Annotated in this window: 84 protein-coding genes, 5 tRNA genes and 3 pseudogenes; 44 read left to right on the top strand and 48 right to left on the bottom strand. The window is 67.5% G+C overall.

Going from position 1 to position 107,375, the window contains the following annotated elements; translation table 11 throughout:
* Positions 1-291, bottom strand: a 291-nt coding sequence (locus A5789_RS03080; RefSeq protein ID WP_197516543.1) for a helix-turn-helix domain-containing protein, incomplete at its 3' end; no start/stop codon positions are given.
* 618 nt (positions 292-909) lie between these two features.
* On the opposite strand from A5789_RS03080, the pseudogene A5789_RS03075 reads away from it, so the two are divergent.
* From A5789_RS03075 to A5789_RS03035, 10 genes and pseudogenes are all read left to right on the top strand, one after another.
* Positions 910-1,295: pseudogene (locus A5789_RS03075) on the top strand (general stress protein).
* 3 nt (positions 1,296-1,298) lie between these two features.
* The gene (gene dnaK, locus A5789_RS03070) at positions 1,299-3,179 is read left to right on the top strand and encodes a molecular chaperone DnaK (protein WP_064906399.1); all 1,881 of its coding nucleotides are present in this window, start codon (positions 1,299-1,301) and stop codon (positions 3,177-3,179) included.
* An 8-nt stretch (positions 3,180-3,187) separates the two neighbouring features.
* On the top strand, positions 3,188-3,715 hold the full coding sequence (locus A5789_RS03065; RefSeq protein WP_064923400.1) for a nucleotide exchange factor GrpE: 528 nt from the start codon (positions 3,188-3,190) through the stop codon (positions 3,713-3,715).
* A gap of 6 nt (positions 3,716-3,721) precedes the next feature.
* Positions 3,722-4,627 carry a DnaJ C-terminal domain-containing protein gene (locus A5789_RS03060; RefSeq protein ID WP_064906403.1) on the top strand — a complete coding sequence of 302 codons (906 nt, stop codon included), beginning with the start codon at positions 3,722-3,724 and terminating at the stop codon, positions 4,625-4,627.
* Positions 4,624-4,952: pseudogene (locus A5789_RS03055) on the top strand (chaperone modulator CbpM). The gene A5789_RS03060 and the pseudogene A5789_RS03055 overlap by 4 nt, the downstream one beginning before the upstream one ends.
* The gene (gene clpB / locus A5789_RS03050; RefSeq protein WP_064906406.1) at positions 4,934-7,564 is read left to right on the top strand and encodes an ATP-dependent chaperone ClpB; all 2,631 of its coding nucleotides are present in this window, start codon (positions 4,934-4,936) and stop codon (positions 7,562-7,564) included. The pseudogene A5789_RS03055 and the gene clpB overlap by 19 nt, the downstream one beginning before the upstream one ends.
* A 14-nt stretch (positions 7,565-7,578) precedes the next feature.
* Complete coding sequence (gene trxA / locus A5789_RS03045; protein ID WP_064906408.1) at positions 7,579-8,031, top strand: thioredoxin; 453 nt, start codon at positions 7,579-7,581, stop codon at positions 8,029-8,031.
* Entirely contained in the window at positions 8,028-8,294 is a 267-nt protein-coding gene (locus tag A5789_RS35265) for a UBP-type zinc finger domain-containing protein (RefSeq protein ID WP_082857380.1), read from the top strand. Before trxA ends, A5789_RS35265 begins: the two co-directional genes overlap by 4 nt.
* On the top strand, positions 8,272-9,987 hold the full coding sequence (locus A5789_RS03040) for a cyclic nucleotide-binding domain-containing thioredoxin-disulfide reductase (protein WP_064906410.1): 1,716 nt from the start codon (positions 8,272-8,274) through the stop codon (positions 9,985-9,987). The genes A5789_RS35265 and A5789_RS03040 overlap by 23 nt, the downstream gene beginning before the upstream one ends.
* Positions 9,988-10,000: 13 nt before the next feature.
* Positions 10,001-10,441, top strand: coding sequence for a DUF1931 family protein (locus tag A5789_RS03035; RefSeq protein WP_193615585.1), 441 nt, complete (start codon positions 10,001-10,003; stop codon positions 10,439-10,441).
* Positions 10,442-10,679: 238 nt separating this feature from the next.
* Here the strand turns inward: A5789_RS03035 and A5789_RS03030 are convergent, their stop codons facing one another.
* Positions 10,680-11,711 carry a hypothetical protein gene (locus tag A5789_RS03030; protein WP_064906412.1) on the bottom strand — a complete coding sequence of 344 codons (1,032 nt, stop codon included), beginning with the start codon at positions 11,709-11,711 and terminating at the stop codon, positions 10,680-10,682.
* Positions 11,712-12,375: 664 nt separating this feature from the next.
* Between A5789_RS03030 and A5789_RS03025 the strand changes: the two are divergent.
* A pseudogene (locus A5789_RS03025) lies at positions 12,376-13,918 on the top strand (aldehyde dehydrogenase family protein).
* A 1,378-nt stretch (positions 13,919-15,296) separates the two neighbouring features.
* Here A5789_RS03025 and A5789_RS03020 read toward each other — a convergent pair.
* Positions 15,297-15,680: a DoxX family protein gene (locus A5789_RS03020; RefSeq protein ID WP_064906477.1), complete on the bottom strand. Its 384-nt coding sequence runs from the start codon at positions 15,678-15,680 to the stop codon at positions 15,297-15,299.
* A gap of 283 nt (positions 15,681-15,963) precedes the next feature.
* A tRNA-Leu gene (locus A5789_RS03015) sits at positions 15,964-16,045 on the bottom strand.
* 383 nt (positions 16,046-16,428) lie between these two features.
* Here A5789_RS03015 and A5789_RS03010 point away from each other — a divergent pair.
* Complete coding sequence (locus A5789_RS03010; RefSeq protein ID WP_064906413.1) at positions 16,429-25,776, top strand: type I polyketide synthase; 9,348 nt, start codon at positions 16,429-16,431, stop codon at positions 25,774-25,776.
* A gap of 86 nt (positions 25,777-25,862) precedes the next feature.
* Positions 25,863-26,288: a holo-ACP synthase gene (locus A5789_RS03005; RefSeq protein ID WP_030517926.1), complete on the top strand. Its 426-nt coding sequence runs from the start codon at positions 25,863-25,865 to the stop codon at positions 26,286-26,288.
* 143 nt (positions 26,289-26,431) lie between these two features.
* Here A5789_RS03005 and A5789_RS03000 read toward each other — a convergent pair whose 3' ends face one another.
* The gene (locus A5789_RS03000) at positions 26,432-27,061 is read right to left on the bottom strand and encodes a TetR/AcrR family transcriptional regulator (RefSeq protein ID WP_228793832.1); all 630 of its coding nucleotides are present in this window, start codon (positions 27,059-27,061) and stop codon (positions 26,432-26,434) included.
* A gap of 328 nt (positions 27,062-27,389) precedes the next feature.
* Here A5789_RS03000 and A5789_RS02995 point away from each other — a divergent pair, with 328 nt between their 5' ends.
* A complete protein-coding gene (locus A5789_RS02995) occupies positions 27,390-28,667 on the top strand; it encodes a hypothetical protein (protein ID WP_156747649.1) in 1,278 nt (425 codons plus the stop codon).
* A 77-nt stretch (positions 28,668-28,744) separates the two neighbouring features.
* Here A5789_RS02995 and bcp read toward each other — a convergent pair whose 3' ends face one another.
* The gene (bcp, locus tag A5789_RS02990; protein ID WP_064906415.1) at positions 28,745-29,218 is read right to left on the bottom strand and encodes a thioredoxin-dependent thiol peroxidase; all 474 of its coding nucleotides are present in this window, start codon (positions 29,216-29,218) and stop codon (positions 28,745-28,747) included.
* 100 nt (positions 29,219-29,318) lie between these two features.
* Here bcp and A5789_RS02985 point away from each other — a divergent pair, with 100 nt between their 5' ends.
* Positions 29,319-29,543: a DUF3618 domain-containing protein gene (locus A5789_RS02985; protein WP_030517930.1), complete on the top strand. Its 225-nt coding sequence runs from the start codon at positions 29,319-29,321 to the stop codon at positions 29,541-29,543.
* A gap of 77 nt (positions 29,544-29,620) precedes the next feature.
* On the opposite strand, the gene A5789_RS02980 is transcribed toward A5789_RS02985, so the two are convergent.
* Both A5789_RS02980 and A5789_RS02975 read right to left on the bottom strand, forming a co-directional pair.
* The gene (locus tag A5789_RS02980) at positions 29,621-29,935 is read right to left on the bottom strand and encodes an excalibur calcium-binding domain-containing protein (protein WP_063015339.1); all 315 of its coding nucleotides are present in this window, start codon (positions 29,933-29,935) and stop codon (positions 29,621-29,623) included.
* A 128-nt stretch (positions 29,936-30,063) separates the two neighbouring features.
* Positions 30,064-31,041, bottom strand: a complete 978-nt coding sequence (locus A5789_RS02975; RefSeq protein WP_064906417.1) for a pirin family protein — start codon at positions 31,039-31,041, stop codon at positions 30,064-30,066.
* A 59-nt stretch (positions 31,042-31,100) separates the two neighbouring features.
* Between A5789_RS02975 and A5789_RS02970 the strand changes: the two genes are divergently transcribed.
* Positions 31,101-31,592, top strand: a complete 492-nt coding sequence (locus A5789_RS02970) for a MarR family winged helix-turn-helix transcriptional regulator (RefSeq protein ID WP_064906419.1) — start codon at positions 31,101-31,103, stop codon at positions 31,590-31,592.
* Between the two features lie 96 nt (positions 31,593-31,688).
* Here A5789_RS02970 and A5789_RS02965 read toward each other — a convergent pair whose 3' ends face one another.
* From A5789_RS02965 to A5789_RS02950, 4 genes are all read right to left on the bottom strand, one after another.
* A complete protein-coding gene (locus tag A5789_RS02965; RefSeq protein ID WP_063015342.1) occupies positions 31,689-32,729 on the bottom strand; it encodes a crotonase/enoyl-CoA hydratase family protein in 1,041 nt (346 codons plus the stop codon).
* Between the two features lie 105 nt (positions 32,730-32,834).
* The gene (locus A5789_RS02960; protein WP_030517823.1) at positions 32,835-33,173 is read right to left on the bottom strand and encodes a hypothetical protein; all 339 of its coding nucleotides are present in this window, start codon (positions 33,171-33,173) and stop codon (positions 32,835-32,837) included.
* Between the two features lie 148 nt (positions 33,174-33,321).
* Entirely contained in the window at positions 33,322-33,765 is a 444-nt protein-coding gene (locus tag A5789_RS02955; RefSeq protein ID WP_064927116.1) for a YbaB/EbfC family nucleoid-associated protein, read from the bottom strand.
* Positions 33,766-33,867: 102 nt separating this feature from the next.
* On the bottom strand, positions 33,868-34,455 hold the full coding sequence (locus A5789_RS02950) for an XRE family transcriptional regulator (protein WP_197516542.1): 588 nt from the start codon (positions 34,453-34,455) through the stop codon (positions 33,868-33,870).
* A gap of 132 nt (positions 34,456-34,587) precedes the next feature.
* Between A5789_RS02950 and A5789_RS02945 the strand changes: the two genes are divergently transcribed.
* A complete protein-coding gene (locus A5789_RS02945) occupies positions 34,588-35,406 on the top strand; it encodes an MBL fold metallo-hydrolase (protein WP_064906424.1) in 819 nt (272 codons plus the stop codon).
* Positions 35,407-35,546: 140 nt separating this feature from the next.
* Here the strand turns inward: A5789_RS02945 and A5789_RS02940 are convergent.
* Positions 35,547-35,619, bottom strand: a tRNA-Lys gene (locus A5789_RS02940).
* A gap of 348 nt (positions 35,620-35,967) precedes the next feature.
* Here A5789_RS02940 and A5789_RS02935 point away from each other — a divergent pair.
* Both A5789_RS02935 and A5789_RS02930 read left to right on the top strand, forming a co-directional pair.
* The gene (locus A5789_RS02935) at positions 35,968-37,152 is read left to right on the top strand and encodes an Ig-like domain-containing protein (RefSeq protein WP_063015346.1); all 1,185 of its coding nucleotides are present in this window, start codon (positions 35,968-35,970) and stop codon (positions 37,150-37,152) included.
* A gap of 741 nt (positions 37,153-37,893) precedes the next feature.
* On the top strand, positions 37,894-38,973 hold the full coding sequence (locus A5789_RS02930; RefSeq protein ID WP_082940428.1) for an alpha/beta fold hydrolase: 1,080 nt from the start codon (positions 37,894-37,896) through the stop codon (positions 38,971-38,973).
* Between the two features lie 181 nt (positions 38,974-39,154).
* Here A5789_RS02930 and A5789_RS02925 read toward each other — a convergent pair.
* A tRNA-His gene (locus A5789_RS02925) sits at positions 39,155-39,227 on the bottom strand.
* A gap of 54 nt (positions 39,228-39,281) precedes the next feature.
* A complete protein-coding gene (gene orn, locus A5789_RS02920; RefSeq protein WP_063015347.1) occupies positions 39,282-39,920 on the bottom strand; it encodes an oligoribonuclease in 639 nt (212 codons plus the stop codon).
* A 169-nt stretch (positions 39,921-40,089) separates the two neighbouring features.
* Between orn and A5789_RS02915 the strand changes: the two genes are divergently transcribed.
* Complete coding sequence (locus tag A5789_RS02915; RefSeq protein WP_082940431.1) at positions 40,090-41,772, top strand: helicase HerA-like domain-containing protein; 1,683 nt, start codon at positions 40,090-40,092, stop codon at positions 41,770-41,772.
* A 51-nt stretch (positions 41,773-41,823) separates the two neighbouring features.
* On the opposite strand, the gene lysA is transcribed toward A5789_RS02915, so the two are convergent.
* The 6 genes from lysA to A5789_RS02885 all read right to left on the bottom strand — a co-directional run bounded on the left by lysA (position 41,824) and on the right by A5789_RS02885 (position 48,215).
* Positions 41,824-43,167 (bottom strand): diaminopimelate decarboxylase, encoded by a 1,344-nt coding sequence (gene lysA, locus A5789_RS02910; RefSeq protein WP_064906429.1) that lies wholly within the window; start codon positions 43,165-43,167, stop codon positions 41,824-41,826.
* A 146-nt stretch (positions 43,168-43,313) separates the two neighbouring features.
* Entirely contained in the window at positions 43,314-44,105 is a 792-nt protein-coding gene (cmrA, locus tag A5789_RS02905; protein WP_063015350.1) for a mycolate reductase, read from the bottom strand.
* An 11-nt stretch (positions 44,106-44,116) separates the two neighbouring features.
* On the bottom strand, positions 44,117-44,740 hold the full coding sequence (locus A5789_RS02900; protein ID WP_063015351.1) for a VOC family protein: 624 nt from the start codon (positions 44,738-44,740) through the stop codon (positions 44,117-44,119).
* Positions 44,740-46,791: an NADPH-dependent 2,4-dienoyl-CoA reductase gene (locus tag A5789_RS02895; protein ID WP_064906431.1), complete on the bottom strand. Its 2,052-nt coding sequence runs from the start codon at positions 46,789-46,791 to the stop codon at positions 44,740-44,742. The genes A5789_RS02900 and A5789_RS02895 overlap by 1 nt, the downstream gene beginning before the upstream one ends.
* Before the next feature lie 4 nt (positions 46,792-46,795).
* Positions 46,796-47,398: a PadR family transcriptional regulator gene (locus A5789_RS02890; protein ID WP_030517834.1), complete on the bottom strand. Its 603-nt coding sequence runs from the start codon at positions 47,396-47,398 to the stop codon at positions 46,796-46,798.
* A 199-nt stretch (positions 47,399-47,597) separates the two neighbouring features.
* Entirely contained in the window at positions 47,598-48,215 is a 618-nt protein-coding gene (locus A5789_RS02885) for a TetR family transcriptional regulator (RefSeq protein WP_036525890.1), read from the bottom strand.
* Positions 48,216-48,384: 169 nt separating this feature from the next.
* Here A5789_RS02885 and A5789_RS02880 point away from each other — a divergent pair, with 169 nt between their 5' ends.
* The 3 genes from A5789_RS02880 to A5789_RS02870 are packed head-to-tail and all read left to right on the top strand — an operon-like array spanning position 48,385 to position 50,985.
* Entirely contained in the window at positions 48,385-49,494 is a 1,110-nt protein-coding gene (locus A5789_RS02880; RefSeq protein ID WP_082857104.1) for a ferredoxin reductase, read from the top strand.
* A gap of 15 nt (positions 49,495-49,509) precedes the next feature.
* Positions 49,510-50,664 (top strand): acyl-CoA desaturase, encoded by a 1,155-nt coding sequence (locus A5789_RS02875; protein WP_063015355.1) that lies wholly within the window; start codon positions 49,510-49,512, stop codon positions 50,662-50,664.
* Entirely contained in the window at positions 50,665-50,985 is a 321-nt protein-coding gene (locus tag A5789_RS02870; RefSeq protein ID WP_063030418.1) for a hypothetical protein, read from the top strand. It abuts the gene before it with no gap.
* Positions 50,986-50,991: 6 nt separating this feature from the next.
* On the opposite strand, the gene A5789_RS02865 is transcribed toward A5789_RS02870, so the two are convergent.
* Positions 50,992-51,534 (bottom strand): DUF4254 domain-containing protein, encoded by a 543-nt coding sequence (locus A5789_RS02865; protein WP_063015357.1) that lies wholly within the window; start codon positions 51,532-51,534, stop codon positions 50,992-50,994.
* Between the two features lie 357 nt (positions 51,535-51,891).
* Between A5789_RS02865 and A5789_RS02860 the strand changes: the two genes are divergently transcribed.
* Positions 51,892-52,221 carry a hypothetical protein gene (locus A5789_RS02860; RefSeq protein ID WP_063015358.1) on the top strand — a complete coding sequence of 110 codons (330 nt, stop codon included), beginning with the start codon at positions 51,892-51,894 and terminating at the stop codon, positions 52,219-52,221.
* 160 nt (positions 52,222-52,381) lie between these two features.
* Here A5789_RS02860 and A5789_RS02855 read toward each other — a convergent pair whose 3' ends face one another.
* From A5789_RS02855 to A5789_RS02845, 3 genes are read right to left on the bottom strand one after another with little or no spacing between them, the layout of a single operon-like run.
* Positions 52,382-53,551, bottom strand: a complete 1,170-nt coding sequence (locus tag A5789_RS02855; protein WP_227462805.1) for an ATP-binding cassette domain-containing protein — start codon at positions 53,549-53,551, stop codon at positions 52,382-52,384.
* Positions 53,548-54,369 (bottom strand): ABC transporter permease, encoded by an 822-nt coding sequence (locus A5789_RS02850; protein WP_063015359.1) that lies wholly within the window; start codon positions 54,367-54,369, stop codon positions 53,548-53,550. The genes A5789_RS02855 and A5789_RS02850 overlap by 4 nt, the downstream gene beginning before the upstream one ends.
* Complete coding sequence (locus A5789_RS02845) at positions 54,362-55,168, bottom strand: ABC-2 family transporter protein (RefSeq protein ID WP_063015360.1); 807 nt, start codon at positions 55,166-55,168, stop codon at positions 54,362-54,364. Before A5789_RS02845 ends, A5789_RS02850 begins: the two co-directional genes overlap by 8 nt.
* A gap of 288 nt (positions 55,169-55,456) precedes the next feature.
* Between A5789_RS02845 and ectB the strand changes: the two genes are divergently transcribed.
* On the top strand, positions 55,457-56,710 hold the full coding sequence (gene ectB, locus A5789_RS02840; RefSeq protein WP_064906435.1) for a diaminobutyrate--2-oxoglutarate transaminase: 1,254 nt from the start codon (positions 55,457-55,459) through the stop codon (positions 56,708-56,710).
* 101 nt (positions 56,711-56,811) lie between these two features.
* On the opposite strand, the gene A5789_RS02835 is transcribed toward ectB, so the two are convergent.
* The 6 genes from A5789_RS02835 to A5789_RS02810 all read right to left on the bottom strand — a co-directional run bounded on the left by A5789_RS02835 (position 56,812) and on the right by A5789_RS02810 (position 61,752).
* Positions 56,812-57,717, bottom strand: a complete 906-nt coding sequence (locus A5789_RS02835) for an aromatic prenyltransferase (protein WP_063015362.1) — start codon at positions 57,715-57,717, stop codon at positions 56,812-56,814.
* Positions 57,718-57,981: 264 nt separating this feature from the next.
* Positions 57,982-58,057: transfer RNA gene (locus A5789_RS02830), tRNA-Gly, on the bottom strand.
* A gap of 88 nt (positions 58,058-58,145) precedes the next feature.
* Positions 58,146-59,360, bottom strand: a complete 1,215-nt coding sequence (locus A5789_RS02825; RefSeq protein WP_064906436.1) for a DUF445 domain-containing protein — start codon at positions 59,358-59,360, stop codon at positions 58,146-58,148.
* A 111-nt stretch (positions 59,361-59,471) separates the two neighbouring features.
* Entirely contained in the window at positions 59,472-59,915 is a 444-nt protein-coding gene (locus tag A5789_RS02820) for a nuclear transport factor 2 family protein (protein WP_063015363.1), read from the bottom strand.
* A 51-nt stretch (positions 59,916-59,966) separates the two neighbouring features.
* A complete protein-coding gene (locus tag A5789_RS02815) occupies positions 59,967-60,308 on the bottom strand; it encodes an MmcQ/YjbR family DNA-binding protein (protein ID WP_064906439.1) in 342 nt (113 codons plus the stop codon).
* A 58-nt stretch (positions 60,309-60,366) separates the two neighbouring features.
* Entirely contained in the window at positions 60,367-61,752 is a 1,386-nt protein-coding gene (locus A5789_RS02810) for an NAD(P)/FAD-dependent oxidoreductase (RefSeq protein ID WP_063015365.1), read from the bottom strand.
* Between the two features lie 220 nt (positions 61,753-61,972).
* On the opposite strand from A5789_RS02810, the gene A5789_RS02805 reads away from it, so the two are divergent.
* The 3 genes from A5789_RS02805 to A5789_RS02795 are packed head-to-tail and all read left to right on the top strand — an operon-like array spanning position 61,973 to position 67,388.
* The gene (locus tag A5789_RS02805) at positions 61,973-63,229 is read left to right on the top strand and encodes an amidohydrolase family protein (protein ID WP_064906441.1); all 1,257 of its coding nucleotides are present in this window, start codon (positions 61,973-61,975) and stop codon (positions 63,227-63,229) included.
* Positions 63,226-66,699 carry an indolepyruvate ferredoxin oxidoreductase family protein gene (locus A5789_RS02800; RefSeq protein WP_064906443.1) on the top strand — a complete coding sequence of 1,158 codons (3,474 nt, stop codon included), beginning with the start codon at positions 63,226-63,228 and terminating at the stop codon, positions 66,697-66,699. The genes A5789_RS02805 and A5789_RS02800 overlap by 4 nt, the downstream gene beginning before the upstream one ends.
* Positions 66,696-67,388 (top strand): hypothetical protein, encoded by a 693-nt coding sequence (locus A5789_RS02795; protein WP_063015368.1) that lies wholly within the window; start codon positions 66,696-66,698, stop codon positions 67,386-67,388. Before A5789_RS02800 ends, A5789_RS02795 begins: the two co-directional genes overlap by 4 nt.
* Positions 67,389-67,411: 23 nt before the next feature.
* Here A5789_RS02795 and A5789_RS02790 read toward each other — a convergent pair whose 3' ends face one another.
* From A5789_RS02790 to A5789_RS37605, 6 genes are all read right to left on the bottom strand, one after another.
* Positions 67,412-67,759, bottom strand: a complete 348-nt coding sequence (locus A5789_RS02790) for a hypothetical protein (protein WP_146098773.1) — start codon at positions 67,757-67,759, stop codon at positions 67,412-67,414.
* A 49-nt stretch (positions 67,760-67,808) separates the two neighbouring features.
* Positions 67,809-69,269: an aldehyde dehydrogenase gene (locus A5789_RS02785; RefSeq protein WP_197516545.1), complete on the bottom strand. Its 1,461-nt coding sequence runs from the start codon at positions 69,267-69,269 to the stop codon at positions 67,809-67,811.
* 103 nt (positions 69,270-69,372) lie between these two features.
* Positions 69,373-70,581: an amidohydrolase family protein gene (locus tag A5789_RS02780; RefSeq protein ID WP_064906447.1), complete on the bottom strand. Its 1,209-nt coding sequence runs from the start codon at positions 70,579-70,581 to the stop codon at positions 69,373-69,375.
* 132 nt (positions 70,582-70,713) lie between these two features.
* Positions 70,714-71,601: an SDR family NAD(P)-dependent oxidoreductase gene (locus A5789_RS02775; RefSeq protein WP_064906479.1), complete on the bottom strand. Its 888-nt coding sequence runs from the start codon at positions 71,599-71,601 to the stop codon at positions 70,714-70,716.
* 36 nt (positions 71,602-71,637) lie between these two features.
* Complete coding sequence (locus tag A5789_RS02770) at positions 71,638-72,819, bottom strand: hypothetical protein (protein ID WP_063018663.1); 1,182 nt, start codon at positions 72,817-72,819, stop codon at positions 71,638-71,640.
* Positions 72,816-73,247, bottom strand: coding sequence for a Zn-ribbon domain-containing OB-fold protein (locus A5789_RS37605; RefSeq protein WP_063018665.1), 432 nt, complete (start codon positions 73,245-73,247; stop codon positions 72,816-72,818). The genes A5789_RS02770 and A5789_RS37605 overlap by 4 nt, the downstream gene beginning before the upstream one ends.
* Positions 73,248-73,366: 119 nt before the next feature.
* Between A5789_RS37605 and A5789_RS02760 the strand changes: the two genes are divergently transcribed.
* The gene (locus A5789_RS02760) at positions 73,367-74,320 is read left to right on the top strand and encodes an LLM class flavin-dependent oxidoreductase (RefSeq protein ID WP_064906449.1); all 954 of its coding nucleotides are present in this window, start codon (positions 73,367-73,369) and stop codon (positions 74,318-74,320) included.
* A gap of 132 nt (positions 74,321-74,452) precedes the next feature.
* A complete protein-coding gene (locus tag A5789_RS02755; RefSeq protein WP_064906451.1) occupies positions 74,453-76,738 on the top strand; it encodes a CoA transferase in 2,286 nt (761 codons plus the stop codon).
* 168 nt (positions 76,739-76,906) lie between these two features.
* On the opposite strand, the gene A5789_RS02750 is transcribed toward A5789_RS02755, so the two are convergent.
* Complete coding sequence (locus tag A5789_RS02750; RefSeq protein WP_064906452.1) at positions 76,907-78,082, bottom strand: amidohydrolase family protein; 1,176 nt, start codon at positions 78,080-78,082, stop codon at positions 76,907-76,909.
* Between the two features lie 261 nt (positions 78,083-78,343).
* Here A5789_RS02750 and A5789_RS02745 point away from each other — a divergent pair, with 261 nt between their 5' ends.
* Positions 78,344-79,420, top strand: a complete 1,077-nt coding sequence (locus tag A5789_RS02745) for a Zn-dependent alcohol dehydrogenase (RefSeq protein WP_063018683.1) — start codon at positions 78,344-78,346, stop codon at positions 79,418-79,420.
* A gap of 104 nt (positions 79,421-79,524) precedes the next feature.
* The gene (locus A5789_RS02740) at positions 79,525-80,733 is read left to right on the top strand and encodes an amidohydrolase family protein (protein ID WP_064906453.1); all 1,209 of its coding nucleotides are present in this window, start codon (positions 79,525-79,527) and stop codon (positions 80,731-80,733) included.
* 116 nt (positions 80,734-80,849) lie between these two features.
* Here A5789_RS02740 and A5789_RS02735 read toward each other — a convergent pair whose 3' ends face one another.
* Positions 80,850-81,038 (bottom strand): ferredoxin, encoded by a 189-nt coding sequence (locus A5789_RS02735; RefSeq protein ID WP_030517864.1) that lies wholly within the window; start codon positions 81,036-81,038, stop codon positions 80,850-80,852.
* A gap of 24 nt (positions 81,039-81,062) precedes the next feature.
* On the bottom strand, positions 81,063-81,863 hold the full coding sequence (locus A5789_RS02730; RefSeq protein WP_197516544.1) for an SDR family NAD(P)-dependent oxidoreductase: 801 nt from the start codon (positions 81,861-81,863) through the stop codon (positions 81,063-81,065).
* Between the two features lie 177 nt (positions 81,864-82,040).
* On the opposite strand from A5789_RS02730, the gene A5789_RS02725 reads away from it, so the two are divergent.
* Together A5789_RS02725 and A5789_RS02720 are read left to right on the top strand one after the other, a co-directional pair.
* Positions 82,041-83,747 (top strand): amidohydrolase family protein, encoded by a 1,707-nt coding sequence (locus A5789_RS02725; protein ID WP_064906456.1) that lies wholly within the window; start codon positions 82,041-82,043, stop codon positions 83,745-83,747.
* A gap of 118 nt (positions 83,748-83,865) precedes the next feature.
* Positions 83,866-85,044: a thiolase family protein gene (locus tag A5789_RS02720; protein WP_064906458.1), complete on the top strand. Its 1,179-nt coding sequence runs from the start codon at positions 83,866-83,868 to the stop codon at positions 85,042-85,044.
* A 44-nt stretch (positions 85,045-85,088) separates the two neighbouring features.
* Here A5789_RS02720 and A5789_RS02715 read toward each other — a convergent pair whose 3' ends face one another.
* Both A5789_RS02715 and A5789_RS02710 read right to left on the bottom strand, forming a co-directional pair.
* Positions 85,089-85,517: a nuclear transport factor 2 family protein gene (locus A5789_RS02715; protein ID WP_063018693.1), complete on the bottom strand. Its 429-nt coding sequence runs from the start codon at positions 85,515-85,517 to the stop codon at positions 85,089-85,091.
* Entirely contained in the window at positions 85,501-86,211 is a 711-nt protein-coding gene (locus A5789_RS02710) for a TetR/AcrR family transcriptional regulator (RefSeq protein WP_227462955.1), read from the bottom strand. The genes A5789_RS02715 and A5789_RS02710 overlap by 17 nt, the downstream gene beginning before the upstream one ends.
* A 220-nt stretch (positions 86,212-86,431) precedes the next feature.
* On the opposite strand from A5789_RS02710, the gene A5789_RS02705 reads away from it, so the two are divergent.
* Together A5789_RS02705 and A5789_RS02700 are read left to right on the top strand one after the other, a co-directional pair.
* Entirely contained in the window at positions 86,432-87,589 is a 1,158-nt protein-coding gene (locus tag A5789_RS02705; RefSeq protein WP_064906460.1) for an aromatic ring-hydroxylating dioxygenase subunit alpha, read from the top strand.
* A gap of 44 nt (positions 87,590-87,633) precedes the next feature.
* Entirely contained in the window at positions 87,634-89,274 is a 1,641-nt protein-coding gene (locus tag A5789_RS02700; protein ID WP_064906461.1) for an amidohydrolase family protein, read from the top strand.
* Between the two features lie 83 nt (positions 89,275-89,357).
* Here the strand turns inward: A5789_RS02700 and A5789_RS02695 are convergent, their stop codons facing one another.
* Positions 89,358-90,857 (bottom strand): aldehyde dehydrogenase, encoded by a 1,500-nt coding sequence (locus tag A5789_RS02695; protein ID WP_064906463.1) that lies wholly within the window; start codon positions 90,855-90,857, stop codon positions 89,358-89,360.
* Positions 90,858-91,028: 171 nt separating this feature from the next.
* On the opposite strand from A5789_RS02695, the gene A5789_RS02690 reads away from it, so the two are divergent.
* The 3 genes from A5789_RS02690 to A5789_RS02680 all read left to right on the top strand — a co-directional run bounded on the left by A5789_RS02690 (position 91,029) and on the right by A5789_RS02680 (position 93,385).
* Complete coding sequence (locus tag A5789_RS02690; RefSeq protein WP_064906465.1) at positions 91,029-92,252, top strand: cytochrome P450; 1,224 nt, start codon at positions 91,029-91,031, stop codon at positions 92,250-92,252.
* Positions 92,253-92,355: 103 nt separating this feature from the next.
* Positions 92,356-92,916 carry a DUF2165 domain-containing protein gene (locus A5789_RS02685; RefSeq protein WP_063030408.1) on the top strand — a complete coding sequence of 187 codons (561 nt, stop codon included), beginning with the start codon at positions 92,356-92,358 and terminating at the stop codon, positions 92,914-92,916.
* Positions 92,917-92,965: 49 nt separating this feature from the next.
* Complete coding sequence (locus tag A5789_RS02680; RefSeq protein WP_064906467.1) at positions 92,966-93,385, top strand: PPOX class F420-dependent oxidoreductase; 420 nt, start codon at positions 92,966-92,968, stop codon at positions 93,383-93,385.
* Here A5789_RS02680 and A5789_RS02675 read toward each other — a convergent pair.
* From A5789_RS02675 to A5789_RS02655, 5 genes are all read right to left on the bottom strand, one after another.
* A complete protein-coding gene (locus A5789_RS02675) occupies positions 93,367-94,182 on the bottom strand; it encodes an enoyl-CoA hydratase/isomerase family protein (RefSeq protein ID WP_064906469.1) in 816 nt (271 codons plus the stop codon). The two genes, A5789_RS02680 and A5789_RS02675, sit on opposite strands and share 19 nt — an antisense overlap.
* Before the next feature lie 301 nt (positions 94,183-94,483).
* Positions 94,484-95,011, bottom strand: a complete 528-nt coding sequence (locus A5789_RS02670) for a gluconokinase (protein WP_064906473.1) — start codon at positions 95,009-95,011, stop codon at positions 94,484-94,486.
* A gap of 6 nt (positions 95,012-95,017) precedes the next feature.
* Positions 95,018-96,391 carry a glucose-6-phosphate dehydrogenase gene (locus A5789_RS02665; protein ID WP_063017497.1) on the bottom strand — a complete coding sequence of 458 codons (1,374 nt, stop codon included), beginning with the start codon at positions 96,389-96,391 and terminating at the stop codon, positions 95,018-95,020.
* The gene (locus A5789_RS02660) at positions 96,388-98,214 is read right to left on the bottom strand and encodes a glycoside hydrolase family 15 protein (RefSeq protein ID WP_064906475.1); all 1,827 of its coding nucleotides are present in this window, start codon (positions 98,212-98,214) and stop codon (positions 96,388-96,390) included. The genes A5789_RS02665 and A5789_RS02660 overlap by 4 nt, the downstream gene beginning before the upstream one ends.
* 328 nt (positions 98,215-98,542) lie before the next feature.
* A tRNA-Arg gene (locus A5789_RS02655) sits at positions 98,543-98,616 on the bottom strand.
* Positions 98,617-98,798: 182 nt separating this feature from the next.
* On the opposite strand from A5789_RS02655, the gene A5789_RS02650 reads away from it, so the two are divergent.
* The 5 genes from A5789_RS02650 to A5789_RS02630 form a co-directional block, all read left to right on the top strand.
* On the top strand, positions 98,799-100,835 hold the full coding sequence (locus A5789_RS02650) for a cytochrome c oxidase assembly protein (RefSeq protein ID WP_063017507.1): 2,037 nt from the start codon (positions 98,799-98,801) through the stop codon (positions 100,833-100,835).
* The gene (locus A5789_RS02645; protein ID WP_082857341.1) at positions 100,832-101,782 is read left to right on the top strand and encodes a threonine/serine dehydratase; all 951 of its coding nucleotides are present in this window, start codon (positions 100,832-100,834) and stop codon (positions 101,780-101,782) included. The genes A5789_RS02650 and A5789_RS02645 overlap by 4 nt, the downstream gene beginning before the upstream one ends.
* A 162-nt stretch (positions 101,783-101,944) precedes the next feature.
* Complete coding sequence (locus A5789_RS02640) at positions 101,945-102,454, top strand: single-stranded DNA-binding protein (protein ID WP_082857342.1); 510 nt, start codon at positions 101,945-101,947, stop codon at positions 102,452-102,454.
* Between the two features lie 75 nt (positions 102,455-102,529).
* Positions 102,530-104,206, top strand: coding sequence for an energy-dependent translational throttle protein EttA (ettA, locus tag A5789_RS02635; RefSeq protein ID WP_030517883.1), 1,677 nt, complete (start codon positions 102,530-102,532; stop codon positions 104,204-104,206).
* Between the two features lie 247 nt (positions 104,207-104,453).
* The coding region (locus A5789_RS02630; RefSeq protein ID WP_193615541.1) for an NAD-glutamate dehydrogenase domain-containing protein at positions 104,454-107,375 on the top strand (2,922 nt) is incomplete at its 3' end.

Genomic DNA, 107,375 nt, shown 5'->3' with positions numbered 1-107,375 from the left:
CGGGGCCTGCTCCAAGGTCATCTCCACCACCTGCTGCACCTGATCCAGCAGAATCGACGGCGGCCGGCCCGGCCGCGGCTCATCAGCCAAACCGGCCAGCCCGTACTCGATGAAACGGCCCCGCCACTTACGCACCGTCATCGCCGACACACCTACCTGCGCCGCAACATGGGTGTTGAACGCACCCGGCTCGGCACAGGCCAGCACGATCCGGCACCGCAACGCATACGCCTGCGTCGACGTCGCCGCCCGCGCACCCCGCACCAACTCCCGACGCTGCGCCTCGGTCACCACCAAATCCGGCCCCGACCTCGGCCGCCCCGTCCTTGCCACCGACGAATCCTACAATTACACAACGGATTTCAGGCGCAGAACACTAGGACGCACCACTATGTTTCGCGTCTTGGACAACAAGCAGTGGGTGCATTCCAGGCGTCACGTTCTCTCCTCCTTGGAGTCTCCTCTTTCGGCTCCGCGATCGCTAGGGGTTGAGATCGGTCTCATCGATTTGTGGGCTCCGGCGAGCAGTCCCGATCTTTCGTATCGGAGTTACGAGTGGCCACACAGCAGGGTGATGGCTGGATTGGTGACCCCGCTGCGAGCTTGCTGCGGCACATCGCGAGGCTGCAAAGATTTCTGGTTTCGGGCGTTCGACCGGTGGTAGCCACCGAAAGTGGTGGCTGATGCCCGGTTGTGCGCACCGGCCGCCTCGAGCGGGTTCCGGCAGACATCTGTGTCCCGGCTGGGTTCTGGACGCCACCGTCTCCCGTTCTTTCGACGCCCAACGGGCGAATGAGGAACTGTCAGGCGTTTGAGCCGTGAGTTCGAGCGGTTGACCGACCCAGCCGGACGCCGAACCGGTATGTGCCGGCTCGGCGAGCACCGAATCATCGACGCCCAGGAGGCGTGATGTCAGAGTCCGGTCGTGGAACCTTCGCGATAGGTCCGCACCAGCCTGCCCGCCAGGTAATAGCAACGTTCGACGACTACGCCGACGCTGAAAGCGCCGGCGACTCCCGCTCCGACCAGCATTTCGCGGTAGACGAACCGGCCATCGACAGACACGACATCGAACAGGTAGTGGGCCGATCGAACTACCGCCGCGCCGCTCTGCGAGGTGCCGCCGCGGGCGGGCTGATCGGCGCATTCTTCGGCTGGATCTTCGCATTGGGCGGTCGGCGTGACTTCACCTCGACCCAGCCGTCACAACCACGTCACTACGAGGTCCTCGCCGACGTCGAGGTCGCGGACGAGCCGTGCGCCTGCTCATCGGCCGGACCGATCGAAAGGAATGAGCCATGGCGACCGCTGTAGGTATAGACCTGGGCACCACGAACTCGGTCATCGCGAGCTGGCAAGGCGGTGAGCCGGTCGTGATCTCCAATACCGAGGGAGCGCGAACGACGCCGTCGGTGGTGGCGTTCACCGAGAGCGGGGAGCGCCTGGTGGGTCAGCTCGCCCGACGACAGGCGATCTTGAATCCCAAGGGCACGATATATTCGGCGAAACGCTTCATCGGACGTCATTACGACGAGGTCTCCGAAGAGGCCAAGGCGGTGAGTTTCGACGTCGTACCGGGGGACAACGGTGAAGCTCGATTCGACGTGCGGGGCAGGAAGTACGCGCCGGAGGAGATCAGTGCCCTCGTGCTGCGCAAGCTCGTCGACGACGCGAGCAAGTTCCTCGGTGAGAAGGTCAAGGAAGCGGTCATCACCGTTCCGGCCTACTTCAACGACGCGCAGCGCAACGCCACCAAGGACGCCGGCCGGATCGCGGGCCTCGACGTTTTGCGGATCATCAATGAGCCGACCGCTGCGGCTCTGGCGTACGGCATGGACAAGCAGACCCACGAGACCGTATTGGTCTTCGACCTCGGCGGCGGCACTTTCGATGTGAGCCTGCTCGACGTCGGCGACGGGGTTGTCGAGGTTCGTGCGACGGCGGGCGACTCCCATCTCGGTGGCGACGACTTCGACCGACGTCTGGTGGACTATCTCGCCGACGAATTCCAACGGGCGGAGAACATCGATCTGCGCAAGGATCCGCAGGCTTTACAGCGCCTCTTCGAGGCGGCGGAAAAGGCCAAGGTCGAGTTGTCCTCGGTGACACAGGCTCAGGTCAACCTGCCCTTTGTCACCGCTGACGCGAACGGTCCCAAGCATCTGACCACGACGGTCATGCGATCGAAGTTCGAGGATCTGACGGCGGATCTGGTGGAGCGCTGCCTCGGTCCGGTGAAGCAGGCGATGAGTGATGCCAAGGTCACCGCCAACGACATCGACGAGGTGATTCTGGTCGGCGGGTCGACACGTATTCCGGCGGTGCAGGCGCTGGTTCGCCGGCTCACCGGCGGCAAGGACCCCAATATGAGCGTCAATCCGGACGAGGTCGTGGCGCTCGGCGCCGCGGTCCAGGCCGGTGTGCTCAAGGGCGAGGTCTCCGATGTGCTGTTGCTCGATGTCACCCCGCTGTCCCTGGGTGTCGAGACCCAGGGCGGGGTGATGACCAAGATCATCGAGCGCAACACGACGATCCCGGTCCGGCGCAGTGAAGTGTTCGCCACCGCGGAAGACAATCAGTCGGCAGTGGATGTCGTGGTCCTGCAGGGCGAACGCGAACGGGCCGCCGACAACCGGGTGCTCGGTCGGTTCCGGCTGGAAGACATCCGCCCCGCGCCTCGTGGCGAGGCCCAGGTCGAAGTCACGTTCGACATCGACGCCAACGGCATCCTCAACGTCACCGCTCGCGACAAGGACACCGGTAAGGAGCAGGGCATCACGATCAGCGAGCAGGGCAACCTGGACCAGAGTGAGGTCGAGCGGATGCTCGCGGAGGCCGAACGGAACCGGGCGGAGGACGAGGCGCTGCGCAAGGCGGTCGATGCTCGTAACGCGCTCGATTCGGTTGCCTATCAAGTGGAACGGCGACTGGCCGAACTCGGCGACAGTGCCCCTCCGCACGAGAAGGCGCGTGCCGAGATGCTGATCGCCGACGCCCGAAAAGCCGTGCAAGACAATGCTTCCCCCGCGGAGGTGGAGCCACTCACCTCGGAGCTGCAGCAGCTGCTCTACGGGCTCGCGTCGGCCCAGACCGGCGGCGACGGACAGCAGGCAGGCGGCGGAGGTGCGTCGTCGTCGGATGACGACGACGTGATCGACGCCGAATTCGATCGAAGCTGAGGCACACGATGGAAAGGTCTGCAGATCATTCGACGAATGAGTCGGCGACCGAGTCGGCGACCGACGAGGATCGGACCCAGACGGCTCCTGACCGCACCGACACGGGGGCCGAGCTGGCTCAACTCGAGGACCGCTGGCGCAGGGCCCTGGCGGATCTGGACAACCTGCGCAAGCGGGTTGCCAAGGATCTGGAGCGTGCACGGGCCGCGGAGGTGGCGAGGGTTTCCGCTGCGTGGCTCCCGGTGCTGGACAATTTGGAGCTCGCGCTGGCCCATGCGGGCAGCGATCCCCAGGCCGTCGTCGAGGGCGTGAAGGCGATCCGCGACCAGGCGGTACAAGTGCTGGCGCAGTTCGGCTTCGAGCGCCACGACGAGGTCGGTGTGCCGTTCTCTCCGGAGCTCCACGAGGTGGTCAGCGTGGTGGCCCAACCCGACCTTCCCTCCGGGACCGTGATCGAGGTCGTGCGCCCCGGCTATGGGGAGGACGGCCGGCAGTTACGTCCCGCCTCCGTGGTCGTCAGCCGGCCCGAGGGGTGAGCAGCGATGGCGCGTGACTACTACGAAGTGCTCGGTGTCCCGCGGGGTGCCGGCACCGACGAAATCCAGCAGGCCTACCGCAAGCTGGCGCGCAAGTATCACCCCGACGTGAACAAGGACCCCACCGCGGAGGACAAGTTCAAGGAGGCCAACGAGGCCTATTCGGTGTTGTCCGATCCGGACACCCGGAAACGCTACGACCGATTCGGTGAGGACTTCCGGCGTGTCCCCGAGGATTACGACGAACGGGTCCGGGCGAGCGCCGGCGGGTACGGCGGCACAGGCAGAAGGGTGCGCTTCGGTCAGGGTTTCGGCGGCGAGGGCGCCGTCGGTTTCGAGGACCTCTTCGGTCAGATGTTCGGCGGCGCCGGCGGGTACGGACCGATTCCCGGCGCCGATCAGGAAGCGGAACTGGAACTGACCCTGGAAGAGGCGTATCGGGGCGGTAAACGCAGTCTCAGATTGGATGGACGGCAGTTCGACGTCGACATCCCCGCCGGTGTCCTGGACGGCCAGAGAATCCGGCTGGCCGGGCAGGGCGGCCGGAGCAACGGTGACGCACCGCCCGGGGATCTGTACCTCGTGGTGCGGATCAAACCGCATCCCCGGTTCCGGGTGCAGGGCCGCGACATCTACGTCGACCTGCCCGTATCGCCATGGGAGGCGGTGCTCGGGTCGACCGTTGTCGTTCCCACACCGGGTGGTGAGGCGAAGGTCAAAGTGGCAGCGGGCTCCTCGACGGGCCGGAAGTTGCGCCTGCGCGGAGAAGGAATGCCCAATCCGCGTGGCGCCAAGGGCAATCTCTACGCCGAAATCAAGGTGATGGTGCCGTCGAAACCGACAGCGCGCGAACGCGAACTGTTCGAACAGTTGGCCGCCGAATCGAACTTCGATCCGAGGAAGAAGACATGAGCACACCGACCCCGGTCACCCGGTACGTATTGGTTCGCCGTCCCGGATTGTCGCCGGAAGCCTTCGCCGAACGTACCGGGCTGCACCCGGATCTGGCACGAAGGCTGGTGGCACTCGGCTTGCTCGATGCCCACCGCGACGCCGCCGGCGAGATGTCGTTCGAACCATCCGAAGTGGCCAACGCCGCCCGCATCCAACGGCTGCGGACCGGCCTGGGCCTGAACTACTCGGCGATCGGGCTGGTGCTCGATCTGCTGGATCGAATCGAGAAACTCGAAGCAGCTTCCCGCGCAAGGAGGACACCCCATGGATACCGGCAGCCTGACTGAAAGGTCACGAGAAGCCCTGCAGGAAGCCCAGAACATCGCGACCAGAATGGGGCACACCGAGGTCGACGGAGAGCACCTGCTGCTCGCGTTGGTCGATCAGCCGGAAGGACTGGTACCCCGACTGCTCGAGCAGGCTGGTGCGAACGTCGATGCTCTGCGAGCCGATCTGCAAGGTGAACTGTCGCGTAGGCCGAAGGTCAGCGGCCCCGGCGCGACGCCCGGTCAGGTGATGATCACCCAGCGCTTGGCCAAGCTGCTCGACGCTGCGGAACGGGAGGCGAAGCGCCTCAAGGATTCCTATGTGTCGGTGGAGCATCTCGTGATGGCCCTCTCCGAGGAGGGGTCGGCCAGTGCGGCGGGACGGGTCCTCGCGCGTCATGGGGTCACACGGGAGGCATTCCTCACCGCCTTGACCACAGTGCGCGGGAATCAGCGCGTCACCTCGGCCACCCCGGAGGGGGCGTATGAGGCTCTGGAGAAGTACGGACGCGATCTCGTCTCCGAGGGCCGGGCGGGCAAACTCGATCCGGTCATCGGCCGAGATGCCGAGATCCGCAGGGTGACGCAGATTTTGAGCCGGAAGACGAAGAACAATCCGGTGCTGATCGGCGACCCCGGCGTCGGTAAGACCGCGATCGTGGAGGGCCTCGCCCAGCGGATCGTCCGCGGCGACGTGCCCGAGGGCCTGCGCGACAAGACGATCTTCTCGCTCGACATGGGTTCCCTGGTGGCCGGCGCGAAATACCGCGGCGAGTTCGAGGAGCGACTGCAGGCGGTGCTGTCGGAGGTGAAGGCGGCCGAGGGGCGCATCCTGTTGTTCGTCGACGAGTTACATACCGTGGTGGGGGCGGGATCGGGCGGCGAAGGGTCTCTCGACGCCGGCAACATGCTCAAGCCGATGCTCGCCCGCGGCGAGCTGCACATGATCGGCGCCACCACTCTCGAGGAATATCGCAAACACATCGAATCCGATGCGGCACTGGAACGTCGATTCCAGACCGTTCTCGTCGACGAGCCCAGCATCGAGGACGCGATCTCGATTCTGCGCGGACTTCGGGAACGCCTCGAAGTGTTTCACGGCGTGAAGATTCAGGACGGCGCCCTGGTTGCCGCCGTAACCCTCTCGCACCGGTACATCACCGACCGCTTCCTTCCGGACAAGGCGATCGATCTGGTCGATGAGGCATGCGCTCGGCTACGCACCGAAATCGACTCGATGCCCGCCGAACTCGATGAGCTCACCCGGAAAGTCACCCGGCTGGAGATCGAAGAGGCCGCGCTGTCCAAGGAAACGGACGCGGCCAGCAAGGCGCGCCTCGAAGAGCTCCGTAAGGAGCTGGCCGACCTGCGGGCCGAGGCCGACGCCCGGCACGCTCAATGGGAGGCGGAGCGGCAGGCGATCCGGCGGGTGCAGGAGCTGCGGGGAGAGCTGGAACGGTTGCGCCATGAGGCCGAAGAGGCGGAGCGCAACTACGACCTCAATCGTGCTGCCGAGTTGCGATACGGCGAGATCACCGAGCTGGAACGCAGGCTCACGGCGGCGGAGGAGCAACTGACCGCCAGGCAGGGCCGCAATCCGTTGCTCCGGGAGGTGGTCACCGAAGACGAGATCGCGGAGATCGTGGCCGCGTGGACGGGTATCCCGGTTGCCCGGCTGCAGGAAGGCGAGCGCGAGAAGCTGTTGAAGCTCGACGAGATTCTGCACGAGAGGGTCGTCGGTCAGGAGGAGGCGGTGCAACTGGTCGCAGACGCGGTGATCCGGGCGAGGTCCGGTATCCGTGATCCGCGCCGGCCGATCGGTTCGTTCATCTTCCTGGGCCCGACCGGCGTGGGCAAGACGGAGCTCGCGAAGACGCTGGCCAGTGCCCTCTTCGACAGCGAAGACAACATGGTGCGCCTGGACATGAGCGAGTATCAGGAGCGGCACACGGTGAGCAGGCTCATCGGTGCGCCTCCTGGATATGTCGGGTACGACGAGGGCGGCCAGCTCACCGAGGCGGTGCGTCGCAAGCCGTACTCCGTCGTGCTCTTCGACGAGATCGAGAAGGCCCACGCCGACGTCTTCAATACCCTGCTGCAGGTGCTCGATGACGGCCGGATCACCGATTCTCAAGGGCGGCAGGTCGATTTCCGGAACACGGTGATCATCATGACCTCCAACATCGGATCCCAGTATCTCCTCGGGGGAGTCACCGCCGACGGCGAGATCACACCGGATGCGCGGGAGCGGGTGCTGGCGGAGCTGCGCGGCCACTTCCGCCCCGAGTTCCTCAACCGTGTCGACGACATCGTGTTGTTCACCCCGCTCACGCTGCCCCAGATCGAGCACATCGTGGAGCTACAACTCACCGATCTCCGGAACAGGTTGTCGGAGCGGCAGATACACCTGGATATCACGCCGGAAGCGCGCCGGCTCATCGCCGAACACGGTTTCGACCCGGTTTACGGTGCGCGGCCGCTGCGGCGGTACATCGCCCACGAGGTCGAAACCAGGATCGGCCGTGCGCTGTTGCGCGGCGAGATCGAGCCGGGGGGCACCATCCGTGTCACGGTGGCCGGTGGCGAGCTCGCCGTCGCGTATGCCGAACCTGCCGTCGCGGCGGCCTGAGAGGAGGTGTTGTCATGGGAACCGAAAAGGTGAAGTGCCCGAACTGCGGCAAGGTCAACAAGGTAGCGGTAGCCGGGGAAGGAAAACCGCGATGCGGCAACTGCCATGAGCCGCTGCCCTGGATCGCCTCGGCAGGAGACGACGACTTCGCGGAGGTCGCCGAGAGATCCTCGGTCCCTGTGCTCGTCGACCTCTGGGCGACGTGGTGTGGCCCGTGCCGCATGGTCAGTCCGGCGCTCGAGCAGCTCGCCAGGGAACGCGCGGGTCGGATCAAGCTGGTGAAGGTCGACGTGGATGCTGCGCCCAGGACGGCCGAACGATTCACCGTCCGCGCGGTACCGACTCTGCTGGTGATGGACCGGGGCGAGGTGCTGGCCCGTCAGGCGGGCGCCGCTCCGGTACCACAACTGCGCACATGGCTCGATCAAGCGCTCTCGGCACATGCGGGCAAGGAGGCGACGCCATGACTTCTGTCCCTGTCGACCCACACGTGACCGCGATCCGGCCCGTCGCACCCCGGACTCCACAGGGCTGCGAGGAATGTCTGCGCCTCGGCACCCCCTGGGTACATCTGAGGCTCTGCCTGACGTGCGGACATGTCGGTTGCTGCGACTCCTCGCCGGGCAAGCATGCGAGCGCGCACGCTCACACTGTCGGCCATCCGATCGTCCAGTCGATGGAGCCGGGTGAAGATTGGCGCTGGTGTTATGTCGACCAGAACTTCGTCTGAGGACCCCGCTCCCGTGCGCGAGATTCCGCCTGTCGACGCCGAGACACCGGATGAGCTGGGAGCCTACCCGCGCCTGACCGACGACCAGGTCGCGACGCTCGAGGTCGGTGGCACGCGCCGATCGGTTGGCGCCGGTGAGGTGCTGGTCCGAGAGGGCGAGCCCAGCAACGACTTCTTCGTCATCCTCTCGGGCAAGGTGGCGATCATCGACGAGGGCGACGGAGACGGCGAACGCCGGATATTGCGCGTGCACGGTCCCGGCCGATTTCTGGGCGAGCTCGGGTTGCTGGAAGGCCAGGTGGCGTTCTTCACCGCCGAGACGATCGAGGACGGCGAGATACTCGTCGTCCCGGCCGAGCGGGTGCGCGAGCTGGTTTCCCACGATCCCGTCCTCAGCGACCTGATCCTGCGCGCCTACCTGGTGCGGCGGCATCTGCTGATCGGGCTCGGCTCGGGATTCCGGATCATCGGCTCCTGTTATTCACCGGACACGTTGCGGCTTCGAGAGTTCGCCATGCGAAACCGATTGCCCCACAGGTGGATCGATCTGGAGCGCGACGATCGGGCGGAGCAGCTGCTGCGCAGCCTGGACGTCTCCCCCGAGGACACTCCCGTGGTGATCTGGCACGGCGAGAAGGTGCTGCGTAATCCGACGAATGCGGAACTCGCCCGCATCGTCGGGCTTCCGGTCCCGGATGCGGCCCAGGACGTAAGCGACCTCATCGTGGTGGGTGCGGGACCGGCCGGTCTGGCCGCGTCGGTGTACGGCGCTTCGGACGGGTTGAACACGGTGACACTGGAGTCGTTCGCCGCGGGTGGCCAGGCGAGCACCTCCTCCCGGATCGAGAACTACCTGGGCTTCCCGGCGGGGATCTCCGGGTCCGAATTGGCGGAGCGGGCCGTGATCCAGGCCGGCAAGTTCGGCGCCCGCATCCTGGTGTCGGCGGAGGTCGCCGGTTTGGGGTCCGAGGACGGGCTCCACGTGCTCCGGCTGGCGGATGGCGGCGCGGTTCGCGGCCGGGCCGTCGTGCTCGCCACCGGGGCGCGATATCGCAAGTTGTCAGTTCCGGGAATCGAGGTCCTGGAGGGGACGAGCGTGTACTACGCCGCGACCCATCAGGAAGCGCGGATGTGTGGCACCGACCCGGTGGCCATCGTCGGCGGCGGAAACTCCGCCGGGCAGGCCACCGTCTTTCTCGCGGACCGTGTTTCCCACGTGGACCTGCTGATCCGCGGCGGTGACCTCGGAAAGAGCATGTCCCGCTACCTCGTTGACCAGATCGAGCGCCATCCGCGCGTGACCGTTCACCGCAATACCGAGATTCGCGAGGTCCACGGTGAGAAGTACCTCGACGAGATCGTGGTCGAGAACAATCACACGGGCGCACGCGACACCCTTCGGGTGCGCGCCCTGTTCGTCTTCATCGGGGCGGTGCCGCACACCGGGTGGCTGGCCGACACGATCGCACTCGACGACCACGGCTTCGTCCTCACGGGCATGGACGCGGTCCGCGCCCGTGCGGACGGCAACCAGTGGATCGGCGACCGGCCGTCGAGGACGCTCGAAACGAGCCTGCCTGGCCTCTTCGCTGCCGGTGACGTCCGCAGCGACTCCGTGAAACGGGTCGCCTCCGCCGTCGGTGAGGGACCGATGGCGGTTCGCCAAATCCATGAATACTTCGACAGGAGCTGACGACATGCCAGTGATGGGTACCGTGAAATTCCAGCAACTCTTCCGAGCAGCGGCCGGCCTGCAAGTCGACCGGAACGACCTCAAACGCTATACGGATTTCATCGACGACAAGATCTACGATCTCATCCTCATCGGCAAGGCTTCGGCCAAGGCAAACCTGCGGGACGTGATCGAACCGTGGGACCTGCCGATCACCAAGGGACTGCAGGAGAGCATCCACCGGTTCGAAAAACTCGACCAGCAAATCGAACTACAGGCTCTGCTCGACCAACTGACGGCCCGGCCGCCGTTGGACATGGCCCTCTCCGAGGCGACCGAGCAGCGACTGCCGCTGATCGCCGGAGGCTTGAGCGTGGCGCTGGCGCACACGTTCGTCACGATCGAGCCGAACCGTAAGAACCCCGGTACCGCCGAATGGAACGTCGCCTTCGACATCTTCCACCTCCTGCTCTGACCACCGCCCCGCCCGGCGAACCAGAGAGTGCACCGTCGCTGGCCTGCGACGGCACGTGCGTTGTGGAACCGCTTGCGCGGCAATGTATTCAACTTGCAACGTCCGCCGGCAAGATCGGCTGATTCTCGCCACCTCGGTGAAGATAGGTGGCGATGCGCTGGTTGGCAGGCCATGCGCGACGCGGTCAGAGCTGGTTCGTCGCGTTCGGGCTCAACCGATTCGCCAGTGGAAGTGGTCGTCAGTCCGTGTGGCCGAATCGCCGGCGTTGCCGAGCCCCGTAGGCCGCCGCCTTCACGGCCTCGTGGTCCTCCATACCCGACCCCAGCGCACCGCCCAGGGTGGCCACGGCGGCGACCAGCCAGGCCATCAGCAGCAGCGTCGCCAAACCCGCGGGGCGGCCGGCGTTTTCGGTGACCATCTGCGGCGGGATCGTCCACCAGGCGGTCAGCATCAGCAGGATGAACAGCGCGGCGTGGAAGACGACGACGCCGATCGTCAGGGTGATCACGGTCGATGCGTTGTACAGCGCCGCGCGCTCTCGTTCGCTCCTCGAGTGCGGGCGTTCCCAGAGATTGTGTTCGATGATGAGCCAGGCGATCAGCGCCGCGCTCGCCAGGGCCGTTGCCGCGCTCAATCGCCACGGGCCCATCGTGGCCGACAGTCGCCACATCGTCCCATAGGCGAGGCTCACAGCCCCGGTGGCGAAGGCCGCCATCATCACCTTCGACATGCCGGTCACCAATCGCCATGGCCGATTGGCGTAGACCATGCCAGCGAGCAGCCGCAGACGAGACAGGACCGACGGTGCGAGATAGTGGACGACATCGCCGTCCTGCACCCGATTCAACCGCTCGATCTCAGCGTCCTGTGGGCTCGACCGGCTCGTCATCTCGGCCACGACCGCTCGCGCCAAGTCCCGCACCCGGCGCTGAATGAACGCACCACCCAGACCGGGGATGGAGATCACTGCGCACCGGTCCGGCACACTGACGTCGGCCAGTACCGGCGTCGTTCCCTGCCGCCGGGGCAGATCGGTGAGGTAGATGACGACGTCCTCGGTCTCGCCACCCGGGTCGATGGCGTCGACGACCTCCGAGAACTCGGTGTGCTCGTCGATGGGGTAAGCGTGACATCGCACCGACACACCCCGAGGGTCGGGGGCGGCCCCGTCGGTCCGCTCATTCGAGAGCGAATCGGACAGATGCTCGGCGATCGCCGCCGGCGCTCCGGGATCGGCGATCAGCAGAATTGACGACTGTTCCCCTGCCATAGGCCCGGCCTACCCTCGCCGCGGGCGGCCAAACGCGTCCGGTTTCCACGCGCACGCGAAACCTTCACGGCAACGGCTCGCCATCGAGGCGTAGGCCGCGCAGAGGGCTTCAGACAACGACGATCACGTGGCTGTCCATTCCTGCTGCAGCGCAACACAACTCGCAGGACCTGACCGGCGAATCACGACGTTCTCGCGACGGAAACCGACGACCGCGAGGCATGAGAAAGTCAACTGGATCTCCCATCGCGCGAACGCAACGACTGGCTCCTTGCCGCCGGCTGCGCACCCCTACCCGGGCCTTGCTCAACGGGCCCGCGTTCTCGCACATCCCGCAATCCTTGCAGGCGCTGGACTCCCATGATCCGCTTCCCGTGATCGACCGCGGCTGGAACCTGCCACTCACCAATCATGCTGTGCGCAGCCTGGTTCGGGCATTCCCGAACACGAACACGTGCGCGGTGCGCCGACCAACATCTTCCGAGCCGGCTCACGAGCGGTCGCTCCGGCGACAGCCTGATCTACGTCCTGGTCGATAACCCAGGTGCCCCGACTCGATCGCGAACGGGCATAAAAGACGCAACTGGATAGCAACGTCGCGCTCTGTAGCTTCGTGACCGTCGCCACATCCGGGCGGATCCGACAGAACTATGGAGTATCACTGATGACCGTCTACGCAGCACCCGGACAGCCCAACTCGTTGGTCACCGTTGACAGCCGGTACGGCCATTACATCGGTGGCCAGTGGGTCGCTCCGATCAAGGGCAACTATTTCGAGAACATCTCGCCGGTAAATGGCAAGCCCTTCACCGAGGTCGCGCGCGGCACCGAGGAGGACATCAACGCCGCCCTCGACGCCGCCCATGCCGCCGCACCCGCATGGGGTAAGACGTCGACGACTGAGCGTGCCAACATCCTTCTGAAGATCGCCGACCGGATGGAGGCCAATCTCACTGCGATCGCTGTTGCGGAGACCTGGGATAACGGCAAGCCGATCCGCGAAACCCTCGCCGCCGACATCCCGCTCGCGATCGACCACTGGCGCTACTTCGCCGGCGTGCTGCGTGCCCAGGAGGGCGGTATTTCGGAGATCGACAAGCACACGGTCGCCTACCACTTCCACGAGCCGCTGGGCGTGGTCGGCCAGATCATCCCGTGGAACTTCCCGCTGCTGATGGCCGTGTGGAAGCTCGCCCCGGCATTGGCCGCGGGCAACTGCGTGGTCCTGAAGCCAGCTGAGCAGACCCCGTGGTCGGTCTTGAAGCTGGTCGAGTTGATCGGCGACCTGCTGCCGGCCGGTGTGGTGAACGTGGTCAACGGCTTCGGTGTCGAGGCCGGCAAGCCGCTCGCGTCGTCGCCGCGCGTCGCGAAGGTCGCATTTACGGGAGAGACTACGACTGGCCGGCTGATCATGCAGTACGCCAGCGAGAACATCATCCCTGTCACCCTCGAGCTTGGGGGGCAAGAGCCCGAACATTTTCTTCGAATCCGTTGCGTCCCAGCGTGACAACTACTACGACAAGACCCTCGAGGGCTTCACCATGCTCGAGGGCTTCACCATGTTCGCCCTTAACCAGGGCGAGGTTTGCACCTGCCCCTCGCGGGCCCTCGTGCAGCGCAGCATCTACTCCGACTTCCTCGCGGACGCCCTCGCCCGCGTCCACCAGATCAAGCAGGGCAACCCCCTCGACGACACCACTATGATCGGCGCCCAGGCCTCCAACGATCAGCTCGAAAAGATCCTGTCCTACATCGATATCGGCCGCAAAGAGGGCGCCAAGCTGCTCACCGGCGGAGAGCGCAACATCCTCGAGGGGGACCTCGCCGAGGGTTACTACGTGCAACCGACCGTATTCGAAGGCGACAACTCGATGCGGATTTTCCAGGAGGAGATTTTCGGCCCCGTGGTGTCGGTGACGTCGTTCGACGATGAGGCCGACGCCCTCAAGATCGCCAACGACACCCGCTACGGCCTCGGTGCCGGCGTGTGGAGCCGCGACGGAGCGCAGGCATTCCGAGCCGGCCGGGAGATCCAGGCCGGCCGCGTCTGGACGAACACGTACCACCAGTACCCGGCGCACGCCGCGTTCGGTGGCTACAAGCAGTCCGGCATCGGTCGCGAGACACACAAGATGATGCTCGACCACTATCAGCAGACTAAGAACCTGCTTGTGTCCTACGACGACAACGCGCTCGGATTCTTCTGAGCCGATGACAACGAGCTCGACGCTGCGCTCATCGCTGCGTGCCTTTGCTAATACCGCGTGCTCAGCTCACTCCCATCGCCGCCGCATCGGCGGTATGGAACTATGTTCGGCAAGTCTGGGAAGACGCCATCCATGAGGGGATCTGACACATCCCAAAACGCGATACAGCATGCTGTGACGAGCGGCGGATTCGTTTATCGCAGGGCCGGTTTGCTCAGAGCGCGGCATGGCACAGTCGCGGCCCAAATTCGTCACCGCGGTTTCATCGCTGATCCAGACCTCAACCATCGCTTCGGCGTCGCACTGCCGAGGTAGTGGGCTCCGCGCCGATGACTGACAGCAGGATCAGGATCCGGAGCGAGGGTCAGCGGAACCTAAGAATGAAGACTCCGCAGAACGTGGATCGTCGTGATGGCGAGTGCGCCGGGGCTCCGGCGCCAGTGGACAGCGGTGTGCCGCTCACTAACCCGGCGTCCACCCCCCGTGGACGAGGGCACTGAATGAGCAGATGTTCCGCGATGAGATCGAAGTGACCCCACATCTTGGTCCTGCTCTTCGGGTCGCCCTGTGCCCGTGGCGGTCAGTGGCCACGGTCGTCTCGGTGTCTCCTCGGTCGTCGACGCCGTCGCGGCGGTGGTGGCGATCCGGGCTGTCGCGGAGCCGGGCATCTGGAGTTGATGGACAACGCGCCATCGTGGCTGTCAACGCGATGACTCGCATAGGAATCGACGACACCGCCGGTGCGCTATTGCTGATCCGGTGTGACGGCCCGGCCGCCGAGGTCGGGGCCGAACGCTGCGAACAGGGATGCTGCGAACAGGGATGCTGCGGCGTGGGTGCCCGGGTGGTGGTTCGCCTGACCACCGACCTCGAAATTCGAACGGTTCGGAAGCTGTGCTCGAGGTCGCTTCCGGTGTTCGAGCGGCGCTCGAACACCAAGGCGCACACGCCAGGCAAGTTTGCCGGGAATCTGTGTGCGAGGAGTGTTCCAGACACACTCTTCCGGCAAATTTGCCTTGAATGAGTGGTTGAGCGGTGCGCGAGGGGGGACTCGTTTCCCTCGATACGGCAGATTTACCTAAACCATGTGTTCAACACGATCTAACATAGGCTAACTCGCAACAGTTTTCAACGACGCCACGATGCGCATTGACGGTAACTCTTTGCATCCCAGCGTCTTTGATTGGTTCGCAAACGATGACGCTCGGGTTGGTTGCTCCGCTTGGCCGTCAACTGGAATCTGGTAACGGTGGCTTCTGTGTGCGCGGGAAGCGCACCTCTCGGACTGAATGTGATGGCTTGTGTGTCTGAACCGTCACGGGTAAGGGACCGGCTTCGGGTTTAGACCAGCGCCGGTCGACGTGTCGGGACAGTCCGGTCAGCTGGCGAAAGGCTCGATGACGAATCGGCCGTACGCGACGAAGGCGGCGATGGCGAAGTAGACGGCGTCCCCGGCCACGAGCTTGAACTGGCCGAGACGGCCGCGGGTGATCATCGCGCCGGTCAGGAGCAGGACCCAGCCCACGGCGGTGACCGGGACCATGACCAGTGCGGTGTCGAGCACGGCAGGCAGGATCAGGCCGAGGACGGACAGCAGTTCCACGCAACCGAGAGCCTTGAGGAAGCTGGCGCTGACGTCGTTGGTCCATTCCCCGCCCGGCTGTGCGGCCAGCTTCTCCTTGGGCAAGAAGGTCTTGCTGATGCCGCTGCCGAGGGCGACCAGGGCAAGTAGTCCGGCGGCAATCCAGAGTGCGATGTTCACGGGGCGCTCCATGCGATGTCCAACTGGCCCGGGCGATTCCCGGAGGCCATGCGGCCTCAAGACACCACGCAGCCGACGGTTGTGACATCGCGTGAGCCAGATCACTAGCGCCCGGCGGGGCGCGGCCACCATCGCCGAAGCGAGGTCGAGGTGAACCACGTTGTCTGCCAACATCAGACGCGCCGAACCAAGAGCGAACCCCGGATTTGCCGGGAATCGGTGTTCGAGTGGTCGCCCAAACACGCGTTTCCAGCAAACGTGCCAGGTTTGTGTGTTCGAGCGGTGCGCGAGGGGGGACTTGAACCCCCACGTCCGAGGACACTGGAACCTAAATCCAGCGCGTCTGCCAATTCCGCCACTCGCGCGTGATGGTACGACCGTCCAAACTCTACCGGCCCGGGCGCGGATCGCGAAGCCACGCGGGGGTGTCGTGTACCCGCGGGTAACACGAACTGGGATTATAACGATTTGGCAACTCCCAATATGAGGAACCCTCAACTTTCTGACTTCCGAGTAACGCTGCCACCTGGGACTTCAAACATGAGGGAGGGTCATGTTTGGCGTTGTTCTTGTACGGCCGTACCGAAATACTCGACGGTAGGGGCGCGGGGGCCGGGGAAACGTGAGGCTTTCCTCATGATTTTGTGCGAACCTGAGGCTTCGTCAGGTCCTCAGGGGTGAGGGACGCCTGTGCACGCAAGAGCGGGCCCCGCGGGGTGAGCCGCCACGAGAAGGAAGTCGATACGTCTTGACGATCAACGAACGCACCGGGACCGGAACGAACGCGAAGGTCGCTGGGGGAGTTTCGGATACGGGTATCAAGTCGTCGCTGCTGGATCGCCTGCTCGGTGGTGAGAAGTACGCGCTGGCCTTCGGTGGCCAGGGTGCGCAGTGGCTGCGGGAGCTGGAGGAGATCGGACGCGACAGTGCGCTCGAGCCCGAGTTGACCGCGCTCGTGCACGAAGCGGATGCGCGGCTGGAACCGGTGGCGGCGCAGCTGCTGGTGGTCCGGCCCGTCGGCTTCGATCCGATCGCGTGGATGCTCGAGGACGAGCTCGCCGACGGCGAGGAAGGCGAGGAGTCGGCGGCGCCGTCCGCGCAGGCGCTGCGTTCCGCGGCGGTCTCGATGCCGGGCGTCTTCCTCGCGCAGGTCGCCGCACTGCGGGCGCTGCGGATGCAGGGACTGGATCCGGCCGAGCAGGCGCCGACCGGCATCATCGGTCACTCCCAGGGCCTGCTCGCCGCCGAGGCCGCGACCGCGCAGGGTGCGCGTGACGCGGAACTGCTCGCACTGGCCCAATTGATCGGCGCGGCGGCCACACTGGTCGCGCGCCGGCGCGGTCTCATTCCGGTCGGCGACAAATCGCCGATGGTCGCGGTGTCCAATGTCGACCCCGACGAGCTGCGCGCGGTCGTGGCCGAGGTCTCGGAAGGTGTGGACCCGAACATCGCCGCGGTGGTGTCGATTCGCAACGGCCGCCGACGCGCGGTGCTGTCGGGCACCGTGGCCCAGTTGGAGCGGGTGCGGCAGCGCTGCACCGAGATCAACGCCGAGCAGAGCCGCGATCGCGATGCCAAGAAGCGCGGCGGCTCGGTGTTCGCCCCGGTCTTCGAGGACGTCCAGGTCGAGGTCGCTTTCCATCACCCCGCGCTGGCCGAGACCGTCGAGCTGGTGTCGGCCTGGGCCGCGCAGTGCGAGATCGACACCGAACTTGCCGCGCAGCTGGCCCGCAGCATTCTGGTCGACCCGGTGGACTGGGTGCAGATCGTCGACGACACCGTTTCCGGTGGCGCGCAATGGATTCTGGATATCGGCCCGGGTGATCTGCTGAGCCGCTTGACCCAGGGGTCGCTCAAGGGCACCGGCGTGGGCATCGTCGCGGCCGCGACCCGGCCCGGTCAGCGCAGTCTCTTCACCCCGGGCGCGGCTCCGCAGGTCGCCCCGTCCTGGGATGCGTTCGCGCCCAAGCCGATTCGTCTCCCCAACGGCCGGATCGTGGTCGAAACCGCCTTCACTCGCCTGACCGGCCGGTCGCCGATTCTGCTGGCCGGTATGACCCCGACCACCGTCGACGCGAAAATCGTTGCCGCCGCGGCGAATGCGGGTCACTGGGCCGAGCTGGCCGGTGGCGGCCAGGTGACCGAGCAGATCTTCGCCGATCGGGTCGCCGAGCTGAAGACCCTGCTGCAGCCCGGCCGGGCCGTGCAGTTCAACTCGCTGTTCCTCGACCCCTACCTGTGGAAGTTGCAGCTGGGCGGCAAGCGGCTGGTGCAGCGCTCCCGCACGGCCGGCGCCCCGTTCGACGGCGTGGTCGTGACAGCGGGCATCCCCGAACTCGACGAGGCCGTGGCGCTGATCGCCGAACTGACCGAGGTCGGCATCACCCACGTCGCGTTCAAGCCCGGTACCGTCGCGCAGATCCGCGCGGTGCTGCGCATCGCCGACGAGGTGCCGGACTACCCGGTGATCATGCACATCGAGGGCGGTCGCGCGGGCGGCCACCACTCCTGGGAGGACCTCGACGACCTGCTGCTCGAGACCTACGCCGAACTGCGCAACCGCGCGAACGTCGTGGTCTGCGTCGGTGGCGGCATCGGCACCCCGGAGCGGGCCACCGAATACCTCACCGGCGAATGGTCGGTTTCCCACGGCTACCCGACGATGCCGCTGGACGGCGTGCTGGTCGGCACCGCGGCCATGGCCACCCTGGAGGCCACCACCGCACCCGAGGTCAAGCAGCTGCTGGTCGACACCCCCGGTACCCCCGACTGGGTCGCCGCCGGGACCGCCACCGGCGGAATGGCTTCCGGCCGTAGCCAATTGGGCGCCGACATCCACGAGATCGACAACTCCGCCTCGCGGACCGGGCGCCTGCTCGACGAGGTCGCCGGTGACGCCGAGGCCGTGGCCGCGCGCCGCGACGAGATCATCGAGGCGCTCGACCGCACCGCCAAGCCGTACTTCGGCGATGTCGCCGGTATGACCTACCTGCGCTGGCTGGAGCGCTACGTCGAGCTGGCCGCACTGCTGCCCGAGCACCAGCGCGCCGGTCGCGACGGCTTCGACTGTGGCACCGACCTCGGCGACGCGATCGCCGACGCCACCCGCTCGGTCTGGGCCGACGTCACCTGGCGGGATCGGTTCGCCGAGATGGTGCGGCGCGCCGAGGGCCGCCTCAACCCCGCCGACCGCGGCCGCATCCCGACCCTGTTCGACGACGACAGCGTCTTCGAACGGCCGGTGCACGTGATCTGCACGCTGAAGGAGCACTACCCGGCCGCCGCCGAGACCGTCCTGCACCCGGCCGATGTGCCGTTCTTCGTCTCGCTGTGCAAGACCCCGGGCAAGCCGGTCAACTTCGTGCCGGTCGTCGACGCCGACGTGCGCCGGTGGTGGCGCTCGGACTCGCTGTGGCAGGCCCACGACCCGCGCTACGCCGCCGACCAGGTATGCGTGATCCCCGGCACCGTCGCGGTCGCCGGCATCACCCGCGTCGACGAGCCGGTCGGTGAACTGCTCGACCGCTTCGAACAGGACACCGCCTACACGCTGATCCGCGGCGGCGTCACCCCCGCCGCCGTCGACGGGCGCCGCCGCGCCGACATCGGTTCCGGCGCCATCGACGTCGTGCTTGCCGCGCCCGACGTGCAGTGGGCCGGGCGCACCACCGCCAACCCGGTGCACCGGCTCGGCGATCTGCACGAGTGGATCGTCGACCCTCAGGGCGCGGTGCACCGGCCGACCGGCGCCACCCTGGTTCCGGCTACCGGCCCCGACGCCGACAACGCCTACGTGGAACTGGCCGTCCCGCTGTCGCCGGCGAACGAGGTCCGGATCCGGATCACGGTTCCCGCTTCGGTCTACAACGGTGGCGCGCCGGTGGTGACCGAAGACGATGCCGAGACCGCGATGTCGGCCCTGCTGGCCGTGGCTGCCGGGCAGGCGCTGCCGGAAGTCAAGTCCGCCAACGGCTCTTACGTCGCACACGTCAACCTCGCCTGGACGCCCGATATGGTCGCCGACCACGCCGGTGTGACCGGCTCGGGTCTGCCGGAGGGCCTCAGCACCATCGGCCGCCGGGTTCCCGACGTGCTGGTCGGCGCGTGCTGGCCGGCCGTATTCGCCGTGCTGGGCGCGAGCCGCGCAGAGGGCGAGAACGGAAGCGTCAGCAGTGTTATCGAGGGCATGCTGGATCTGGTGCACCTGGACCACCAGGTCGACCTGGTGCGTGAGCTGCCCGGTGATCCGGCGGTGCTCAGCGTTCGCGCGGAATCCGCGTCGGTGGTCGACACCGATCTGGGGCGCGTCGTCGAGGTGCGGGTCACCGTCGGGGTCATGCGCGATCACGGTCTGGAGACGCCGACCGTCGCAACGCTGGTGGAACGCTTCGCGATTCGCGGCCGCAACGGCGGCAACGAGCTCACCGATCCGCCGCGCGCGGCCGGGACCGTGTCCGAGGAGGCCACCGAAACCCCGCGCCGCCGTCGTCGCGACGTCACGCTCACCGCGCCGCGGGCCATGGCCGCCTTCGCCGAGGTCTCCGGCGACCACAACCCCATCCACACCAGCAACGCCGCCGCGAAACTCGCGGGCCTGGGCAGCCCGATCGTGCACGGCATGTGGCTGTCGGCCGCTGCCCAGCACGCGGTGTCGGCCGTGGATCCCGAATCTCCGCTGCCCGCACGCACTGTCACCGCCTGGACCACCCGGTTCCTCGGAATGGTCCGGCCGGGCGCGCAGATCGATGTGCGCGTCGAGCGGATCGCCGTCGACCGCGGCTGCGAGATCGTCGAGGTGTCCTGCCGGACCGGCGGTGATCTGGTGATGACCGCAACCGCCCGGCTCGCGGCTCCCAAGACCGTCTACGCCTTCCCCGGTCAGGGCATCCAGACCAAGGGGATGGGCCTGGACGCCCGGTCGCGGTCGAAGGCCGCCAAGCAGGTGTGGGATCGCGCCGACAAGCACACCCGGGAAGCTCTGGGCTTCTCGATCCTCGCCGTGGTGCGCGACAACCCGACCTACCTCAAGGCGCGGGGCGTGGAATACCGTCACCCGCAGGGTGTTCTGCATCTGACCCAGTTCACTCAGGTCGCGATGGCCACCCTGGGCGTGGCTCAGGTCGCCGAACTGCGCGAGGCCGGTGCGTTCGTCGAGGGCGCGATGCTGGCCGGCCACTCCGTCGGTGAGTACAACGCGCTGGCCGCGGTGGCCGGTGTGCTGCCGCTGGAAGCCGTGCTCGAGGTCGTGTTCCAGCGTGGCTCGGCCATGCACGAGCTGGTGCCCCGGGATGCGCAGGGCCGCAGCGACTATCGGATGGCCGCCATTCGCCCGTCGCAGATCGGGCTGCCCGACGCCGAGGTGATCGACTTCGTCGCCGGCGTCGGCGAGCGCGTCGGCGAGTTCCTCGAGGTGGTGAACCTGAACCTGCGCGGTTCGCAGTACGCGATCGCCGGTACGGTCGCCGGGCTCGAGGAGCTGGAAGCCGAAATCGAGCGTCGCCGTGCGGAATTCGGCGGTAAGCGTGCCTTCGTGCTGGTGCCGGGCATCGACGTACCGTTCCACTCGACGGTGCTGCGCAAGGGCGTGCCCGAGTTCCGGAACAAGCTCGAGGAGCTGCTGCCGGAGAACCTGCATCCGGAAATCCTTGCCGGGCGCTACATTCCGAACCTGGTGCCGCGGCCGTTCTCGCTGGAGCGCGACTTCATCGCCGAGATCGCCGACTACGTGCCGTCGGAGCCGCTGCGCTCGGTACTCGACGACTTCGAGTCGTGGTCCGCGCGTCCGGAAGAATTGTGCCGGGTGGTGCTGATCGAGCTGCTGGCCTGGCAGTTCGCCAGCCCGGTGCGCTGGATCGAGACCCAGGATCTGCTGTTCGGCGACACCGGACGCGGTGGCCTCGGCGTGGAGCGGTTCGTCGAGATCGGCCTGGCGGCGACGCCGACCGTGGCGAACCTGGCGAGCAACACCCTGAAGTTGCCGCAGTACTCCGCCACCAAGGTCGAGGTGCTCAACATCGAGCGCGAGGCCGGCGTGGTGTACTCCACCGACACCGATCCGGCGCCGGTCGACGAGCCGGAAGAGGCTGTGGCCGAAGCGGTTCCGGCCGAGACGGCCGCTGCGGCCGCCCCGGCACCGGCTCCGGTCGCCGCTGCCGGTGGTCCTCGCCCCGACGACCTCACCTTCACCGCCGCCGACGCCACCCGCGTGCTGATCGCGCTGTGGACCAAGCTGCGGCTGGACCAGATCGGTCCCGTGGACACCATCGAGGCGCTGTGCGACGGTGTCTCCTCGCGGCGCAACCAGCTGCTGGTCGACCTCGGCTCCGAACTGTCGCTGGGTGCGATCGACGGCGCCGCGGATGCCGATATGGGCGCCCTCTCGGTCACCGTCGACCGCCTGGCCCGCACCTACAAGCCGTTCGGCTCGGTGCTGTCCGACGCCATCGGTGATCACCTGCGCAAGGTGTTCGGTCCCTCGGGCAAGCGCCCCGCGGCGATCACCGATCGCGTGAAGAAGGTGTGGCAGCTCGGCGACGGCTGGGCCCACCACGTCACCGCCGAGGTGTCGCTCGGCACCCGTGAGGGCACCAGCGTGCGCGGCGGGGATCTCGGTGGCCTGGTCTCCGGCGCGCTGAGCGACGGCGCCGCGGTGGATGCCGCGATCGACGCCGCGGTGCAGGCCGTGGCCGCCCGCCGCGGAATCAGCGTCGCGCTGCCGGCCGCCGGTGGTGGCGGTGGCGCCACGGTCGACGCGGCCGCTCTCGGTGAATTCACCGAGCAGATCACCGGTCGCGACGGTGTGCTGGCGACCGCCGCCCGGGTGGTGCTCGAGCAGCTGGGGCTCACCGACCAGGTGTCGGCGCCGGAGGCGAGCGACGAATCGCTGGTCGACCTGGTCTCGGCCGAATTGGGTTCGGACTGGCCGCGTTTGGTGGCTCCGGCCTTCGACGCCCGGAAGGCCGTGCTGATCGACGACCGCTGGGCCACCGCCCGCGAGGATCTGGCCACGCTGTGGGTGGGTGGCTCGGGCGAGGACACGGTCGACAGTTTCGTCGGAGCCGGTAAGGCCGTTGCGGCACAGGCGCAGTGGTGGCGCAAACTCGCCATGGGCGAAGCGCGTTCGGTGCTGGCCCGGACCTATGAACGGATCGCCGAGGCGGCCGTGAGCACCGACGAGGGTGTCTGGTCCGCCGATACCGCGGTGATCACGGGCGCGAGCAAGGGGTCCATCGCGGCCTCGATCGCGGGCCGGCTGCTCGCCGGCGGCGCGACCGTCATCCTCACCACATCAAAGCTCGACGACGACCGCCTCGCCTTCTACAAGCAGCTCTACCGCGAGCACGCTCGTGCGGGGGCCGCGCTGTGGGTGGTGCCGGCGAATATGGCCTCCTACTCCGATATCGACGCGCTGATCGACTGGGTCGGCAACGAGCAGACCGACAACGCCGGCGGCGCGAAGGTTCTCGTGAAGCCCGCGATGACCCCGACGCTGCTGCTGCCGTTCGCCGCCCCGCGGGTGGCCGGCGATCTGGCCGATGCCGGGGCGCGCGCCGAAATGGAGATGCGGGTCCTGCTGTGGTCGGTGGAACGTCTGATCGGCGGTCTGTCCGCCCTCGGCGCCGACCACGACGTGGACGCGAAACTGCATGTGGTGCTTCCGGGTTCGCCCAACCGCGGCATGTTCGGCGGCGACGGCGCCTACGGCGAGTCGAAGGCCGCGCTGGACGCGGTGATCGCCAAGTGGCGGGTCGAGAAGTCGTGGGCGCAGCGGGTCACCCTGGTCCACGCGATGATCGGCTGGGTGCGCGGCACCGGCCTGATGGGTCATAACGATCCGCTGGTCGCGGCCGTCGAGAAGGCCGGCGTGCACACCTGGTCCACCCAGGAGATGGCCGACGAGCTGCTCAAGTGGTGCACGTCGCGGGCCCGCGCCGTCACCGCCACCGGACCGCAACAGATCGACCTCACCGGCGGCCTGGCCGGTGCGAAGCTGGACCTGTCGGCCCTGGCCGAGGACGTCGAGCGCGAGCCGGAGGCGATCGCCGACGAGCGGGCGACGGTCCCGGCGCTGCCGGTGCCGCCAACGCTCACCTCGGCGCTGCCGACTCCCGAATGGGGCGCTGTCACCGCCGATCTCGCCGATATGGTCGTGATCGTCGGCGCCGGTGAGCTCGGTCCCTACGGTTCCGCGCGCACGCGCTTCGAGATGGAGGTCGCCGACGAACTGTCCGCAGCCGGCGTCCTGGAGCTGGCGTGGACCACCGGTCTGGTCACCTGGGAGAACGACCCGAAGCCGGGCTGGTACGACGCCGAGAGCGGCGAATACGTCGAGGAATCGGAGCTGGCCGAGCGCTACCACGACGCGGTGGTGCAGCGCTGTGGCATCCGCCGCTACGGCGACGACGGTTCCATGATCGACAACGCGGCGCCGCTGCTCACCTCGGTCTTCCTCGACCGGGATCTGAGCTTTGTGGTCAACAGCGAGGCCGAGGCGCGCGCGTTCTACGCCGCCGATCCGGAGCACACCGTGATCAGCCCCGTCGCCGAGTCGAGCGACTGGCAGGTGATTCGCCAGGCGGGCACCGAGATTCGGGTGCCGCGCAAGGCGAAGCTGTCGCGCACCGTCGGCGGTCAGATCCCCGAGGGCTGGGATCCGACCCGCTGGGGCATCTCGCCGGATATGGCGAGTTCGGTGGACCGGGTGGCGCTGTGGAACATCGTCTGCACCGTGGACGCGTTCCTGTCCAGCGGCTTCAGCCCCGCCGAGCTGATGAGCTGGGTGCACCCGGCGATGGTGACCAACACCCAGGGCACCGGTATGGGCGGCATGTCCTCGATGCGCTCGCTCTACATCGACAACCTGCTCGGTGAGCCGCGGGCCAACGACATCCTGCAGGAGGCGTTGCCGAACGTCGCACTGGCGCACGTGGTTCAGTCCTACGTCGGCAGCTACGGCGGCATGATCCATCCGGTCGCGGCGTGTGCGACCGCGGCGGTGTCGGTCGAGGAGGGTGTCGACAAGATCCGTCTCGGCAAGGCCGAGGTCGTGGTCGCCGGCGGTTACGACGATCTCGGTATCGAGGGCATCGTCGGCTTCGGTGACATGTCGGCGACCGCGGATTCTGCGGCCATGAGCGCCAAGGGCATCAGCGACCGCTACTTCTCCCGGGCCAACGACCGGCGTCGCGGCGGATTCATCGAATCCCAGGGTGGCGGAACGGTTCTGCTGGCCCGCGGTGACATCGCCGCGGAGTTCGGCCTGCCGGTTCTCGGTGTGGTCGCGTTCGCGCAGTCCTTCGCCGACGGCGTGCACACCTCGATCCCGGCTCCCGGACTGGGCGCGCTCGGCGCGGGTCGCGGTGGTGCGGAATCACGGCTGGCCGCCGAACTGCGCAAGCTGGGCGTGACCCCGGACGAGATCGCGGTGATCTCCAAGCACGACACCTCCACCGCCGCCAACGATCCCAACGAATCGGAGCTGCACGAGCGGCTGGCCGGCGCGCTGGGACGGTCCGAAGGCGCTCCGATGTTCGTGATTTCGCAGAAGTCGCTGACCGGTCACGCCAAGGGCGGTGCGGCCGCCTTCCAGCTGATCGGGCTGTGCCAGGTGCTGGAGCAGGGTGTGATTCCGCCGAACCGCAGCCTCGACTGCGTCGACGAGAAGATGGCCGAGTACCCGCACCTGGTGTGGCCGCGGCAGCCGCTGCGGTTCGGGGATCGGTTCGCGCTCAAGGCCGGTCTGGTGACCTCGCTCGGATTCGGGCACGTCTCCGGTCTGCTGGCGGTCGTGCATCCGCAGGCCTTCGTCGAGGCGCTCGATCCGCAGCGTCGCGACGACTACCTGCGCCGCGCCGAGGAACGCCGGCTCGCCGGGCGTCAGCGGCTGGTCGAGGCGATGTGCGGTGGGGAACCGCTGTACGAGCGGCCCGCCGACCGCCGTCTCGGCGGCGACGGCACTCCGGCCAAGCAGATCCGTCAGCTCGAGGCCGACGTGCTGCTCTCGGCGGAGGCCCGCCTGGGCGCCGAGGGGCTGTATCTGGCCCACGGCTCCTGCGGCACAGGCGAACTGGCCGGTAACCGGGAGGCCGAGAAGTAGGGAGATCGGCCCCGGGAAGTAACAACTCCCGGGTAACGATCCGCCGATACCGATGATGGCCCGCCGAATCCGTAGGCTGCGGATTCATGACCATCCTCGGTATCGGCTTGGATCTGGTGACCATCTCCGATTTCGCCGAACAGCTCGAACGGGCCGGAACCACTATGCTCCGGGAGAGTTTCACCGCGGGTGAGCGGCGTTACTGTCAGAGCAAGGGCACCGATCCGGCCCGCAGTTTCGCGGCGCGGTGGGCGGCCAAGGAGGCCGTGCTCAAAGCATGGGCCACCTCGCGGTTCGCGCGCCGCCCGCAGATCGGTGACAACCCGTATCCGCTCATCGAAGTGGTGAACGACGCCTGGGGCCGGCCCAGCATCAAATTGCACGGGCTGGCAGCGGAATTCCTGCCGCGGGTGCGGGTTCACCTGTCGATCACGCACGACGGCGATACGGCCGCCGCGATGGTCGTCCTCGAGGATCCGGGCGAATTGGCCGATCTGATCGAAAACCCCTGAGGCGGTAGGGCTCCGGCACCCCCAGTCGGCCCGTCGCTCCTGCGAAGGCCGGAACCGGCGACGTCTCGCTCACACGTCGCCGGTTCCGCCCTTCGTCGGAGCGACGGAAAGCCCTGTCGGCGACAGGTGCGGATCGCGCGCGATCAGGTCGTCGTATCGCGTTGTCCGGTGCGCGATTCCTTCTCCGCGATCAACAGGTACGCGACCATGAGCCGCTTGAGTTCGGCCACGGCCGCCTCGTGGCTGAGCCCGTCCTGTACCGAGAAATTCAGCATCGAATACACCACGTGCACCAGCACCTGCGCCATCATCGAGCGGCGCCCGCGCGGGGTGCGCGGCATCAGCGGCCGCAGCATCTGCTGCACCGCCTCGGCGAATTCCTTCTCGTGGATGGCACCGGTGGCGCGGGTCGACGGGGTCGACTGCATGGCCAGCCACACCTCGCGCCGCGACGGATCGGTCATCCACAGTTCCGCGAGGTGGTCGACGAGTTTGTTCATATGCCGCAACCAGTCCATCGACGGAATTTCGCCGTGGAAGTCGGCCAGCTCCTGGGAAACGGCCACCAGATCCTGCCGATTCAATTCGCAGACGATGACGTATTTGTTGGCGAAGAACTGATACAGCGTGCCGATCGGCACCTCGGCGCGGGCGGCGACTTCCTCGCACGTGAACGATTCGAATCCGACCTCGACCAATAGTTCGCGCGACGATTGCAGCAGCGCATCGAATTTGCGCTTGCTACGTTCCTGGGTGGGCCGCCGGCGCGGCATCAACTCCTGCGGGTCGTCCTGCAGCTCCAACGCCGGATCAGGACGCCGGTTCGACCTCGGTGCCGTGCGCGCTTCCACCACATCCACCAGGCTAGCGGTAGCGACACGCGGATGACACACGGTGCCGACTTCTGTACCCGCGATTCGGTCCGATTCATAACCCATCCAAGCCGAATGTGGTGACGAACACATACCGAGTAGATCTACATCGGCGGGGGTGGGTCGATTTTCGATCATTCCCGCTGCGGCGTTGAACCGCTGCTCGGCGCAGCTTCTCCGGCGCGGTTCCTGCACACGGAAGGCCTGATCTGTGGTGGTTCGACCTGTGGTGACTCTCGGTGCTTCGATCGCTCGCGACTGCGTGGACGCGGTGGCCCTGCGCGAGGGAAGTGCGAAACTGACCGACCGGGTGCTCGCGCACCACGTGGCCGAACTGGGCGCCGCGTCGCCGGCCGGATTGCCCGGACTGATCGAAGCGCTGCTCGACGGGCTCGCCGCGCGGGTCGGCGCGGAGTACGAGATCGCCGGGGCGGCCGTGACCTATCGCGATGCCGCGGGCCGGCGGGCGGTCGTCACCGGCCTGGCTTCCGGGCCGTGGTACGAGGCCTCGCTGGTCTCGGCCAAGTCGGCGCATCTGGCACTGGCCCGCGCGATGACCTGGGCGAGCGAATTCGACCACCTGCTGATCTGCGAGCTGACCCCGGGATACCAAGGCTTCTCGCTGATTTCGCCGCATCGCGACCGCGTGGTCGCGGCCACCGCGACCGCCGCCGGCTTCGTCTCCGAGGATTCGCTGCGGCCGGGCATCGCCGCCGCCTGGGATCAGCTGGATGCGGCCGGTGTGCGGCCCAGCGCGGTCGTCGCGATCGGTTCGGAGGCAGAGCAGCCGGGGCTCGCCGCGGTGTTGTCGGCGGGGTTCAACGCGCCGGTGATTCCGTGCGCGGTGGCGGAGGCCGGGTCGGCGATCGGTGCGGCACTCGTGGTGCAGCCGGAGGCGTTCGTCGCGGGAACGGGGGAACGCGCACGGGTATCACGCAATTCGGTCGCGGTCGTCGCCGCGGCGAGCGTGCTGGCCGGCGGTCTGACCATCGGCGGCGTGCACGAGCTCACCGATCATCCGCGCTCGGATGCCACCACCCGCCTCGCCGACGCCCGCAACGCGCAGCCGAGCCGGGGGCCGCGCCACGCACGACCGGAACCGGGTCTGCCGGCGGTGGATTCGATTCCGGAATTGCCGGTCGACGGTCCCGCCGATCGGCCGTCATCGGGTCCGCGGCATGCCGCACCGGATCCGTCCGACGCCGATCCGGCCGCGGCGGGCTGGGGTCCGGACGGTTCGTCCTGGCTGGGCGTGCGCGGTTCGGATCCGGCGAGTGAGCCGAAGCGCCTGACCAAGGAGGCGCCGCAGCCGGATTCGGCGCAACCGCAGACGAAGTCGGTGATCCCCGCTCCGACCGAACCGGTCGGAGCGCCCAACGGCTCGCTGCTGTTTCCGGGCGAGCCGGCGCCGCCACAGCTCGGTACCGCCGAATTCACCGAGTGGTGGGACAACCACTGGCGGCTGACGCTGCGCTGGATGGTCGCGATGATGCCCCAGCGCGACTGAACAGCCGCGAAAACACCCGCGAGGGGGCCCGGGACGATCGTCGCGGGCCCCCTCGCCTCGTCTACGGCCGGTCCGCGCTACACCGACAGGTCGCGGCGCAGCTTCGCCACATGTCCCGTCGCGCGCACGTTGTACTGCGCCACCTGGATGACGCCCTGCTCGTCCACCAGGAAGGTGGAGCGGATGACGCCGGTGATGCGCTTTCCGTACATCGTCTTCTCACCGTAGGCGCCCCATGCCTGGAGCACTTCGCGGTCCGGATCGGAGAGCAGCGGGAAGGTCAGTTTCTCGTTGTCCCGGAATTTCGCCAGCTTGGCCGGTTTGTCGGGCGAAATACCGATGACGTCGAGGCCGGCCTCGTTCAGCTCGGTCAGGTTGTCGCGGAAGTCGCACGCCTGCTTGGTGCAGCCGGGCGTGCTGGCGGCCGGGTAGAAGTAGACGATCACCTTGCGGCCTCGGTAGTCCGCCAGCGACACCGGCTTACCGTCGGCGTCGGGAAGCGTGAAATCCGGCGCGGGATCGCCGGGGCCGAGTTTTTTGGTATCGGTCATGCCAGCACGGTAGCCCACCGATGTGACAACGGACGCGACATCGGGGGCGGCGGATAGACTCGACGCCCAGCGACCTACCGGAACGACAACAGGAGACAATGTGGCGAGGGATACCGAGCACATCGAGCGGGAGATCGAAGCCGCGCGCAATCGGCTCGCGGGCACACTCGACGAGCTCGCGGTGCGGGCGGACCCGCAGCGGATCGCCGACAACACGAAGAGGGCCGTGGTGGCGAAGGTGAACGAGCCGAAGGTGAAGTACAGCCTGATCGGCGCGGGCGCCCTGGTCGGCGTGCTGGTGCTGATCAAGATCTTCCGCCGCTGACGCCGCAGAAACGACGGAACCCGGTGTGACACAGTGTCACACCGGGTTCTTTTCGTCTACGGCCAGTGCCGCGGAGATCAGACGGTCGGGCAGGCCATACCGGTGCCGTCGGGATCCAGGTGCGGCGAATAGCCGGGCTCACCACGGAACAGCGGGGCACGACCCGCCGCCCGGGCCTCGTCACAATTCTTGAACGTGCCTCCCGCCGAACCCGTCTGGGTCAGCCCCGCCGAGCCGGTGGCACCGATGGCATCGTCGATACCCGACGATCCGGTACCGGCGGAACCGGTGGGAACGAAACCGTCGGCCATGGCGGACGGGGCGGTGAGGACGATCGGGGCGGCGAGGGTGATCAAGCCCGCGCCGGTCACGATTAGCCTGCGAACGTTCATGTATTCCTCGATGTCAGCTGCGGTTGATACGGCGGACCGGCCGCACTCCCCGCGGTGGCAGGGCCGGAACCGCCGAGTCTACTGTTCTGATGGCGACCGCCGTTGTCAACCGCACGGCCGAGAGCCGCTTATTCACCCAGGCGGCGGCCCGTCATATGTTCCGCCGGAATATGTCCCATTCGCCCGGCCTCGAAATCCGTTATGGCGTCGATGATTTCCTGTTTGGAATTCATCACGAACGGCCCGTATTGCACGACCGGTTCACGAATGGGCGCGCCGCCCAGCAGTAGTACCTCGAATTGACCGGTGGGTCCGTCCTGGTGGTCGTCGGCGGTCAGCGCGACAGCCTCGCCGTGGCCGAGTACCGCCAGTTGCCCCTCGGTGAGGGTGCGGCCTTCGTCGCCGACGGTGCCGCTGCCGGCCAGCACGTACGCCATCGCGGTGAACTCCTGCGGCCACGGCGTTTCCAGCCGCGCGCCGGGGCTGATCGAGGCGTGCGCGTAGGCGATGGGCGTATAGGTCGAGCCGGGACCCTCGTATCCGCCGACATTTCCGGCGATGATGCGCACGAGTGCGCCGCCGTCGTGGGAGGTGACCAGTGTCAATTCGCTCGCGCGCAGATCCTGGTAGCGCGGGTCCGCCATTTTCAGCGACCGCGGCAGGTTGACCCACAGCTGCACGCCGTGGAAGACGCCGCCGGAGATCACCAGGTCCTCGGCGGGAAGTTCGTCGTGCAGGATGCCCGAGCCGGCGGTCATCCATTGGGTGTCGCCCTCGGCGATCGTTCCGCCGCCGCCGTTGGAATCGTGGTGGACCATGGTGCCGTCGATCATGTACGTGACGGTTTCGAAACCGCGGTGCGGATGCCAGGGGGCGCCCTTGGCCTGGTAGGGCTCGTAGGCGACCGGGCCCATGTGGTCGAGCAGGATGAACGGATCCGCGGTGCGCACATCGAGGCTCGGGAAGGGCCGGCGCACCTCGAATCCGGCGCCCTCGAGTTGTTTGTGGGCGGTGGTCACGGTCCGGACCGGCCGCTGCCGCATGGTCTGCTCCGGTCGGGGCAGTCGCGGCAGCACCAGGATGTCGTCGACGGTGATCGCGGGCATGGTGTCCTCCTAGGCCGGTTGGTGTCCATGTCAACCAATTACTCGGTAGGATCATTCCCATGGTGCGGTGGCTGGACGAACAGGAGCAACGGACCTGGTCCGCGTACATCCGGCTGCGTCAGCGCCTCGACGCCGCGATGGCCGCCGGACTCGCGAGCGACGGCCTGTCGGTCTCCGACTACGAAATTCTGGTGGCACTGTCCGACGCGCGCGAGGGGAGTGTGCGTGCCCGCGACCTCGCCGCGCAGATCTGCTGGGACAAGAGCCGGCTGTCGAAGCATCTGGCGCGGATGGGCAAGCGCGGGCTGGTGGTGCGAAGTCCGGCCGCCGACGATGCGCGCGGCCGGCTGATCTGTCTCACCGACTCCGGTCGCCGGGCGCTCGAAAAGGCCGCGCCCCGGCATGTCGAATTGGTGCGGCGGCTGTTCGTCGACCAGCTGACCGACGCGGAGGCGCGGGCGTTGCGATCGCTGGCGGACAAGGTGAGCGCGCGTGCCGAGAGCGAATCGGATGTGCCGTCGGCGATCGGTGGCGCTGCGCACGCGGATTGAGGCGCACGCCGGACGGTCGTCCGAGTTTCCGATACCGAGGCTCCGAAGTCGTCGCGGCCGGTTCGATGCTCGGGTTGTTTCGTCTAGGGCGCGGATTCACCTGTCTTCGACGCCATCCGACCGGTCGAATTGCGCCCGCTTCCAGTCGCCGAACGGTTCGTCGCGTTCACGCACCGCTTCCCGGAAGCCGACTGTGGCCGAGCGCAATTGGAACGCATAGCCTTCGCGCGTGTGCCGGGAGACGCCGTCGAAGACGGTGCTCACCATTCCCGAATTCGCGACGCCCTGGGCCAGCAGTGAGCTGTTGAGTGCCAATTTCGCCATAATCAGCTGATTGATCGGCATGCGCGAAATCCGTTCCAGCAGTTGCTCGGTGCGTTCGTCGAGCTCGTCCGCCGGACAGGACTCCACGGCCAGGCCCCACTCCTCGGCCTGCTTGCCGCTGAGGCAGTCGCCGGTGAACAGCAACCGCTTGGCGCGCTGGTCGCCGAGCCGGTGCGCCCACATACCGGCCGCCGGAATGCCCCACACGCGTGTGGGTGGGTAGCCGATCTTGGTGTCGTCGGCGCAGATGATCTGATCGCAGAACAGGGCGATATCCGTCCCGCCGGCGACGGCGAATCCGTGCAGTTTGGCGACCGTCGGCTTGTTCGCGTGCAGCAGGCTGGAGAAGCCGCGGTTGAACCGGCTCATCATCTGATAGTCGACCATGGGATCCCAAGTGCCCCAAGGGTTGTGGTTGCGCGCCTGCACCACCGGGTCGAGAACGGTCCCGGTCGTGGGCTGGGCCGACACGGTGGGGGACAGGCCGTTCTCCGCGAAGATCGAGAGGTCGTAGCCGCCGCAGAATCCCTTGCCGCGCCCGGAAACCACCATCACGTGCACGCGCGGATCCAGATCCGCGCGCTCGACCGCGTGCGCGAGTTCGATCGGAGTATCGGCGGTGATGGCATTGCCGTGCTCGGGCCGGTCGAAGGTGATGCGTGCGATCCGGCCGGTCACCTCGTAGGTGAGGGTGCGGTAGGCCGGGCCCTGCTCCGGTTCGGGTCGGTCGGCGAACAGCGAGTCCTCGCCGCTGGTCAGGTCCTCGCGCCAGGCCGCGGGCCGGGTGCCGGAGTGGTGCGCGTCGTCGGTCACCCAAGAAGTGAACTCCAGTTCACTTCTTGCTGTCAAGGGTGCCGCCGGTTGCCGATCGAGGGAGGAAGTAGGGGTTGCGGCGTGCGAGCGCGTCGGACCGGTGGTTCAGGGGGCCGGTTTTCCGTCGTCGGCGAGCCAGGGCGTCACCGGCGGCTTGATCCACAGGATCTTCTCGTCCGTGTGATCACGTTGTGCGGCAGGATGATTCGGGTTGCGGGCGGCCCACCCGTCCTTCTCGTCGAGCAGCCGCGCGACCAGCGCCCACGTTTCGTCGGTGCTGGGCGGATTGGTATCGGCGGCCCGCGCGAGTTTGCGGCGCGTGGCTGCCGGGATCGTCGCGAGTTCGGCGCCGGAGATTCCGCGCTGCCACAGATAGGCCGCGAGCCGTCGCGCCTTCTCGGCGCGGCCCTTACTGGCGTGGTCGGTATGTGCGTAGTCGGCCAAATCGGTTCCCGATCGCGAGCGAATTGCCCACGAGCCTAGCCACGTCCCCGCCGAGCCGATTCAGAGGATCCACTCCGGTCGACAGTCGGCATGATCGGTCCAGCGCACTTGTGAGCCGGTCACCGGTTCCGTGGTCTGCCGGACTCGGCTACGGCGAAGTCCCGCCCGCCGACGTGTCGGTTCCCCGGAAGAATTCGCGGATGTCCCGGAGCATCGGCGATTCATCCAGGATGTCGGGGAGGTCGGGTTGGTCGTCCAGGTCGGCCGCGACCGACGCCGCGGCGGCCTCGCTCTGCCTGCGAGCCCGGCGGGCGGCCTCCTGTGTCGCCTCCACGATGGTGCGGACGAGTTCCGCCGCCGGCTTGCGCAGCGCGGCGGCCGACAGCGACAGATCGGTGAGAACGCCGCCGGCGTCGACGGTCGCTGTGACCGAGCTGTCGGCGGAATCGGCTTGCACCCGAACGTTTTCCAGCCGCTGATTGATCTCCGCGAGCCGGGAGTGCTGTTGCTCGTAGGAATCGAGCAACCGCTCGACCTGGTTACGCAGTCCGCTGTTGGCCGACCGCAGGGCCTCCCGCCGCCACCGGTCCATATCGGTGTCCTCTCGTCGGCCGAACCGGGAGAGACGATTGTCCTCCACCCTGCGCGACAGGCCGGACGCTGCCTTCTCGGTGGTGGGAGGATCGGCGGCCGATCAGGTTCTGCGCGAGATGACCATGATGTATTCGCAGGGAGCGTTCGTCCGGTTGGCGAAGCCGTGGTCCGCGTCGGCCTGGAAGAACAGGGAGTCGCCCGTGTTCAGGGTTTCGCTGATCCCGCCGATCAACACGGTGAGGGCGCCGTCGAGCACCACGAGTTGCTTCTCGGTACCCGGCGGATACGCGGGCAGCAGCCCGGTGGAGACCTGTGCGGGGAGGTAGTGGACGATCATCTCGCCTGTTCCCGCGCCCGGAGCCGCGGACACCATGTGTCGTTCGAAGCCGGTTTCCGGGTCGCGGAAAACCGGGCGATCGCTCTTGCGCAGGACGACGGCCCCGCCGGATGCGGCAGCGGCCGACCCGCCGACCAGGTCCGAGAGCGACGCGTCGAGCGCGTGGGCGATTCTGGAGGCGACGCCGATCGTCGGGCTCTTCTCACCGCGTTCGACCTTGGACAGCATCGCCCGGCTGACCGACGACTGTGTCGACAACTGCTCCAGCGTCAGCCCCGCCTCCTCGCGGCGTCGCCGCACATTGCCGCCGAACACGCCGGCAGGGTCGTCATCGCGGTGTGGTCCGGTCACGTTTGCCTCTTGCTCGACCACCGTGCTCCTCGATCGATGGGTATCTCGCCGTGCACAGTGTATGTTTCTTCGATAGAAGAGTACATCTTCTATCGAAGATTTGCACGATCGGCGTGACACGACGGAGGTCTTATGCGTGTGGTTTCGAGTGGCAGGCTCCATGCCACGTTCGAATTCGGTGATCTGCAAGTGATTTCGCTGCGAGACGGATACATCGACATGCCGACGAGCCGGCTCCGCGACGAGAACGGGTGCCCGCTCGAGGAGCTGCCGGCCGCCGTGCCGCTGGTCGGCGACAATGTGAGGCTGGCGGTCAACGCCTTCTTCGTCACCGACGGCACGCGGTCGGTTCTCATCGACACCGGCGCGTCCGATGCGTGGCACGACCCCACCATGGGGTTGATCTACGACGCGCTCGACGAGGCGGGAATCGACCGGGCGCAGGTCACCGATGTGGCCATCACCCACAACCACGAAGACCACGTGAGCGGTCTGATTGCGCCGGACGGCACGGAGGCGTTCGCCGAACTCGAACGTGTGTGGATCGGCGCGGGCGACACGTCGGTGTTCACGGGTCGGCTGGCGCCGATCCGGGGCCGGGTCGTCCCCGTGTCGGAGAAAATCGCGATCAACGATTGGGTCACCGCGATCCCGACACCGGGTCACACCCCCGGTCACACCGTCTACGACGTCAGCAGTGGCATCGCCCACCTTCTCGTCTGGGGTGACACGGTCCACGTCCCGGCCCTCCAGTTCGATCGGCCGAAGGTCTCCTGGGAGCTCGACGGCAACCAGTCCCAGGCCCGCGCTGCGCGGGCGGCCCTCCTCGAACAACTGACCCGGCCACGTCATTTCGTCGCCGGCGCCCACCTCGACTCACCCGGCATCGCCCGCGTAACCCCCGCCGGCTTCGGTTACGCGCTGGAATATCTGGCACCACCGATCGGCTGATCGAGCCCGGCGTCTCGGGGCCGCAGCGCGGGTGCAACAGCGTGTGGAATCCCGTTGTGACCGACTGGAATTCGCGGATCGTCCGGACCGGAACGCAGAAGACCCCTGACCGGCAATCCTGGTCAGGGGTCTTCGTGGAGTGCGCCATCAGGGACTCGAACCCCGAACCCGCTGATTAAGAGTCAGCTGCTCTGCCAATTGAGCTAATGGCGCTTGGACCTCCGGATCGGGCTGTGGGCTCCGTTCCGGTGCGGGAGAAACCATAACAGTTGGGTGCGCGGAAAGTGAAATCGCCTGTTCAAAGGCTATTCGAGAAGGCATCGTGATCTTGGGTGAATGCGGTAACGGTTGGCGGGCCGGAAGGGATGAATCGGACGAGAGTGTGCGGGGCCGGCGCGTCGTGTTCAACCGGTTGCGACCCTTCCACCTGGCAGAATAGGTGGGCGTGGTCTCGACCGATCCCCGCATGCGTGGTGGGTTGAGCAGCGTGGCCGGTTTTCCCGGTTGCGTACGAGGCATGAAACGGGGTTGCACATGGGCGGACGTCGAGGCTCGCGGCGAATGAGAGCGCCGGCGGCGTGGTTGGGCGTGATGTCGATGCTCGCGCTCGCGGTGACCGGATGCAGTGATTCCGGGGCTGCGAACAACGGACCGGCGATCGAGGCGGCTTCGGCCATCGACCTGGTCAAACCGAAGGTGCTGACGCCGGTCGCCGACGGGGCGGTCGGGGTGCCGCCGGGCGATCCGATTCCGGTGAAGGTGGACAACGGGAAATTGACCGCTGTCACGTTGCTCACACCCGAGGGCAATCCGGTGGCGGGGCAGATCGCCCCCGACGGGACCTCGTGGCAACTGACCGAACAGCTCGGCTTCGACCGCACGTATCGCCTGCAGGCCGATGCGGTCGGAATCGGCGGCACCACCTCGACGACAATCAGTTTCACCACTCTCGCACCGCGCAACAAGACGCATCCGTGGTTGCTGCCCGGTGAGAACGCGGTGGTCGGAATCGGTCAGCCGGTCGCGATCCAGTTCGACGAGAACATCCCGGATCGACGCGCCGCGCAGGATGCGATCAAGATCACCACGACACCGGCGGTGGAAGGCGCGTTCTATTGGGTGAACAATCGCGAAGTGCGTTGGCGCCCCGAGCATTTCTGGGCCCCGGGAACCAGTGTCGCGGTTGACGTGAACACCTACGGCCGCGATCTGGGTGGCGGGCTGGTCGGTGACTCCGATATCCATTCCAGCTTCACCATCGGCGATCCGATGGTCTTCACCGCCGACGACAACACCAAGATGGTCACCGTCGAACGCAACGGCCAGGTGATACGAACCATGCCGACCTCGATGGGCAAGGATTCCACGCCCACCCAGAACGGCATCTACATCATCGGCGACCAGTTCGACCACATGATCATGGATTCGTCCACCTACGGTGTCGCCGCCACCGGCCCCAACGGATATCGGACCCCGGTCGACTGGGCGACGCGCATGTCCTACAGCGGCATCTTCATGCATTCGGCGCCGTGGTCGGTCGGTCAGCAGGGCTATTCGAACACCAGCCACGGCTGCCTCAACCTGAGCCCGGCCGATGCCCGCTGGGTGTACGAGAACGCCAAACGCGGCGATATCGCGATCGTCAAGAACACCGTCGGTGACACCCTGTCCGGCGTCGACGGACTCGGCGACTGGAATATCCCGTGGGCGGAATGGAAGGCGGGCAACGCCGACACCAACCGCTGACGACGGCGAGACGAGCGGGCCTTCCGGATATCCGGAAGGCCCGCTCGTCGTTCGGGCTCCACGCGGTGATCGGACGCTACACTGGCTTCCGCCAATCCACTCCCGCGAAATCCGGGGCCGAGGCGCACAAACTCCGGCTCCCCGAAATCGCCTGTGTTCGTGGCTCTTCCGGGGCGATCGCCGCTCCGCTGCGTGGTTGGCGGTGGCTCCCGTGTGATTCGGTCTCGGCTTGCTGAAGGGTCAGGTCCTCATGGGTGGTGGAGAGCGGTACGCGGTCACGACCCCTGGGGGTCGTCGTTCTCGTGGTCGGCTGCGAGAGGTCGGCGGGGCTGTCGCGTCGGTGATCGTTGCCGTACTCGCGGTGACGATGGCCTCCGCTTCCGGTATCGCGGTCGCCGAACCCGCAGACCCGCTGGCGCGCTTTCATCGGCAACGTCTCGACTGGGGTGTATGCGACGATGCGGCCCTGGTAGCACAGGGTGCGGTCTGCGCGGATGTCGCGGTGCCACTCGATTACGGCAGTCCGGACGGGCCGATCATCAGTATCGCGGTCTCGCGGATCCCGGCGAGCGATACAGCACACCGTCGCGGTGTGCTGCTGACCAATTCGGGCGGACCCGGTACGCCGGGGCTCGATGCGTTCGAACTCGTCGGTGATGTTCTCGAACCGGATGTGCTGAGTCGCTACGACCTGATCGGATTCGATCCGCGTGGCGTCGCCCACTCCGGGCGGCACCAGCGATGCGGCTGGCCGGTCGCCACCCGATCCGCTCGGCAGGTATCGGATTACCGGGCTTCGTCACCGAAACGGCCCTGCAGGCACGGCTCGCCGCCGACTGTCTGGTGGGCGGTGACCTGGCCTGGATGCGGCAGCTCAGCACGCGCAACACCGCGCGCGACATGGACGTGATCCGTGCGGCACTGGGCGAGGACCGCATCAGCTATTACGGCGTCTCTTATGGCACGTATCTGGGCGCGGTCTACTCGCAGTTGTTCCCCGGCCGATCCGACCGCATGGTGCTCGACAGTGCCATCGATCCGCAGCGCTACTGGCTCGGCTTACAACAGGATTGGGGGCCGGCGGTGGAAGCGGCCTTCGACGACTGGGCCGGCTGGGTGGCGGCTCGCGATCGGCAGTACCACCTCGGCGCTTCCGCTCCCGAGATACGCCGGCGAGTCGAGGCTCTCATCGCTCGTGCGGCGCGGTCGCCGATCGTGGTCGAGGGCTTCGGCTTCGACGATCATGTCCTGCCGAATCTGCTGTGGACGATGTTGCGGGATGCGCGATTGAACGAGGCGCTGGCGGCATCGGTGCGAGCCGTTGCCGACGCGGCGGAGGGCCGCGCGCCCGCGGTGCCCGCGCAGCTGCACCAGCAGATCGAGTACTACGAGCACGACGAAGATTCGGTGATGGTGCAGATCTGGTGTGCGGACGCACCGATGCCCGCCGATCCCGCGTGGTACTGGAATGCGATCGAGGCGGCTCGCCCGACCCAGCCGATCTTCGCCGCACTGGCTGACAACATCCAGCCCTGTGCCTTCTGGCCACCGCCGGTGGAACCGCCCACCGTGGTCGACAACGATGTGCCCGCCCTGATCCTGTCCGCCACGGGCGACAACCGGACGCCCCATGCGCACTCACTGGCACTGCATCGGCAGATGGCGGGATCTCGCTTGATCACGTTGGCCGACACCAGGATCCACATGGTGCTGCGTCCGGGTTTGAGCACCTGCATTCTAGACACGACCAACGGCTACTTCCGGGACGGGGACTTCCCGGAAGACGATCGCACCTGCCGGCCCACCACACTGATCGAATGAGCCGTCCGACCGGTGCGCGCTCGACCAGGGTCGGTCGGCAACCGGATGGACTGAACGGTAACCGTGACGCGCACCACGTCCGCGCATCGCGATCGGGTCGGGCGGACCGGACGGAAAGTCGACGACTCGACTCATGACGAAGGGGCAGGTCCGGAATCTCTTCCGGACCTGCCCCTTGCAGGGTGACCGACGGGACTCGAACCCGCGACAGCCAGGATCACAACCTGGTGCTCTACCAACTGAACTACGGTCACCATCGCCGGTAACAACCGGCGCGGTAGATGGTAGCGCGAAGACCGTCGGGAAACCTAATCGGCGGGTTCGGTGGGGGGCTCGGAACCGGTGGAACCGGCGCTGACCTGCGCGGCGATCTCGGCGATCTCGGCGGTCGAGGGGCCGGGGGCGGCAACGAACGCGGTCCGGCGGTAATACCGGAGCTCCCGGATGGACTCCTCGATATCGGCGAGGGCGCGGTGGGCCAGGCCCTTCTCCGGCTGACCGAAGTAGATGCGCGGATACCAGCGCCGGCACAGCTCCTTGATCGAGCTCACGTCGATCATCCGGTAGTGCAGGTGGGCGTCGAGTTCGGGCATGTCCCGGGCGATGAAGCCGCGGTCGGTGGCGATGGAATTGCCGGCGAGCGGCACGGTGCCGGGGGTGGGAACCCACTCGCGCACGTAGTCGAGAACCCGCTGTTGCGCCTCCTCCATGGTGACCGTGGAGCGTCGCACCTCGTCGGTCAGGCCGGATTTGGCGTGCATCTCCTGCACCACCGGCGGCATCGCCGCCAACGCGTCGTCGTCGGCGTGGATGACGATATCGACGCCGTCGCCGAGGATATTGAGATCGCTATCGGTTACGAGCGCGGCCACCTCGATCAGCTTGTCGCTGTCCAGGCGCAGGCCGGTCATCTCGCAATCCATCCACACCATCAGTTTGTCGGACACTCCGGCAACCTTAGTGCGCGGACGGTGCGAATCGGACCGACCGCACCGGATGCGTGCCGTCCGGCCCGTTGCGGCCGCCTTCCGGCAAACATCCCGCTACAGTTTGCCCAGGTATATGCGTGATTCCAGTGGTGTCGGCAGCGGTGGGCAGGGCGACGGAGGATCGGCGATGACCAGTTCCGAGGACAAGGCGGCGAAGGCGGCGGCGGCGCGCAAGGCGGCCCAGGAAGCGGCCCGGGTCGCGGCCGAGGCGGCGGCCGCGGCGGAGGCGGCCGAGGCCGAAGCCGCCGCGGAGCAGGTGCCGGAGCCGAAAATGGCTGCCGCCGAGACGGATTCGGCCGCCCAGCAGATCGCGGCGGGTTACGACTTCGAGGGTGCCGCGCTGGAACTGGGTGCGGTAGTCGTCGGCGGGGAGGTCGATCCGGCCGCGCGGGTCCGGGTTCCGATGCGAACGCTGAACCGTCACGGTCTCGTCGCCGGCGCCACCGGAACCGGGAAGACCAAGACCCTGCAGGGCATCGCCGAACAGCTGTCCGCGGCGGGTGTGCCGGTGGTGCTCGCCGATGTGAAGGGCGATCTGTCGGGGCTGGCGCAGCAGGGCGAATCGAACGACAAACTCGCCGCCCGTGCCGCCCAGACCGGCGATACCGACTGGGCGCCGCACGGATTCCCGATCGAATTCGTCTCCCTCGGCACCGAGGGAATCGGCGTCCCGATCCGCGCGACCATCACCTCGTTCGGCCCGGTGCTGCTCAGTAAAGTGCTGGGGCTCAACGACACTCAGGAATCCACCCTCGGCCTGATCTTCCACTGGGCCGACACCCGGGGGCTGGCGCTGCTGGATCTGAAGGATCTGCGTTCGGTGATCCAGCACCTGACCAGTCCGGAGGGGAAGGAGGATCTGAAGGGGATCGGCGGGGTGTCGGCCGCGACGGCCGGGGTGATCCTGCGTGCGCTGGTGAATTTGGAGGCCGACGGCGGCGACACCTTCTTCGGTGAGCCCGAACTCGACCCCGCCGATCTGTTGCGGACCGCCGGCGGCCAGGGCGTGATCACGCTGTTCGAACTCGGATCGCAGGCGGCGCGGCCGGTGCTGTTCTCCACCTTCCTGATGTGGGTGCTGGCCGATCTGTTCCAGACCCTGCCCGAGGTCGGCGATGTCGACAAACCCGAGCTGGTCTTCATCTTCGACGAAGCGCATCTGCTGTTCGCCGACGCGTCCAAGGCGTTCCTGGAACAGGTCGAGCAGACAGTGAAACTGATCCGCTCCAAGGGGGTCGGCGTGTTCTTCTGCACGCAGTTGCCCACCGACGTGCCCAATGCGGTGCTGTCGCAACTGGGTGCGCGGATCCAGCACGCGCTGCGCGCGTTCACCCCCGACGACCAGAAGGCGTTGTCGAAGACGGTGCGCACCTATCCGAAGACCGCGGCCTACGACCTCGAGAACGCCCTCACCACGCTGGGGATCGGTGAGGCGATCGTGACGGTGCTGTCCGAACAGGGCGCGCCGACGCCCGTGGCCTGGACCCGGCTGCGCCCGCCGCGGTCGCTGATGAACACCATCGGCGAGGACGGGATCCGCTCGCGCGCACAGTCGAGCCCGCTGTTCGAGAAGTACGGCCGGACCGTGGACCGGGAATCGGCCTACGAAATGCTGGCCGCGAAAGTGGTTGCGGCCGAACCGGAACCGCAGGCGATGCCGCAGGGCTCCGGCGGGCGTGCACCGGAGCCGGACGTCTCGGCGGCGGAACGGATCATGAGCAATCCGGCGGTGAAGAGTTTCCTGCGTTCGGCGGCCTCGGCCGCGGGCCGCGAGATCAGCCGCAGCCTTTTCGGCACCCGCAAACGTTGAGCGCTCCCTGACGCCGGGCAGGCGTCACCGGCCCGCGCGCGGAGGTGCCACTCAACCGAGATCGCGCAGCAGCAGATCCGCCACGGTCTCGCGGCGCACCAGCTCTCGCATCCGGCCGTGACGGAGCGCGACGATCGGCGGCCGCCCGACGCCGTTGTAGGCCGAGGCCAGGCTGTGGTGGTAGGCGCCGGTGCACGGAATCGCCAGCAACTCACCGACGTGCAGATCCGCGGGTAACCGGATATCGGCGGCGAGGACGTCACCGGCTTCGCAGTAGCGTCCGGCCACGGTGGCGGTGATGGTCGGTCCGGTGGGATGCCGGTCCGCCACCACCGCGTCGTAGCGCGCCCCGTAGAGGGCGACCCGCGGATTGTCGTTCATTCCGCCGTCCACGATCACGAACGTTCGTCCGCCCGGCACATGCTTGATCGCGGTGACGCGATAGATCGTCACGCCGGCGCGAGCGACGATGCCGCGGCCCGGTTCCATCGCGATCACCGGGCGGGGGAAGCGGTTTCGCGCGCACGCCGCGTCCAGGGCGTCATCGATGATGTCGGCCAGCTCCGAGAGATTCAGTTCCGCGTCGCCCGTGCGATAGGCCACCGCATGCCCGCCGCCCAGATCGAGCTGGGTCAGCACGACGCCGTAGTCGTGCCGGACCTCGGCCATCCGCGCGACGAGCCGTCGCACCGCTTCCCCGTAATGGTCGGGGTTGTGGATCTGCGAGCCGAGGTGGCAGTGGAAACCGCGCAGATCGAGCAGGGGATGGTCGATGATCGTCCGGATCGCCTCCTCGGTGGTCTCGTCGTGCGGGCCGAAGCCGAATTTCTGATCGCTGACCCCCGTGCGGACGGCCGGATGTCCGTGCACGTCGATATCGGGTGTCAGGCGCAGCAGAACCTGCTGCGGCCGTGTGACCACCGTGCCCAGCAGACTCACCTCGGTGAGCGAGTCGATCACGATCCGCCCCACGCCGGCGCCGACCGCGTATTCCAGTTCGGCGAACGGTTTCCCGCTGCCGTGCAGGATGATCCGCCGCGGGTCCACCCCGGCCGACAGGGCGATCGCCAGCTCGCCGGCCGAGCACACATCGATGCCCAGACCCTCCTCGGCCACCAGCGCCGCGATCGTCCGAGTCAGCAGAGCCTTTGCGGCGTAGACGATTTCGGCATCGGGGAAGTGTTTGCGGTACGACCGGCAGCGGGTGCGGATCTCGCTGTCACCGATCACATAGGTCGGTGTGCCGTAGCGGTCGGCGACATCGTCGAGGGCGACCCCGTCGACGGTGATGCGGCCCAGTTCGTCGTAGTGCGTCCGGTACGGCCACACGGTGGTGTCCAATCGCGGGGATGCCATCCCCGAACGTAAGGACGGGAACATCTCGAGCAACGTCACGGCGTGTCTCCTGTGGTTCCCCGCTTTCCTCCTCGACTGCGGGGGTCACTCTCAGGACTACGCCGCGCAATGGTGCCGGAACCGTCTCGATACGCCGTCTTGACCAGCGGCGCCGCGATCTTGACGCCGCCCTGACACCCTGCGGATCAGCCGGCCAGCTTCTTGTAGAACGAGCCGACGATGGGCGCGGTGAGCGCCCGCGGCGCGTACTGGCCGGCGACGCTCATACCCTTGCTGATCAGGCCGGGAACGACGCGCATCTTGTTGCGCGCCAGGGCGTCGATGGAGATTTTCGCGGTGTAGGCGGCCGATACCCAGATGAAGTCCGGGATCTTGCTGCCGACCTCTTCCTGGTCGGGATTGTCGGTGCGCACCGGGCCCGGCGCCAGCAGCGTGACATGCACGCCACTGCCGGTCAGCTCGCCGCGCAGCGATTCGGAGAAGGTGTTGGTGAAGGCCTTGGTCGCGGCATAGGTGGCGTTGTTGGGGATGGCCATGTTCCCGGCCGCCGAACCGGTGATGAGGATGCCGCCGCCGCGGGCGAGCATGCCGGGCAGCACCGCCAGGGTCAGATCGTGGACCGCGACCGCGTTCAGTTCCATCACCGAGCGCTCGACGTCGGCGTCCAGGTCGGCGACGGCGCCGAAGGTGGCGACACCGGCGTTGTTGCACAGGATGGCGATCTCCCGGCCGGCCAGCTCGGCCACCAGCGGTGCGCGCTGTTCGCGATCGGACAGGTCCACCGCGCGAACCTCGGCGGTCACCCCGTAGGTGTCGGTCAGCCGCTGTGCCAGCTCGGCGAGCAGGTCGCCGCGCCGGGCGACCAGGATGACCGAATAGCCGCGTTTGGCGAGCTCCTCGGCCAGAGCGGTTCCGATCCCGGAGGACGCTCCGGTGACGACGGCACGATTGTCGGCGGTGGGTGCAGGCAAGCTCACGGTCGCCGAGCCTACCGGGTGCCCTCATCCGCGGCGCCGGACTTCCCCTCGCCGCGGGGCTTGGGCTCGAGGAAGGCGATCCCCCAGTCGATATGCCCGTGCCAGACCCCGGCGATCCGTCCACCCTGCACCGCCGGCTTCGGATCCCCGACCGGGCCACCGGCCGCACGCACCGCCGCCACCGTGGCATCGAGATCCGGAGTGCCGAAGGCGACGCCGACCAGCGCGGGCCGCTTCGTCGGGGCGGCGACGACCTCCAGGAACGCCTCGCCGACCCGATAGAACGCCATTTCGGGGCCGTCCGGACCACGCGGGTGGAAGCGCCGTCGCGGGCCGATCCCCAGCACGGCGTTCAGCGCGGTCACGGATTCGTCCAGATCCGGTACCCAGTAGACGACGTGGTCGACGAAGGTCACCCCGTTGGGATGGGCCGTCTCGGTCTCGACGTCGTGCAGCAGCTCCGGCACACCCAGTGTCGCCGCGTCGGACTCGATCCCTTCGAATCCCCAGCCGGTGCCGACGCCGAGCGTGCAGGAGATCCGCCCGATCCGCATCATCCCGCCCTCGACCGCGAAACCCAATGCGGCCCAAGACTTCTCATCGCCGGGCAGTCCCAGCCGGGTGAGAATCGCCATTACAGCGCCGCCGCCAGGCGGGTGCCCTGATCGATGGCCCGCTTGGCATCGAGTTCGGCTGCCACATCGGCGCCGCCGATCAGATGGATGCGCACCCCCGCCTGCCGCAGCGGATCGACCAGATCGCGCACCGATTCCTGTCCGGCACACAGGATCACGTTGTCACATTCGATGACGGTGGGCCGATTCCGCTTGTCACCGAAACTGATGTGCAACCCGCGGTCGTCGATGCGTTCGTAGTTGACGCCGCCGATCTGCTCGACACCCTTCGCCTTCACCGCCGCACGATGCACCCAGCCGGTGGTCTTGCCCAGGCTCTTGCCGAACGGAGTCGACTTCCGTTGCAGCAGTACGACATCGCGGGGCGCGGGCGAGGGACGCGCGACGGTCAGCTGCCCCGGAGCCTCCGGATCGTCGGCGGTGACACCCCACTCCTGCTTCCATTCGTCGAGCTTCAGCGCCGGATGCCCCTCGACGGTGAGGAATTCGCTGACGTCGTAACCGATTCCGCCCGCCCCGATCACCGCGACCTTCTTACCGACCGGCTTCTCCTCGCGCACGAGTTCGGCGTAGGTGAGCACCTTCGGATGGTCGATACCCGGAATATTCGGGATACGCGGGCGCACGCCGGTGGCGAGCACCACGTGGTCGTAGCGGCCTTCGATCAACTCACCGGCGCTCACCCGGCGGTTCAGGAATACCCGCACCCCGGCGAGTTCCAGCTTGCGGGTGAAGTACCGGATCGTCTCGTTGAATTCCTCCTTGCCCGGAATCCGCCGCGCGATATCGAACTGTCCGCCGATCTTGTCGTCGGCTTCGAACAGATCCACCTTGTGGCCGCGTTCGGCGAGGTTCACCGCCGCCGACAATCCCGCCGGTCCCGCGCCCACGACCGCGATGCGCTGCATCCGCCGGGTGGGCAGCAGGCGCAGTTCGGTTTCGTGGCCGGCCCGCGGATTCAGCAGGCAGGACACGGTCTTGTGGACGAAGGCGTGGTCCAGGCACGCCTGGTTGCAGGCGATACAGGTGTTGATCTCGTCGTCGCGGGCGGCGCGGGCCTTGGCGGCCCACTCCGGGTCGGCCAGCAGCGGCCGGGCCAGCGACACCAGATCGGCGTCGCCACGGGTGAGGATCTCCTCCGCGGTCTCGGGCATGTTGATCCGGTTCGAGGCGCAGACCGGAATGTTCACGCGCGCGGTGATTTTCGCGGTGAATTCGACGAAGGCCGCGCGCGGCACCGAGGTGACGATCGTGGGCACCCGTGCCTCGTGCCAGCCGATGTCGGTGTTGATGATGCTGACGCCCGCGGTCTCCAATTCGGTTGCCAGCGCCAGGATCTCGGGTTCGGTCTGGCCGTGTTCGACGAATTCCGCCATCGACAGCCGGAACACGATGACGAAGTCCGCGCCGACGGCGGCCCGGATCCGGCGCACGATCTCCAACGGAAACCGCCGCCGGTTCTCCGCCGACCCGCCCCAGCGATCGGTGCGCTTGTTGGTGCGCGGCGCGAGGAACTGGTTGATCAGATATCCCTCGCCACCCATGATCTCGACACCGTCGTATCCGGCGAACTTCGCCAGCCGCGCACACCGCACGTAGTCCTCGATGGTGCGCTCGACACCCTTGTCGGAGAGTTTGCGAGGGCGGAACGGGTTGATCGGCGCCTTGATCGAGGAAGCCGAAACACTGAACGGCACATAGGCATAGCGCCCGGCGTGCAGAATCTGCAGGGCGATCTTGCCGCCCTCGGCGTGCACGGCCCTGGTGATCGCGCGATGCCGGTAGGCCTCGGTCTTGATGGTGAGTTTGGCGCCCAATGGCAGCAGCCAGCCCTCGCGGTTGGGGGCGTAGCCGCCGGTGATGATCAGGCCCACGCCGCCGCGGGCGCGCTCGGCGAAATAGGCGGCCAGCCGGTTGGTATCCCAGGCGCGATCTTCCAGGCCGGTGTGCATCGAACCCATGACCACCCGGTTGCGCAGGGTGGTGTGGCCCAGGTCGAGCGGCTCGAACAGATGCGGATACGAATGCGGCGAATCGGAATTCGCGGTCATGGGATTACCTTTCGGAAACGGAATCCGGTTGCGGGGCTGAGGCTTCCGGATCAGGCGACGACGAGCGCGACACACCCCGCAGACCGGCCAGTACCTCGTCGCACCATTCGACGAAGCCGACCTCGACCCGGATACCGCCGCGCAGCACCAGGTACTGGTACAGGGCGGTGCCGGTGAGCCGGTCCGGGGCGGGGAAATCCTTCTTCTCGATGAGGCGGTACAGCTCCAGCCGCTGGGCGTGGTGATCGCGATGACGTTCGACCTCGGCGCGCAACGCGTCCGGATCGCCGTGGGCGGCGGCGCGGATCTTCACGCCCAATTCGCTGCGCAGCGGGCCGATATCGTCGGTCGGCTCCGCAATCCAGCGCGCCAGTTCGGCATCTCCGGCGGCGCTGACGGTGTAGACCTTCTTGTCGGGCCGCCCGTCCTGAGCGATCGCCTCGCCGGTGACCCAGCCGCGTTCCTCCATGCGCTTGAGTACCCGGTAGATCTGCTGATGCGTTGCGCTCCAGAAGAATCCGATCGATTTGTCGAATCGGCGCGCCAGTTCGTACCCCGAACCGGCCCGCTCGCTCAGCGATACCAGCAGTGCGTGTTCGAGGGCCATGCGGTGAGGTTAACCGATACCCGCTGTACTATGCAACGTGGTGCATATTCCCGGCCAGGGGAGCCGGAACTGCGAGAATCCTGTGAGGACGTGCAGTTTTCTGTATCATCACCCGCGGTGCTCTGCACTATCTCGGATACGGGAAGGGCGCCTCGCGCGACCGCGAGGTCCGCGGGGCGTCCTTCTGTCCGAGGGGCGCTCAGGCGGTATGCGGTTTCCAGGCGGCCATGCCCAGGGCAATCATCCGCACTTGGCCGACGGTGCGATCGACGAGTTGCGGGCGGTCGCGCAAGGGGACGGCGACGAAGTCGGCGATGTGGTCGGCGACGGTGGAGACGATCAGGTCGGCAGCCAGTTCCAGATCATCGGTCGGCCATGCGTCCAGCGCCGGAATCCGCGACATGTCGACCACCAATTCCCTTGTGATCAACTGCATTTCGGAGGCTATCGCGGAGCGTAGCGCTGGTGCGCCTCCGTGGCGTTCGCGGATGAGGAAGCCGTAGAGGTCCTCGCGGCCGGCGATCTGAGCGAAGACGAATCGCACCGTTTCGGCCAGGCGTGCGTCCGGGGTGCGGCGCAAGTGCCGCAGCGCCAGGCGCAGCTGTCGCACGCCCTCGTCGACCAGGGCGGTTCCCAATTCGTCGAGGGAATCGAAGTGGCGATAGAAGGCGGTGGGCACGATCCCGGCCGAGCGGGCGATCTCACGCAGGCTCAGCGCCGCGAATCCGCGCTCGGCAGCCAGGGCCAGCGTGCCGTCCAGCAGTGCTCGCCGCGTGCGCTCCTTGCGCTCGACTCGGGTTTCGGCCTGCTCGCTCATCTCGCTGAGCATACATCCGTTCACGATTGGTCCATTCATGGAGATGTTGCATCGGTCACATCAGATGCAGGTTGAACTATTGCGGTACCGCCAGGCACACTAGTTCAGTGTACAGATGTGCACCGAAAAAGGTGCACATGATCAACAGACGAAGGCTGGGGAGAACCGCATGGTGGGACTGCTCGATCTGGTCCAGACACTGACCTCGCCGCACCCGCTCGACCGGTATCTGGAGTTGGTGCGACCGACACTGACGCTGCGCGATATGCGGGCCGAGATCATCGGCGTGGATCGGTCGGTGCCCGGTTCGGTGACCCTCACACTCCGTCCGACGCGGCAGTGGGCCGGGCACGAGGCCGGTCAGTTCGTGCAGGTGGGCGTGCTGATCGACGGAGTGAAACACACCCGCTGCTATTCGCCGATCGATGCCGAGGCCGGCCCGCGCCGCACCCTCACGCTGACCGTGAAGGCGCATCCGGAGGGGCTGGTGTCGCAGTATCTGCACCGGCACGCGAAGCGGGGCATGGTCGTGGACCTGGCGCCCGCGTCCGGTGTGTTCCGGCTGCCGGAGCGGCGACCGGACAAGGTGGTGCTGATCAGCGGAGGCAGCGGCATCACGCCGGTGCTGTCGATGCTGTCCACCCTGGTGGCCGAGGGGTACCGCGGTGACGTGGTGTTCCTGCACTACGCCCGCTCCCCCCAGGAGGTGCCGCACCGGGACCTGCTCGCCGATATCGCCCGCCGCCACGACAACGTCGACATCGTGCTGGGTTATCCGGAACTGGCCCGGTCCGAGCGGCTGGACGGCGCACCGTGGAGCTGCGCGACCGTGCCCGGCGCGAAGTTCCTCGACTACGACGAACTGTCGCGCATCGCGCCGTTCTTCGCGACCGCTCAGACCTACGTCTGCGGCCCGCCGCCGCTGATGGAGTCCGTGCGCCGCATCTATCAGGCCGAGGGCCTCGACGACCGGCTGCACAGTGAGGAATTCGTCCTCACCGCCGCGCCGGCCGACACCACCGACGTCGAGGGCGTCACCACCTTCTCGGTGAGCGGCAAGCAGTCGGAGAACACCGGTGCGAGCCTGCTCGAACAGGCCGAATCGGCCGGATTGACGCCGGAGTTCGGGTGCCGGATGGGTATCTGCTTCTCCTGCACGGCGGTCAAGCGGTCCGGATGCACCCGCAATCTGCGCAGTGGCGAAGTGGACAGCGATCCCGACCAGCCGATCCAGCTGTGCATCAGCGCCGCGGTCGGCGACGTCGACATCGAAATCTGAAAGGGGAGAACCGTCATGACCATACTCACCGAAACCGAGAACGGACCGCTGGTCCTGTCGCCGGAACAGGTCGCCGAGATCGGCCGCGAGCTGGACGCGCTGCGCGACCGCATCACCGCTGATCTGGGGGAGCGCGATCGCGAATACATCTACTCGATCATCAAGGCGCAGCGCGGGTTCGAGATCGCCGGGCGCGGCCTGATGTACCTGGGCTTCCTGCCGCCGTTCTGGCTGGCCGGAGTGGCGGCGCTGAGCCTGTCCAAGATTCTGGACAATATGGAGATCGGCCACAACGTCATGCACGGCCAGTGGGACTGGATGCGCGAACCCGGCCTCAATTCCCGTGTGTTCGAATGGGATACGGTGTGCCCGGCCGATCAGTGGAAGCATTCGCACAACTACATGCACCACACCTACACCAACATCCACGGTCGTGACCGTGACATCGGCTACGGCGTGCTGCGCATCGACGAGGGCCAGCAGTGGAACCCGTACTACCTGGGCAACCCGGTGTACGCGCTGGCGCTGATGCTGTTGTTCGAGTGGGGCGTGATGCTGCACGACCTCGAGGCCGACAACATCGTCAAGGGCAAGCGGAAGTGGTCGGATATCAAGCGCCTGGCCAAGGGGCAGATCCGCAAGGCGGGCCGGCAGGTGCTCAAGGACTACATCGTCTTCCCGCTGCTGAGCGGCCCGCTGTTCGTCTCCACTTTGGCCGGCAACGTGACCGCCAACCTGGTGCGCAACGTCTGGGCGTACTCGATCATCTTCTGCGGACACTTCCCGTCGGGCGTACAGACGTTCACCGAAGAGGAGACCGAGAACGAGACGCGCGGCGAGTGGTACGTGCGGCAGATGCTCGGCTCGGCCAACATCAGCGGCAGCAAACTGTTCCACATCCTGTCGGGCAACCTGTCCCACCAGATCGAACACCACCTGTTCCCGGACCTGCCGGCCAACCGCTATCCGGAGATCGCACCCGAGGTGCGCGCACTGTGCGAGAAGTACGGCCTGCCCTACAACACCGGCCGGCTCAGCAAACAGGTCGGCTCGGTCTGGCTCAAGATCTGCACGCTCGCCCTTCCCCCGGCCATCGTCGGGAAAGGCTCGCAGCCTGGTGTTATCGTGATGCGAGAGCGGCAGGTCGAGCCGAGCGAGGTGGGCGGGTAGATGATCGGAAAATTCGAGAGCAACAAGGATCTGATCCAGGAGCTGACATCCTCCGGGGCACGACACGTCGGCAATATCGCAACGATCATTACCGGCACGGTCTCGGAAGTGACGCGCGAAATCGGTGACTGGATCACCGACGCCATCGAAATGCGGGAGGCCGCGGCCGCGGCGCACCGTGATCGGGAGGCGGCGGCCGGGGTGAACACCGGTCGCGACGAACCGGATGTGTTGATCGACGAGCCCGACTCGGCGGCGAATGTGAATGCGGCCCAACCCATCATCGATGCCGATGTGGAAATCGTCGATCCGAAGCACTGAGCGGAGTCAGAACACCGGCAGCCGACGCCGGTGTTCGGCGATATCGGTGATCAGATCCTTGTAGCCGTCGGCCAGTTCGGCGAGGCGCACCCAGTGCAGGTGTGCCTCGCCGTCCGGTGTGGAGGCGGGGAGTTCGTCCGTCGGATGGTTCGAGGCGGGCAGTCCGAGCGCATGATGGGCGGCGACCCATTTTCCGGCCATCCGGTCGATGACCGCACCGAGGGTTTCGGTATGCAGCGAGGCGCCCTCGCGGTGCGCGATGTTGTCGGCCACCCAGACGTCGATGCATTCGACTAGCCGGGTGCGTTCGCGATCGATGTGGTCGACCAGGCGGCTGGCGCCGGCCACGCGCGCGCTCGACGCCTTCGGCGCCTGCGCCTCCCGGTAGGCGTGCCGGCGTAGTTCGTGGCAGTGGACCAGCTGCCGGGCCGCCTCCAGCACCGGATGGTCGCCGGGCGGTGGCGTCGTGGACCGGAATGCGCGCAGTAGTGCGGATACCGACGGAAGTGCGCCGGTCGCGTCGTTGTCACCGGCGTATGCGGTCGCCATCGTCTCCCACCCTCGTCTCAGCGGTCGGAATCTGGTTACGCCAGGGCCGAGGAGGTTTCGGGGAGGGGCTCCCCTCGGCTCCGGCGTAGTCCCGCGGAATCGGACTCCGGCTGTTCGGTCGCACTGCTCACGGGTGTACGAACCGGGATATCCGCGACGATGCGAAAGACGTGTCCGAATGCGGGGACATATTCAGGAAAGCGTGTCCTGACTTGGCATGCAACGGTTGACGCGCGGAACACCCAAGGTGCCGGACAATCGTTATACGCATCACGCCGGGATCACATGATCGCGAAGATCCACCATCGGCGGCGCGGCGCCTGCGCGACCGGTCACGGGTGGCTAGCCTGAAGATTTGTGCCCGCCTATGTCTCTTCGCCGGAGCTGACCTTCGGCTTCCTGTTCGCTCTCGAAGATCCCGAGCGAATCGCCGAGGTGGTGCGAGATCTGATGGAACGTCGGACAGTCTCGGTCTTTCGCCTCGCGCACGTCTCCGGCGCGGAAGGTCCGCCCGAGCGCTATGTCGTGAACTGGGCTGCCATTCCGCAGATTTCGATCACCACCGCCGCACCGGACGCCGACGCCATGCAGGCCGAGCGGATCATGCTGGTCAACGCATTTCTCGGCGAGGGCGGTGAGGTCAGCTTGTACTCGTCGGACAGCAATCGCCCAGACGACAAGCGCTAGAGTCGATTTGCCATCGGCACCGCAATCGTTTTCGTTACGGAGACACTCCACACAGCGGCTCTTACGTCCCTCTCAGCTACCGGCCAGCGGCGATTAAGTTCCGGCCAGCAGGGTGGGTCTGGTCGATCGCCCGGCAAGGGCATCGACGGCCTATGCCCCCCTAGAGAGAGGTAGAAGCATGATTCCGGTCATCATCGACACCGGTAGCGCCGCGCTGAACGGCATTCTCGACACCGGCAGCGCCGCCCTCAGCGGCGTTCTGAACACCCTGTTCACCGGGTCGTTCGGCGGCTGATTCCGCCTCGTCCCCGGGGATCGCGCCCCGGGCAACCGCCCCGGCGTCCGACGGCGCCGGGGCGGTGCCGTCTCCGGCGGAGTAGATGCGGCGCACCACATCCTCGATATCGGGTTCCTCGATGGACAGGTCGCGCACCTCGACCCGGTTCGAGATGGCGGCGAGAAGCTGGGCGGCGGTGGAGATTTCGGGATCGAATGCCAGCCGCTGCCGCATGCCGTCGGCCTCGGCCGCCAGCAGTGTCGCCCCCGCGAGGTCGGTGAGATCGGCGCTGGGCCGGGCCAGATCGACGACCAGGACGCGCCGCGCGCCGACGGTGCGCGCCAGTCCCGGCAGCGTGCCGTCGTAGGCGAGACGGCCGTGGTCGACCACCAGCACCCGTTCACAGAGGCGCTCGATATCGCCCATATCGTGGGTGGTGAGCAGCAGGGTGGTGCCGCTGTCCGCCCGTTCCCGGCGCAGGAACTCCCGCAGCCGCTGTTTGGACAGTACGTCCAGTCCGATGGTCGGCTCGTCGAGAATCAGCAGCTCCGGGCGATGCAGCAGCGCCGCGGCGATTTCGGCGCGCATGCGCTGACCGAGGGAGAGCTGACGGACCGGGGTGTCGAGGGTGTGCGCCATCTCGAGCTGTTCGACGAGTTCGTCCGTGCGGCGGCGGGCCGCGGCCGGTTCCAGGCGATGGATCGCGGCCAGGATGGTGAACGATTCGCGCAGCGGCAGATCCCACCACAGCTGTGACCGCTGTCCGAACACCACGCCGATCCGGCCGGCCAGTTCGCGCCGCCGGCGCACCGGATCCAGTCCGCAGGTGCGTACCGTGCCCGAGGTCGGCACCAGGATGCCGGTGAGCATCTTGATCGTGGTGGATTTGCCGGCTCCGTTGGCGCCGATATAGCCGACCGCCGAACCGGATTCGATGCGAAAGCTCATCGAATCCACGGCGGTCAGCACCTCGCGCACGCGTCTGCGGCGGCCCCGCGCACTGCGCCGGAGCACGAATTGTCTGGTCAGTTCCGATACTTCGACGGTGTTCATCCGCCCCCTCCCTGATAGTGGCGTACCCCGATGCGCCACAGCGTCGAAGCCATTATCCAAACCCACAGTGCCGCAAAAGGTCCGAACCAGGCGAGCTCGGCGGGCAGCCACCGCGGTCCGGGCAGGCCGAGCAGGGCGATCGTGGGCAGATAGGCGACGAACGACACCGGGATCGCGAATCCGAACAGCGCCCGCAGCGGTCCGGAGAACACCGAACTCGGCTGCTGGGCGGCGAAGGATCCGCCGTAGGTGAAGCTGTTGGTGAGCTCCGAGCCGTCCACCAGGTGGAATTGCAGGCCCGCGGCGCAGACGAACAGTCCGGCGAAGATGGCGATCCCGCTCACTACGCTGCTCACCGCGAGCGCGATATGCGCTGGGCTCCACTCGATATCGTTGCCGATCAGGCCGGCGGTCAGGACCACCGCCGCGACGGTGGCCCGCGACAGCCGCCGCAGCGACACATCGCTGGTGATCAGCTGGAGCAGCAGGGGCTGGGGTCGCAGATGGAAGGCGTCGAGGGTGCCCAGCCGAATGTAGGTCGCCAGGGTGTCGGTGTGGCCGACGGCGATCTGCGCGAGCGCGAAGCTCAAATTGGACAGGCCGAACAGCAGCAGCATCTGAGTCGAGTTCAGCCCGCCCAGGGCGGTGACGTTGTGGTAGATCAACCACATTTCGGCGAATTCGACCACGCCGATCAGCAGGGAGGAGAACAGGTCGGTGGCGAACGACAGCGGATAGGCGCGCTGTGAGCGCATCCGCGAGCGCAGCACGGCCACATAGGGTGTGAGCCGGCTGCCGTACGGTGCGAGCTCAGCCACCCTGCACCTCCAGTTTGCGGCGGCCCGCCGCGATCAGAGCCCGGCCGATGCCGATCGCGATCACGATCCACAGCACCTGCATGCCGATCACCGCCCAGGCCGCCGAACCCGTTGCGCGACCGGACATCACGTCGACCGGCCCCTGGAGCAGCCAGGGAAACGGGGTCAATTGTGCGGCAGCGGCCAACGGCGCCGGAAACAGGTGGATGGGTACGTAGAGACCGGCGAGGAACGTGGACAGGATCTGGTAGAGCATTCTGACCCCGCGCGTCTCGATCAGCCAGAATCCCAGCAGGCTCACCGAGAACAACAGCAGCAGTGAAAGCGTCACGGCCGCAACGACACTGACGGCGCCGAGCAGATACGGCGCGAAGGTGCCGGGCAACACCAGTTGCGCCGTGATCAGACCCGTGGCGATGGAGGGCAGGCCGCGCAGTGCCAGTGTGCACGCCGAACCGCCGAGATCGGTTGCCAGATAGAAGAATTGGATATCGATGGGGCGTTGCAGATCGACCGCGACATCGCCGGTGCGTACCCGCTCCGCGATATCGTGCGGCGGCCCCATCACCCGCAGGGCGCCCAGCATGGCCTGCGACAACCACACGTAGGCGCCGATCGACGCACCGGTGTAGCCGCCGAAGCCCGGTGTGGAGCGCGCCGCCGCGATCATCACCGCGGCGCGGATCAGGCCGAATACGACATTGGCGGCCAGGCCCGCGAAGACGGCCGACCGGTAATTCCATTGGCGCCTGAAGCCGGCGCCGAACAGACGTGAATAAACCCCCGAGAGTGCGCGCACAAGTCGTCCAGAATACGACGTGGTCGCTCACCCGGCGAGCGAATTTCGAAGAACCGGAGTGGGGAAGTCCGGGCGGTCGGTATGGTCGTCGCACCCGACGGCCGGGCGTGCTCGGATGCTCGACGGTTGCCGGCCCCGTCTGTCGCGGCACGCCGGGCGATGTCCCGGCCGTTGCCGGGGTCGATGTGGATTCGCGCAAAACCTTGCCGCGACCTCCATCGCAGTGTTAGAAACAGTCATGTTTCACACTGGGGTCGCCGCGGTGGCTCCCGCCCCTGAGGACCGCCTATGACCACCGTTTTCGAAACGCTGGAATCGGATGTGCGTGGATACTGCCGGGTCTGGCCGACGGTCTTCGACACCGCCCGCGGCGCCTGGCTCCGTGACGAGCAGGGTCGTGAATACCTCGACTTCTTCGCCGGAGCCGGCGCGCTCAACTACGGGCACAACAATCCGATCCTGAAGGCGGCCCTGCTGGACTATCTGTCCCGCGACGGGCTCATTCACGGCTTGGATATGTCGACGGTCGCCAAGCGTGATCTGCTCGAGGCGGTGCGCGATCTGATCCTCGTCCCGCGCGGGCTCGACTACAAGGTGCAATTCCCCGGCCCGACCGGGGCGAACGCGGTGGAGGCGGCGCTGAAGCTGGCCCGCAAGATCACCGGGCGCAGCAACGTGGTGAATTTCACCAACGCCTTTCACGGTATGACGCTGGGTGCGCTGGCCGTGACCGGTAACGCCGCCAAGCGGGCGGGGGCCGGCGTGCCGCTGCCGCATGTCCATCCGATGCCCTACGACGGCTACCTGGGTGGTGCGGACGAATTGGCGTGGATCGAGCGGATGCTCGACGACACGTCCTCGGGGGTGGACAAACCGGCGGCCGTGATCGTGGAGACGGTGCAGGGCGAGGGCGGGGTGAACATCGCCGGCGCGGAGTGGTTGCGCCGGCTCGCGGAGCTGGTCGCGACGCGCGGAATTCTGCTGATCGTCGACGATGTGCAGATGGGCTACGGGCGGACCGGACCGTTCTTCTCCTTCGAGACCGCGGGCATCACCCCGGATATCGTCACGCTCTCGAAGTCGATCGGCGGCTACGGCCTGCCGATGGCGCTGGTGCTGATGAAACGCGAGCTCGACCAGTGGGCGCCCGGTGAGCACAACGGCACCTTCCGCGGTAACAATCCCGCGTTCGTCACGGCGCGGGTGGCGCTGGAGGAGTACTGGCGTGACGACCGGCTCGAGCTCTCCACGCTGGCCCGCGGTGAGCGGGTGCGCACCGCCTTGGCGCGGGTGGCGGATGCGGTGGGCGGATTGTCCACGCGGGGCCGCGGTCTGGTGCACGGCCTGGTCTTCGACGACGCCTCCGAGGCGGGCAAGGTGAGCCGGGTCGCCTTCGAGGAGGGATTGCTCGTGGAAACCTCGGGCGCCAACGACGAGGTGGTGAAACTGCTTCCACCGCTGACCATTACGGATTCCGAGTTGGATCACGGCCTAGACATCCTCGCGCGCGCTGTCGACATCGTCTGCGGCGGGCGCACATAGGGGGATCGGACCGTCAGCTGCCGACCCACACCCGGTAGCCGACCGCGGGGCCGGGTTTCCGCTGCGGGGCCCGGTCCCGCACATTCGTGTGCCGCGAGCGGTTACGAATCGGATGTCTTCATCTTGTCCAAAATCCTGGGCTGCCACTGGTAGAACCAGCTGAATTTGTAGGACTCGCCCTCGGGCGACGAGGTGGCGGCATAGGTGTATCGCCGGTCGTTCGTGGCGTAGGGGACCTGGTCGGCGAGTTCCAGGAAGTGCGGGTCGATCGGGACGGGGAGGGCGGCCGGGTCGGGTGTGATGACCGGGAAGCACAGGCGCTCGATCCGCGACGATTCCCAGCTGAACGTGGCGTATATGTCGAATGCCTTCGCGGTGAGCGAGAGGAATTGCGCGCTGGGTTCCGGGAATCCGGCATCCCGATGCAGAGACGCGATGGCGTCGGGTGCGAAGTGGTCGGCGGTGAGCCCGGGGAAGTACACGTTCATCGTCTTGTCGTGGTAGTCGATGCCGAGGAGGCCGACCTTGTCCGCCAGGCCGTGCCGGGCGAACATATCGGCGTGGTCGGCGAGACCGGCCGGCATGGAGGGGAGTGCGGCGAGTTCCGGCACGTTCTGCACGCCGTCCGCGGGAAAGAACGGCCAGATCTTCTTGAAGCCGCCGGCCACACCGATGTCGATGCCGTAGCTGTCCACGGGGAAGCGCGTGCGGACCTGGTCCAGCAGTGAGCCGATCGGATGATCGGTCTCCGGGATCAGCCCGTTCGAACGCGCGATGTCGTACGGGTCGATGTCTTTCGGCAGCGTGAGAAAGCGATAGTCGAGGTCGCCCGAGCGACGGGCTTGGGTGACCACCCGGAAAGAGATCACCGATTGCGTGAGCATCGGGCCGTATGCGTTCAGGAGCGGCCACACAGCGTCCGGAGTGCAGGCGACGTTCGCCAGCCGCGCGGATTTCTCGATGGCCGCATACAGATCGTCCAGCGCGGATTCGGTAGTGGTGGACATGCGTCCTTCCTGAGGTGGATGCTACGAGCAACATCGCGGTCTCGCCGAGACGACGGCCGGGCAGTGAGTGGTGCCCCGGCGGAGTCGAATGCGGAACGCGCACAGGATTTTACGAATCGATGTCGCCGACAGGCTGTGGTCGACTGCCCGCTGCTGGGAGCTTGTCGGGATCGGGACTTTCGATAACCCCGTGACGGAACGAGAGAAGGAAGTGGACTTCGGCTGCGAGCAGGATGGCTCGACGCTACCGGTCCGGTACTTTCGTGGAGCGGATGACGGGATTCGAACCCGCGACCCTCACCTTGGCAAGGTGATGCGCTACCAACTGCGCTACATCCGCATCCCGCCTCGCGGCGGTGCGAGAAAAACAATAGCCGATGGCGGCGCGCAACCGCGAATCCGCAGGTCAGCGCGCTGCGTAGATGGCCTCAGCTGAGCAGCAGGTGCACCTGCAGTTCACCCACCAGAAAGCCGAGCACACCGCCGATGGCGACCAGTTTCCACTCGTCCTGTTTGAACGCCGGGCGCAGCAACCCTTCGTATTCGTCGTCGGTGAGCTGGCGGGTCTTCTCGATCACCAGACTGCGCAGATCCAGCGTGCGCATCGCGTGATCTTCGAATCCGGCTGCGGCACTGCGGATGTAGGCCAGCATCTCGGGCACGATCTCGCGTTTGACCCGGGTGATGGAATCGCCGGCGACCAGCATCACCAGCGGTCGCGCGGGTGCGGACTGCGTATCGATGAATTCGTCCATCCGTCGCGCCAGAATCGAGGCCAGCCGGTCCGAGCGCTCGCCGTTGAGGACCGCCTCGAGCATCTTGGCCGGGGTGAGGATTTCGGTGGCGATCAGGTCGCCGTAGTCGACGCAGACCTGTTCGCGGCGCTTGTGGAACAGCCCCTGCCAGCCGATGCGGCCGAAGATCCGCCACGGCCGCACAGGTCGGAAGATCATCTGCAACGCCAGCCAGTCGGTGACCAGGCCGGTGAATCCGCCGAACAGCGGCATCAGCCACGAGGAGTGGGTGAAGGCCCAGGTGATCATCTGGACGAAGCCCAGCAGGGTGCCGAACAACAGGCCGGAGCGCACGATGAAGCGCAGTTCGTGATGGCCCACCCGGCGCACCATCTCCACCAGCAGCGCCTTGTCGTTGACCAGGGTGTCGATGGCGATGGACCGCAGATCCATGATCTGGTCGAGATTGGTCCGCAGGTCGGTGACGATCTCGTCGATGAGGTCGGGGACATCGCGCTGGACCCGGCGGATCATCGCCTCGCGGGCGAACTGCGGCATGGTCACCCACAGCCGCGGTTCGTAGCGCATCATCAACTCGTCGACGGTGTGCGCGACGGCGTCGTCGAGCGGTTCGCGCAGGGTGGTGGTGAGCTCGGCGACGTCGATGCGGCCGAGGATCTCCTGCGGATCGATCAGCCGCGAGAACATCAGGTCCACCGCGATCGTCGCCATCCTCGGCGCCGCCTTCGGAATCACGCCCTGCCACCCGAACCAGGGTGGGATGCCGCGGAATTCCAACGGACGGCACAGCATTTCGACGGCGACGAGTTTGGTGGTCCAGCCGATGAAGGCGGCGATCACCGGAATCGAGCAGTAGAGCAGCCAGTGCTCGGTGAAATCGGCGATCACGCGTCCGCCCTGTGGGGAGCCCGCGCCCAGCGGTGGTTCGGCGAACAGCGCTGCAACGGTGGGGAAATGTCGAGCCGCACGCGCGAACAGTAACAGGTTATATAGAGGCGTTTACTGGGAGCCGGGGCTGGCGGCCAGGAACATGTAGCTCTTCTCCTCGACCCGCCGCGCGATCCGCCAGGCGCCGTCCACGCGGGTGAAGGTATCCAGGTACCACAGGCCGCACAGCATGAGGTTCTGCTTGCCCTCCGCTTCGCCGACGAGCATCGGGTTGTGGCACATGGTGCGGCCGGTGGCGGTATCGCCGTCGACGGTGATGGAGGAATTGCTGATCAGATGCTGGAAGGCGGGAAAGTTCGGCATCACCGTGGCGAGGAACTTCTTGATCTCGGGCAGGCCCCCGCTGGCGCCGCCCATGGCCGAGTAGTCGATCTGCGCGTCGGCGGTGAAGACGTCGTCGAGCAGATCCCACTGCTGGGTGTCCACGGCATGGGAGTATCGGACCATCAGATCCTCGATCTCGATCCGATCCGAAATCTCTTGCAGCGACAGCATTTTTCCTCCAGTGGTAGCGGCTCGGCGACGATGCGGACCAGACGATGCGGGCTATCCGGAAGCCGCGTCGAAGGCGCGCACCAGGGTGCGCGGCGCCTTGTGTCGCCAGGCGTCGGTGAGCAATTCGCTCAGTAGGCCGGTGTCGGCGGCGCCGAGGTCGACGCGGACCGCCGACAGGCGCTTGCCCCACCACTTCTCCGTGCAGCAGTCCGGATATTCCGCCACGGCCTCCCGGATATCGGCTTCACTCGCCATCACGTGGGCGTGCGTGGGGTCGGGCAGGGTCGCGAAGATCGCCTTGTGGACGCGGAACGACGGCATGTCGAAATGCGGCGCTTCGGTGGACTCGGGTAGTCCCAGCGCAATTCGCCGGACGTCGTCGGCATCGGCCATGGGCCGATTATGCGGCCGAATCCGCGTCGTCGCGTCCGGTTCCGCGAGATGGGCCGTACTAGCCGAGGTCGGCGAGGGCGGCCTCGATCGCGCGGTGGAAGGTGGGGTAGGCGTAGATCATTTCCCGCAGCGTGGTGACCGGCACCCGGGCGTGCACCGCGACGGCCAGGGCGCTCAGCACCTCGCCACCGACCGGGCCGACCGAGGTGGCGCCGACCAGAATGCCGCGATCGGCGTCGGCGACCAGCTTCACGAATCCGGCGTTGCCGGGCCCGTGAATCCAGCCGCGGGTCGAATCCGGGACCTCGGCCCGTCCGGTCCAGACGCTCAGTCCGGCGTCGCGGGCCTGCGACTCCGTCATCCCGACCGCGCCCACCTCCGGTTCGGTGAAGGTGACATTGGGAACCGCGTGATACTGCGCGGGTTCGGTAAGGGAGCCGAGGATGTCCGCGGCGGCGATGCGCGCCTGGTACATGGACATGTGGGTAAAGGCGCCGTGTCCGGTGACGTCCCCGATCGCCCAGACCCCCTCGGCGGCGCGCAGCCGGTCGTCGACCCGGATGCCGTGCGCCTGTTCGTCCAGGCCGATGGCGCCGACGCCAAGTGCGGACAGATCGGTGTAGCGGCCGGCGGCGACCAGCAGGCGCTGGGCGCGGATCGGATCACCGTTGCTCAGCCGCACGGTGAAATAGCTGCCGTCGTGGTCGATGCGGGTGGCCTCGACGCCGGTTCGGACCGAAATACTCTCTTCGGCAAAGACTTTCGCGAGCAGGTCGGCAGCCTCGGGCTCGGCGCGCGGGAGCAGCCGGCTGCGCACGACCATCGTCACCTCGGCGCCGAACCGCGAGAAGATCTGGGCGAATTCCGCGCCGACCGGTCCGCCGCCGAGCACGATCAGCGATTCCGGCGCCTCGGTGGTGGTCACCGCCTCGCGATTGGTCCAGTACGGGGTGTCGGCCAGACCCTCGATCGGCGGTACGGACGGGGCGGTGCCGGGATTCAGCACGATTGCCCGCAGGGCGCGGAAGTCGCGCGGTCCGTCGGCGGTATCGACGCGGACCTGGCCTGGACCGGTGATGCGCCCCCAGCCCCGCACGAAGGTGCCGCCGGCGGATTCGAATCGTTCGACCGCGACCTTGTCGTCCCAGTTGTCGGTCGCCTCGTCGCGGATCCGCTTCGCCACCGGCGCCCAATCCGTATGCACCTGGGCACTTCCCGCGAGGGTGCCGACCCGGCGCGCCTCGGCCAGGGTCTCGGCGGCGCGCACCATCATCTTGGTCGGCACACAGGCGTAGTAGGGGCATTCGCCGCCCAGCAACCGGCCTTCGACGCCCACCACCGCGAGTCCGGCGCGCGCCAATTCGGTCGCCACGGCCTCGCCGCCGGGCCCCATGCCGATGACGACGGCATCCACGGATTCGGTCGCCGGGGTTTCGGCGGGCATGCGATCACGCTCCTCTGATTCGACTCGGTGGGGACGGCGGGGGTCCCGCAGACCATGGTGACAGCTGCGACGCCGCCGGTGGGGGATCGACAAGTACCCATCGCGGGATTCCGTTGCGCGCGCTGACGGGTGGATGGATGATTCTCGAAAGTAAGAATTCGACTCTCGTGACGGTCCTACGGTGATAAAGTAAGTACTCGCTCAGTACTGGAGGTCGCTGATGACGGAGCGAATGCTGCTGACCAATGGGCGGATCCTGACCTGCGGTGGTGATCTCGCCGAACGCCCGCGCCCGGGATCGGTGCTGATCGAGGGGGATCGGATCGCCGAGGTCTCGATCGGTGCGGACATCGCGGTCGATCCGGGAGCCGTGCGGGTGGTGGATCTGCGCGACGCCACGGTGTTGCCAGGTCTGGGTGACGCGCACACACATATCAGCTGGCCGCTGGATTTCGTCTTCGACCACGCGGCCGTCGCGGCGGCACCGCCGGCGCGGCACATCCTCGACGTCGCCGCCGTGGCGAAAACCTATCTGCACAGCGGTTACACGCTGCTGATCGGTGCCGGAGCCACCCAGCCGCAGGACGATCTGCTCATCCACGATGCGGTGGAGCGGGGTCTGATCGCGGGGCCGCGCCTGATTCCCTGCGGGGCGATGATCGCCGAGCGCGGGGGCCTCGGCGGCGAAGAGGGCGGCCTGATGGAGGTCGTGGACGGGGTCCGCGATATCCGCGAGGTCGTCGCCCGGCAGTGCGACAGTGGCGTGCGGTCGCTCAAACTGTTCATCTCCGGCGACGGCGTGGTGCCCGAGCATCCGTCCGAGGACGTCTATATGAACGACGAGATGCTCTCGGCCGCAGTGGAAGTCGCGGACCGCTACGGCGCCTTCGTCACGGTGCACGCCCGCGGTGCGGCCAGTGTGGCGATGGCCGCGCGCACCGGCGTCCGCATCATCCATCACGCCTGTTTCCTCGACGACGAGGCGCTGACCGCGCTGGAGGCGCGCCGCGACGACGTCTGGGTATGTCCGGGCCTGCACTATCTGTACGCCGTGGTCGCGGGCCGGGCAGAGCGATGGGGCATCACTCGGGACCGGGTCGACGCGTCCGGCTATCGCGACGAATTACGCGCTCAGATAGACGGATTGCACAAGCTGAAGGCCGCCGGTATTCCGATTCTCTCGGGGGGCGACTTCGGGCATCAGTGGACCCGGCACGGCACCTACGCGGCGGAACTGCAGCGCTATGTCGAGTTGATCGACATGTCCCCGATCGAGGCGATCCACACCGCCACCCGCAACATGGGTCCGGCGGCGCGTCTGGACACCGGTGAGATCCGGTCCGGACTGCTGGCCGATCTGATCGTCGTCGACGGCGACCCGACCGTGGATATCACTGTGTTGCAGGATCATTCGAAGCTGCGAACGGTGATCAAAGGCGGCGCTGTCGCCTACATCGACCCCCGGATCTATCCGTGACGGCGCAGACGCCGGTGCTCTCGGGAGTACAGACGCTGGTGCGGCTGCTCGCCCTGCGCCACGAGCTGGACCTTCGCGACGGGACGACCACCGCCACCATGGTTTCCGGATACCCGGGGTCGCCGCTGGGCGGTTTCGATCTGGAACTGGAACAGCACGAACCGCGGCGATATCGCATCGTGCACCGGCCCGGGCTGAATGAGGAGCTGGCGGCGGCCACGGTCTGGGGCAGCCAGATGGGCGCCGCCCTCGCCTACGACGGTGTCGACGGCGTGGTGGGCGCCTGGTACGGCAAGGGGCCGGGCCTGGATCGCTCGGGTGACGTACTCAAACACGCCAATGCGATGGGGGCCGGTCCGGGCGGCGGGGCGGTGGTGTTCTGTGGTGACGATCCGGCCGCGAAATCGTCCACCCTGGCCTGCGACAGCCAGTACACCTTCGCCGACGCCGGCATGCCGGTGCTGTTTCCGGGTGATCAGCAGGACATCCTCGACCTTGGTATCCACGCCTTCCGGATGTCGCGCTATGCCGGATGCTGGGTCGGACTGAAGATCGTCACCGCCGTCGCCGACGGAATCGGCACGGTCGACACGGATCTCGCGCGCCATCATCCGGCCGAACCGCACCTCACCATCGCGGGACGGACCTGGTCGCATCGACCGCAGGCGACCATCGGCCCGCATGCGGTGCCCGGCCAGGAAGAGCTGATCAACGAGCATCGGCTGCGCGCGGCCCGCGCCTATGCCCGGCACAACGGCCTCGACCGGACGGTCGGCCCGGACACTGCCGAACTCGGGATCGTGTGCGCGGGCGCCACGTATTTCGATGTGGTGCAGGCGTTGTCGGAGCGCGGAGTGCGCATTGCCGATCTCGCCGCGGCGGGTGTGCGCATCCTGCGGCTGGGCATGACCTACCCCCTGGTCGAGGAGACCGTCGTCGAGTTCGCGGATTCGGTGCGGCGGTTGCTGGTGGTGGAGGAGAAGCGGCCGTTCGTCGAGACGCAACTGCGCGCGGTGCTGCACGAGGCCCGGCATCGAATTCCGGTGCTGGGCAAGCGGGATCGCGACGGTGCGCCCCTGGTGCCCGGATCCGGTGTGCTCGATCCGAAGGCCGTGGGCGACATTCTCGACCGTGTTCTTCCGGCGCTGCGCCCGGCGACGCCGCCTCGGCTCGATCTGCCGCTGCTGGTGACGCCGGCCCGCGCGCCCGCGTACTGCAGCGGCTGCCCGCACAATCGGTCCACCGTCGTACCGGAGGACGCGCTGGTCGGGGGCGGGGTCGGCTGTCACGGCATCATGTATTTCGAGGCCCGTAACCGCGACCTGACGACGCTGCCGCCGACGCCGATGGGCGCCGAGGGGGTGCCGTGGATCGGATTGTCACCGTTCGTCGCGGCGCCCCATCTGATCCAGAATCTCGGTGACGGCACCCTGACCCATTCCGGCATCCTCGCGGTTCGCGCGAGTGTGGCCGCTGGAACCGACATCACCTTCAAGATCCTCTACAACGCGGCGGTCGCGATGACCGGCGGTCAGGAGGTGACCGGACTGCGGGACGTGCCCGCCCTCACCCGGGCACTGCAGGCCGAGGGGGTGCGCGAGATCGTGGTGTGCGCCGAGGATCCCGGCCGCTACGGTCGTCGCGCGCGATGGGCGCCGGGCGTGAAGGTGCTGGGCCGCGATCGGCTGGCCGAGGTGCAGCAGCGGCTGCGAACGGTGCCCGGCGTGACGGTGATCATCTACGACCAGCGGTGTGCGGCCGAGGCGCGGCGGCTGCGGAAACGCGGTCTGCTGCCGGAGCCGCCCCGCCGGGTCGTCATCAACGAGGCGGTCTGTGAGGGCTGTGGCGACTGCGGCACGAAGAGCAACTGCCTGTCGGTGCTGCCGGTGGACACCGAATTCGGCACCAAGCGGCGTATCCACGATTCCTCGTGCAATCGTGACTACACCTGCCTGGACGGCGACTGTCCGTCCTTCGTCACCATCGAGCCGAAAGCCGCTGGGCGCCGGCGGAAACGAGCACCGCGTGAGCGGCCGCGACTTCCGGCGGGATCGTTGCCGGAGCCGGTGCCGCCGGCGGTCGGCGAGCGCTACAGCATCTACTTCACCGGGATCGGCGGCACCGGAATCGTCACCGCCAACCGGATCCTGGTGCGGGCCGCCGAGGCGGCGGGCTGGGTGGTCGGCGGGATGGATCAGACCGGGCTCTCGCAGAAGGCGGGGGCCGTGGTGTCGCATCTGCATCTGGCGGCCGATCGCGCGGGACTGAGTGCGGCGGCGGTGAGCGGCGGCGGCGCGGATCTGTACCTGTCGGGCGACATCCTGCAGGCCGCCACGGCCGAACACCTCGCGAAAGCCCGTGCGGGGCAGGCCGTTGCGGTGGTCGACCGGACCGTCACCCCGACCGCGGCGATGTTGCAGAGCCATACCGCGGCCCCCGATGTGGCGGCATTGGAAGCCGCGATCGCCGATCGGATCGGCGCGCCGCGAACCTCGGTCATCGATGCGCGACGCGTCGCCGAGCGCGTCTTCGCCGATCACCTTCCCGCGAACGTCGTGTTGCTGGGGGCGGCCTTTCAGCTGGGTGGCGTGCCGGTGACGGCGGCCCATATGGCGCAGGCGCTGGCGGGGCGCAGCCGGGCGGCGGCGGACAACCGGCTCGCGTTCGACTGGGGTCGCTGGCTGGTGCACGATCCCGCGGCCGTCGCGGCGGCGTTGAGGGGCGAGCGCGTGGCATCCACCGCGCGCGGGTACGAGCCGACGGCGGCGGCCACTGCATCGGCGGAAAGACTTGTGGCGCAGCGTAATCTGCCGTCCGAGCTCCGCGAGGTGCTGCGTCGCCGGACCGCTCAGGTGATCGATTACCAGAGCGTGGGCCGTGCGCGTCGGTACCTCGAACTCGTCGGTTACGCGGCCGCGCGCGACGATGCCGCACGGGAGTGGAAACTGACCCGCGCGGTCGCCGAGTCGTGGTTCGCCCTGCTGACCTACAAGGACGAATACGAGGTCGCGCGTTTGCATCTGGCCGCGGACTACGACGCGGTGGCCGCCGAACTCGGGCTCGACGGCGGCTACGCGCTGACCTACCACCTGCACCCGCCGATACTGCGGCGTCTGGGAATGGCGCGGAAGCTGCCGGCGGGCCGGACCTATTCGCTCGCCTTCCGGGCACTGCGACGGATGAAACGCCTGCGTGGCACACCGTTCGACCCGTTCGGATGGGACCGCGACCGGCGCGCCGAACGCGCCGTCATCGTGGAGTACGCGCGGCTCGTCACCGAGATCACCGATGCCGGCGCGGACGTGCCCTACGACCGGCAGGTGGAGTTGGCGGCCTCGGCCGCGACGATCAAGGGCTACGGCCCGATCAAGGAACGCGGTATCGAGCGCTGGCGCGCCGGGATTGCGGCATGGCGGGCCGAACACCATTCGGAGGGAGCGGTTTCCGAGGCGAGCGGGGCGCTGCCGTGATCAAACGTCTGCGTTTCGCCACCCGCTCCCCGCAGCTGTCCTTCGACGGTTTCGCCCGGCAGTGGCCGCTGCTGTGTGCCGCGGCGGCCGACGCGCCCAGCGGACTGCGACCGGTCCGGGTGGCGGTCTGCACCGTCCTTCCCGATCTGACCGGGCCGGATGCCCGGCACGACGGTGTGGTCGCCGAATGGTTTCGCGATATCCGGCATCTGCGGCGCCACGACCGGTGGCGATCCCGACGCGACGATGCCGCCGAGACGGTGACGCTCCCGGCCCGTGCGACGGAAGTGATTGCCCGCGAACAGGTTCTGCGCGGCGGCGACTGGCTGCGACACCGATGGGACGACGGCGGCGCTCGAATGAAACATATGGCGGTCGCGGTGCGGGCGGCGAACCTGACGCCGGAAGAATTCGCGGCACGCTGGACCGCACATGCGGGCACCGTGCGGCGACCGGGCGCCGCGACAGTGGCGATACCCGACTCGGCCCGCGGCCGCGCCTATGTGCAGAACCATCCGGTGGCCGCGACCCGCACCGCCTACGACGCGGTGAACGAGGTCTACTTCGACGACCTCACCGGCCTGCGCACGCGCATCGACTGGTTCCGCGCGCACGGCCCGACCGGGCCCGATGAACTGTTCGAGCGATCGTGGTTTCTCGCCGCCCGGGAGGTAGTGCTGTCCGGCTGAGCGACGGTGTGCCGCCGCGCCGGTCAGCGGCACATGACCACGAGGCGCCGGGAGATGTGCACCGGGGTCCCGGCGAGCACCATGGGTAGCGCCGCCGCGCTGAGGATCGCCGGTTGAATGCGCCCGCCGACGATCGGATGTGCCTGGGCGCCGTAGTTGTCCAGGGTGAAGGCGAGGTCGGTGGTCGGCTCCGCCGGGCAGTCCGCCGGATCCGGTTCCGGGAAGCACCACTTCCAGCGACCCTCGGTGGTGGAGAAACAGATTTCGATGTAGTCCGCGCGTGCGGGGCAGGGTCCGGCCGATTCGACCGTGGCGCGGACGAACGACTCGCCGTCGAACGCCGCACCGCACATCCGTGATCCGGTTCGCATCGGATACCACTTCCTTCGCGCAACAACTGCCGAACGACGCTGCGGCCGTTCAGTTTCCGGCATCCGAGCGCAGTGCGGCCGGCAGTCCGATACTTCTGGGTTCGAGAAAACTGTGCAGTCCGTCCGGCCCCAGTTCGCGACCGAGTCCGGATTCCTTGAAGCCGCCGAACGGCACCCGGGGAAACGGCGGATAGGTGCCGTTGATCGCGATGCTGCCGGTGCGCAGCCGCTTGGCGATCGCCAGTCCGCGCTCGGCGTCCGCCGACCACACCCCGCCGGAGAGGCCGTAGGGCGAATCGTTGGCGATACGCACGGCGTCGTCGTCGCCGTCGTGCGGGATCAGGCACAGCACGGGACCGAAGATCTCCTCCCGCGCCACCCGCATCGCATTGTCGACGCCGGCCAGAATCGTCGGTTCCACGTACCAGCCGCGCGGCAGCCCGGCCGGGCGGCCGCCGCCGGTGACCACCCGCGCACCGGCGTCGCGGGCCAGAGCGATGTAGTGCTCGACGCGGGTGCGCTGCCGCTGCGCCACCAGCGGACCGATCAGGGTCGCCGGATCGTGGGGATCGCCGACCCGGACGGCTGCCGCTGCCGCCGCCGCGGCGTCGACCGCCTCGGCGTAACGGCTGCGCGGCACCAGGACCCGGGTATGCGCACCGCAAACCTGACCGGACATATGCATCGCGCCCTTGACGATCGCGGGCAGGACGTTCGCGAGATCGGCGTCGTCGGTGACGACCGCCGCGGACTTGCCGCCCAGCTCGAGCGACACCCGCTTCACCCGTTCACCGCACATGCTCATGATGCGTTTACCCGCGGCGGTCGACCCGGTGAAGGCCACCTTGTCCGTGTCCGGATGGGTGACCAGATACTCGCCGACCTCTCGATCGCCGGGCACGATATTGACTGCGCCGGAGGGTATTCCGGCTTCGTCCAGCGCCTCGGCCAGTACGAAGTTGCTCAGCGGCGACTCCGGCGGCGGTTTGATCACCACCGTGCACCCCGCGGCCAGTGCCGGCGCGGTCTTCCACGCCGCCAGGGTCACCGGGGCATTCCACGGCACCACGGCCGCGACGACGCCGACCGGTTCCCTGGTGACCAGGCCGGACCGGTCACCGGCGGTGACGATGCGCTCGAAGTCGAAGTCGCGGATCAGCTCCGCGTAATAGTCGAACAGCGCCGCGACCATACCGGTCTGCGCCTGTCTGGATTGGCTGACCGGACAGCCGATCTCGTCGACCGTCACGGCCGCGATATCGGCCTCGCGTGTGCGCAGCAGTTCGGCGGCGCGAGCGAGCGTGCCGGCGCGCTCGCCGGGCGACAGCCGGCGCCACGGGCCCTCGTCGAAGGCGGTGCGCGCGGCCGCGACGGCCCGATCGATATCGGCCGTGCGGGCCACCGGCACCTCGCCGACGGTTTCCTCGGTGGACGGTGAGATCACGGCGAAGCGTTCGTCGCCGGCAGGTGGTACCCACCTACCTCCGATGTAGAACTCACGCCGGTACATCAGCCGATCGGTCACGCCGCCTCCTGTCGTGTGCGGGACACCCGCGTCCGGTCGGCGGCGCGAGCCGCGATGGTCGCTCACGCCGCCCTCCGATGTCGTGTCGTCAGGGTCGGTTCCGCTGCGGCGGATCGAGGTGATAGAGCCGGGTCGCGGTGTGCTGCAGGACTTTCGCGACCGTCTGCTCCGGAATTCCGGTCAGTGAACGATCGATGATGTCGCGCGGGCTCGGTGATTCCGAGGCCGGCCCCGGCGAGAGGCTGGTGGCGTGCGGGAAATCGGTTTCGAACATCAGATTGTCGGCCAGTTCGCCGATCACCGGTCGCAGCGAACGGTTTTCGAACCAGTACATGCCATAGATCTGGCGGCGCATGTATTCACTCGGCAGCAGCCGATCCGGATATTCGTGGTGCGCACCGACGTTGAGCCACTGCCAGTCCATACTCTCGCCCAGGAAGGGCAGCCAGCCGGCGCCGTTCTCCACCGAGACGAAATTCAGCTTCGGATAGCGATGGCAGACGCCGCTGACGACCACCTCGGCGATGTTCTGCGCATTGCCGAGCAGCACCAGCGCGCTCTCCTTGGTGAAGTCGAGCTTCTGCGATTGGTCGACCGCGCCCTTGAGATCGTCGGGGGAGTTGAGGAAGCCGACGTGGAAGTTCATCGACAGTCCCATGTCCTGGGCCTGGCCGAGCAGCGGCTCCCAGTAGTCCTCGACCAGGCGGGGCAGGCCGACCTTGTCGTAGCGAGCGGCGAACAGCACACCTTTGTGGCCCATCTCGTAGGCCCGCTTCATCTCGGTGACCGATTCGTCGATATCCCAGAACGGCAGCATCATCATCGGAACCAGCCGGCGCGAATCCGCCGAGCACCACTCGACCAGCCAGTCGTTGTACGCGCGAACGCATTCGGTGGCCAGCTCGTGCGGCATCCGGTTCAGGAAGACGTGGCTGTGGAAGCCGAGAATATTCGGATACATCACCTGGTAGTAGATGCCGACCTCGTCCATATAGGCGAGCCGCGCCTTGGCGTCGAGTGCGGCGGGGAAGGCCTCGGAGAGCTTCTTCGGATGTGAGGGCGGGAACTCGGGCCATTTGGCTTGTGCGAAAGCGCCTACGCCGTAGAGCTTCTTGTCGCCGATGTACCAGTAATCCTCTTGCCGCCGTTCGTGGAAGCGGACGTGCGGAACCAGATCGCCCCACTTCTTCGAGATCCGCGAGGTCCACAGGTCGGCCGGTTCGATGATGTGGGAGTCGACATCGGCGACCGCATATCGCTCACACAGGGCGGTTCCGGCGCCATCGGGGTCAGCCATCCCGAACTCCTTCTGTACCAGGAAGATTATTCAACTATGAGAGTGTTCACTTACTTACTCTAGAGATCGCGAGGGTGATGTACAACCGTCTGTCGCGCCCGATCGGGATCGGCCCCCGGTGGCGTCGGTGGCTCAGTGGCCGGATTCGGGGGCGGGCGGCGTGGATTCGCCCGGCTCGGGCCGGTCCGGGTCCGCGACCCCGCGCAGGTGCGGCGCCATCATCAGCGGCGTCACGCTCAGCACGCCCGATTCCACCGGCAGGGTGATGCCGGTGATCCAGCGGGCCTCGTCGCTGGCCAGGAAGGTCGCCGCCCAGGCCACGTCCCAGCCGTCACCGGGGGTGCCCAGCAGACCCGCCTCCGACCGCATGGTGTTCATGAATTCCGCCCGCGGCCCCGGCGCCGACACCGAGAGCACCATGGGCGTCGTGATGTGCCCGGGCGCGATCGCGTTCACCCGAATCCCTTGGCGGCCGTGCGAATACGCCATATCGACGGTCATCGCGAGCAGGCCGCCCTTGGCCGCGGAGTAGGCGACCGTGCCGTCGCCGCGCAGTGCCGAGATCGAGGAGATGTTCACGATCGATCCGCCGCCGCGTTCGGCCAGTGCCGGCACCGCGTACTTCGAGGAGAGGAACGCGGTGCGCAGATTGATGTCGAAGGATCGGTCCCAGTCCGCTTCGGAGACGTCGACGACCGTGCCGACCGCGGCCAGGCCGATATTGTTGACGAGGATGTCCAGTCCGCCGAAGGAGTCCACGGCAGTACGCACCATGGCCTCGCACGCCGCGGCCTCGGTCAGATCGGCCGCGAAGACCGCGGCCTTGCCACCCTCCTCCTCGATCATCCGCAGGGTTTGTTCGGCGCGCTCGGCATACCGGTCCACCAGCAGCACGGCGGCGCCCTCCCGTGCCAGTGCCACCGCGGTCGCCTTTCCGGTGCCGATGCCGGGCCCGGGCGTGGATCCCGCACCCGTCACGATTGCCACCTTGCCGTCCACGCGGCCCGGACGCTCCACCATGATCATCTCTCCTTCGCCGTCACCGGTACTGCTACCTCACCAGCGCGTCAAAAGCGCTGCGCCGGACTCGATTCCGCCGACATTCGTCACCGCCGCGACCTCGGCGCCGGCGACCTGCCGCGCGCCCGCCTCGCCGCGCAGCTGCCGCACCGCCTCGGCGGTGTGGCCGAATCCGGCGTGCAATCGCCCGCCCGAGAGCTGACCGCCCCAGGTGTTGAGCGGCAGCTCACCGCCCAGCGCGATGCGCTTGCCGCCGTCGATGTAGTCCCCGGCCTCGCCGGTGCCGCAGAAGCCCATCGCCTCGAGCCACCACACCGCCTCGATGCTGAAACCGTCGTAGAGCTGGGCGGTGTCCACATCGGCGGGAGTCAGCGCGGTACGCGCCCACAGGTCCGCGGCGGTCGCGTAGCCCACCCGGCCCATGTCCTCCCACTGGTCCCAGGCCGGGCGCCCGTCCACCACGCCGGCCATCGCCTCGATGCGGACCGGTGCGCGTAGATCGCGGGCCGTCTCGACCGCCGACACCACGATCGCGGTCGCGCCGTCGGCCGGCACATCGCAGTCGAACAAACAGAGCGGGGAGGAGATCATCCGCGCGGCCAGATAGTCGTCGACGGTGAGCGGCGAACGGTAGACTGCGTCGGGATTGTGGGCGGCGCTTGTGCGCTGGGTGACCGGTATCCACGCCAATTGCGCTCGGGTGAGACCGAATTCGTACATGTAGCGGGTAGCGAACGGGGCGATCTGGCACACCGGGGACAGCATCCCGATCGGCAGCAGCCATGCCTGCGGGCCTTCGGCTGCGGGTTTGGTGGATCCGTAGGCCGGGCGCCCACCGGCGGCGCGGGCGGCGCTGCCCTCCTTCACGGTCCGCCAGATCACCACGTGGCGGGCCTGGCCTGTGGCGATCGCCTGCGCCGGACCGTAGAACGGCAGTGCCATGCCTTCGACGAGACCCTGGCGCCAGCGGGTCGTGATGCGCAGCGCGTCCTGGACCTCGTAGAGATTGCCGTTGGCGTAGCCGGGCACATTGGCGACACCTCCGCCGGGGAACATGGCGAGGCCGTCGATATCGTCGACGGTCAGCCCGGCGTCGGCGACGGCGGCGAGGATGGCGTCGAGGGTCAGCTGCAGGCCGGAGCGGTCGAGCCGGCGGGCGATCGCGGATTGACCGATGCCGGAGATCACGGCGCGATGCTCGAACAGGTCCGTACTCATCGCGTGACCCCGGTCCCGTCGTCGCGGGCGAGGAAGCTGGGGACGGCGTATCCGCCCGGGCCGGGCTCGAATCCGACGTCGACCCGCATGCCGATCGTCACCTCGTCCGGCGCGCAGCCGCGCACCCGTCCGGGGATCCGCACGCCGGGGCGGCCGGGGAATTCCACCAGCACGATCGCATAGGGGACCTCGAGCTCGGGCAGCCAGCGCTGATAGTTCACGGTGAAGCTGTAAACCGTTCCGGGACCGGTGATTTCGACGAATTCGGGTGCGCGGCGCCGGCATCGTCGGCAGATGCCCCGGGGCGGGAAGGAATCGGCTCCGCAGGCGGGGCAATGTTCGACCAGCAAACGGCCGGCGGCGGCCCCTACCCAGAAGGGCTCGGTCTCCTCGGTGACCATCGGCGGGATACCCGGTATCGCGTTCATCCGGCCTCCAGGAGCGAGTCGTTGCTGCCTATAACCACTATCATGATAAGTGAGCATTTGCTATCTTCGTGTGGTCGGTGCCGATCGGGCATCGGCGCACTGCTCGCCGAAGGAGTCGGATGTCCGCCGACCGCATCGTCTTCGGGGCAGCCGCGATGCCGGAACCGGATCGGGACTGGCTGGCCGCTGCCGAACGCCTGCCCATCGAATCCGTCTGGCAGGGCGGCCACATCCTGCCGCCGAGTCCTACCGGTGAGGCCGTCACCCGTCTGTCGCTGATGGTCGCATGGACCGAACGCGTCCGGGTCGGAACGGCGACGCTGCTGCTGCCGCTCTATCCGCCGGTGATCGTGGCCAAACAACTCGCCGATCTGGATGCCCGTTCCGGCGGGCGGGTGTCGGTGGGGCTCGGGGTCGGCGGGGAGTTCCGGCACGAATTCGAGGCCGTCGGTGTGCCGCTGTCCGAACGCGGCCCCCGCACCGACGAGGCGATGGATGTGCTGCGCGCACTGTGGCGCGCCGAACCGGTCGATCACGAGGGCCGGTTCTTCCGATTCCGCGATCTGCATCTGCGCCCGGTCCGCAACCCCGACGGCTCCACCATGCGACCCGGCGGCCCGCCGTTGATCGTGTCCGGGCGCAAAGCTCCGGCGATGCGTCGCGCCGCGCGCCGGGGCGACGGCTGGATGCCGTATCTCGTGTCGCCGTCGGCGTATGCCCGCTCGGTCACCGCGATTCGGCAGGAAGCGGCGACGATCGGCCGCGACCTCACCGACTTCGAGTGGACGATGTATCTGTACTGCTCGATTCGCCGCGACGGTGACCGCGCCCGCGCCGAGGTGGCCGATTTCCTCGGTGGCGCCTACGGCGGCAAACCGGGCGACATGCTGCTGCGAATCGCGCCGGCCGGTACACCCGACGAGGTCGCGGTGCGGCTGCAGGAATACGTCGACGCGGGCGTGCGGCATTTCGTGATCGCGCCGGCGACGCGATCGGACACGCTGGACGTGGTTCGGCTGGCCGCCGAAGAGGTGCTGCCGAGATTGGAACTGCCCGTTCGGGTCGGGCGATGAACACCGAATGTGCCGGGGCCGAGGGCGTTTCGGTTCCGGCGGGGGTGCCCGCGCAGAGTGCGCCGGCTGTCGGTTCACCGGCTTGTCCAGCGGTCCCGGCGACGTCGGATGGTTGTTCGAAAGGGCTCTGATATGAGTGGCGAAGGTCCCTGCACGGGTTTGACGGTGGTCGAGATCGCGGTGGGGGTCAGCGATCTCGGGCTGGGGTTGGCCGCTGGGCTGCCGGGAATGCTGCTGGCCGATCTCGGGGCACGTGTGGTGCGGGTGGTCGGCGAGGATGCGCCGATCGACGCCGCGGTGCCGTGGGGCCGCGTCTGGCATCGCGACAAGCGCATCCTCACCACCAGCGAGGCGGCGGAAATTTCCGAGTTGTTGCGGACGGCGGATATCGCGCTGGTCTACGGTCCGGAGGATCTCGTCGAGGCGCGCGGACTGGGGTTTCTTGAGTGCGCCGCAAGTAATCCCGCGCTCGTGTACGCACGCTGCCGGCCGAGTCGCACCGCAGCCGGAACGGTCGAGGATTTCGGACTCCTGGTCGAGGCGCGGGCCGGCTTCTGCACGCAATTGCGGGGCCATCGGCCCGGGCCGATCTTCCCCGAGGTGCGCGCGTCCGGCATGGGGGCTGCCTTCCTGCTGCTCACCTCGGTATTCGCGCTGCTGCATCGCCGCGTCGGCACCGGTACGGGCGGCTGGAGCGAAACCTCGCTCTACGACGGGATGCTGGCCACCCTCGGCTGCATGATCGGCCGATCCGAACGCGCCGCGCCCGAAGTCGAATCGTATTGGGAACACGGCTCGACCTTCCCGAATTTCCTCTACCGCTGCGCCGACGGCGAACTGCTGCAGGTGTGGTTCGGCGGTAAGGGCATGTATCAGGCGGTGATCGAGGTCCTCGGCGACGAACCCAGTCCGGACGGCTACTACACCGACCAGACCACCGGCAAACTGCGGGCCCGCGCGCAGCGGTGGACGTCGTTGTTCGCCACACGACCGCGCGAGGAATGGATCGAGCGGCTGCGCGCCGCGGGGGTGGCCTGCGAGCCGGTGCTCGGGCCGGGGGAGGTGCTGCGCGATCCGCACACCACCGCAACCGGTTTGGCCGTCACCCGTTCCGACCGCGGACACGAGGATCTGATGATCGGCTCGCCGTTCGAGATCCACCCGCTGCGTCCGGCCTCGGGTTTGCCTCGCGCCTCGCGAACGCGCGCTGCCGCAGGGCTTTTCGAGGGCTTACGCGTCGTGGACTTCTCGGCGTTCGTCGCCGGGCCGCTGGCCGCCGAGGTGCTGGCGGACCTGGGCGCCGATGTGATCAAGGTGGAGCCACCGAGTGGTGAGGCGATGCGGGCCGCCGCCTATGCGGTGGCGGCCTGCCAACGCGGAAAGCGCAGTCTCGCATTGGATATCAACGCTCCCGAGTCGCGGCCGGTGCTTCGGAAGCTGCTCACCTGCGCCGATGTGGTGCTGCACAACTTTCGCGTCGGCGTCGCGGAGCGGCTCGGCATCGACGCGGACACCGTGGCACGCCTGAATCCGAACGCGGTGTACTGCCACGCCAGTGCTTTCGGCGCCACCGGCCCGCGGGCGGCCTACCCGGGCAACGACGCCTTGATGCAGGCGCTGACCGGTTTCGAGCGGGCGATCGGCGGCGCGGACAACGAGCCGCTGGCCGCGACCTGGATACCGATCGATATGGCGGGCGGCTGGGTCGCCGCCGCCGGCATCGCGCTGGGTCTCTACGCCCGGGCCACCCAGCAGCGCGGTCAGCAAGTGATCACCAGTCTGCTCGGCGCCGGAATGCTCATGCACTGCGGTGTTTTCGTGCGCGACGGCGAACTCGTCGCCGGCCCGGCACTGGACGAGCGGCAGACCGGGTACGGTCCCGGCTATCGAATCTACGAGGGCTCCGACAGCGAGTGGTTCGCACTCGTGGTCGCCGACGCCGAATCCTGGTGGAAGCTGGACGGATTCGTCGCTGCCGCCGCCGGTGGCCCGAGCTCGGGCTTGGGTGACTACGTCCCGCTCCGCAGCGACGACGACAGCGCCGCCCGCGCGGCCGAGGCGACACTCGAATTCACCTTCGCGACCGCCCCCGCCGCCGACTGGGTGCGCCGGCTGCGCGAACTCGGCATCCTCGCCGAACTCATCGAGCCGATGGACCGCAACCGCTTCCGCCACGCCATCCTGGACGATCCGGTGAACCACCAACTCGGCCGGGTCGTCGGTTATCGGACCGCCGACTGGGGCTATTTCGAACAGATCGGCCCCCTGCTGCGCACCGGCCCCGACGTGACCGGGGGGCCCCGCCTGATGATTCCGGGCGTCGGCGAGCACACCGCGGAAGTGCTGCGCGAGTTGGGGTTCGACGACTCTCAGGTGGACGAGTTGCTCGCCACGAAAGTCGCGCGCCAGATGGATTGACGGGATCGGTTCGCGACCGGCTGGCCCATGTGGTCGGGTCGGGTGCCGGCCGAACAGATCGTGCAAACCTCGGTAAAAATCGGAGAAAACCGCGTCATGCGGCGGGGTTTGCACGATTGGTTCGGCCACAATGCCTGGGTGTCGGCTGCCGTTGTGGCAGGGAGATGTTCAGTTCAGTCCCAGTAGTCCCGCTGTATTGCCGCGCAAAACCTGGTGGCGGACGTCGGGATCGCAGGTTTCCAGCCGGGGCAGGTAGTCGCGTGGTTCGCGCAGGCCCTCGGGGTGGGGGAAGTCCGAGCCGAACAGGACGTGGTCGGCGCCGATGGCGTCGATCAGGTCGTGCACGTCGTCCTCGGGGAAGGGGCAGACCCACAGGTGTTCGGCCAGTGCTTCGCTCGGGCGGGGTGGCAACTTGCCGCCGATCATCGGGCCGCGGCGGCCGAGTGCGGCGGCCTTGTCGATCGTTTTGAACAGGGGGCGAAGCCAATTCGAGCCGTTCTCGATCGAGACGATCTTCACACCCGGGTGGCGGCCGAAGAGGTTGTGCAGGGTGAGCGCGATCAAGGTGTCGACCACCGGGCGTTCGGTATTGCACAGCGCCCATTGCAGCGGCGATTGCTGATGCGACGGATTGTCCGGGTTCTCCGACCAGTGCGTGCCGTAGAAATGCTGGTAGCCGCTGTTGGATACGTGGAAGGCCACCGGTATTCCGGCATCGGAGACGGTCGCCCAGAACGGATCGAAGATCGGGTCGGCGGGGGAGCGGCCCGCGATGGGGCCGGGGCACAGATGCACCATCCGCGCACCGGCGTCGAGTACCCGGTGCAGCTCACGCACGGCCTGGTCGATATCGAGCAGCGAGAGCATCGGCACGCCGAACAGCCGCCCGTCGGCGCCGTATCCCCAGTCCTCCTCGAGCCAGCGGTTGAATGCCCGCAGACTCGCGTAGGTGAGCTCGATGTCGTCTCGCAGGTCGTACTCCACGGCCACACCCAGTGTCGGCAACATGATCGTGGCATCCACGCCCTGCCGGTCGAGAACGGCCAAACGCGCACCGCGCTCGGCGAATTCCGGGTGGTCCTTCGAGGTCACCACCTCGCGATGGGTGAATCCGTCGGCGACGCCGCCGACGAACAGTCCCTGCAGCGCGCCCGGCGCCGAGGCGTAGTCGCCGGGCATCACGCTCATGAAGGTGCGCTGCCCGCGCAGGAAGATGCGACCCAGTCCGTCCGTGCCGCGTTCCACCCGGATGGTGCGATCGGCGAAGCGCGACTCGATGTGGCGCGAGAAGCAGTCGTCGGGCTCGTAGTAGTGCCCGTCGGCATCGATCAACCCGTATTCCATCTCTGCGCTACCTCCGGGATCGCCCGCGGTCAGGAAAGTGTGCCTTGAGTAAGTGAGCACACAGTTACTAACTTCGCACCGGCGATAGAGGATGTCAAGGTCGCGCCGCATTCCGCGGCAGACGGAGGCCTCGCCGCTCCGGTGTGGCGAATCGGCGCCGGGACACCCGTCGCGCTCCTAATATGAGTAAGCACTCGCTTGACAAGCGGGGCGCGGCGGCGGGAGTCGCGGCCCATCCGAATCGATCGTCAGAGGTACGCAGTGAAAGTCGTTGTCGCCTACGAGGTCGGCCAGCCCCTCGAAATCGAAGATCTGCCCCTGCCGGAACCCGGCCCCCACGATGTGGTGGTGCGCCTGAGCGCCAGCGGCATCTGCCATACCGACCTCACCGTCATCAACGGGCTCTCGCCGCTGCCGCTGCCGATCGTGCCCGGCCACGAGGGGTGTGGGGTGGTCGAGGAGGTGGGCGCCGAGGTGCGCCGGGTGCGCGTGGGCGATCGGGTGCTCGCCTCGGTGACACCGGCCTGCGGGCACTGCTGGTCGTGTGTCAACGGCATGTCGAACCATTGCGAGCTCAACGCGGAAGTCAAACGGCGACAACGCTTCCGGCTCGCCGACGGCCGCAGTGCCGCTGCGGTGTGCGGCTGCGGAACCTTCGCCGAGGCGATGGTCGTGCACGAGGCGTCGGTGGTCGCGGTGCAGACCGATCTGGCCGATGAACAGCTCGCCCTGCTCGGCTGCGGGGTGACCACGGGCCTCGGGGCCGCACTGAATACCGCCGGCGTCACCCCGGGCTCGTCGGTGGCGGTGATCGGCTGCGGCGGGGTCGGGCAGTCGGTCATCCAGGGGGCGCATATCGCCGGTGCCGCCACGATCGTCGCCGTCGATCCGATGCCCGGCCGCCGGGACGCGAGCATCGGGGTGGGCGCCACCCACACCGTCGACCCGCAGGCCGGCGATCCGGTCGCGCAGGTACGGGAGCTGACCGGCGGGCGCGGCGCCGACTTCACCTTCGAGGTGGTCGGCCGTCCCGAACTCGTCACCCAAGCCATCGATATGGCCCGGGTGGAGGGTGTGGTGACGCTGGTCGGCATGCCCTCGACCGCGGATGTACTGACGCTGCCCGCGATCTCGACGGTGTTCTCCGGCAAGCGGATCGCCGGATCGGTGGTCGGCGGGGCCCAGATCCTGCGCGACTTCCCGCGCTTCATCCGGCTGGCCGAGGCGGGGCGCCTGGATCTGGAATCCATGATCACCCATCGCATTTCGCTCGACGAGATCAACAAGGGTGTGCAGCTGCTCTCCCGGGCCGAGGGCGTGCGCACCGTCATCGTGTGAACCGGTTGACCGGGCAACGAATCGTCGGCAGCCCTGGCGCCCGCCCCGGCATCGGGCTACCTTGTATGTAAGTATTCGCTTTGTTACCGGAGTTGGGAGATCCCATGTCGTTCAGCTGGTTCATATCGGTTGATGACCATCTCATCGAGCCGGCGCGGCTGTGGCAGGAGCGGTTGCCGGAGAAGTGGCGCGAGACCGGCCCCCGGATCGTCCGGGAGGACAAGTCGGAATTCTGGATCTACGAGGATCGCCAGATCGTCACCACCGGCCTCAACGCCGTGGCCGGTAAGAAGCGCGAGGAATTCTCCCCCGAGCCGATCACCTACGAGGAGATGCGGCTGGGTTGTTACGACCCGGCGGCGCGGGTCGCCGATATGAACCAGGGGCACGTGCTGTCGTCGATGCTGTTCCCCTCGCTCCCGCGCTACTGCGGCCAGATCTTCCACGAGGCGAAGGACAAGGAGCTCGCGCTGCTGTGCGTGCGGGCGTGGAACGATTTCATTCTCGAGGAATTCGCCCAGGCCTATCCCGGCCGATTCATCCCGATGATGATCATCCCGCTGTGGGATCCCGTCGCCGCCGCGGCCGAAATCGAGCGCACCGCGGCGCTGGGGGCGAAATCCATTGCCTTCTCCGAGAACCCGACCAAACTCGGCCTGCCGTCGATCCACACCGACTTCTGGGATCCGGTCTTTCGCGCCTGCGACGACACCGGCTTCGTGATCTCGATGCACGTCGGATCGTCCTCGAATATGATTCGGACCTCCGAGGATATGCCGACGCTGGCCTTCATGGCCTACTCCGCGGCCGCGAATCAGGCGGGGACACTGCTGGATTGGCTGTTCAGCGGTAATTTCGTGAAGTACTCGAATCTCAAGATCGCCCTCTCCGAGGGGTCCATCGGCTGGATTCCGTACTTCCTCGAACGCGCCGAGCAGGTGGTCGACAAACAGCGGTTCTGGGCCTCGCGGTTCGATATCAGCATGAACGCCACGCACGAACGCGGCGAGCAGAAGGGCGAAGCGACCTTCGATCTCGATACCGATATCCGGCGGTTGTTCCGCGACCACGTGTACGGCACCTTCATCGAGGACAAAGCGGGAATTCGCTTGCTGGACATCATCGGTGAGGACAACGTGATGCTGGAATGCGACTACCCGCATTCGGATTCCACCTGGCCGGACACCGTGCAGATGGCCGGCAAGTGGCTCGGGCACCTTCCGCAGGACGTGCAGGACAAGATCACCGTCGGCAATGCGTCGCGGGTCTACGACTTCACCCCCGCCGATCCGGCCTCGATTCCCGAGTCGTGACATGTCGCGGGCCGGCTGCGGCCCGCGTACGTCGAGGTCCGCCCCCGTGACGGTGGGCGGACCTCGACGTATAGGCCGGGCGCGCAATGCGCCGGCGGTGGCCGAGAGCGGGTGGCTCAGCTCAGGACGATTGCCCGTTCCGGGCAGTTGTCGGCCGCTTCGCGGGTCCGGTCGCGAAGGTCGGCCGGCACCTCGGAAAGCGTTGCGCGGCCGTGCCCTTCGTCGTCGAGGTCGAAGACCTCCGGGCAGATCTCCCAGCAGCGGGCGTGGCCCTGGCAGCGGTCGGGATCGACGGATACGTGCATGACTGTCCTCCGGTGTCGCGCGATTCAGTAGGTGGCCGACAGGGCCCACGGGCCGTCGGGAAAGGGCCGTCCGAGCAGTTCCATGCTGTAGACGATGCGTCCGGTGTCGTGGGGGGACGTGCACAAAAGCACAGCGGCGTCGGCCATGGCGTCGTCCGGTTCGACCGGGGTGTTGTCCGGCGTGTGCGGGGAGACGACGGCGACGCCGGGAGTCATGACCAGACCGGAGGTGCCCAGACTGTTGATCCGCACGCCGGTGCCGTACACCTCCGCCGCCAGGCCGGTGGTCAGGCGATCGAGCGCCGATTTGCACATGCCGTAGGGCACGCAGCCGTCGGCGGCCCACTCCGGATAGGGCGGCCCCAGGGGGTGGCGCGCCTGTTTGGAGGTGATGTTGAGGATCCAGCCGCGCCCGCGCTCGATCATCCCGGGAATCGCCAACTGGCACAGGCGAAACGGGGTGTGCACCATCATCTGGAACATCAGGCCGTAGCGGTGCGGGCGGATGTCGAGGGCCGGGCCGTAGAAGTTCACCCCGGCATTGTTGACGAGGATGTCGGCCGGCCCGAGTAGCGCTTCGGCCCGTGCCACGACCGTCTCGACCTCCGCGGGAACCGTCAGATCGGCGCGAATCGCCGCTGCCCGGCCGCCCTGATCGCGAATGTGCGCCACGACCTCCTCGATGGAACCGGGAAGCGTCGAGGCGCCCGGTTCGGCGGTGCGAGCCACCACCGCCACCGCCGCACCCTCGGCGGCGAAGCGTTCGGCGATCCGCCGGCCGATGCCGCGGCTCGCGCCGGTGACCAGTGCGGTCCGGCCGTCCATCGATCCCACGTCGACTCCTGCGCTGAGTGCTCCGGACGGTAATCCGGAGCAGGGCCTAACAAGTAAGTACCTACTTTCTCACGGTACCCGGTGATACGCGAGCGTTTCCCGGGTTATGTTGAGTGAGTACCTGCTTATTTATGCTCGGGCGGCCCGCACCGGGAAGGATGGAAAACCATGCATGACATCGTGATTCGCGGTGGGAACGTGGTCGACGGAACGGGTGCGCCGCCGCGTCGGGCGGAGGTGGCGATCGACGGGGACCGGATCGTGGACATCGGCCCGGCGGTCGGCTCCGGGCGCCGAGTGATCGACGCGTCGGGCCGGTTCGTGACCCCCGGGTTCATCGATGTGCACACCCATCTGGATGCCCAGCTGTTCTGGGATCCGCTCGCGACGCCCTCGTGCTATCAGGGCGTGAGCACGGTGGTGATGGGCAATTGCGGCGTCACCTTCGCGCCGGTGCGGCCGGGGCAGGAGGGCTACTTGGCGGCGATGATGGAGTCGGTGGAAGACATCCCGGCCGACACGATCATGGCCGGGCTGGACTGGGGCTGGCAGACCTACGGCGACTATCTGAAAACACTGGGCGACCGCGAACTCGGCGTGAACGTCGGCGGGCTGATCGGTCACGCCGCCCTGCGCTACTACGTCATGGGGGAGCGCAGTCTCGACGAGGCGTCCGCCACCGCCGAAGACCGCGCCGCGATGGCGGAACTGGTCGGCGAGGCCGTCGACGCCGGAGCGCTGGGCTTCTCGACCTCCAGGACCTATATGCACACCGTGCCGGACGGGCGGCCGGTGCCGGGCACCTTCGCCGACGTGGAGGAGCTGTCGGCGATCGCCGGCGTCCTCGCCGAACGCGGGCGCGGCACCTTCCAGGTGGTCCCGCGCATCGGCGAGCGCGACGGCGCCGACCGTGCCAATTCCCGCGCCGAAATGGCGTGGATGGAACAGGTGAGCCTGAATTCCGCTCGGCCCCTGACCTTTTCGATCATGCAGAGCGACCGGCGTCCCGGACTGTGGTCCTGGGTGATGGAACAGACGGCCGGGGCCCGCGCGCGAGGTGCCGATCTGCGCCCGATGACCGCGGTGCGCGGCAGCGCGATCGTCTACGGAATCGCCGGACGCACCCCGTACGACGCACTGCCCACCTGGTCCGAGGTGATGGCCGAACCGCCGGCTACGCGGCTCGAGTTGCTGGCCCGCGGCGACGTCCGCGACCGCCTGATCGCCGAAGCCGAACTGCCCTCGCAGGCATCAGGTCCGCTGGCGCCGAAGGATCCGGCGAAAATGTATCTGCTGCCGCCGGGTTCGGCCGCCTACGACGTCGGGGCGGACAACAGCCTGGCCGCCGAGGCGCGTCGGCGCGGCGTCGGCGCCGCGGCCGCCTTCATCGACTACACGCTCGAGACGAACGGCCGTGGACTGCTGTACTACCCGGTGCTCAATCAGGATCTGGACGCGGTCGCGCGCATGATCACCAACCCCGACGTCGTATTGGGCGTCGCCGATGCGGGTGCGCACGTCGCGCTGACCATGGACGCCGGCAATTCGACCTATTTCCTGCGGCACTGGGTGCGGGATCGGGCACTGCTGGGGATCGGCCCGGCCGTCCGGCGACTGACCGTCGATGCCGCGAATCTGTTCGGAATCGCCGATCGCGGGGTGCTCGCACCGGGCGCGTACGCCGATGTGAACGTCATCGATCTGGCGAATCTCGACCTGTTCGCGCCGGAGATGGCCGCCGATTTCCCCTTGGGCGCACAGCGATTCGTGCAGCGGGCACGCGGTTACGACTACACGCTGGTCAACGGACACGTGCTCGTCGACCACGACGAAACCACCGGTGCGGTCCCCGGCCGGTTGGTCACCGCGCGCTGAGAATCTCGCGGGCCGATGGCGCGTTGCCGCCGAAGCGGGCCGTTGCCCGTGCGCCGGGCCGTCGTTACGATATCTAAGTTAGAGAACACTTACTTATTTGAGAATCGGGGTGGCACCAATGAGCCATGAGGCCGTGATCATTTCGGGCGCGCGCACGGCGATCGGGACGGCATACAAGGGGTCGCTCACCGAAACCGACGCCTTCACACTGGGAACGGCGGCCGTCGCCGAGGCGGTGCGCCGCGCGGGCGTCGAACCCGAACTCGTCGACGACGTCATCCTCGGCGAATCGCTGTACGGCGGCGGGGCGATCGGCCGGTACGTCGCCATCGAGGCCGGGCTGGTGAACGCGCCCGGTATCGCGCACAACCGGCACTGCGCCTCCGGACTGTCCACCCTGCAGAGCGCGGCCGCCTCGGTGATCGCCGAAATGGATCGGATCGTGGTGGCCGGCGGCGTGCAGTCGAGTTCGACCGCACCGACGGTGAATCGGCGCATTCCGGGCTCCGAGGAATGGGAGGAGGACTGGCTCGCGCCCAGTCACCGCGAAACTCCGGACGCACCCGTGCGGGATATGTCGATCACGGTCGGGTGGAACGCCGCGGTCAAGGCCGGGATAACGCGCGCGCAGATGGACGAGTGGGCGTTGCGTTCCCATCAGCGCGCGGTGGCCGCGATCGACGCCGGCAGCTTCACCGAGGAGATCGTGCCGATCGAGGTAACCCGTCGCGACGGCAGTACGGTCACCTTCGCCGTCGACGAACATCCCCGGCGCACATCGTCATTGGAGAAGCTGGCCTCCTTGAAACCGCTGCATCCCGAGATCGAGGGCTTCGGCATCACCGCCGGGAACGCCGCGGGCATCAACGACGCGGCCGGTGCGGTGGTGGTCGCGGACCGCGCACTGGCCCGCGAGCGCGGAATCGAGCCGCTGGCCGTGGTCCGGGCCTGGGCGTCGGTGGGCGTCGTGCCCGCGGACACCGGCCTGGCGCCCGCGCCCGCGATCGAGAAGGTGCTCGCGCGCGCCGGACTGTCGGTGGGCGATGTGGCGCTCTGGGAGATCAACGAGGCCTTCGCCTCGGTCGCGGTCGCCGCGACCAGGGCGCTGGGGCTCGACGAGGAGAAGGTCAATGTCCTCGGAAGTGGGTGCAGTCTGGGACATCCCGTGGCGATGACGGGAACCCGGATGGTGTTGAGCCTCGTGCACGAACTGCGGCGCCGCGGCGGTGGGGTCGGCGTCGCGGCGATGTGCGCGGGAGGTGGGATGGGCACCGCGGTCGTCGTCGACGTGCCCTGAGCTCGCGCCCTCGGCAGCCGGAAGATGTTCGGCTGCCGAGGTTCTCACCGTGGCTCGAGCGTTTCCAGCAGGGCGTGGGTGTCCTGCTGGAACACCCGGATCTCGCGGACCATGCCGTCGGCGAAGGAGAACAGTTCCACCACGTCGACCGTGGCGTGCCGCCCCGATTCCTTGGCCGTCCAGGTCTGGGTGGTCAACTGCACCACCGATTCCTCGGAGCCGAAGATGCGCGGATTGTCGATACTGCGCTCCCAGTACCGTCCGAACGACTCGCCCATGGCGGCCACCCCGGCATGTCCGTGGTAGCTGCCGCCGTGTGGCAGTGAGGCCGGTTGTTCGATGCGGATGTCGGGGTGGAACAGCGCCAGCGCGCCCGCGCCGTCACCGGCGGCGAAGCGGCGCGACAACTCCGTCACGATCTCCAAGCCGTTGCGCGACGCGGTGCCGCGCGGTGAATCATGCTGTGGGCTCATCGGATTCGGCCCCCTCGATCACCGGGAAGAATCCCTTGACCGTGCCCTCGCTGATCAATGTGACGGCCCGGTCGCGGTCGGCCTTCTTGGCGGTGCCGTGCCGGGTTTCCAGGGCCTGCATCAGTGCCATGCCCATCACCGCGCGGGCGGAGATGTCGGGCGACTCGAAGGGGAATCCGTAACGATCCTCGACTTCGCGCCACGCCTCGGCGAGCCGGTCCATGGCGACCGCGAAATTCTCCCGGTAGAACCGCCGGGCCACCTGTGGATCGCCGAACAGCACCAGGCCCAGGAGCGGCAGCACCTCGTCGAGCGTCGAAATCAGTTGGCGGTACAGACCTTTGAGCGTCTCCAGCTGTCGTTGCGGGGTCAGCGGCTGATCGCGGTCGACGACGGCGGTCGCGGCGACCAGATCGTCGACGGCCGACTTGAGCGGTTCCACCACCGCTTCGAAGAACAGTTGATCCTTACTCTCGAAGTGCCGGTAGATGATTCCCTCGCTGATACCGCTGTGCTCGGCGATCATCTTGACCGTGGTGCCGTTCATATCGCCGGTCTCGCTGAAGGCGCGGCGCGCGGCGGCCAGGATCGAACTCTTGCGCGCCTCGGCGGTGAGCCGGCGCCGTACCGGCGGTGCGTCATTGGCGGGGGTGGGCGGGATCGTGGAACTCCCGGTCGTCGTGGTTCTGGCCACGAGTCCTCCTCGTTTCCGGGCCGACGCCGGTGCCGATCGGCGTTGTTAGTGGGTACACACTTTATCCTAATGCGCTCGCGACGGCATCCACCGCTCGGCGTGATCACGGCGATCTCTCCAGGTAGAACCGGGTTCTCGCATTTCCTTGCGGAGTAAGTAATCACCTACTAAGCTCCGAGGTGACCGTCCTTCGGGTCCGGAGTTTCGGGTGGAGTGTGTTATGGACAGGCAAGCGCTGGAACACAGCCTCGCGCGCCGATTGCTCGACCACATCGACGAGGGCACCACCGATCTGGCGCCGGAAATCCTCGAGTTGCCGACCGATATCTATTCGACCCAGCGGCACGCCGAGGAATTCGACGTCCTGTTTCGCGGCCACCCTCTGGTGCTGTGCCTGTCGGGCGCGCTTCCGCACGCGGGCACCTACCGCACCGTCGACCTGTGCGGCGTCCCGATCCTGTTGACCCGCAACGACGAAGGCCACGTCCGCGCCTTCGCCAACGCCTGCCGCCACCGCGGCGTGCGAGTGGTCGACGGCGGCGGCGCCCGCAGCAGGTTCGCCTGCCCGTTCCACTCGTGGACCTACGATCTCGACGGCCGCCTGGTCGCCGTGCCCGTGGACGACGCCTTCACCGGAATGTGCCTGGAGCGCAAGGGACTTGTCGAACTGCCCGTCAGCGAGGGGTACGGGCTGATCGTCGGATCGCTGCGCCCGGGGCCTGCCGTGGACATCGACGAATATCTCGGCCCCGGCCTGGCCGACGAACTGGCGGTGCTCGAGTTCGCGGACTGGGAGTTGTACGGCGAACCGCACGTGCACCGCGTGGGGGCCAACTGGAAGGTCACCCTCGACACCTTCCGTGAGAACTACCACTTCCGCTTTCTGCACCGCCGGACCCTGGCGAAATACGCCTACGGTGGCGTGCTGACCTTCGAACCGTTCGGGCGGCATCTGCGCAATTGCTCCGCACTGCGCTCGATCGACGAACTGCGCGAGCTGCCCGACGAGCAGTGGGGCGACGTGATGGGCCATATCAGCCTGCAGTACGCGCTGTTTCCGAACACCAGCCTCACCTTCGACAGCCGGCACGTGGAGCTGTGGCAGATCGTCCCGGTCGACGCGAACTCCTCCGAAGTCGTGCACAGCACATATCTGCGCCCCGGTCTGAGCGAGTCCGAACGGGCCAAGGCCGTGGAGATGGCCCCCTGGATCTGCGAGACCGTGGTCGACGGGGAGGACTTCTGGGTGGCGGCGCGGACCGAGCCCGGTATCCGGGCAGGCGTGCTGGACACCATCGTGTTCGGCCGCAACGAGCCCGCCCCCCAGCATCTGCACCGCGGTTTCGAGGACGCGCTGGCCGTCGCCCGCCGGGCGTGAGAATGCCCGACCCCCTTGCCGATTCACACTTTCCGGGAGGACCCATGGATCTGTTGCTGCGCCGCGCCTGGCTGGTGGACGGAAGTGGCGACCCCGGCAGGGCCGCCGAGGTGGGAATCACCGGGGACCGCATCACCGCCGTCGGCGCGCCCGGCGAGCTGACGCCGGGACCGGACACGCGCATCGTCGATCTCGACGGGCTCACCCTCACACCGGGTTTCATCGATATCCACACCCACTACGACGCGCAGATCCTCTGGGACGGCGATCTCACGCCCTCCTGCTGGCATGGTGTCACCACCGTGATCATGGGCAATTGCGGTTTCGGGGTGGCGCCGACCCGGCCGCCGCATCGCGAAATCATCGTGCGCACACTGGAAAACGTCGAGGGTATGTCGATGGAGGCGCTGAATGCCGGCATCGACTGGTGCTTCGAGACCTTCCCGCAGTATCTCGATGCCCTCGAGCGGCGCCGCAAGCGGCTCAATGTCGGTGCGTTCCTGGGACATACGCCCCTGCGGCTGTTCGTCCTGGGCGGAGAGGAACGCGCCGCCACCCCCGCGGAACTCGACACCATGCGCGCGCTGGTCCGTGAGGCGGTGACCGCCGGTGCGGTCGGACTGTCCACCTCCCGCCAACCGGCCCATCAGGGTGCGTTCGGCCGCCCGGTGCCCAGTCGCTTCGCTGAGGTCGACGAGGTCGACGCGCTGGCGGCGGAACTGGGCGCGGTGGGCAAGGGCATCCTGCAGGTGTCGATCGGGCCCGGCATGTTCGTCAACCAGTTCTCGGATCTGTCCGTGCGCTACGGCATTCCGGTCACCTGGACAGCGCTGGTGGCGCGCGCCGACAAACCCGGCGCCGCCATGCGCACGGTGGAGCGCGGCGGTGCGCTGCCCGGTGAGGTGTACCCGCAGATCGCCTGCCGGCCCATCGTGATGCAGGTCAGCCTCGCCGACCCCACGCCGCTGGGGGAGATCGACGAGTGGAAGGAAGTCCTCGCCCGGCCGCGGCAGGAACGCGCCGCGCTCTACCGGGACGCGGCATGGCGGGAGCGGGCCCGCCCGGCGACGCTGGCCGCATGGGCGCATCGGTGGCCCAAGGTCGCCGTGGAGGAAACCGTCGCCGATCCCGCCGCGGTGGGAATCCCGTTGGACCGCTTGGCCGCCGAGCGTGGTACCACCGCCTTCGACCTGATGCTCGACGTCGCGCTCGCCGACGGGATGTCGACGCGCTTCCGCGTGGTCCTCGACAACGACGGCGACGACGAGATCGGTGATCTGCTCGCCGACAAGCGCACGATCCTGGGCCTGTCCGATGCGGGCGCGCACGCCAGTCAGCTCTGCGACGCCTGCTACTCCACCCATCTGCTGGGACATTGGGTGCGCGAGCGCAAGGCCATCGGGCTGGAAGACGCGGTGTGGCGCCTGACCGGTCAGCCCGCGCACGCCTTCCGCATCCGCGAGCGCGGGCTGATTCGCGAGGGGTATTTCGCCGACCTGGTGGCCTTCGATCCCGCGACCGTCGGAACGACCCCGATCGAGCGGGTGCACGATCAGCCCGGGGGAGCGGATCGGCTCGTCGTGCGCAGCACCGGCGTCGCGCACATGTGGGTCAACGGCGTCCAGACGCGCCGTGACGGAGTGGATGTGGCCGACACGGCTGCGGGGCGGCTGCTGCGTAGCTGATCGAGTCGTTCCGGCGTGCCGAAGGGGCCGGCGAATATCGCTCGGCCCCTTCGGCATTCGCTGCGCGGCACCGGCGCGAACGGTCAATCCGTATCGATCCACACGGATTTGACCTCGAGGTATTCCTCCAGCGAATGCGGTCCCATCTCGCGTCCGTATCCGCTCATCTTGTATCCGCCGAACGGCACCGCCGGATCGAACAGCAGCATGGTGTTGACCCAGACGGTGCCGGTCCGCAATCGGGCCGCCAGCCGATGGGCGGTGCCGATGTCGCGGGTCCAGATTCCGCCCGCCAGGCCGTAATCGGAATCGTTGGCCCGCTCGGCCACCTCGTCGAGGGTGTCGAACGGCAGCACGCAGGCGACCGGACCGAAGATCTCCTCGCGCGCGATCCGCATCTCGTCGCGCACATCCGCGAATACCGTCGGCTCCACGAAATAGCCGGCGGCGAGATCGCCGATATCGATGCGCGCCCCACCGGCCGTGGTGCGCGCGCCCTCGTCCGGGCCGATCGCCAGGTAATCGCATACGCGGTCGAGTTGCTGCCGGGAGACCAGCGGGCCGATCCGGGTGCGCGGGTCCAGGCTGTTGCCGACGGTGAGCGACCGCGCGAAATCCGACAGGCGGTCGACGAATTCGTCGTAGATCGGCCGCTCGACGAAGATGCGGGTCCCGGCACAACAGGTCTGGCCCGAATTCGAGAACACGCCCATTCCGGCGCCGGGAACCGCCTTCGTCAGATCGGCATCGGCGAAGACCACGTCGGGAGATTTTCCGCCCAGTTCCACCGACACGCGTTTGAGGGTGTCGGCGGAGGATCGGATGATCTCGCGACCCACCGCGGTCGATCCGGTGAACGCGATCTTGTCCACGCCCGGATGCACGGTCAGCGCGGCGCCGGCGGATTCACCGTCGCCGGTCACGATATTCACCACGCCGTCGGGAATCCCGGTCTCGCTCAACAGTTCTCCGAGCCGCAGCGCGGCCAGGCTCGCCTCCTCGGCGGGTTTGAGCACGAGGGTGCATCCGGTGGCCAGCACCGGGGCGATCTTCCACACCGCGTTGGCGACCGGGCGATTCCACGGCACGATCGCGGCGACGACCCCGACCGGCTCCTTGACCGTATAGCTGAACACCGAGCCCGGAATCGAATTCGGCAGCGTCTCACCGTGAATCTTGGTCGCCCAGCCCGCGTAGTACCGCAACACCTCGGCTTCCCAGGCGCGCGACCCCGGCCGGCGGCGGCCCAGCGGCGAACCCATATCGAGCGATTCGAGCAGGCGCAGTTCGTCGAAGTGCTCCTGCACCTTGTCCGCGAACGCCCACAGCAGGGCCTGGCGATCGCGCGGGGAGAAGTGCTGCCAGGGGCCCACCAGCGCCGAGCGGGCCGCGGTGACCGCGCGGTCGGCATCGACGGCATCGGCGGCGGCCAGTTCGGCGATCACCGCGCCGGTGGAGGGATCGATGCTGACGAAGGTGCGCCCCGAGGCCGCGGCCTCCCATCGGCCGCCGATCAGCAGGCGTTTGGTGCGACCGTCGAGGAACGCGGGGAGTGAAGCGACTGCTCCGGTGCTTGTCGACATGGAAATCCTTCCTGACCACGGCACATCGAGCGGCCGCCGCCGGACAGGTTGTGAGTAAGAACTTACTAACACATGGTAGGTCACGGCTTCCGGTCATCCGCTAGAAAGTGATCACTTACCCTGTTACTGTGAGTTGGCGCCCACTCGGTGCCCGAGCCGCCAGGGGAAACCATGGAGAAGACAACGCCGAATGGCGTACGCCTGCCCGATGATTGGTGTCTGCGCCAGTTCGACCACCTCGCACCCGAACTCGCCGCCACACTGCCGGAGACGATGGCCCGCATGCGTGAGCTGTGCCCGGTGGCGCACAGCGACCGCTACGGCGGATTCTGGGTGGCCTCCGGATACGAGGAGGTGCTGAGCGTGGCGCAGAACTGGTCGGTGTTCAGCTCCGCGCACGGTCTGTCGGTCACGGGCACCAAGGGGGTGGTGCGCAATCTGCCTGTCGAAGTCGATCCGCCCGAACAGCGCGCCTACAAGAGCCTGATCACCCCGTACTTCACCCCCGCGGCGGTCGCCGACTGGGAACAGCCGACGCGCGATCTGGTCACCCGCCTGCTCGACGGTTTCCTCGCCGCCGGGGAGTGCGAATTCATGAACGCCTTCGCGCGGCCGCTGCCCAGTCTGGCCTTCTTCGAACTCGCCATCGGCGCGCCCGCCGACGAACTCGATACGGTGTCGCGACTGGCTTCTCGGTCGTCGATTCCGAATCATCCCGAATCGCGCGAATGCTGGAAGGGCTTGTACGCCTGGGTCAAAGGCTTTCTCGCCGCCCGGCGCGAGCAACCGCCGCGCGGAGATGTGGTCGATGCGGTGCTGGCCGCCGAGATCGACGGCGTGCCGCTGACCGAGGACGAAACCATCGGAGCGGTACAACTTCTCATCCTCGGTGGGCTCGAAACCACCGCCGGTGCGCTCGGACTGATGGTGGAGCGGTTCTGCCGCGAACCGGAGATCCCGCAGTTGCTGCGCGAACGCCCCGAGCTCATGCCGAAGGCCGTCGAGGAACTGCTGCGGCTGGATTCGCCGTTCGTCTCGGTGGGCCGCACCGCGGTGCGCGACACCGAATTGGCCGGCCACGTCATCGAATCCGGTGACAAGATGCTCATCCACTGGGCCTCGGCCAATCGTGACGCCGGCGAATTCCCGGATCCGGACCGATTCGACCCGACCCGGACTCGCAACCGCCACTTCGCCTTCGGCGCCGGCCCGCATCGCTGTGCGGGCTCCAACCTGGCCCGTTTGAACCTGCGCGTGGCGCTCGAGGAGATCGTGCGGCGCATGGATCACATCGCCGTCCGGGACGGGGCGGAGATTCGGTATCACGCCGGTCTCACCCGTTCGCCCCTGAGCCTGCCGATCACCTTCGTCGCCCGCGAACCCGATCGAACCTAGCACCGGCTGTGGCTCCCGGCGGCGAAAAGCCCCTTCGCACTTGGTCGTTGATGGGAAGCCGCTGCGGTTGACGCGGTTTCGCCGAACCGTTTAGGTAAGCATCATGCGAATCGGCGGTGCGGGAATTCTCGACGTGCTCGGTAGCCGACGGACGGCGGTGGCGGTACTCGCGACGATCACCGGCTTCTACTACTTGTTCGTCGCGATCACCAACTGCACCGACACCGTCACCAATCGCCGCGGCGTGGCCGCCGTGCTCTCGATGCGGGCCACGATCCACAATCCGGGCACCGACTGGCGTGCCCTCACCAACGGCGACATCGCGCTCGTCGTCTACATCCTCGTGGTGATCTGGGAGTTCTCGATCGCTCTCGTGCTGCTCGTCGCCGCGGCCTGCTGGCTGCGGGAGCTGAGCGGGCGGCCACGCCGGGTGCCGGTGCGACCCGGCACCGCGGCGAAGCTGTCCAGTATCGGCTGGACGATGGCGGTGCTGCTGTTCGCGGGGGCGTTCCTGACCGTCGGCGGGGAGTGGTTCCGGATGTGGGCGAACAAGGAGGTCAACGCCTCCTCGGCGGCGTTGCAGAACTTCCTGATCGCCGGCATCGGCCTGGTGCTGGTACATCTGCCCGACTCGGCGCCACGGGCCGCCGCGCCGTCGGAATGAGTTGCGGCTGTGCGGGAACAGTGTCCGCGCGGCCGGGGTTGCAGCGCGTATGGAACTCGACACCGCGCTCGACTTCGCCCGTACGACCTCGCGGTCCGTCCTGACCACCCTGCGCCGCAACGGGCATCCGCAGCTGTCGAACGTCACCCACTGGGTCGCCTCCGACGGCATCATCCGGATCTCCATCACGGCGGACCGGGCCAAATACGCCAATCTGCGCCGGGAGCCGTGGGCGGCCCTGCACGTCACCCGTGACGACTTCTGGGGCTACGCCGTCCTGGAGGCCGATGTCGAACTGACCCCGGTGGCCGCGACCGCCGACGACGCCACCGTCGAGGAGCTGATCGCCTACTACCGGGCGCTCAGCGGCGAGCACCCGGACTGGGCGGACTATCGCCGCGCGATGGTCGCCGACCGCCGGGTGATCGCGCGTCTGCGTCCCACCCGCGCCTACGGCATGCTGCCCTGAGGCCTGCGCTCGCCGGACGTGGGCAGCCCCTCGGGAATCCATTGCGGCGCGCGCTTTTCCATGAAGGCGCGCATTCCCTCCCGCGGTTCCGGCGAGGTTTCCAGGGCGAGGAACATGGTCTGATAGTCGATGCTGCCGTAGCGCTCGTTCAGCATGCGTTTCACCTGGGCGCGGGCCTGCGGTGCGGTCTGCAGGATTTCGGAGACGGCCGCGACGGCCTCCTCGCGCAGCCGCTCGTGCGCCACCACCCGGCTGATGACGCCGAGTCGCCGCGCTTCGTCCGCGTCGAATCGCCGCGCCGACAACAGCAGATCCCGAGCCACCGCCACGCCGACATGGGCGGGCAGCACCGCGGCGTAGGTGGCGTCGGGAATGCCGCGCAGTAGCTCCGGCACCCGGAACACCGCCCGCTCGCTGGCGACCGTGATATCGGACATCATCGCGATGAGCAGACCGCCCGCCTGACAGATCCCGTTCACCGCCGACACCACCGGAGCGCGGCTGTCACGGATGGCGAGGAAGGGCAGCACATCCTGACCCGACAGCTCCGGCGGCAACGCATCCCCGGGCTCGGCGCGCCCGCCCAGGTCGCCGCCCGGCGCGAACACGTCATCGGTCCCGGTGATGATCAACGCCGCCAGATCCGGATCCGAATTGACCAGGTGCACCGCACGTTTGATGCCGAAATACATCGCCGGCGTCAGCGCGTTGCGTGCTGCGGGCCGGTCGATCACGCACCATCCGATCACGCCGTCGCGCTCGAATCGCAGCCCCGCCGCACCGAGATCGTCAGTCATGGGATAAGAATATCAATCTCACTTATTGGATATTCCATTCTCACCCGGGCGACTCGACTTCACCGGCGCATAACCTTGCGGCAACGTTGGGCATGCATGCTGGCACCCTCCGCTGAATCGAAAGGTAAGACCCGAATGGACTTTCTGACTGTGCTCGTGGACATGTTGGCTGCGCTGGGGGCCAGCGGTAGCGCGGGCTGACCACCCATCACGACACAACCCGGCCCACCACATCACGGATGTGGTGGGCCGCAGGCGTTCCGGGGACAGTTTCGAGCATCGCTCACCGCGTGGGAAGAGATCATCCGGTCAGAAAGGCGACGGCCTGGTCGGCGACGGCTTCCGGCGTCCGGTCGGCGTGCAGGATGAGGCCGCGTTCGGCGGGTTCGAGCGGTTCGAGTGTCGCGAGCTGGGATTCGAGCAGCGACACCGGCATGTAGTGGCCGTGGCGGTGGGAGATGCGTTCGCTGAGGGTTTCCCGGTCGGCGATCAGGAGCAGGAAGACGGTCTCCGGCGCGGCGGAGCGCAGGATGTCGCGGTAGCGGCGTTTGAGCGCCGAGCAGGCGACCACACCGCCGTCTCCGCGGAGATGGCGGTCGCGCAGCCAGTGGCTCACCGACATCAGCCAGGGTTCGCGATCGGCGTCGCTCAGCGCGATGCCGGCGGTCATCTTGGCGATATTGGCCGGCGGATGGAAGTCGTCCGCGTCGGCGAACGGCAGGTCGAGCCGTGCGGCGAGCAGCCGGGCCGTCGTGGTCTTGCCGGTTCCCGACACTCCGGTCACGACGACGCAGGGCGGGACCGTCCGGCGGGGCGTCTGCGCGGGCACAGGTGATCATTCGCTGTGATCGGCGCCGGCCGGTCCCTGCGACCCGGCCGGATACTCGTCGAGCGGCACCACATCGCGCGACCACGCCGACAGGATCGGAGTCACCACGCGCCAGGCCTGTTCGGCCTCGTCCGCGCGGATCGAGAGGGCCGGGTCGCCGTTCAGTACGTCGAGCAGGAGCCTGCCGTAGGCCGGCAACTCCGGCGGTTGCACCTGAGCGGTCAGAGTGAGCGGCACCAGGGTCCCGGCGGTGGCGCCGACGGCCGTCAGACCGAGCGACAGGCTTTCGGGGTCGAGCCCGAACCGCAGCACATTGGGCTCCGGCGTTCCCTGATGGCCGAAGGGCATATGCGGGACCGGGCGGAAATGGACGGCGACCTCGTTGCGATCGGTCCCGAGTGCCTTGCCGCTGCGGAGCACGAAGGTCGTTCCCGACCACCGCCAGCTGTCCAGCGTCAGTTCGACCTCGGCGAAGGTCTCGGTCCGGCGACGCGGGTCGACGCCCTCCTCGTCGACGTAGGAAGGAACGTCGCGATCGCCGATCCGTCCCGCGAGATACCGTCCGCGACGCGTGCGGGCGGCGACATCGGCATCGGTCAGCGGACGCACCGAGCGCAGCACATCGACCTTGCGGTCGCGCAGGTCCCGTTCGGACAGCGTGATCGGGGGTTCCATGGCGATCAGGCACAGCAGTTGCAACAGATGGTTCTGCACCATGTCCTTGAGCGCGCCGACGTGGTCGTAGTATCCGGCCCTGCCCTCGAGGGTGAGGGTTTCGTCCCAGACGATCTCCACCTTGGCGATATGCGCGCTGTTCCAAATGGATTCGAGGACGCGATTGGCCAGCCTGCTGCCGAGCAGATTCTGCACCGTGGTCATGGCGAGGAAGTGGTCCACGCGGAAGACGGCTCGCTCGGGCACCAGATCGGCCAGTAGCCGATTCAGTTTCTCGGCACTGTCGAGGTCTTCGCCGAACGGTTTCTCGAGCACGATCCCGCTGCCCGCGGGCAGTCCCACCTCGTGCAGGGTCGTGATCGCGGCGGGAAACACCGCCGGGGGCAGGGCGAGGTAGACCGCCACCGGACCGTCGCCGGCGATCGCCGCCGCCACCTCGTCGGCGTTCTGGATGTCGGCCCTGCGGTACCGCGTCGCGGCGGCGACCGCCTTCCGGGCGTCGGGCGGCGCCTCCGCGGCATGCTCCTCGAGTTGGGCTACCACCCACTCGTGGAACTCTTCGTCGCTGCGGCCCTTGCGATCGGCGCACACCATCTCGAAACGGCTGTCCAGATGCCCGGCCTGGAACAGGGCGGCCACGGCCGGCAAGAGGTAGCGCCCAGCGAGATCACCGGTGCCGCCGAAGACGGCCAGACGCGTGATCATGTCGCACCTGCCTTCGCTCGCGCGAGTTTCACCCCGCTGGAAATGATGCCGATATGACTGAACGCCTGCGGAAAATTACCCATGAACGTGCCGGTCGTCGGGTCGATCTGCTCCGCGAGCAGGCCGACGGTGCTCGCGCGGGCACACAGGGAGGTGTAGAGCCGCTCGGCGTCCTCGAGCCGTCCCTGCGCGGTGAGGTTGTCGACCATCCAGAAACTGCACAGGACGAACGCGCCCTCGTTGCCGGGCAGGCCGTCCGGTGATTCGTCGTGCAGGTACCGATACAGCAGTCCGTCGCCGGCTCCGAGCCGATCGGCCACCGCCTCGGTCGTCGCCGTCATGCGTGGATGATCGGCGGGCACGACGCGGCGCAGCGGCAGCGCCAGCAAACTCGCATCCAACTCGCCGCCACCGTCCAGATGGGCACTGAGGGTGTGGGCCCGCTCGTCCCACGAGTTCTTGAGGATCGCCTCGCGAATCTCGTTCGCGGTACTGCGCCACATCGCGACGGGACCCGGCAGGTCGAATCGTTCCCCGATCGACGCGGCGCGGTGCAGTGCCACCTGGCACAGCGCCGCGGAATAAGTGAAAACCCGGCCCGGGCTGCGCACTTCCCAGATGCCCTGGTCCGGCTCCTGCCACGATCGGCCCGCGGCCTCCGCCAGATCCGACAGATTCGACCACAGCAGCGGCTGCAACTCACCGCCGGTGCGCAGCCATTGGTCGGCGCAGTCGAGGATCTCGCCGTAGACGTCGTGCTGGCGCTGGTCGGTGGCTCCGTTGCCCCAGCGCACCGGCCCGCTTCCGCGGTAGCCCTCCAGGCCGGTGTCCACCATCTCGTCCGGAACCGGATCGCCGTCGATGTCGTACATGATGCGTGGCTCGCCGCTGCGCTCGAACGCGTCGAGCACCCAGCCCAGGAAGGCGTCGGCCTCGTTGCGGAAACCGATGCGGCGCAAGGCATAGACGGCATACGACGCGTCGCGGATCCAGACGTAGCGATAGTCCCAGTTGCGGACGCCGCCGATGGGCGCCGGCAGCGACGAGGTGGGTGCCGCCACGACGGATCCGCTCACCCAGTGGTCGCAGAGTTTGAGCGTGATCGCGGAGCGCCGGACCAGTGCCTGCTCGGGACCGTCGTAGACACACGTCCGCATCCACGAGCGCCAGGCGTCGGCGGTGTGGCGCAGCATCGCCGCGGCGTCGAAGCGATGGTGGCGGTGGAAGCGCCCCCACGACAGCACGAGCTCCAGCCGCTCGCCCTGGACCAGGTCGAAGGTGGTGTGCACGCCGTCCAGCGGCCGGTCGGCGCGCAGATGCAGCCGCAGGTTCGGTTGCGAGGCGACCCGGATCTCCAGCCCGCTGAGCACCGGCCGCAACTGCGCACCCCCCTGCGGCGCGATCTCGACCGCCACCCGGACGTGCCCGCTGACGACGATCGCGGAGCGAACCAGTTCCGAGCGATCGGCGGGCGCGTCGTCGCCGAGATCGGAGCCGGGGCGCACCACCATGGCGTCGGTCACTCGGAGAACGCCGGTGGCGCTGCGCAATTCGGTTTCCAGCACTCCGGTGTCCGGCTGATAGCGCTGGCGACCTTCCAAAGGATCGGCCGGCGCGACGGTGAAGTGGCCGCCGCGGGCATGGTCGAGCAGCCCGCAGAACAGCGGTTGGGTGTCGAAGCGCGGCAGGCACAGCCACGGGATCGAACCGTCCATCCCGACCAGCGCGGCCGTCGTACCGTCTCCGATCAGACCGTAGTCCTCCAGCGGGAGATACCCGTCGCTCCGGTGGATCGGCCGGAACGGTGGATCGGGATCGTGCACGCCACCCCCTTCCACGAGTGGAACGCCCGGCGACAACTAGAGGGAAGGCTATCAGCTGGCATCCGGTGGGAAACCGGAACAGAGCGGCCGATACCTGCCTGAAACCACGAATAATCGACTGGCTGGCTAACGCAGGCTTTCCCGGCGGGACGCACAGGCCGAAGGGCGGCCGGAGGCTCGGGGGTGTGGGATGCGGTGCTGACTGCCCGTCGGCGTGCGAGGCTCGCCCGGCGACCGACCTTCCGCAAAAATTCCTGGGTGTTTAGCCGTTGAAGCGAGTGGGTAACCACAGTCCAACCCGGAATAAACGCAGGTCAGAGTGGTAAAGCGCCCCCGGCAGGAATCGAACCTGCGACCTAGGGATTAGAAGGCCCTTGCTCTATCCAACTGAGCTACGGAGGCATGGCAGTACCAAACACCATGCCCGGTTTAGGGCAGCGTGTCCAGCGAGTTGATTATAGCGAGCGTCCAGATCGGTGCTGGTCATCGACAACGCCGTGGACGACTGTCGCCCTCGTCACAGCGAGCGGGGCGGATTCGGGCCGGGAAGGCTGTGAGGTGGGCCGCCAACTACGCTGAATAGTATGTCGTCACCGCAGGACCCGCCCGTCGAAGCCGACCCCCAGGCCGTGCGGCCGGAGGCGACGGCGTTCCCGGTGCTGGCGGTGGTGGCGGTAGGTCTGACCGCGCTGGTCGCGCCGATCGTGGTGAGTCTGTCCGCGGCGCAGGCGCTGACTCTGCTCGGCATTCCCGATCCCGGCCCGCTGACCACCTACGGCCTGCCCGCAGTGCGGGCGGTGGCCGATTTCTCGGCCGCGATCGCGGTCGGGTCGCTGCTGTTCGCGGCCTTCCTGTGCCCACCGCAGCGCGATGGTCTGCTCGATGTCGGCGGTTACCGGGCCCTGCGTCGCGCCGGGATCGCGGCGCTGGCCTGGGCGGTGACCTCGGCTCTGCTGGTGCCGTTGACGCTGTCGGACACCACCGGCCAGCCCGTGCGCTCGGTGTTGCGGCCCGATCAGATCTGGCATGCCATCGGCAAGGTCGATGTCGCGGGATCCTGGCGCGCCACCGCGATCATGGCGATTCTGCTCGCCATCGGCTGCCGGCTGGCCTTGCGCTGGGGCTGGACACCCGTATTGTTCGCCTGGTCGCTGCTGTGCCTGATTCCGGTTGCGCTGACCGGACATTCGTCGTCGGGTGGCGCCCACGATGTGGCGACGAACAGCCTGATCCTGCATCTGGTCGGCATGGCCGTGTGGGTCGGCGGACTGTTCGCGGTCCTCGCCTATGCCATACGCGGTGGAAAGTACACCGGTCTCGCCGCACGACGATTCTCCCTGGTGGCGACGTGCGCGTTCGCGGTCGTCGCGGTGTCGGGTGTGCTCAACGCCTGGGTGCGGGTGCCGTGGGACGAATTGTTCACCACCACCTACGGCCGGTTGGTAATCGCGAAAACGGTCGCACTCTGCCTGCTCGGTGTCGCCGGATTCCTCCAGCGCCGCCGCGCCCTTCCGGCGCTGGCGGACAATCCCCGCGACCGCTCGGCCTTGATCAGTTACGCCGGAGTCGAGATCTTGATCTTCGCGGCCACGATCGGCCTGGCCGTCGGGCTCGGCCGCACCCCGCCGCCGGATCTCAAACGGGTGCCCTCGCCCGCGGAGGTCGAACTCGGCTACAACCTCGCCGGGCCGCCGACCGTCGGCCGCATCCTGTTCGACTGGCGCTTCGACATCATGTTCGGCACCCTCGCCATCGTGCTGGCGGTGCTGTATCTGGTGGGCGTGCGGCGCCTGCGCGCACGTGGCGACGCCTGGCCGGTGGGGCGGACCGTGGCGTGGCTGTGCGGTTGTGCGGTGCTGCTGATCGCGACGAGTTCCGGGGTGGGCCGGTACGCCCCGGCCATGTTCAGCGTGCATATGGCCCAGCACATGCTGCTGTCGATGCTCGCGCCGGTGCTGTTCGCACTCGGGGGCCCGGTGCTGCTGGCTCTGCGCGCCCTGCCCGCCGCCGGCCGCGACGCACCGCCCGGGCCGCGGGAATGGGTGCTGGCCGCGGTACACAACCCGGTCTCGCGTTTCCTGACCCAGCCGGCTGTCGCTGCGGCGTTGTTCATCCTCGGCTTCTACGCGCTGTATCTGGGCGGCATCTTCGATGCGGTGGTCGGCGAGCACGGCGCCCATCTGGCCATGAATCTGCACTTCCTGGTGTCGGGCTACCTGTTCTACTGGGTCGTTCTCGGTATCGACCCCAAACCGCGCCAGGTCCAGCCGCTCACGAAGGTCGGCATGGTGTTCGGATCGCTTCCGTTCCACGCCTTCTTCGGCGTCGCGCTGATGAGCATGACCACGGTGATGGGCGAGTGGTTCTATCGCGGGCTTGGATTGAGCTGGAACACCGATCTGCTCGGCGATCAGCGCACCGGCGGCGGGCTGGCCTGGGCCAGCGGTGAGATTCCGCTGGTCCTGGTGATGCTGGCGCTGCTGGTGCAGTGGTCGCGCAGCGACAACCGCACGGCCAAGCGCTTCGACCGGGCCGCCGAGCGCGACCACGACGCCGCCCTCGCCGCGCACAACGCCATGTTCGCCGAACTGGCCAAACGTGACCGCGAGGTGAAACCGTGACCGAGGCGCCCGCGCAGATTCCGCGCCTTTTTCGCGCCGATATCCGGGCCGCCCGCGAGCGGCTGGGTAACGACGTGCGGGTCACGCCCGTATTCCACACCGAGGTGGCCGGTCCCGAGGGGCCGGTCAAGGTCACTCTGAAGCTCGAACATCTGCAGTACGGCGGCACGTTCAAGGTGCGGGGCAGCCTCAACGCGCTGCTGCAGTCGGAGGACGACGGCCGGCCGGTGGTGATCGCCTCCGGTGGCAATGCGGGGATCGCCGCGGCGCTGGCCTGCGCGTTGCGCGGCCGCGCCTGTACCGTCGTCGTCCCGGAAACCGCACCGCACACCAAGGTCGCGGCGATGTGGGGATACGGCGCGGAAGTGCTGTGGCACGGAACGACCTATGCCGAATCCAAACGCCACGCCGACGCGGTGACCGCGGAGCGGAACGCGCTGCAACTGCACGCCTACGATCTGCCGGCGGTGGTTGCCGGGGCCGGTGTGGTGGGGCTCGAGATCGAGCGTCAGGTGCGCGGACGGCCGCCGGTGCTGATGGCGGTCGGCGGCGGGGGCCTGATGGCCGGTATCGCGATCGCGCTCGGCCCGCGCTCACGAGTGATAGGCGTCGAACCCAAGGGCGCGCCGACGCTGTACGCGGCGCTGTCGGCGGGGCGCCCGGTCGATGTGCCGGTCGACAGCATCGCGGCGGATGCGCTGGGCGCCAGCAGGATCGGCGATATCGCGCTCGATACCGCGATTCGCTACGGCGTCGGCTCGGTCCTGGTGGGCGACGACGCGATCGCGATGGCACGCGAATATCTGTGGCGGGAATTCCGGCTGGTCGTGGAGCCGGCGGGCGCGGTCGCCCTGGCCGCGGTACAGAGTGGGGCCTATGTCCCGGAGCCCGGCGAGCGGCCGGTGATCGTGCTGTGCGGCGCCAATACGGACGTGAGCAACCTCTGACCACGTGGACTCCGGAACGGGGCCTGTTCACACCCAGGCGAGTTGTCCACATATTCGCATCCGGGGCTGGTGAGGCGTCGCGGCATCGGCGACGCTGAGTAGGTCACGTCGGCCGAGGGCGCCGCGGACGGGGGCGCAGTCGAATCGCGAAGGGGGACAACCATGTACGAGGCGAATACCGCCGTTATCGGCACCGTCGTCACACATCCCGTACGGCGGAGCCTGCCGGGTGGTGAACAGGTGATCAGCTTTCGGATGGCCAGCAATGCCCGCCGCTTCGATCGCGATACCGGCGGCTGGGTGGACAGCGGCACCCTGTTTCTGACGGTGACCTGCTGGCGCCGCCTGGTGGAGGGGGTCGACGCGTCCATCCGTCGAGGGGATCCGATCATCGCCTACGGTCAGCTGCGCACCAACGAGTACCGGACCAGGGAAGGTGTGCAACGCCACGATCTCGAGATGCGAGCCGCCGCGCTGGGGCCCGACCTGGGCCGCTGTGCCGCTCCGGTGCTGCGGCGGGGCGGCGCCCGGAACTCCGGCCCGGACCTACACGTTGTCCCCGAAGGGGACGACGCGGTGCCACAGGCGCCGCCGGGCGAGTCCGGACCTGCCACGGGCGAGGGATCGACTACGGTCGAGCCGGTCTCCGCGGCGGCCGCCGACGCCGGATGACTACCGTTACCTCTGCTCCGCTCGCGCGGTCCTCCGTTTCGACCCACTGGTTCCGACACCGATAGGCTTTCCTACATGGCTGAGTTCATTTACCAGATGAAGAAAGTTCGCAAGGCGCATGGCGACAAGGTCGTCCTCGACGATGTGACCTTGAACTTCCTTCCGGGCGCCAAAATCGGCGTCGTCGGTCCGAACGGCGCCGGTAAATCGAGCGTGCTGAAGATCATGGCCGGACTGGACCAGCCGAACAACGGTGACGCCTTCCTGGCGCCCGGAGCCACGGTCGGCATCCTGCAGCAGGAGCCGCCGCTGAACGAGGAGAAGACCGTCCGCGGCAACGTGGAGGAAGGCCTCGGCGAGATCAAGGTGAAGCTGGACCGCTTCAACGAGATCGCCGAACTCATGGCCACCGACTACTCCGACGAGCTCATGGATGAAATGGGCAAGCTGCAGGAGGACCTGGACCACGCCGACGCGTGGGATATCGACTCCCAGCTCGAGCAGGCCATGGACGCACTGCGCTGCCCGCCGCCGGACGAGCCGGTCGGCAACCTCTCCGGCGGTGAGCGCCGCCGGGTGGCGCTGTGCAAGCTGTTGCTGAGCAAGCCTGATCTGCTGCTGCTCGACGAGCCCACCAACCACCTCGACGCCGAGAGCGTCAACTGGCTCGAACAGCATCTGGCCCAGTACCAGGGTGCGGTCCTCGCGGTCACGCACGACCGGTACTTCCTGGACAATGTCGCCGGCTGGATCCTCGAGCTCGACCGCGGCCGGGCCTACCCCTACGAGGGCAACTACTCCACCTACCTGGAGAAGAAGGCCGAGCGACTCGAGGTTCAGGGCAAGAAGGACCAGAAGCTGCAGAAGCGGCTCAAGGAGGAACTGGCCTGGGTGCGTTCGGGCGCCAAGGCTCGCCAGGCCAAGAACAAGGCCCGCCTCGGTCGCTACGAGGAGATGGCCGCCGAAGCGGAGAAGATGCGCAAGCTGGACTTCGAGGAGATCCAGATTCCGCACGGCCCGCGCCTGGGCAATGTGGTGGTCGAGGTCGAGCACCTGGACAAGGGGTTCGGCGACCGGCAGCTGATCAAGGATCTGTCGTTCACCCTGCCGCGCAACGGCATCGTCGGCGTGATCGGCCCGAACGGTGTCGGTAAGTCGACGCTGTTCAAGACGATCGTCGGACTCGAGCAGCCCGACAGCGGCGAGGTCAAGGTCGGCGACACGGTGAAGCTGAGCTATGTCGACCAGAACCGCGCCGGCATCGACCCGAAGAAGACGGTCTGGCAGGTGGTCTCCGACGGGCTCGACTACATCGAGGTCGGCAATCAGGAGATGCCTTCGCGCGCTTATGTTTCCGCCTTCGGCTTCAAGGGCCCGGATCAGCAGAAGCCGGCCGGTGTGCTGTCCGGTGGTGAACGCAACCGCCTGAACCTGGCGCTGACCCTCAAGCAGGGCGGCAACCTGATCCTGCTCGACGAGCCCACCAACGACCTCGATGTGGAGACTCTCGGCTCGCTGGAGAACGCGCTGGAGAACTTCCCCGGCTGCGCCGTCGTCATCTCCCACGACCGGTGGTTCCTCGACCGCACGTGTACCCACATCCTCGCGTGGGAGGGCGACGACTCGAATCCGGCCAAGTGGTTCTGGTTCGAGGGCAACTTCGAGGCATACGAGGCCAACAAGGTCGAGCGCCTGGGCCCGGAGGCGGCCCGTCCGCACCGCGTTACTCACCGTAAGCTGACTCGCGACTGACCTTTCGGCTCGCGCAGTCGACCGACCACCCGGACGTGCGTCAATCTCTCAGGGGCGCAACGTCATCGCGGCCTACCCGGGTCTCGGCGTAGGCTGCGAACACGGGCGTACCAACCGGCCCGTTCGAGGTAGCTGAGCGTCGCCGAGGGTTTAGAAGGAATACACCCCGGCGCCTCGGCTACCCAGCTACTCTCGACCCCGGCGTCACTTTGTTGCGGAACCGAATCCGAGGGAGTTGGCGAAAAAAATGACGGTCTCGTCCGAATTGTCCAGTAACGCGTGGGCGGAGAGTCTGCCGGAGCCGCTGCGGGGAGAACTCGCAACGCTCGAATCGGCGTACTTCCGTCACGTGGATGCCGGCGATGTGGACTGTGCGATCACCGGAAGTTCGGCGCTGGTCTTCCGAAGGCATCTCGAACTGGGCTTGCAACGTCCCCCGGGCGCGGCGCGCGTGCGGGTGTACCACCCCGACGACGGCAGCGGCATCGGGGCGGCGGTGCAACTGGTCACCGACGATATGCGTCTGCTCGTCGAATCGGTGGCTTCGGCCCTGACCCGGATCGGCGCCACCGTCAGCGAAGTGATCCATCCGATCTTCGAGGTGATGCGCGACGACGAGGGACGGCTGCATTCCGCGGCCCCGCACGAGGTCGACGGCAACGGTGTCACCGGCTTGCGCGAATCCTGGATTCACGTGCAGCTGCATCCGTCCACGAGCCGCGACGTCCTCGAGCGCATCGAGGCCGAGGTGCCCGATGTGCTCACCGACGTACGTCAGGTCATCGGCGATACCGAAGCGATGCGGGCGGTGCAGGATCGCCTCGCCCGCGAGCTGATCCGGACCGCGGATGCGGGATCCTCGCCGTACCCGGTCACGGACCTGGTGGACTGCGCGCATCTGCTCCGCTGGCTGGCAGACGGGCATTTCACCCTCCTCGGCTACGCCCGCTTCCAGCGTCGCCCCGCGACCGGTGCGGAAGCGAAATCCGTTGTCGTGCCGGACAGTTGCCTCGGTGTCCTGCGACCCAACGTCGGGACCGACTTCCAGGTTCCGGGCGACGGCGGCCGGCGTCCGCTGCTGATGCTCACCCAGGGGCTGGTCCCGGCGACGGTGCACCGCTCGGTCTATCCGTATTTCATCGGTGTCGCGGAAACCGACGCCTCGGGCACGGTCGTCGGCGAACATCTGTTCATCGGTGTGTTCACCGTCGCCGCCCTGCACGAGAACGTGCTCGATATTCCGGTGATCGCGCGCCGGGTGCGCACCGTGATCGAACAATGCGGATTCGATCTCGAATCGTTCTCGGGCCAGGCGATGCTCGAGGTGATCCAGTCCTTCCCACGTACCGAGTTGTTCTCCTCGGATATCGACACGATGCGGCGGACCGCCAGCGCCGTGCTCAGCGTGGGCATGCGTCGACAGGTGCGGCTGTTCCTCCGCCAGGATTCCTACGGTCGTTTCGTGGCCGCCATGGTGTATTTGCCGCGCGACCGCTACACCACCCGGGTTCGGCTCGAGATCCAGGACATCCTGGTTCGCGAGTTGGGCGGTGTATCGATCGACTACTCGGCGCGCGTGTCCGAAAACGAGCTCGCCAGCGTGTACTTCACCGTGCATCTGCCCGAACCGGGCACTCGGGTCGATACCTCCGAGGCCAACCGGTTGCGGATTCAGAATATGCTCGCCGAGGCCAGCCGCACCTGGGACGATCATCTGCGCGACGAGGTGGCTCGGTCCACCGTGCTGGATCCCGCTGTCGTGCAACGGTATGCGGCCGCACTGCCCGACGGGTACAAGGAGGATTTCGGACCTTCCCGGGCGCTGGCCGACATCGTGCGGCTGGAGCGCCTCGCCGGCGAGACCATCGATCAGCATCTGTATCGCAGGCCGGACGCCGCGCCCGGGTCATGGCGATTCACTCTGTACGTCGGCAGCGGTATTTCGCTGAGCCAGGTGTTGCCACTGTTGCAGAGCCTGGGCGTCGAGGTGGTCGACGAACGGCCCTACGAGGTCGAATTCGGCGACGGCCGGAGGGCGTGGATCTACGATTTCGGTTTGCAGGCCCGACCCGACCTGCTGCGAATGTCGTTGGACCGCAACATGGATGCGGAGCTGGTGGAAACCGCCGACCGGCTCGATCTCCTCGACGCGCAGGAACGTGGATTACGCGAGCGCTTCACCGAGGCGTTCGACGCCCTCTGGCACGGCCGGGCGGAAAGCGATCCCCTCAACGAGTTGGTGTTACGGGCCGGACTGCAGTGGCGGTCGGCGTCGATTCTGCGCGCCTATTCGAAGTACTTGCAGCAGGCGGACTTTCCGTACAGTCAGGCCAATATCGCTCGCGTTCTGCTCGCCTCGCCGGATATCGCGCAGCTGTTCGTCGGACTGTTCGAGGCCATGTTCGATCCCGATTCGGCCTCCGCGGATCGTGCGGACGAGCTGCGTCCGGCAGTGCGGGAACGGATCAACGAGGTCGTGAGCCTGGATGCCGACCGCATTCTGCGTGCCATCCTCGGTGTCGTCACCGCCACGCTGCGTACCAACTACTACGTCGTCGACGCCGACGGGTTGCCGCGTGACTACCTGTCGCTGAAGGTCGAGCCGCACGCGATTTCGGAGCTCCCGCGGCCGCGGCCGCAGTTCGAGATCTTCGTATATTCCCCGCGGGTCGAGGGCGTCCATCTACGTTTCGGCGCGGTGGCGCGTGGTGGTTTGCGGTGGTCGGATCGCCTGGAGGATTTCCGGACCGAGATTCTGGGTCTGGTGAAGGCGCAGGCGGTGAAGAACGCGGTGATCGTGCCGGTCGGAGCCAAGGGCGGGTTCGTGGTGAAACGCCCGCCGGCGCCCAGTGGCGATCCGGCAACCGACCGCCAGGCCCTGCAGGGCGAAGGAGTGGAGTGCTATCGCACCTTCATCAGCGGTCTGCTGGATGTGACCGACAATGTCGATCACGCCAGCGGTGAGGTGATTCCGCCGGCGCGGGTGGTGCGCCGCGACGGTGACGACACCTATCTGGTGGTCGCGGCGGACAAGGGGACTGCGACATTCTCCGATATCGCCAACGACGTCGCCAAGAAATACGGTTTCTGGTTGGGTGATGCGTTCGCGTCGGGTGGTTCGGCGGGGTATGACCACAAGGCGATGGGGATTACCGCGAAGGGTGCGTGG

It is taken from the genome of Nocardia sp. 852002-51101_SCH5132738, from assembly GCF_001665695.1.
GTDB classification, from domain to species: Bacteria; Actinomycetota; Actinomycetes; order Mycobacteriales; family Mycobacteriaceae; genus Nocardia; species Nocardia nova.
The sequence above is the reverse complement of the archived record's forward strand: the minus strand, read 5'-3'. Positions and strand labels throughout refer to the sequence as shown.

What these genes read in the sequence shown, in the direction of transcription:
- A5789_RS03060 (WP_064906403.1), top strand. Translation starts at nt 3,722, where the DNA reads ATGGCGCGTGACTACTACGAAGTGCTCGGTGTCCCGCGGGGTGCCGGC.
- ettA (WP_030517883.1), top strand. Translation starts at nt 102,530, where the DNA reads ATGGCTGAGTTCATTTACCAGATGAAGAAAGTTCGCAAGGCGCATGGC.
- A5789_RS02945 (WP_064906424.1), top strand. Translation starts at nt 34,588, where the DNA reads ATGCGTGTGGTTTCGAGTGGCAGGCTCCATGCCACGTTCGAATTCGGT.
- A5789_RS02700 (WP_064906461.1), top strand. Translation starts at nt 87,634, where the DNA reads ATGGATCTGTTGCTGCGCCGCGCCTGGCTGGTGGACGGAAGTGGCGAC.
- A5789_RS02865 (WP_063015357.1), bottom strand. Translation starts at nt 51,534, where the DNA reads ATGGCGACCGCATACGCCGGTGACAACGACGCGACCGGCGCACTTCCG.
- A5789_RS02855 (WP_227462805.1), bottom strand. Translation starts at nt 53,551, where the DNA reads ATGAACACCGTCGAAGTATCGGAACTGACCAGACAATTCGTGCTCCGG.
- A5789_RS02715 (WP_063018693.1), bottom strand. Translation starts at nt 85,517, where the DNA reads ATGAGCCCACAGCATGATTCACCGCGCGGCACCGCGTCGCGCAACGGC.
- A5789_RS02955 (WP_064927116.1), bottom strand. Translation starts at nt 33,765, where the DNA reads ATGGACCGGTGGCGGCGGGAGGCCCTGCGGTCGGCCAACAGCGGACTG.
- A5789_RS02680 (WP_064906467.1), top strand. Translation starts at nt 92,966, where the DNA reads ATGGAACTCGACACCGCGCTCGACTTCGCCCGTACGACCTCGCGGTCC.
- A5789_RS03065 (WP_064923400.1), top strand. Translation starts at nt 3,188, where the DNA reads ATGGAAAGGTCTGCAGATCATTCGACGAATGAGTCGGCGACCGAGTCG.
- A5789_RS02915 (WP_082940431.1), top strand. Translation starts at nt 40,090, where the DNA reads ATGACCAGTTCCGAGGACAAGGCGGCGAAGGCGGCGGCGGCGCGCAAG.
- A5789_RS02720 (WP_064906458.1), top strand. Translation starts at nt 83,866, where the DNA reads ATGAGCCATGAGGCCGTGATCATTTCGGGCGCGCGCACGGCGATCGGG.
- A5789_RS02935 (WP_063015346.1), top strand. Translation starts at nt 35,968, where the DNA reads ATGAGAGCGCCGGCGGCGTGGTTGGGCGTGATGTCGATGCTCGCGCTC.
- A5789_RS02970 (WP_064906419.1), top strand. Translation starts at nt 31,101, where the DNA reads ATGGTGCGGTGGCTGGACGAACAGGAGCAACGGACCTGGTCCGCGTAC.
- A5789_RS02890 (WP_030517834.1), bottom strand. Translation starts at nt 47,398, where the DNA reads ATGGCCCTCGAACACGCACTGCTGGTATCGCTGAGCGAGCGGGCCGGT.
- A5789_RS02705 (WP_064906460.1), top strand. Translation starts at nt 86,432, where the DNA reads ATGGACAGGCAAGCGCTGGAACACAGCCTCGCGCGCCGATTGCTCGAC.
- A5789_RS35265 (WP_082857380.1), top strand. Translation starts at nt 8,028, where the DNA reads ATGACTTCTGTCCCTGTCGACCCACACGTGACCGCGATCCGGCCCGTC.
- A5789_RS02740 (WP_064906453.1), top strand. Translation starts at nt 79,525, where the DNA reads ATGTCGTTCAGCTGGTTCATATCGGTTGATGACCATCTCATCGAGCCG.
- A5789_RS02885 (WP_036525890.1), bottom strand. Translation starts at nt 48,215, where the DNA reads ATGAGCGAGCAGGCCGAAACCCGAGTCGAGCGCAAGGAGCGCACGCGG.
- A5789_RS02730 (WP_197516544.1), bottom strand. Translation starts at nt 81,863, where the DNA reads ATGGACGGCCGGACCGCACTGGTCACCGGCGCGAGCCGCGGCATCGGC.
- A5789_RS02790 (WP_146098773.1), bottom strand. Translation starts at nt 67,759, where the DNA reads ATGCGAACCGGATCACGGATGTGCGGTGCGGCGTTCGACGGCGAGTCG.
- A5789_RS02735 (WP_030517864.1), bottom strand. Translation starts at nt 81,038, where the DNA reads ATGCACGTATCCGTCGATCCCGACCGCTGCCAGGGCCACGCCCGCTGC.
- A5789_RS02675 (WP_064906469.1), bottom strand. Translation starts at nt 94,182, where the DNA reads ATGACTGACGATCTCGGTGCGGCGGGGCTGCGATTCGAGCGCGACGGC.
- A5789_RS37605 (WP_063018665.1), bottom strand. Translation starts at nt 73,247, where the DNA reads ATGAACGCGATACCGGGTATCCCGCCGATGGTCACCGAGGAGACCGAG.
- A5789_RS02785 (WP_197516545.1), bottom strand. Translation starts at nt 69,269, where the DNA reads ATGTACCGGCGTGAGTTCTACATCGGAGGTAGGTGGGTACCACCTGCC.
- A5789_RS02815 (WP_064906439.1), bottom strand. Translation starts at nt 60,308, where the DNA reads ATGGCCGATGCCGACGACGTCCGGCGAATTGCGCTGGGACTACCCGAG.
- A5789_RS02810 (WP_063015365.1), bottom strand. Translation starts at nt 61,752, where the DNA reads ATGCCCGCCGAAACCCCGGCGACCGAATCCGTGGATGCCGTCGTCATC.
- A5789_RS02640 (WP_082857342.1), top strand. Translation starts at nt 101,945, where the DNA reads ATGTACGAGGCGAATACCGCCGTTATCGGCACCGTCGTCACACATCCC.
- A5789_RS03040 (WP_064906410.1), top strand. Translation starts at nt 8,272, where the DNA reads ATGTCGACCAGAACTTCGTCTGAGGACCCCGCTCCCGTGCGCGAGATT.
- A5789_RS02695 (WP_064906463.1), bottom strand. Translation starts at nt 90,857, where the DNA reads ATGTCGACAAGCACCGGAGCAGTCGCTTCACTCCCCGCGTTCCTCGAC.
- trxA (WP_064906408.1), top strand. Translation starts at nt 7,579, where the DNA reads ATGGGAACCGAAAAGGTGAAGTGCCCGAACTGCGGCAAGGTCAACAAG.
- A5789_RS02685 (WP_063030408.1), top strand. Translation starts at nt 92,356, where the DNA reads ATGCGAATCGGCGGTGCGGGAATTCTCGACGTGCTCGGTAGCCGACGG.
- A5789_RS02755 (WP_064906451.1), top strand. Translation starts at nt 74,453, where the DNA reads ATGAGTGGCGAAGGTCCCTGCACGGGTTTGACGGTGGTCGAGATCGCG.
- clpB (WP_064906406.1), top strand. Translation starts at nt 4,934, where the DNA reads ATGGATACCGGCAGCCTGACTGAAAGGTCACGAGAAGCCCTGCAGGAA.
- A5789_RS02770 (WP_063018663.1), bottom strand. Translation starts at nt 72,819, where the DNA reads ATGAGTACGGACCTGTTCGAGCATCGCGCCGTGATCTCCGGCATCGGT.
- A5789_RS02665 (WP_063017497.1), bottom strand. Translation starts at nt 96,391, where the DNA reads ATGATCACGCGTCTGGCCGTCTTCGGCGGCACCGGTGATCTCGCTGGG.
- A5789_RS03030 (WP_064906412.1), bottom strand. Translation starts at nt 11,711, where the DNA reads ATGGCAGGGGAACAGTCGTCAATTCTGCTGATCGCCGATCCCGGAGCG.
- ectB (WP_064906435.1), top strand. Translation starts at nt 55,457, where the DNA reads ATGACCACCGTTTTCGAAACGCTGGAATCGGATGTGCGTGGATACTGC.
- bcp (WP_064906415.1), bottom strand. Translation starts at nt 29,218, where the DNA reads ATGACCGATACCAAAAAACTCGGCCCCGGCGATCCCGCGCCGGATTTC.
- A5789_RS02835 (WP_063015362.1), bottom strand. Translation starts at nt 57,717, where the DNA reads ATGTCCACCACTACCGAATCCGCGCTGGACGATCTGTATGCGGCCATC.
- A5789_RS02780 (WP_064906447.1), bottom strand. Translation starts at nt 70,581, where the DNA reads ATGGCTGACCCCGATGGCGCCGGAACCGCCCTGTGTGAGCGATATGCG.
- A5789_RS02870 (WP_063030418.1), top strand. Translation starts at nt 50,665, where the DNA reads ATGATCGGAAAATTCGAGAGCAACAAGGATCTGATCCAGGAGCTGACA.
- A5789_RS02690 (WP_064906465.1), top strand. Translation starts at nt 91,029, where the DNA reads ATGGAGAAGACAACGCCGAATGGCGTACGCCTGCCCGATGATTGGTGT.
- A5789_RS02775 (WP_064906479.1), bottom strand. Translation starts at nt 71,601, where the DNA reads ATGGTGGAGCGTCCGGGCCGCGTGGACGGCAAGGTGGCAATCGTGACG.
- A5789_RS03000 (WP_228793832.1), bottom strand. Translation starts at nt 27,061, where the DNA reads ATGCCGCGCCGGCGGCCCACCCAGGAACGTAGCAAGCGCAAATTCGAT.
- A5789_RS02760 (WP_064906449.1), top strand. Translation starts at nt 73,367, where the DNA reads ATGTCCGCCGACCGCATCGTCTTCGGGGCAGCCGCGATGCCGGAACCG.
- A5789_RS02820 (WP_063015363.1), bottom strand. Translation starts at nt 59,915, where the DNA reads ATGCTGTCGCTGCAAGAGATTTCGGATCGGATCGAGATCGAGGATCTG.
- A5789_RS02930 (WP_082940428.1), top strand. Translation starts at nt 37,894, where the DNA reads ATGCGGCTGGCCGGTCGCCACCCGATCCGCTCGGCAGGTATCGGATTA.
- A5789_RS02980 (WP_063015339.1), bottom strand. Translation starts at nt 29,935, where the DNA reads ATGAACGTTCGCAGGCTAATCGTGACCGGCGCGGGCTTGATCACCCTC.
- A5789_RS02900 (WP_063015351.1), bottom strand. Translation starts at nt 44,740, where the DNA reads ATGGCGATTCTCACCCGGCTGGGACTGCCCGGCGATGAGAAGTCTTGG.
- A5789_RS03035 (WP_193615585.1), top strand. Translation starts at nt 10,001, where the DNA reads ATGGGTACCGTGAAATTCCAGCAACTCTTCCGAGCAGCGGCCGGCCTG.
- dnaK (WP_064906399.1), top strand. Translation starts at nt 1,299, where the DNA reads ATGGCGACCGCTGTAGGTATAGACCTGGGCACCACGAACTCGGTCATC.
- A5789_RS02805 (WP_064906441.1), top strand. Translation starts at nt 61,973, where the DNA reads ATGACGGAGCGAATGCTGCTGACCAATGGGCGGATCCTGACCTGCGGT.
- A5789_RS02725 (WP_064906456.1), top strand. Translation starts at nt 82,041, where the DNA reads ATGCATGACATCGTGATTCGCGGTGGGAACGTGGTCGACGGAACGGGT.
- A5789_RS02875 (WP_063015355.1), top strand. Translation starts at nt 49,510, where the DNA reads ATGACCATACTCACCGAAACCGAGAACGGACCGCTGGTCCTGTCGCCG.
- A5789_RS02880 (WP_082857104.1), top strand. Translation starts at nt 48,385, where the DNA reads ATGGTGGGACTGCTCGATCTGGTCCAGACACTGACCTCGCCGCACCCG.
- A5789_RS02975 (WP_064906417.1), bottom strand. Translation starts at nt 31,041, where the DNA reads ATGCCCGCGATCACCGTCGACGACATCCTGGTGCTGCCGCGACTGCCC.
- A5789_RS03005 (WP_030517926.1), top strand. Translation starts at nt 25,863, where the DNA reads ATGACCATCCTCGGTATCGGCTTGGATCTGGTGACCATCTCCGATTTC.
- A5789_RS02750 (WP_064906452.1), bottom strand. Translation starts at nt 78,082, where the DNA reads ATGGAATACGGGTTGATCGATGCCGACGGGCACTACTACGAGCCCGAC.
- A5789_RS02650 (WP_063017507.1), top strand. Translation starts at nt 98,799, where the DNA reads ATGTCGTCACCGCAGGACCCGCCCGTCGAAGCCGACCCCCAGGCCGTG.
- A5789_RS02895 (WP_064906431.1), bottom strand. Translation starts at nt 46,791, where the DNA reads ATGACCGCGAATTCCGATTCGCCGCATTCGTATCCGCATCTGTTCGAG.